This window comes from Enterococcus sp. LJL98 (assembly GCF_054871745.1).
Genome location: NZ_JBTXLU010000009.1, coordinates 1 through 115,343, shown reverse-complemented (window position 1 = coordinate 115,343; position 115,343 = coordinate 1). Strand labels below are relative to the sequence as shown.

The window sequence follows — 115,343 nt, the reverse complement described above, 5'->3', positions numbered from 1 at the left end:
GCTATGACTCGTTACATGAAACGTGGTGGGAAAGTATGGATCAAAATTTTCCCTCATAAATCATATACAAGTAAAGCAATCGGCGTTCGTATGGGTAAAGGTAAAGGGGCTCCAGAAGGATGGGTATCTCCAGTAAAACGTGGAAAAATCATGTTTGAAGTTGCGGGTGTACCTGAAGAAGTAGCGCGTGAAGCATTACGTCTTGCATCACACAAATTACCAATCAAAACAAAGATTGTAAAACGTGAAGAAATGGGTGGTGAATCGAATGAAGGTTAAAGAAATCAGAGAATTAACCACTGCCGAAATGCTAGAGCAAGAAAAACAATTAAAAGAAGAATTGTTTAACTTACGATTCCAATTAGCAACCGGACAATTAGAAAACACTGCACGTATTAAAGAAGTACGTAAATCGATTGCACGCATTAAAACAGTATTGCGTGAACAAGTAAAGTAATATTTGGAAGGAGGCCGTTTAGCGTATGACTGAGGAAAGAAATCAACGCAAAGTTTATCAAGGTCGTGTAGAGTCCGACAAAATGGACAAAACAATTACAGTTGTTGTAGAGACAAAACGTAACCACAAAACTTATGGTAAACAAATGAAATACTCTAAGAAATACAAAGCTCACGATGAGAACAACGAAGCAAAAATCGGTGATATCGTGAAAATTATGGAAACTCGTCCATTATCAGCTACAAAGCGTTTCCGTCTAGTAGAAATCATTGAAAAAGCAGTGATTATTTAATAATCACACGAGGTTTTCCTATATAGATTGAATTGCAAAATCTGAAAGGAGGATACACATCGTGATCCAACAAGAAAGTCGTTTAAAAGTCGCAGATAACTCAGGCGCTCGTGAAATCTTAACGATCAAAGTCCTTGGTGGCTCAGGCCGTAAAACTGCTAACATTGGTGACGTAATCGTTGCTACTGTCAAACAAGCAACGCCAGGTGGGGTTGTCAAAAAAGGTGAAATCGTAAAAGCTGTCATCGTTCGTACTAAATCAGGCGCACGCCGTACAGATGGTTCATATATTAAATTCGACGAAAATGCTGCGGTAATTATCCGTGATGATAAGAGCCCTCGTGGAACGCGTATCTTTGGCCCAGTTGCTCGTGAATTACGCGAAAACAACTTCATGAAGATCGTTTCACTAGCACCAGAAGTCTTATAATTCTTACTCATTATCAAAGGAGGTGCGAAACAATAATGTTTGTTAAAAAAGGCGATAAAGTTAAAGTTATCACTGGAAAAGACAAGAACAAAGAGGCAATCGTTCTAGCAACGTTACCTAAGCAAGAGAAAGTTGTTGTCGAAGGTGTAAACATCGTGAAAAAACACCAAAAACCTTCTCAAGCAGCCCCACAAGGTGGCATCGTTGAAATGGAGGCACCCATTCATGTTTCTAATGTAATGGTGATTGATCCTTCTACTGGCGAAGCAACACGTGTAGGCTACAAAGAAGTCGATGGTAAAAAAGTCCGCGTTTCTAAGAAATCCGGAGCAGTTATTGATAAATAATCTAAATTAAGGAAGGAGGGGCTTATTGTAATGAACCGCCTTAAAGAAAAATATAATAAAGAAGTTGTCCCAACATTAGTTGAGAAATTCGAATACAAATCAGTCATGCAAGCACCAAAAGTTGAGAAGATTGTTGTCAACATGGGTGTTGGTGAAGCAGTATCTAACGCGAAAGCATTAGACAAAGCTGTTGAAGAATTACAAATTATTACAGGTCAAAAACCTTTAATTACAAAAGCGAAAAAATCGATTGCTGGATTCCGTTTACGTGATGGGATGCCAATCGGTGCAAAAGTTACTTTACGTGGGGAAAGAATGTACGAATTTTTAGATAAATTAGTAACAGTTGCTTTACCTCGTGTACGTGACTTCCATGGCGTAAGCAAAAAAGCTTTCGACGGACGTGGAAACTACACTTTAGGTGTGAAAGAACAATTAATCTTCCCAGAAGTTGATTACGATTTAGTAGATAAAGTACGTGGGATGGATATTGTTATTGTAACGACTGCCAACACAGATGAAGAATCTCGTGAATTGTTAACACAATTAGGCATGCCATTCCAAAAATAAAAAAAGGAGGCGAACTACGTGGCTAAGAAGTCAATGATTGCTAAGCACAATCGTCCTGCAAAATTCTCAACACAACAAAATTCACGTTGCGAACGTTGTGGACGTCCACATTCAGTTTATCGTAAATTTAAGCTTTGCCGTATTTGCTTCCGCGAACTTGCCTACAAAGGACAAATTCCCGGCGTGAAGAAAGCAAGCTGGTAAACACAAGCAAACTTGCATAAAGGAGGTAAAACATCTAATGGTCATGACAGATCCAATTGCAGATTTTCTAACGCGCATTCGTAATGCCAATATGGTAAAACACGATGTATTAGAAGTACCTGCTTCAAAAATTAAACGTGACATCGCTGAAATCTTAAAACAAGAAGGTTTTATCCGTGATGTTGAATATATCGAAGATGATAAACAAGGCGTAATCCGTGTATTCCTTAAATATGGAAGAACAGGTGAGCGTGTTATCACAAACTTAAAACGTATTTCTAAACCAGGCTTACGTGCATATGTCAAAGCTGACGAAGTACCAAAAGTATTAAACGGTTTAGGTATTGCAATCATCTCAACTTCTGAAGGTGTCATCACTGATAAAGAAGCGAGAGCGAAAAATGTTGGTGGCGAAGTAGTCGCTTACGTTTGGTAATTTAAAATTCATACACAAGGAGGTGTCTCTAAGTGAGTCGTATCGGTAATAAATTAGTCGTGATTCCCGCAGGTGTTGAAGTAACACAAAACGGAAATGACATTACAGTTAAAGGACCTAAAGGAGAATTAACTCGTACTTTCTCTTCAGACATTACAATGAACGTAGAAGGAAACGAAGTAACATTCACTCGTCCAAATGATAGTAAAGACATGAAAACAATTCATGGAACTACTCGTGCAAACTTCAATAACATGGTTGTTGGTGTGAGCGAAGGGTTCCAAAAAGCTTTAGAGTTAATCGGGGTAGGGTACCGTGCACAATTACAAGGAACAAAACTTGTATTGAATGTTGGTTACTCTCATCCAGTTGAGATCGATGCACCTACAGGAACAACAATTGAAGTTCCTTCAGCAACATCTGTGATCGTTAAAGGGATTGACAAAGAAGTATTAGGTGAATTAGCAGCGAATATTCGTGGCGTTCGTCCTCCAGAACCGTATAAAGGCAAAGGAATTCGCTATGTTGGTGAATTTGTACGCCGTAAAGAAGGTAAAACTGGTAAATAATCTTCGTAAAACAGTGCTTTTACGAAGCGCGGCTTAGGCTAGCATTTTAAAAGAGGTGACAATTGTGATTACAAAACCAGCTAGAAATAAAACACGTCAAAATAGACATAAACGTGTACGTAATAAAATTTCTGGTACTGCTGAGTGCCCACGCTTGAACGTTTTTCGTTCTAACAAAAACATCTACGCTCAAATTATTGATGACGTAGCGGGTGTGACGCTAGCAAGTGCCTCTGCCTTAGATAAAGAAATCTCAGGTGCAAACAAAACGGAACAAGCACAAGCTGTCGGTAAATTAATCGCAGATCGTGCAACAGCAAAAGGTATTAAAGAAGTAGTCTTTGACCGTGGTGGGTACCTTTACCATGGCCGTGTAGCAGCATTAGCAACAGCCGCTCGCGAAAATGGACTAGAATTTTAAGAGAAGGAGGAACACCATTCATGGTTTATATCGATCCAAAACATTTGGAATTAGAAGACCGCGTTGTTGCGATTAACCGCGTAACAAAAGTTGTTAAAGGTGGACGCCGTTTACGTTTTGCAGCTTTAGTAATCGTTGGAGATAAAAATGGACATGTAGGATTTGGAACTGGTAAAGCACAAGAAGTACCAGAAGCAATCCGCAAAGCCGTTGAGAACGCTAAGAAAAACTTGATTGAAGTGCCAATCGTTGGAACAACAATCCCTCATGATGTCATTGGAACATACAGTGGCGGAAATGTCTTAATGAAACCTGCTGTAGAGGGGTCTGGGGTTGCCGCTGGTGGAACCGTTCGTGCGGTCTTAGAATTAGCTGGAGTGAATGACATCACAACGAAATCTCTAGGTTCAAGCACACCAATCAACGTTGTTCGTGCAGTTGTTGATGGATTAACACAATTAAAACGCGCAGAAGAAGTGGCAGCACTTCGCGGTAAATCTGTAGAAGAACTAATCGGTTAAGGAGGACAAGAACATGGCTGAATTAAAAATTACTTTAAAACGCAGTGTGATCGGACGTCCTCAAAACCAAAAGGATACCGTTAAAGCGTTAGGTCTAACAAAAGTGAACAGTTCTGTTGTAAAACCAACCAATGAAGCAATCACTGGTATGATTAACACAGTCGCTCACCTAGTGGACGTAGAAGAAGTAAAGTAAGCAATAAAGGCAATTCGATTTTTACTAAGGAGGTGCGAAAGCATGAAACTTCATGAATTAAAACCTGCAGAAGGCTCTCGCCAAGAACGTAACCGTGTTGGTCGTGGATCTTCATCTGGGAATGGTAAAACATCTGGACGTGGACAAAAAGGTCAAAAGGCACGTTCTGGTGGTGGCGTACGTTTAGGATTTGAAGGTGGACAAACACCATTGTTCATGCGTTTACCAAAACGTGGATTCACAAATGTGAACCGTAAAGAATACGCAGTAGTTAACCTTGACATTTTAAATCGCTTTGAAGATGGAACTGAAGTGACTCCATTAACTTTAGTTGAAGCTGGAATCATTAAAGATGAAAAATCTGGCATCAAAGTATTAGGAAATGGCGAATTAACGAAAAAATTAACTGTGAAAGCAGCCAAATTTTCAAAAACAGCCGAAGAAGCAATTGTGGCTATTGGTGGATCAGTTGAGGTGATTTAATGCTGAAACTATTAAAGGATGCTTTTAAAGTAAAAGAAATTCGTTCGAAAATATTTTTTACTGTATTCATTCTTTTCATCTTTCGTCTAGGAACCCATATTACCGTTCCTGGAGTTGATGCTTCTCGTTTGCAAAACATTTCCGACTTGCCCTTTCTAAACATGTTAGATTTGGTCAGTGGGAGTGCCATGCAACGTTTCTCTATTTTCTCCATGGGAGTTTCGCCCTATATCACAGCATCCATTATTATTCAATTGATGCAAATGGATATCGTGCCGAAATTCGTTGAATGGTCAAAACAAGGAGAAGTCGGTCGACGCAAGTTAAATCAAGCAACACGCTATATGACGCTCGTCTTAGGATTCGCGCAATCAATGGCCTTGACTGCTGGATTTAACATGTGGACACAGTATGGTTTTGTCCCAAATCCAAGTGCGAAAACATTTATCTTAATCGGTATTATTTTGACGACAGGAACAATGATTGTGACTTGGTTAGGGGAACAAATTACTGAAAAAGGAATTGGCAATGGCGTGTCAATGATTATCTTTGCGGGTATCATTTCGCGTCTACCAGTTGACATCAAAGGACTAATCGAAGACTACTTTATTAATATTGAAGCTTCAAGAATTTGGCAATCTGCCCTATTCATGGTTGTTTTAGTGATTGCCGTGTTGTTAATCGTAACTTTTGTCACGTTTTTCCAACAAGCAGAACGGAAACTACCGATTCAATATACAAAACGAGTAGCCGGAGCACCAACTAGCTCTTACCTTCCATTGAAAGTAAATGCTGCGGGGGTGATTCCAGTAATCTTTGCCAGTTCGATGATTACGACGCCAAATGCGATTTTGCAAGCAGTTGCGGGATCACAAGGTGGCAAACCTTGGTTTGAATTTGCACAAACCCTGTTTAATTATAATACGCTCCCTGGAGCCATTTTTTATACAGCGTTAATTGTTGCATTCACTTTCTTTTATGCCTTTGTTCAAGTAAACCCTGAGAAATTAGCGGAAAACTTACAAAAGCAAGGAAGCTACATTCCAAGTGTTCGACCAGGTAAAGGAACAGAAGATTACGTTTCAGGTGTTTTAATGCGATTAAGTACGGTAGGGGCACTTTACTTAGGTTTAGTGGCAATCTTACCAATCCTAGCACAAATGCTTTGGAACTTGCCGCAATCAATTGGTTTAGGTGGAACAAGTCTATTAATCGTTATCGGTGTTGCACTGGAAACTGCAAAACAGTTAGAAGGTTTAATGCTGAAACGTCAATATACAGGTTTCATGAATTAAAAGTTTGGTAAGGTGTTGAGGGTTCCCTCAACATCGTTCAAACACTTAATGGGAGGAAATATTAAAATGAACATCATTTTAATGGGATTACCCGGTGCTGGAAAAGGTACCCAAGCAGAAAAAATTATTGCTGAGTACAAGATTCCGCACATCTCAACAGGCGACATGTTTCGTGCGGCAATCGCTAACGAAACGGCTTTAGGCCTGGAAGCAAAATCATACATGGACCAAGGCGCATTAGTTCCAGACGAAGTAACGAACGGAATTGTGAAAGAACGTTTAGCCCAAGCAGACACAGCGAAAGGCTTCTTATTAGATGGCTTTCCTCGTACATTGGAACAAGCGAAAGCGTTGGCTCAAATGCTTAAGGAACTTGGTAAAAAAATTGATGCAGTCATTGACATCCATGTCCCTGAAGAAGCACTTGTTGATCGGTTAGCTGGCCGTTATATGTGCCGTGAATGCGGCGCGACGTATCATAAATTATTCAATCCGACGAAGGTTGAAGGAACTTGTGATCGTTGTGGTGGCCATGATTTCTATCAACGAGAAGATGACAAACCTGAGACGGTTAAGAATCGTCTAGCAATTAACATTAAAAATAGTGAACCAATTTTAGCTTACTATAAAGAAGAGGGTTTATTGCAGTCTATTGATGGTAATCGTGAAATCGATGCTGTCTTTGAAGACGTCAAAAAAATCATCGAATAATCTCATTTGCCCGTAATCGCTGACTTGCAAATAGGAAACTACTCTTGCTTAGTAAGACACATTATGCTATAATGTGTCAGTCTGACTTTTGAATTGAATTCAAAAGCTGTATTGAGAATCTAAGGTGGGAGCACTTGTTTCCGCCGTTTTATCGTGTGAAAATGCGAAACAACTACAAGGAGGTACTGTGCGTGGCAAAAGAAGATATGATTGAAGTCGAAGGTACAGTCGTCGATACTTTGCCGAATGCAATGTTTAAAGTCGAATTAGAAAACGGACATCAAGTTTTGGCAACTGTTTCTGGAAAAATTCGGATGCATTATATTCGAATTCTACCTGGAGACAAGGTGACAGTAGAACTTTCACCCTATGACTTAACTCGTGGCCGTATCACGTATCGTTTTAAATAATTGTACTCCGTAAAATCACAGGAGGTAAGATCATGAAAGTAAGACCATCAGTAAAACCAATGTGTGAACATTGTAAAGTAATTCGTCGTAATGGACGAGTTATGGTGATTTGCCCAGCAAATCCAAAACACAAACAACGTCAAGGATAAACGGAGGTGTAACGAATATGGCTCGTATTGCAGGAGTAGATATTCCTCGTGATAAACGTGTTGTTGTATCCCTTACTTACATTTATGGAGTTGGGAACACAACTGCGAAAAAAGTTTTAGCAAACGCTGGTGTCTCAGAAGAAATTCGTGTTCGCGACTTAACAAACGAACAAACAGACGCTATCCGTGCTGAAATGGACAAATTAAAAGTTGAAGGGGATCTTCGTCGTGAAGTGAACTTAAACATTAAACGCTTGATGGAAATCGGTTCATACCGTGGAATCCGTCACCGTCGTGGGTTACCTGTTCGTGGACAAAACACGAAAAATAACGCACGCACTCGTAAAGGACCGGCTAAAGCAGCGGTTGCAGGTAAGAAAAAATAAAATCCTAAGTGAAGGAGGTTAAAACTTCATGGCAGCAAAAAAAGTGAGTCGTAAACGCCGCGTGAAAAAGAATATTGAAACAGGTATTGTACATATCCATTCAACATTCAACAATACAATCGTGATGATCACTGATACTCATGGTAATGCATTATCATGGTCATCAGCTGGTGCATTAGGTTTCAGAGGAAGTAGAAAATCAACACCTTTTGCCGCTCAAATGGCAGCAGAAGCAGCTACTAAGGTAGCAATGGAACATGGATTAAGAAGTGTAGATGTAACTGTTAAAGGTCCTGGTTCAGGACGTGAAGCAGCAATTCGTTCATTACAAGCAGCAGGTTTAGAAGTGACTGCAATCCGTGACGTAACTCCAGTTCCTCATAATGGATGTCGCCCTCCAAAACGCCGTCGTGTTTAATGAGTGCCACTCATCTTGAGTCTGACAGTCACGTCATTGAACAAGACACTTTTCGTTTAGAAAGGGGTAAGAGATAATAATGATTGAATTCGAGAAACCAAGAATTGCCAAAATTGATGAAGAGAAAGATTATGGTAAGTTCATCGTAGAACCTCTTGAAAGAGGTTATGGAACTACTTTGGGAAATTCCCTACGTCGTATTTTGTTATCTTCTTTACCAGGTGCAGCCATTACTAATATCCAAATTGATGGAGTGTTACATGAATTTTCAACTGTTAAAGGTGTTCGAGAAGATGTCGCTCAAATTATTTTGAATATTAAAGGCCTTGCATTAAAAATGTATGGTCAAGAAGAAAAAACGTTAGAAATCGATATTACAGGACCTGCAACAGTCACTGCTGGTGATATTATCGTCGATAGTGATGTTGAAATTCTGAATAAAGAGATGTATATTTGTACTGTTTCTGAAGGTGCTACATTCCACGCGCGCTTAACTGTTCGCCCGGGTCGTGGTTACGTTCAAGCAGACGAAAACAAAAAAGAAGACATGCCAATTGGCGTGCTTCCAGTTGATTCTATCTACACTCCCGTTCGCCGTGTGAACTACCAAGTAGAAAATACACGTGTTGGACGCCGAGATGATTTTGATAAATTAACAATTGAAATATGGACAGATGGTTCAATTGAGCCATTAGACGCAATGAGTTTAGCTGCAAAAATCATGACGGAACATTTAGATATTTTTGTGAATCTGACAGATGAAGCGAAACACGCTGAAATCATGGTTGAAAAGGAAGAAACACAAAAAGAAAAAATGTTAGAAATGACGATTGAAGAATTAGACTTATCCGTACGTTCATACAACTGTCTGAAACGTGCAGGAATTAATTCTGTACAAGAATTAACCAATAAATCTGAGCCGGAAATGATCAAAGTACGTAACTTAGGCCGTAAATCACTTGAAGAAGTGAAGTCTAAATTAGAAGATCTAGGTTTAGAATTACGTAAAGACGATTAATTTCTACGAAGGAGGGAAACCACGTGAGTTATCGTAAATTAGGACGCACATCATCACAACGTAAAGCGATGTTGCGTGATTTAACAACTGATTTAATCATTAACGAACGCATCGTTACGACAGAGGCTCGTGCGAAAGAAATTCGTTCAACAACTGAAAAGATGATCACTTTAGGTAAACGTGGTGATTTACACGCACGTCGTCAAGCAGCTGCTTACGTTCGTAATGAAGTTGCAAGTGTGCGTGAAGAAAACGAAGAAATCGTTGTTGAGTCAGCTTTACAAAAGCTATTCAATGATATTGCTCCTCGTTATGCAGATCGCCAAGGTGGCTACACTCGTATCTTGAAAACAGAACCAAGACGCGGAGATGCTGCACCAATGGTTATTATCGAATTAGTTTAAAATCACACTTATTGAAAAGTAGAAAAGGGAACTTTTCTACTTTTCTACCATCACTTTATAGATGATTTCTTTAAGAGTGTTATGATGTTGGAAAAATTCTTTTTTTCCGAGTCTAGCTCGTCGCTGATCCCTTGGTTTAGCCAAGGGATGAGCACTCATCATAAAGTGTTTTTTTTATCCTCGAATACCTGTCAAGACAGTTAGTGGAGAATGAAAAGAACAGAAACTTCCATGAAAAGCTTCCTTAGAATTGAAAAATACAACATTCTTTGGTAGTGTTAGTTTAGTAAATCAAGGGATTTAGGAGAGTTGAGATGAAACCAATTATTGAGTTAGAGAATCTAACATTTAGATATCAAAAAAATGACGAGCGTCCAGCCTTAAACGATGTCTCGTTAAACGTATTTCCAGGAGAATGGATTGCCATTATCGGGCACAATGGTTCTGGAAAATCAACGTTAGCTAAGACCATTAACGGGCTACTCGCACCAGAATCTGGAGAAGTCATTGTTGGTGAACATACCTTGAATGAAGAAAACCTCTGGTCGATTCGTCGGATGGTTGGTATGGTTTTTCAAAATCCTGATAACCAATTCGTGGGTGCCACCGTTGAAGATGACGTCGCTTTTGGTTTAGAAAATCAAGGAATCCCACGTGAAGAGATGTTGACTCGAGTGGAGGACGCTTTGAAGCAAGTGCGTATGGATTCTTTTGCGACAAGAGAACCTGCCCGTCTTTCAGGCGGTCAAAAGCAACGGGTTGCCATTGCAGGAGTTGTTGCCTTACGTCCAGATATTATTATTTTAGATGAGGCAACGAGTATGCTTGATCCGGAAGGACGAGCAGAAGTGATTGCGACCATCAAAAAAATCAAAGAACAAAACAATCTGACCGTTCTTTCCATTACCCATGACATCGATGAAGCAGCCAATGCCAATCGTGTCTTAGTCATGAAACAAGGCGAATTGATTGATGAAGGCACACCGGAAAAAATCTTTTCGGCAGGTCCAAAGTTAATTGAACTTGGTTTAGACTTACCTTTCCCAGAAAAACTAAAAGAATCATTGAAAGAAAAGGGCATGCAAGTTCCTGATACCTACTTAACAGAAGAAGGGATGGTGGAGTGGTTATGGACATCCGCTTTGAACAAGTAAATTTTACCTATCAACCAAACTCACCTTTTGAGCAACGGGTCCTTTTTGACATTGATTTACAGATCAAAGAAGGTTCTTATACTGCACTAGTTGGCCATACAGGAAGTGGGAAGTCGACCTTACTCCAACACCTAAATGCCTTATTAAAACCAACGAGTGGCCAAGTTTCAATTGGTGAACGAGTGATTACTTCTGAAACCAATAATAAAAATTTAAAATCGATTCGAAAAAAAGTTGGGATTGTTTTTCAATTCCCAGAAGCACAACTTTTTGAAGAAACGGTCGAACGTGATATTGCATTTGGTCCTAAGAACTTTGGTGTATCGGAAGAAGAAGCCAATGTTTTAGCTGCGAAAACATTAAAGATGGTTGGTTTAGATGAAAGCTATCTTGAGCGCTCGCCTTTTGACTTGTCAGGTGGACAAATGCGTCGGGTCGCGATTGCAGGCGTCTTGGCCATGGAGCCTGAAGTATTAGTCCTAGATGAGCCAACAGCAGGGCTCGATCCACAAGGGCGTAAAGAAATGATGGAAATGTTTGCGCGCTTACACCAAGAAAATAATATTACCATTGTTTTAGTGACACATTTAATGGATGACGTAGCCGATTTTGCGGATTATGTCTATGTACTTGAGAAGGGCGCTTTGGTCAAGCAAGGAACACCAAGGGAAGTTTTTCAAGAAGTCGAATGGTTGCAAGCAAAACAATTAGGCGTTCCGACTGCCACCGCTTTTGCTCAAAAATTGGTAGCACGAGGCATGACTTTTCCTCATTTACCACTAACTGCCGAAGAACTTGCAGAAATGCTCGTCGCAAAGGGGGAAATCGCGCATGATGAATAAACTGATTTTAGGTCGCTACTTACCAGGGAATTCAATCATTCATCGATTGGACCCAAGAGCAAAACTAGTTGCGAGTTTTTATTTTATTGGGATTATCTTTTTAGCCAATAACTTAGCGAGCTATGTACTATTAGGCGCTTTTACCTTTTTCGCTTTGGCCTTATCGAAAATTGATTTTGGCTTCTTTTTAAGAGGCGTCCGACCGTTGATTTGGTTGATTTTATTTACCGTTGCTTTGCAAATCTTTTTTACTGGTGGCGGGGAAGTCTACTGGAAATGGGGCGTCTTTCAGCTGACAGCATTTGGTCTTCAAAACGGGATATTCATCTTCTGTCGTTTTGTCCTCATTATTTTCATGTCGACACTCTTGACCTTAACAACGCCACCATTGGCATTGTCAGATGCGATTGAATATTTATTGAGACCATTGAAACCATTAAAAGTTCCGGTTCATGAAATTTCATTGATGTTATCGATTGCTTTACGTTTTGTGCCAACCTTAATGGATGAAACAGAAAAAATTATGAATGCGCAGCGAGCTCGAGGCGTAGACTTTGGTGAAGGTAATCTCGTTCAAAAAATGAAAGCCGTGATTCCGTTGTTAATTCCGCTTTTTGTCAGCAGCTTTAACCGTGCCGATGATTTAGCAACTGCCATGGAAGCACGTGGCTACCAAGGTGGCGACGGAAGAACGAAATATCGCGTCTTACATTGGTCATTAAAAGACAGCCTCGTTTTAGGCAGTTTTGTCTTTGTAACGATCGCTTTGCTTTATTTAAGAAAATAAAAAATGAAAAGGAGAATAGCCGTCGGGTTGTTGCTCCTTTTTTCTAAGAGAGGAAGAAGTGTCAATGGTTCGCTACAAGGCAGTCATTTCTTACGATGGCACAAATTTTAGTGGGTTTCAGCGCCAATCAGCTGGAAGAACCGTTCAAGGAGAACTAGAAAAAACATTAAGCCAAATGGCTAACCAAACCGTCGAAGTACATGCTTCTGGACGAACAGATGCCAAAGTCCATGCGATTGGCCAAGTGATTCATTTTGATTTTCCATACGCGCGGCCCTTAGAAGCCATGCGCTACGGCTTGGATAGTCGTTTTCCAGATGACATAGCTTGTGTGAGTGTTGAAGAGGTCGCAGAGGACTTTCACGCCCGTTATTTAGCAGTCGGCAAGACGTACGAGTTTCGTGTAGACATTGGGAAACCACGGAGTCCCTTTCGTCGTTATTATGCGAGTTATTTTCCTTATCCGATTGAGATTGAAAAGATTCAACAAGCCTTACCCGATTTACTAGGGACCCACGATTTTAGTGTTTTTTGTGCGTCTGGCAGTTCAGTCGAAGACAAAGTACGGACAATTACTGAAGCAAGTCTTGCGGTAAATGAAGCAGGAGATGAACTCGTCTTTACTTTTAGTGGGGATGGTTTTTTATATAAAATGATTCGAATTATCGTCGGTACCTTATTAAAAATCGGCAATGATCGCTTGCCTGTCGATTGTCTTCCTGAATTAATCGCGAGTAAAAATCGGGATTTAGCGGGACCCACGGCGCACCCAGAAGGTTTGTATTTAAAAGAAGTTCGATACAATTAAAAAAAAGCTGGAATTTACAAATTCCAGCTTTTTTTTGCATCGTCGTACTTTTCGTCCATTTTGGTACGACGATCGATGATTAATTGATGAATTTGTTCTTTAGACATGTCAGATGGCTTTTTCTCACTGTCATAATTTAAGGATTGATCAAGAATGACGGAATAAATGACACCATCAGAACCTAAAATTTGAAGTCTGATTTCAGGTGTAGCGCCGATTGATGGCCAAATAATAAAGGATAAATCATCGTTTTTATTTGTAATCGCTAAATTCCCAGTGAAGGTTAGATAGCTAGGCATTGCTACATTCAAATCATAATTATCCGCCATCAAAAAGTACTCGCTACTCTCATGTATGGGCACAGTTTTGGTATAAGGACGCTAATTTAAGAAATCATTTCCAGCCCATACAATATGAAAGAGGAGAATCGATCCAAATAATAGGCTTAATAAAAGGTTTGTTCTTTTTTCATAATTGAATCACTCGCTTTGCACGTTTTTTGATGTCCTCATCATGAGTGACGACAATCACCATTCCGCATTTTTTTATTCACGCTTAACGAACTTCCGATCGATGACTTAAACGTCCTTCTGACATTTCCAAGAAGGTATCGGATAATACGGATAAATCGTCGTGGTTATGTGAAGCGATGATAATGATTCGATTGGGGGCTTTTAATTCGAGTACGAGTTTTCGAAAGCGTTCAATCGAGGCAAAATCGAGTGCGTTAGTTGGTTCGTCCATTAAGATGATTTCTGGTTTTTCAAAAATGGTTTGAGCGATAGCGAGTTTTTGATTCATTCCTAAGGAGAAATCTTTCACTTTTGTTGGATCATCGGCTTTTAATCCAATAGCAGTTAAAGCCCAATCAATATCGGCATCGGTTGCTGTCTTTTTAATATCGCGTAAAATTTGAAGATTGAGTTTCGCGTTAAAGGCTTCTTGTAGTTTAATATTTTCAATCATGAGACCGAGGCTTTCGGGAAAATCGATGTCTTTAGTAATAACCTTATCATTAATTTCAACGCTTCCAGAAGTAGGATAAATCAAACCAGATATTGCACGAAGTAGCATACTTTTACCACTGCCATTTTCACCATAAAGACCATAAATTTTTCCAGGAGTCAGCTCAAGGTTGATATCGTCTAAAATGGTTTTGTTGCGAATTTTTTTGGTGTAGTGTTTGAATGTAATTGTCATAATAGAATCTCCTGTTTTTTTATAAAGTGATTAGTCAATAAGATTAAGAGTGAATCCACGACTAGGGTGATACCAATTGCTAGATAAACATTACCGGTTAAACGAATTGTGTGGATATAAGTCATCCACTGCGTATTAAAAGAATTTAGGAGGACAAATAGAATAACCATGAGCAAGAGAGAAATCGTTGCACTCATTTTTATTTCGATAAATGTCTGTAAAATAATAAAACCGTAAATCGCTAAAGTCTGTAAGATAAATAAAGGAAGGACCTTAATTGAAAAATGACGAAAATACAGCGATGCAATGCCCAACATTAGTGTATTCATGCTAATAATACTTCGAAAATTATCCCATAAACAAATTAGGTACTGCTTTTGACGATTCTTTTGACGAATCAAAAAGACGACGCGTTTAAAGTAAAAATTATCACGTGCTTGATCAAAAACAAGTAAATAAAAAATCATTTGAAAAAACAACGTATAAAGCAGTGATAATGGATTCGCAAGGATAAGCGGGAGACCTTGAATTGTTTGATCAAAGACGGGTTCGCCGTAATGCGTGATATTTAAGATAAATAGGTAAATCAAACCTAAGCTATAGTAATAAAGACGGTTACTTTTCTTTGGCATTTAAGATAAAGTCCTTTCTTAGGAAGAGTAGGCGTTTCATGACTTCTAAGACTAGAATCAAGACGATTAGATACAAACTTTGAGTGACGAGAGTCAAGAGCATCTCTGAAGTAACGATAAAATCGTAATAATAAACCGCTTCATGGAAAATATTAATACCCAATGCGCCGAGTGCATTCACTGGCTCCCAGTACGTAAGATGCAAGGTAATCGGTGCAAAGTAATTGAATATTCCTAAAAGAGAGGAAGCGATTATCGCCTTACCAAATGATAAAAAGAGTCCGTAAAAAGTTTGGAAAATTTGAGCAAGGGTTAAATAAAATAAAAAAACAATCAATAGCTGTGCACTAAAATAAAAAAGCATTCGTTGTGGGAAAGCCAATGCTTCTGGTAAAAATAGTGTAGTGAAAAGTATTGTGATAATAACCATTACAGAGGATAAAATTAGACTCATATTAATTGCTGCACGTGTGTTATCCCATAATATCTTTTTCTTTGAGCTGCGATAAAGCCAACTGTCTTTTAATGGACGCATTTTAATATAGAGAACAGTGGAAAAGATAATAGAAAAGAAAATACCATGCATCCGTGCTTCAACGGCTCCTCCAAGTAATAGGTACAATGTAGTGGAACCGAGGAATTGGTCTTTTTGGTCTGCAAATTCAGAAAATGGGTTAAAGGCTGTGAGAGCAATGGAATTCCATAAATTGTAAATAAGAATCACCGCAATTAATCCAATCAGTAAAAGAGCGAAACGTGTTTGTCTTCGGTTATAAGTAGTCATTTGTTGCGTACCTCCGGATTAGAAGATAAATGATTAAAATTGTCGGAATCGTAAAAATGAGTAAAGCAACAATTGCATAGCTCAAACCATACTCTGTAAAGGGCTGGATAGCCATTGATAAGTCATAGGGAATGAACCACCAAATCAACCAATAAATCATCGCAAAAGAATAAACAACTTTTCGATTTGGAAAGACAAGTGCTAGCAATCCAATCAAAAGACTCATCAGGAAAAAAATAATACAAGCAAAAAGGACATAAATCATATAAGTAATATTCGTGTGGGCGTAGACCCAAGTCCCTACTTTTTCCCAAGAAGTGAAAACTTCTAGCATTTCTGCATAACGCTGATCAAATACGGCTGTTGGTTTAGGAATTAATAATAAAACGATTAAGGAATTTACAAGAAAACCCAAAACAAAAAAAGAAGTTAACAGGCTCGCATTCGTGAGGCATTTTGCCAGAAGCCCTTTTTTCTTAGGGGTTCGAATTTGCTCAACTAAAAAAGCATTCGAAGTGCGCTCTTTAATGAAACGTTCAGCGAATAGTAAGAAGGCATAGAGCGGGAAAACCCAAAATAACAAAATCGCTGCAACATGCCCACGGCTATTGGAAGCAAGTATCATTTTTTGGGCAATAAAAGATAAACCTAAAGTACTTTTAGAAGATAAAAAAATATCAGCTAATGTGATAATACTAATAAATGACAAAAGGAGCCAAGGGTAGAGCAAGTGTCGATTTTTCTTTAATTCAATTGTAAACATATAAGTACCTACCTTTAAATAAGAGTAAAGCTCCTAAAATATAGGAGCTTTAAAATATTAATACGAGTTATCAGCGCTCCAAGAGCCAGAAACTGCATATGATTTAGCATTAAAGTTATTGTTTTCTACAGTGATGTTATGCCAAGTTGATTTTGTATATCCTGCCCCTTTGTGACTAGCATAGTAGACGCTACCACCTTGTTTAACATTTACGCCATTTGATGTATTGGTTGTTGAATTTTGTAATTCCATCCACATAGTTGTTAGAGTCCCTTTACCTTCGCCACTTTGAATTAATTTTGCAGCGAAGTCATTATCAGGATAAGAAACCATTTCGACGTTATAAAGATCTTTTCCATTAGGTTTGCTGTTTGCAGATGTTGCGGGTGTTTGTATATTGTAATTTGTCCATGCATCGACTCCCTGTAATCCTACAAACATTGATCATCCCATAACCCCTAGTGCTAATGAACCCATTAACTTTTTACTAAACATTTTTATTCCTCTTTTCATTTTTATTATCAGGTACTTATCAAATCAAGAATCTGATGATTTGTAGTATAGGCCTTTTTAAAAGTAAAGATACCCCTATTACCTGAACGGTCAGAAACGATACCTAAACGGTTAAATTTGTTGCTTGATCTTAAATGAATGGTCCATCTTAAGAATCATTTTGCATTCCAAACGAAATCTCTTCTCCCTCCTGTCCCTTATCTTTTATTTGTAGGATGTTATTACGGGTCACTTTAATCAAAATGAGCAATACTTGCTGAACTGAATGTGATATAATGACAACAAAAATATCGCATAAGAAAGAAGCGAATCAGATGTTTTACGTAATTGATACATTGAATATCATTGATCCATTTTTAGCTTTTGTCGTATTCGATCGTCTATCATTAAAAAGTAGAAAAAACAGTTTGGGGGCCACCTTATTATTGCTCCTTGTGATTTACTTACAAATTAAATTAATCATACCTGTTGTTTCAGAACTTTTTTTTGTCGTGTTTTTAGTGTCCTTATCTTATATGAACCGACGGGATCAATCGATAGGAATTACTTTGTTTCATTTTGTTCTGGCCTTTGGTTTGTTTAAATTAAATAATTTTCTATTTTATCCAAGAGATATCTTATTATTTCTAGCGCTAGAAGCGACGGCTTGGCAAGTTATGTTCTACGTCGGTGTAACCGTCACTCTAAGTGTTTGTCTCAGTTTGTTGTTTCGAAAATATGTGCTGTCGAAAATGCAATTACATTTGAAACAATGGTTGGGGCATTTTTTATTCTTAGGAATATTAAGTCTGCAAGCGATTCTTCTTTATCATTATCTCTTAAAAATTCCAACTGGGATGGAAAAAGGGGTATTAGTTGAGTTGGCTATTTCTCTTTTAATGCTACTAATAGGAATATTTAGTTTGAGCATCTTTATTTTCTCAAGTAATCAAAAGTTAGCTTTTGAAATAAAAGAAAAAAAAACGGAACAACAGATGATGAAACTTTATATGGAAGAAATGAACAAGAAAAACCAAGTTATTCGTCAATTTAAGCATGATTATTTGAATATTTTAACTACTTTGGAAGGGCATCTCGAAACAGGCGAGGTGACTGCATTAAAAAACTATTATGAACAAGAGATTCAACCTACAAGGCAATTACTTCATACAGATAACACCCGGTTAATGGACTTACATAAAATTGAACAAGCAGGTCTACGTAGTTTATTAACTGCAAAAATTTTACTAGCTCAAGAAAAGGGAATTCCAGTTCATTTAGAAATTGAAGAAATAAACTGGCGAATGAAAGTAAATGAGATTACTTTCATTCGTATCGTTGGTATTCTACTGGATAATGCGATTGAAGAATTAGAAGAATTGGGGCAAGGAAGGCTCGAAGTGGCGCTTTTTTTAAAGCAAAAGGAGATCCATTTGCTAATTCGTAATACGGCTCGAACGATGATTGAACCATTCTATCAATTAAAAGAGTCGGGATTCTCAACAAAAGGTGAAGGTCGAGGGTTAGGACTTTCTACTGTTGAAACTCTAGTGAATCAATCGACAGAATTTTTTCTAGAAACAACGATTGACCAAAACTACTTCATACAAAATTTGACGATTATAGGGGAAAACGCATGTTAGAGGTTTTTATTTGTGAGGACAACTTGGTGCAAAGAGAAAATTTGGAACAGTTGGTTCAAAATGTTATTCGATTAAATGATTGGGAGATGACATTGCGCTTGAGTACGGGAGACCCGTTTGAAATTTTGGCTTATTTAGAAGAACGGCCGCAAACACAAGGAGTCTATTTTTTAGACATCAATCTTAACACTGAAATAAATGGGATTCAATTGGGGGCAGCCATTCGTAATGATCATCCCTATGCGAAAATTATCTTTATCACAACACATGATGAGTTTGTTCCCTTGACCTTTCAATATAAAATCGAAGCAATGGATTATCTTATGAAAGAAGCATTAGAAGAAATCAACTATCGAGTAACTGAGGCTTTACGACAAGCTTATAAGCATCATTTGGCGATGCACCAGTCTGTGGTTGAACGTATTCGTTTTGAAATTGGACACCAAGTCCGATTTGTTGACTGCGCTGAAGTAATGTTTATTGAGACTGCTCCAGAGAATTCGCATAAATTGATTTTACATTTGAAAAATAGCAGGGTCAGTTTTCTTGGTAATTTAAAAGAAATCGAACAATTATCCACTTCTTTTTATCGGGTACATAAATCTTTTGTTGCGAATAAACGTAGTATTAGTGAAATCGATCGAATGAAGCGCGAATTGATTTTTGAGAATGGTGAGAGATGTTTTGTTGGTAGGCGACAATTAAGGCAATTGAGTGATTGATGATAGGTGTTACGGTTCTTGATTTTTTTACGAATGTTTGTCTGCTAATGCTTGATCCATTTTAATTCCGAATACAAGTATTTTGAAAATAGTGGTCTAATCTACGAAACTTTTCTTGCTGTTCAAATACATATTTGGAGATTTATATGAATCCGATAGTTGATATTTCAGAAAAGCAATTCGTATATGAGCCTCATACAAGGACTTATAGCAATAAAGACAACATTGTGATAATCACCGTTAACTATTTAACTACTTTTGAAGTTTAAACTGCATAAGTTTACACTGAAACTCCAGAGACTTTAGTCGATAGGAAAGTAGATAATTTTTACTTGTTCGTGGTATGACACTACTTGTCTCCCTATTCTTGAAAACTCATAAAGTATTGAAGGGGTTTTAATGAATAAAGGATATATTCTTAAATCAGTGATATTGATTATTTTATCGATAGGAACTATCTACTATTTTAGTGCAACACCGTTATCTATGGTGTCCTAGAGCTCCATTTTTATATTATTATTATTAACCACAATGCTAGTTTTTTAAAAAATATCGAACGATTTTTCAAATGGTGATGGATCGATCAATCGTCAGTATTATGACTACTATTTCTATTGACCTTATCTATTCATTGTTCAAAAATGGATTTTAAAATTTCTAAGAATCTAACTGCTTACATGTCGGTAAAAGACTGAGTGTAAACAGTTAGGCTCTTTTTTTATGAGGTCATTTATCAATGGTGCAGGGTACCAAAAATATAAAAAAGGAGACTTAGTTGCATTGAAATTCAAAGTAAGTCAAAATAGAAGTTCCTTTAAGATTGGATTTCGTCGAGTCTATTCGAACGGATTTCAGGTGTTTGTTTCGTGATATAGATAAAAAAGCAGTGGTAAAACTTGCCAATACTAGAAAATAAAGATCTTTAAAAACGTTGATTTATCAACATGTGTAGAATGTTATCAGTCCAAAATAGCCCTTGTTAGGAAGGTTATCTAGTCTTATTCTGGCAAGAGGGGTATGGTGAATTTGAAAGGAGAAGCAACAATGAAAATAGGAATGAAGATTAAGGAATTACGAAGTGAAAAAACATTCACACAAGAGATTTTGGCTGAGAAATTGCAAGTATCGCGTTCAACGATTTCTAGTTGGGAGACGGGAAGAAGTTATCCTGATTTACAGATGGTCGTCGATATTTGTGATTTATTCGAAGTTTCTTTGGATGATTTATTGAGGGAGGACACACAAATGGTTAAAAAATTGACGTTTGATTATCGCTTGAAAAAGTTCTTAATTGGTGTTGTAGTGGTGGCAGTTTTATTCGTAGGAAATTTCTTTCTTTCAAGTTTTACTATAGAAGCAAGTGGAAAAGGAATCGTAGTCGAGGAAGTCAACGTAATTAGAGATGGGAGTTATGCAGGTGGCGATAGTGAACGTGATTGGAACACGATGATACGCAGCGATGTCCGTTCGAAAAATCCATTTTTTATGCCCTTAGCCGATGATTTTTTACTGCAAAGTGATGGTGAAAAATTAAATGGAACAGTCTACGGGTCCTTTAATTTCTTCAATTTATTTAAGCAAAGAAAAGTTAGGCTCCATCAATCCGTTTTAGTAGAAGAAAAGGTGCTGAGTGATCAACTGACCGTCTTGCTAAATGGGGAAAAAATGAACAAAAAAGCGCTGTTTGTTTCGGAGATTAATCAAAAAAATTAAAAGAAGTGTGCCTTCTCAAAAAAAGAGAAAGCGTACTTCTTTTATTTGTTCTTTTTCCGAATAGGTAAAAGCTTTTGCCAATAAAGAAAGAGACTGAGACAAACAATAAAAAGAATTGCCCCTAAACGTAAACCTTGTGGCAAGAAACGCAAGACAATTTGATTCGTACCTGCCGCAAGCGGGATGCTGACGAAGCCGCCTTGAAAGGCTTCGATGGCAACTTTCTTGCCATTGACTTTGGCGCTCCAACCTTTGTCATAAGGAATGGTTGTCACGAGTTGTCGATCTTCATCAACCGTTACGCTACCTTTGACTTGCCGTTTGCCAACTGTTAGATTGGCGCCTTGTTCTTGAAGGGTGGTCATTGTTCGTTGATAGGCTAGCGTATCTAAGGTTAGCACTTGTGGGTTTTGGAATGCGATTTCAGCTGTTCCATAAAAACTGGCGGTAAATTGAAAAGTCGTCGCATGCTCATAGTAACCAAGCGGATAGTATTGCCCATTAATATTCACTTGGGTCTTTCGTTCTTCGCCGTTGACAGTGACTGTCACGGTCGAACTCTCAAGTTTTCCAAAATTTGTTGGATAAAGGCTAAGGTAAGCTTGACTATTGGCTGGAACATGTACTTCCCAAGTAATTTCTTTTGCAAGGTTCGGGCTTACTTCTGTAAAGGTTGTCTGGTTACCGGATGTATGAATCGTCGTGTTTTGTTGGTCAATCACGGTTAATGGTTGAAATTCAAAGAAATTTTCTTCCAAACCGGTTAAGTGGTTCATCAAGTTTTGTTGATTGCCTAGGTTATCATTTTCGATCACTTCTAAATTAGAAGCCTCTTTTGGTGCAGTAAAAGCGAGTGGCAAGGCATAGGCATTTTCGTAAAGTTGGTAGGGACCTTGTTTTCCAATCTTCGTGAAACCAAATTTATCAAGAGTTGTTTTGGAAATATTGTACTTGAGCCCTAAGAAGCTATCCATCAATAGCGTATTATTGGGGTAGCGGATATTTAAATTGGTTCCACGCGAACGAAAGCCCAGTTCATTTAGGTAGCCAGATGAATTTCGATTACGAATGGAAGAAAAGAGCCCCACACCGCTATACCCGTAGTTTAACCCATCGTTGGCTGATACGGGGTCGAGATTTTCTAAGCGGTAAAAAGGTTCCTTTTTCTTTGTCGTCTGTTGGACAAGTTGTTTGATTGGCTGATAAGGTTCTGTATAGAGACTACGCGAAGCATAATTCCAATCATTTAAAATTCCTTGCAGCATGCCATGTGTATTTAGGACCATTTCAATAGAAACAAAAAGCAAGAGAAAGAGACTGAAGCGTTTGAGTGTAAATAATTTTAATTGGTAAAAACTAAATAAAAGTAGATAAACAATCAAAAAGACAATGGTTAAAATAAACGAAGGAATCGTCAAGTAAGTATAGGTCTCTTTTTGAATGAAGCCGTACGCGAGACTAAAAGCGACGATAACCGTTAAGAGTAGTCCAAGCATTTGTCCGTGATCTTCTTTTCGGAATTGTTCCCAGCCGTAACCCGCGACCATCAAGACTAAAAAGGATAGCAAGAAGGCGTAACGGAATAAGAACATGTTTGGCGCATGCATGCCATGCCAAAATAAATTCAGAGGCACGAGATAGAAACTGGCAATTAAAATAACAAACAATGAAAGAAAGACCAGCTTATCTTTCCAATGGATGTGTTTTGAAACAAAGTAAAGTAAAACGAAAACTAGTGGTAAAAGGCCTGCATAAATAAATGGAATCGAACCATATTTTGTTGTATCATAGACGCCAATCATGTTTTTTACAAAAAAATCGAGTGGCCCGGTAGCGGCTGTTTTTAGTTTTGTAATTTCACTGAGTGTTTCCCCATTTGAACGTAAGTCAAGAAACATGGGTAGAATCATGACCATTGAAGCACCACCGGCTAAAAGTGATGTTCCAAGGTAAGGGAAAATCTGAGACTTCGTTGTCCCCCAGTGCGCAAAGACTCGAAAAAAGAAGTACAGAAAAGAAAAGATGCCGATCATAAAACCCATATAATAATTTGATAAGAATAAGAGCAAGTAGCTAACAAATAAAAGTGTTGGCTTTTTCTTTTCTAAGAGACGATCGATCCCCCAAATGACAAGCGGCAAGTAAATCAATGCATCTAACCACATAATTAATTCGGAATGTGCGGTAGCAAAAGACATGAGCGCGTAACACACGGCTAAAATGACATGATGCCAAGCTGGAATTTTAAAGGTGTGTTTCGCATAGAACCAAAAAGCCAATCCTGCACTGCCAATCTTAATTAAAGTTAAGAAGTAAAGGGCGTCTGGCATCCATTGGTTTGGGAAAAGGAGCACAAGAGGGGTGAAAAACCCACCAAGGTAATAAGATGTGAGCGCCCAATAGTTTAGACCAAGGGAAGCATTCCAAGTGTAAAAAAAACTTTGTTTGCCAAGAAGTGCATTGCGATAGCTCGCATGAAAATTTGAAAATTGGGAAAAGGCATCACTGGCTAAAACACTTCGGCTGCTTCCAGGAAAAATCCCCATGGTTAAATATAAAAGTGCCATGATGCCAAGTGGGATAAAAAAACTGGCCAGCAGATAGCGGCGATGTAAGTAAAAGAAATATTTGAAGCCTTGCAAAAAAATTCCTCCTTCGTTGTGTTTTTCCTTGATACTAGTTTACCACAGAGTCTTAGGACCCGAGAAGCCAAACTGAAAAAAAGAACAGGTAAGCAAGCCTCGTCAAAAACGCCAAACGCTTTCTGCTTTGGACGCTGGCCGTCTTTGACGAGGCCGCGAGTGCGCACCCCTTTGTTTCTAGTTGGTAAAGGAGTCGAGCAGAAAAAGCCATCGCTTGGTTCAAGTGGTACGCGTTGAACGTTGAAGCGGGACTTCTTGGTCATTTTTATCGTAAATTTTCACTGGCTGTGACGATTCTGTGAGTGCTGCCACTTGTGCTTGCAAGGCAGCCTTTGTTTCAGGTGCTTGAATGCTGCGAATTAAGGAATGAATGAATTGTAATTCTTCTTGTGTGTGCGCCTTTGCAGCAAGAAGGCGATTGGTCGTTTCGATTGCATGGGCTTGTTCGAAAACAAGCGTTAAACCATTCAGTACCCATTGCTTCCAGTTACTTTCCTGTGTAACAAAAACTTCCAAGAGTGCTTTTTCTATCCGTTCGACCTCGATGGTGGTAATGGTGGCTTTCAAGGGTAATTGGGAATCAAAGGTCGTGCCATTAAAGGCGAGTCGGGTTGGATCTTCAAAGAGTTGATTCAGTGCTTGTTGGATGTCCCATTTTTGTTGAATGGTTGTTAGCATGTCTTGTGCATCATCTACCGAGCGATTCCAATTAGTTTTCAAATGATACGCTTCGATGATTTTTTGATTTTCTTGTCGTAATTGATCGAGCGTTGCTTGAAGTGCTTCAAGTGTCGTTGCTGAAAGATTGGAAACAAGGTAGCCGGTATCATCCATGCAAGCCAGAATCTGTTGATAAACTTCCCCTTTTGAAGTAACCGCTTTTTGATTGTTCTCAAGTTTCATGAGTGCGTCGTTCCTTTGTTCGAGCCTACGTTTTTCAAACTGTTGGTAAGCGAACAAGCCAATCAGTAGACAGGCGATTAAACAAGTAAAAGCCCAAATTTTTGTTCGTTTCATCGTCTCTTCCCTCATTCCCCTGCTTTCATTTTCTTTATTATAAAGCGAAAATGATCCTAAAAACCATTTGCGTCTTCAACGTGCAAAAACTTGACGTCAACGCCAAACATTTCAGAAAAATTCGCTTCTACTCATGGAATCATGGTATAATTCGAACTAAATTCGAGTTGTAGAAAGGATTTTTCGTAGTGTTTTATTTAATGGCGATTTCAGATATTATTCAAACGTTTTTATCATTTAGTGTCCTAGATAAACTATCCTTAAAAAAGAAAAAGAATGGCATCTTGGCTCTTTTTATTTTGTTTTTAGTCAGTAGTGTCCATTTGAATTTACGTTTGGCAACAATGAATGAATTGGTGTTAAGTGTCTTACTGTTGGCCTTTTCTTTCATGAATCATCGGCAGCAACCGATGGGTTTGACGCTCTTTCATTTATCTTTGGCTTTTATAATTCAAAAAACAGTGAAGGTCCTTGCCTTGCCACGTTTTGTGTTAATTTATTTAGCAACAGAAGCCAATCTATTTATGATGCTTTGTTACTTCTTATTTACCATCATGCTCGTGGTCGGTTTGAGTCTAAAGGTTCAGCGCCATCTTTGTCTGAGGATCTCCCGAAGGAAAAAACAAAACATTGGCTACTTCTTGTTTATGTTACTCTTTATGTCTCAAATTTATTCTTTGTACCAATACATCCTAATGAGTCCAGCAGAAACCCAATTTGGGACCTTAATTAAGATGTTTGTCGTTTTGTCGATTTTTATGGTAACGGTAGGTGGCATGAGTTTGTATGTCTTAGCCAACAATCAAAAGCTCGCGTTTGAGACACGCGAAAAAGCCATTGAGCAAGAAGCCATGCAATTGTATATTACTGAAATTAGTAAGCAAAACCAAGAAATTCAAAAGTTCCGCCATGACTATATGAATATTTTGTCTTCTTTAGAAGGTTATTTAGAACAAGGAGATTTAGAGGCGCTTACGACTTATTACCGAGAAACAATTCAACCGACCCGTTCGCTGTTTCTCGCACAAACGTCACGCTTAAATGACTTACAAAAAATTGAAAATCTAGGCATTCGTAGCGTGTTCATGGCGAAACTCTTACTCGCACAAGAAAAAGGCATGCAAGTTCAGCTAGAAGTCGAAGGTCCCATCGTTTTTTCGCCTAAATTGAATGAATTGATGTTTATTCGAGTCTTAGGAATTTTACTGGATAACGCATTAGAAGAATTGGAAGAACTAGGTCAAGGCACGTTAACCTGTGCCATATTTACTTGTGGGGTGGATACGATGGTGCTGATTCAAAACACGGTGCGAAAAACAATTGAGCCTTTATACCAGTTGAAAGAACAAGGATTTTCAACGAAGGGCGAGCAACGTGGTTATGGCTTATCGACAGTCAATGACTGGGTGAATCAGTCGGAAAACCTTCTTTTAGAAACGCAAATTTACCAAGGAACTTTTTTACAAAAAATTACTTTGTTGGGAGAAGATATCAGTGATTGATGTTTTTATTTGCGAGGACCAAGCGAGTCAACGTCATCAATTGGAACGCATGATTGAACGTTACCTTTTTATTGAATCGCTAGAGATGCGTTTAACCTTGAGCACGGCCGATCCTTATGAGCTCTTAGCGTATTTGGAAAAATACCCGTCAACGATTGGTGTCTATTTCTTAGACATTGATCTGTCGTCTGATATGAATGGCCTCCAACTAGGGGCAAAAATCCGGAACTTGTGTGTGGATGGCAAAATTATTTTTATTACGACCCATCAGGAATGGCTGCCTTTAACTTTTGAGTATAAGGTCGAAGCGATGGATTATATTTTAAAAGACGAGCCAAACCACATTGCAAGGCGAGTCACAGAAGCCCTTGAACAAGCTCGTAAGCATTATACTTCAGAAAATAAAGACAACCGCGAGCGAATTCGAATTGAAGTAGGGCACCAAGTCCGTCTCTTTGATTTAGAAGAAGTGCTGTTTTTTGAAACTTCCTTGAACTCTCATAAGTTGATTTTACACTTAACACATGGGTCCTTGGAGTTTTATGGGCGCTTAGCTGAAGTCGAACAACTTTCAGATGCTTTTTTACGGGTACATAAGTCCTATGTCGTCAATCAAAAAAATATCACGCAAATTGACCGCAAGCAACGACGTGTCATCTTTAAAAATGGGGAAACTTGTGTCGCATCGACGCGTCAAATCAAGCCACTTGAGCGAGCGCTCAAGATGAAATAAGCAACGTTTGGGGAAAAAATGGTTTCTTCGGTCTTTTTTCGGGTAGAATAAAAAGAAAAAGGTCGAGGTGTTCGAAATGAAAAAAATCGTCTTGTTCAGTTTATGTTTCAGCGTCCTAGTTGGCAGTCCAATCGTTGGCTATGCAGAGGTACTTGAGGCACAAGAAGTGCAAAGAGCTGCGTACATCCCTTTTGATTTTATCAGTTACCCACCCAAAACGTATCGTGGCATGGTTTTGGTTCGTGTGGATAAGAAGAAAAAAGGAGGTTACGTTGGTTGGTACGTGTAGTCCGTTGGTTTTTGTATGGCATCACGACAATCTTTATCTTGCTTTCTGTTTTTGGGACAATCAATGAGCGGTATCAGTTTATTTCTTTGATTGGAGGCATCCTTTGCCTAGTGATTCTAATGTTTATGGTCGCCTTCGAAAAAAACGAATAGGGGAAAGGAAGTGGACGAATGAAAAAAGCGAGTCAATTCAAAGGGATCGTTTTTCTTGTACTACTCGGTGGCTTTATTTATCGGCACTTGCTTCATCCTCTAGGCTTGGCACCGGTCTTTGTAAGAAGTTTGTGGATTGTTGCCTGGGCCCTTTTGCTTATTTATGAAGAAGTCAAGCAGGGGCTTGCGTCGCAAAGAACTCGTGACGTACGGTCGTTGGTTATTGACCGAGGGCTCTTAGGTCTTGTCACTGTCGAAGCTCTCCATGTATGTGTGGCACTGTTGACTTTTGGTTTTCGGTAAAAAGAAAAAAAGCCTCGCCCTGATTCATCTATTCGATTAGACGAATCGGGGCGAGGCTTTTTTGGGCAAACAAAAAACCGCTTCTAGACAGAAACGGTTGTCAATGTCGGATCAATTTGAATTAAACGCGTTCGATTTTACCTGATTTCAAAGCGCGAGCAGATACCCAAACTTTTTTAGGTGTACCGTCGATCATTACGCGAACTTTTTGTAAGTTCGGTTTAACTGTACGTTTTGAAGCGTTCATTGCGTGCGAACGGTTATTTCCACTTCTTGTCTTACGACCAGTGAAGTAACATACTTTAGACATTATTGATTTCCTCCTTTGCCTTGTTTCTGTTGGAGCGCGATATTTTCAGCTCATACTAAAATAATTTAACATAAAAGGGAATGAATTGCAAGCATTTTTCGACCTTCCTCCCTGACTTTTCGATGAGAAAAAGTGATTTTTTCCTCGACGAACGATAATAAATCCGTTAGAATTCAGAAATAACAAGGACTCCTTCTTTTCTTTACTCGGGCGCTATGTTAAAATATTAGAGATAGAAATAAGACCATTTGTCTGTTAAGGAGGCTTTATTATGGCAGTTAAAATTCAAACATCATCTGGCTTAATCGAAATATCCAACGAAGTGATTGCAACGGTTGTTGGGGGTGCCGCAACCGACGTTTTTGGCATCGTTGGTATGGCAAGTAAAAATCAAATTAAAGATAATATCAATGAAATTTTACGTAAAGAAAATTATGCACGCGGCGTGGTCGTTCGTCAAGAAGAGAATGAAATTGCGGTGGACGTGTATACGATTGTGAGTTACGGGACGAAAATTTCGGAAGTATCACGCAACGTCCAAGAAAAAGTAAAGTATAATCTTGATTCAATGTTAGGTGTAACGGCAAACTCTGTGAATGTATTTGTTCAAGGTGTGCGAGTGTTACCAGATTAGAGGCGAAAACCGTTTATAGCGGTTCATTTTTAAGGAGGATTTATCAGTGGAAGTAACGAATATTCGTGGCAGTCAGTTCCAAGAAATGGTACAGGCTGGTGCCGATCGTCTACAAGAGCATGCAGAGTATGTCAACTCATTAAACGTGTTTCCTGTTCCAGATGGCGATACAGGAACAAATATGAATTTATCAATGATTAGTGGTGCAAAAGCGGTGAGCGATTCAACATCTGAAAAAGTTGGCGAACTCGCAACGCATTTATCAAAAGGATTACTAATGGGTGCGCGTGGGAATTCAGGTGTCATTTTATCTCAATTATTCCGTGGCTTTGCTAAACAGATTCCAGAAGTGGATACTTTAACAGGGAAAGAATTAGCAGCTGCCTTCACCCATGGTGTGGACACGGCTTATAAAGCAGTCATGAAACCAGTGGAAGGGACCATTTTAACAGTTGCCCGTGTAGCAGCAGAATTTGGAGAACGAAAAGCAGCAGAGACAGAAGACTGTGTTGCCGTCATGACGGCGGTTGTAAGCGGAGCGACAAAAGCACTAGCGAAAACACCTGATTTATTACCTGTGTTAAAAGAAGTCGGAGTCGTTGACAGTGGGGGACAAGGGTTACTCTTTATTTATGAAGGCTTTTTGAGTGTTTTAAATGGCGAATACAAGCCAGAAAACAACTTCCAAACGCCGGCTGCAATGGATGAGATGATTCACGCAGAACATCATCGGAGTGTGCACAACCATGTAGCAACGGAAGACATTACTTTTGGTTACTGTACGGAAATCATGGTGAAAATTGGGGAAGGTCCAACGGTTGATAGTAAATTCGACTACGACACTTTCCGTAATTACTTAAATGAATTAGGAGACTCTTTATTAGTCGTAAATGATGATGAAATCATTAAAGTACACGTCCATACCGAGCATCCTGGAGAAGTCATGAATTATGGTCAAAAATTTGGTTCGCTCATGAAAATTAAAGTTGATAATATGCGTATGCAACATGAGACTTTAGTCGAACATGATGGCGCACCAACGAAAAAACCACGTGTTCCTTACGCAATTATTGCGATTGCAGCAGGTAATGGTGTGCAAGAACTCTTTAAGAGTCTAGGTGCAAGTTATGTCATTAGTGGCGGACAAACGATGAATCCAAGTACAGAAGATATCTTAAAAGCCATTGATGCAGTGAATGCAGACCAAGTCATTCTTCTACCAAACAACAAAAACATCTTCATGGCTGCCGACCAAGCCGCAGAAGTGGCAGAAATCCCTGTAGTGGTAGTGCCAAGTCAGACGATTTCTCAAGGAATGACGGCTATGCTGGCATTCAATGAACAAGCCAACTTAGCAGAGAACAAGGCAGCGATGATTGAAATGCTAGAAAGCGTGGTAAGTGGATCGATGACACATGCGATTCGTGATACTGCGATTGATGGCATCGAGATTACAAAAGGTGATTTCTTAGGAATGATTGATGGGAAAATTGTGGTTTCTAAAACCGATGCTTTTGAAGTGGCGCTTGAAACCTTAGCGCAAATGATCGATTCGGAAACAGAAATCGTGACGATCATCATTGGAGAAGAAGGCACGCAAGCGCAAGCGGAAAAAATGGCGGATGCCTTGCTCGCGCAAAACGATGCCCTTGAAGTCGAGATTCACCATGGGGACCAACCGGTATATCCCTACCTTTTTGCGACAGAATAAAAACAACAAAATAAGAGGAAAGCTTGGTGCGAACATTTTGTTTGTTCCAGGCTTTTTTTGAAGAAAGAAGGGGATTTTGGTGAGTATCAAAGATTCTGTCACCCACTTAAGTGGCGTTGGCGCCAAACGAGCAGAAAATTTAGCAACTTTAGGAATTGAAAGGATTGAAGATTTACTTGGGCATTATCCTTTTCGCTATGAAGACATTAAGGAAAGAAAGCTTGGTGACATTCAAGATCAAGAAAAAGTGACGATAAAAGGCTTGGTTGTCTCGCCAGCGGTTGTCAGCCGTTTTGGTTATAAAAAATCCCGACTACAATTTCGAATGATGCAAGAACACGATGTTTTTGCGGTTTCTTTTTTTAATCAACCTTATCTCAAGGAGAAAGTGGTTGTTTCTGAAGAAATTGCAGTTTATGGGAAGTGGGATGCCAAACGAAAAAGTTTAACTGGAATGAAAATTCTTGCGCCCAAACAAGAAGAAGCGTTTGCGCCGATTTATCATGTGAATAAATCAATCCGTCAGACAACACTCATCCCTTTAATTAAACAGGCCTTTGAACAATACGATGAAGAAATTGAGGAAAATCTTCCCTTATCGTTAATTGAGAAGTATCGTTTAATGTCGCGGCAGGCAGCGATGTATGCCATGCATTTTCCAAAAAATGCAGAGGAACACCACCAAGCGAAACGCCGAGTAGTTTTTGAAGAGTTTTTCTTGTTTCAAATGCAAATTCAAGGTTTAAAGCAAAAGGCACGTGCAAAAAGCAATGGGCTGTCCTTGGCCTATGACGTCGAAGCCTTAAAAAAATTCACCCAAAGTTTACCTTTTGAACTAACCGATGCGCAAAAACGCGTCACAAATGAAATTTGTCGAGATTTATTAAGTCCCAACCATATGCAACGATTGTTACAAGGCGATGTGGGGAGTGGGAAAACGGTCGTGGCGGCGATTGCACTATATGCGGCAATGACGGCTGGTTTTCAAGGAGCTCTGATGGTTCCCACTGAAATTTTGGCCCAACAACATATGGAGAGTTTGCTTCAACTCTTTGAAGGCTTTGAGTTGCAAGTGGCCTTGTTAACCGGTTCAACAAAAGTGAAAGAACGACGTGAAATCTTAGCGCGCCTAGCAAGTGGGGAATTAGATGTCGTTGTTGGTACCCATGCATTGATTCAAGCGGATGTTGAATTTTCACACCTGGGCTTAGTCATTACCGATGAACAACACCGTTTTGGCGTGAACCAGCGAAAAATCTTGCGCGAAAAAGGGCTAAAACCGGACGTGCTCTTTATGACCGCAACACCGATTCCTCGGACGCTAGCGATTACTGCTTATGGTGAAATGGATGTGTCCCTAATCGATGAGTTACCAGCAGGACGGATTCCAATTGAAACTCGTTGGGTACGGCCACCACAAATGCCACAAGTGCTTGAAGCGAGTTTAAATCGCCTCGGGCAAGGGCAACAAATGTATGTCATTTGTCCATTAATTGAAGAATCAGAAATGCTTGATGTTCAAAATGCTGTGGCCATTTATGAGGAGCTACAGGCTTTTTACGGAGAACAGTATCACGTAAGCCTTCTTCATGGAAAAATGAAGAACCAAGAAAAAGAAGAAATTATGGAAGCTTTCAAAAAGAACGAAAGTCAAATTCTAGTGTCAACGACAGTAATTGAAGTCGGAGTCAATGTTCCCAACGCCACCTTGATGTTAATCATTGACGCGGATCGTTTTGGCTTAGCACAGTTACATCAGCTACGCGGACGGGTAGGCCGTGGTGCGACGGCTTCCACCTGTATTTTAATTGCCAACCCTAAAAATGAAACTGGGAAAAAGCGGATGCAAATTATGACGGAAACCAATAATGGGTTTCTTTTGAGTGAAAAAGATTTGGAACTGCGCGGTCCAGGAGAGGTTTTTGGTGCCCGTCAATCGGGATTGCCTGAATTTGTCACGGCCGATCTAGTGGCAGATGGTCATATTTTAGAAGTTGCAAAACAAGAAGCAGAAACGATTTGGCAACAATCACATTGGGAGTTGTTACCTGACTACCAACCGCTCGTCACCTATTTAAAAACAGGTCAACAAGAAAAATCATTCTTTGACTAATTGAAATATGCTATACTGTTCTAGAAAAAGGAAAGGAAGTGCCAAGTTCGATGAGAATTGCGGTTGATGCAATGGGAGGAGACAACGCACCGAAGGCGATTGTAGAAGGTGTTTTATTGGCTCATCAAGAGTTCCCCGACATTGAATTCCAACTTTATGGAAAAGAAACAGAAATTCGAAGATATTTAAGTGGTGAAACGAATATTCGTGTGATTCATACGGATGAAAAAATTGACAGTGAGGACGAACCGGTTCGAGCAATTCGTCGTAAAAAACAAGCGTCGATGGTTTTGGCAGCACAAGCAGTAAAAAATGGGGAAGCAGATGCCATTTTTTCGGCTGGGAACACGGGCGCTTTACTTGCGGCGGGCTTGTTTATTGTTGGACGCATTAAAGGCATTGAACGTCCGGGATTACTTTCGACCATGCCAGTCATTGGGCGTACGACCGGCTTTGATATGCTCGATTTAGGTGCGAATGCGGACAATAAACCGGAACACTTAGTCCAATATGGTGTCTTAGGTTCTTTTTATGCCGCGAATGTGCGAGGGATTCAAAAACCTCGAGTTGGACTTTTAAACAATGGGACAGAAGAATCAAAAGGCAGCGAATTAACCAAGAAAGCGTTCGAGCTACTTTCTGAAGAAGCAAGCATTCATTTTATTGGTAACGTCGAAGCGCGGGATATTTTAAATGGGGTGGCCGATGTTGTCGTGACGGATGGTTTTACTGGCAATGCAGTGTTGAAATCCATTGAAGGAACCGCCTTAAATATCGTTGATTTATTAAAAACGTCTATTTTAGACTCAGGCCTCAAGGGAAAAGTCGGTGCTTTGTTATTAAAAGATGCTTTAAGAAATTTAAAACATGAAATGGATTATGCCAAGTATGGTGGAGCTGTTTTATTCGGACTCAAGGCTCCCGTTGTCAAAACACACGGTTCGACCGGTCCAGAAGCAGTGGCGACAACCATTCGCCAAATTCATACGATGTTAGAAACAGAAGTTGTTCAAAAACTCGTTGAGCAATTTGAAGCGGAAAAATCAGAATAAAGGTCATTTTTTTGTCTTTGATTTGTCATAAATGAAATAAATATGAAAAAAAGCTAGACAAAACGAAGATAAATCGCTAGAATTGTAATAGTTCTTTTTTTGACCTTGTTAAATACCGTGGAGGTGAGTACAATTGACGCGTGAAGAAGTATTTGCAAAAGTAGCAACAGTTATCGCAAATCATTTTGAAATTGATGCAGATAAAGTAACCGATACAATGAGAATTAAAGAGGATTTAAATGCTGACTCGATCAGTGTAATGGAATTTGTTTTAGAGTTGGAAGAAAACTTTGCAACGGAAATCTCAGATGAAGATGCAGAGCAAATTCAAACTGTGGGTGCAGCAGTTGATTATATTGTAGGCCATTTAGCGTAAATGAAAACAGGCAGTGAATGATTGGAAAGTCGTTCATTGTCTTCTTTTTTTACCCCAAAAAAGTCAAACCAATCGGAAAGAGGAAACAGACATGACTACTTATGAAGAGCAACTGAAGGAATGGATTGCAAAAGATGATCCACTTTATTCTCTGCTTGCTGCTGTGGAAAAATTGAATCTCAATGATGCTTGGATTTGTGCTGGAGCCATTCGGAATAAGGTTTGGGACATGCAGCATCAGCAGACAACCCCTTTAAACGACATTGATGTCATTTATTTTGATCCACAAGATGTTTCCTGGGAAAGAGAAAAGGAATTAGAAGAAGCGCTCAAAGGTCTCTTGCCCAATCAACCCTGGTCGGTCAAAAATCAAGCACGGATGCATGTGGTTGGAGGCTTTGTACCTTTTACGTCCTCGTATGATGGCGTTTCTCATTTTCCAGAAACCCCCACTGCTGTAGCTGCTCGAAGTCGTGACGGACAAATTGAAATCATGGCGCCGTATGGTTTGGAAGATCTATTTACCTTACAAGTTCGTCCAACACCTTATTATCAGGTAAATCGTGCGCAACATGCGATTTACCTTGATCGCACTCAAAAGAAAGCCTGGCAAGCGATCTGGCAAGACTTATCGATTCGCACCCAATAAGTCAAAAACTCGCACTAGGTAAGACAAGAAAGGGGAGAGGGGTGTTTTCCCTTTCTCCGTCACAGGCTCGTAAAGATACGAAGGAGCCGTGATCATTCTCACGGCTCCTTGGAAAAAGTTATTCTGGAAGAAAGGCATAGGACCACACGACGGCCACCTCTTCTGTTTTTAAGCTGTTAGGTAAATCAAAGGCTTCCTGAAAAAGTTCGGTTGAAAAACTCACCTGGCCTTGCTCATTCGTTGCGGGGGTTCCCTTATAAGCAAAGAAGTTTCCTTGTCTGGCTTGACTTTCTATGGTATTTGGACCGTAGACAAGAAACGATTCAGGATGAAAGGGGAAGGGGCTGCCAGTGGTGACTTCGCCATCCGAGAGCACTTGGAATATGAGTCGTGTCAAGTCTTCATCCGTCTTTTGCTCAACGATTAGTTCGCCAGTCTTATTGGCGATGGGGGCGGTTAAAACAACGGATTCGATCGCATCATGATTGGAGGAATAAATGGTTTCTGTGATGACCAGTTGCATCGGGTCTTCTGGAACTGAAAATTCAAAGCGACTGATGTTGGGATTTTTTGTGTCTGCGACAAAGGAAAAATCAAAGGTTGCTGCGTTCGTTTCGGATGAAGGCTGGGCTTCTTCTTGGCTGCAAGCGGTGAGAAAAAGACCAAGAAGAAGGAAAGGGAGGATCTTGAAGTATTTCATAAAAAGCACTCCTTTCTTTCTATTGTAACAATAATTTTCTTTATAAGCCAAAAAAAGATAGATTTGAATGCGTGGAAGCCAGCAAAAATTTGTCGCTTAAATGGTAAATTGCAAAGAAATCACTAGGAAAATGGGACTTATATTTCATAATTGATGAAAAACCATTATAATGAAGGCAGGTGCAACAAAGTAAGAAAGGAATGGAACAGATGGACCCACTTTTATTAAAGGAATTAAAAGAAAGATACCACCTCGTTTTTCATAATGAGGACTTATTAGAACAAGCCTTCACCCATTCATCTTATGTGAATGAGCATCGATACTTGCAACTATCTGATAATGAACGTTTAGAATTTTTGGGCGATGCGGTGTTAGAATTATTAGTTTCACAATTTTTGTATCGAGAATTTCCACAAGTACCAGAAGGGAAATTAACCAAATTACGAGCAGCGATTGTTTGCGAGGATAGTTTAGCTAAGTTTGCAAAAGAATGCCACTTTGACCAATACATTCGTTTAGGTAAAGGGGAAGAACATTCAGGTGGAAGAACACGGCCTGCGCTTTTATGTGATTTATTTGAAGCTTTTTTAGGGGCGCTTTATTTGGATCATAGCTTAGAAGCGGTCGATCAATTTTTAGCGAAAGTTGTTTTTCCAAAAATAACAGCAGGTGCTTTTTCACATGAGATGGATCATAAGACACGTTTACAAGAAATCTTACAGCGTGCGGGCGATGTTTCCATTGATTATTGTTTAGTGAAAGAAGAAGGTCCCGCCCATGAAAGAAGATTTTGGACGGAAGTGTCTTGCAATGGTGAGAAAATCGGTGAAGGATACGGAAAATCAAAAAAATTAGCAGAACAAGCAGCAGCGGCCAACGCTTTGATTGGGCTAGAGAAGTAAGTGAGGGAAAACAGTGTATTTAAAACGAATTGAAATTGCTGGCTTCAAATCATTTGCCGATCGCACGGTGATTGATTTTGAAGAAGATATTACAGCAATTGTCGGACCAAATGGCAGTGGGAAAAGTAATATTACCGAAGCGATTCGTTGGGTTTTAGGAGAACAATCGGTGAAAAGTTTACGTGGTGGAAAGATGCCGGATATTATTTTTGCGGGCTCGGATTCACGAAAAGCACTTAATTTGGCAGAAGTGACGATTGTCTTAGCCAATGAAGACCACTACTTGCCTTTGGATTATAGTGAAGTGAGTGTCACACGTCGCATTTCACGCAGCGGTGACAGTGATTATTATTTAAATAAACAAGCATGTCGTTTGCGAGACATTCAAGAACTGTTCATGGATTCTGGCTTAGGAAAAGAATCGTTTTCGATTATTTCACAAGGGAAAGTCGAAGCGATTTTTAGTAGTAAACCCGAAGAACGTCGTGGGATTTTTGAAGAAGCAGCCGGTGTCTTAAAATATAAACAACGGAAGAAAAAGGCGGAACAAAAACTCTTTGAAACAGAAGACAATTTGAATCGTGTGCAAGATATTGTCTACGAGTTAGAGGAGCAGTTGGCACCTTTAGCACGTCAGAGTACCGACGCACGAACGTATTTGCGTTTGAAAGAAACATTTACTCAGTTAGAAGTAGCCGATATCGTGACGGAAATTTTAACGGCTAAAGCGATTTATGATCGGACCAAGGCGGATTTGGCGACTTTAAAACACCAACTTACACAAGTAACGCGAAAATTGCAACATTCCGAGGAAGAAATCCAAGAATTGCGTCAACGTCGCAGTTTGCTTGATACGGAACTAGAAGCAAAGAATGAAGAACAGCTTCAAATCGTCGAAGCTTTAAAGCAAGCCCAAGGTCAACGCGAAGTTTTGCTGGAACGTTCGAAGCACACAGAAAAAAGCACCGCAGAGTATCAAGAAAATCTGGCTCGGTTGGAAGAAGGTCTGGCTCGATTAAAGCAAGAAAAACAACAAGCTTTAACGAATCTGTCGCAAAAAAATCACGAAATGCAACAATTGGAAAAAGAATTAGCGACAGGTACCGCAAACTTGGCACAGTATCAAAAAACTGCCAAAGAACTCATCGAAGAACTTCGCGGTCAGTATGTGGACTCGATGCAGCAACAAGCCAATGTTCGGAACGATTTAAAGTATTTAGAGCGCCAGTATCAGCAAGAATTTGCACAAAACCAACAAGTAGTTACGAAGCAGGCGGCCTTAAAGGCAGAATTGCAAGATAAAGAAGCGACTTACCAAGACTTATTAGCCGATTTAAAAGAAAAGCAAGGACAGTTGGATGGGCAACGAACACAATATTTACAGACAAAAGAAAAATTAGCCGTGTCGCAACAACAATTTTCTGAAAATCAAAGCAAGATGTTCCAATTGATGAAGGAATTGCAACAAACCAAAGCGCGCCAAAAAAGTTTACAAGAAATTCAAGAAAACTATAGCGGTTTTTATCAAGGAACAAGAACCATCTTACAAAATCGCCAAGCCTTATCGGGGATTGTCGGTGCGGTTGCAGAACTTGTAGATGTCCCGCGTGAATACACTTTAGCCCTAGAAACCGCGCTAGGCAATGCGGCGCAAAACTTGATTGTCGAAACCGAAAGCGATGCCCGGCAAGCGATTGCTTATTTAAAGCAAAAACAAGGGGGGAGGGGGACCTTTTTACCATTGACAACGATTCATGCACGTCAATTACCAAGTACGGTGGCGCAACAAGCCGAGACCGTTGCGGGCTATTTAGGGATTGCGAGTCAGCTGATTCATTATGAAGAAAAAATTGCCGGTGTCTTAGGTAATTTACTTGGAACAACACTGATTGCACAAGACTTAGACAGTGGAAATCAACTGGCGCGTAAACTCCAATACCGGTACCGTGTGGTCACATTGGAAGGCGACGTTATGCATGCTGGTGGCTCAATGACCGGCGGAGCGACTCGTCGGGGACAGCAGGGGAGCTTGTTTAGTCAAAATAACGAACTCCAAACCTTGACCAAACGCGTGACACAATTAAGTGAGCGTTTAGCGAATGTTGAAAGGCAAGTGCAGCAATTTGAAAAAGAAGTTGCAACCAATCAAACGCAGTTAGAAAGTTTGCGTCATTTTGGTGAAGAAGGCAAGATGGCTGAACAAGAGGTGCGTAATCAAGAGCAACATTTACACTTTGAAATTGCGCGTTTAAAAAAAGAACTCACCGTGTTTACTTATGAGAATCAGCACTTGGAAGAATTTTTAACGACTTATGAAGAGCAAAAAGAGCAAGGGGAAAAAGCGCAAAAAGAACTCGCACAAACCTTAACCCGGATTAATGACGAAATTCAAATGTTAATGACCCAAGAAGATAGCTTCGAAGAAAAACGGCAACAACATGCACAAGAAGTCGCTCATTTACAAGCACGCCTAGCCGTTGCGACCGAACAAGGGGTTCATTTACGGCAACAGATTGAAGGATTCAACCTTACAATCGAAGAACAAGAACAACGTCAGGCGGTCATTCAACAACATTTAGCTCACCTGTCAACAGATTTTTCGAGTCATGGGGTGACAGAAGAAAGCTTGCAAGCGCAAATTGCCTCGTTTGAAGCAAAGAAAATCGCTTTACAATCTGCTTTACAAGAAATTCGCGCGCAGCGAACAGACATTCAGGCGATGATTCATCAACAAGAGCAAGTCTTAAGTCAGGCGAACCAACAACAAAAAGAATGGTTAGAAGAAAAGACTGCCCTTGAAGTCGAAAATAGCCGAGTCAATATCTTGTTAGACAATCGGTTAGATTATTTGCTTGAAACTTATCAATTAAGCTTTGAACAAGCCCGAGCGACTTACGGCGAGTCCCAACAATCAGCTGCTGAAAAAGAACAAATTCAGCGTTTACGTCAAGAAATGGCTGCTTTAGAACCGGTCAACTTGCAAGCGATTGAGCAATTCGAACAGGTCAAAGAGCGGTATGACTTTTTAACAGGGCAGCAAAGCGATTTGATTGCGGCAAAAGAACAGTTATTTGAAACAATGTCTGAAATGGATGAAGAAGTCAAGAGTCGCTTTCAAACGGTTTTTGAAGGCATTCGTCACGAATTTCAAACCGTCTTTCCCAATATGTTTGGCGGGGGGCGGGCGGAGTTGATTTTAACCGATCCGACAGACTTGTTGCATACCGGGATTGAAATTGAGGCACAACCACCTGGGAAGAAACTGCAAAATCTACGTCTACTATCCGGTGGAGAACGGGCGTTGACGGCGATTGCTTTACTATTTTCAATAATTCAAGTCCGTCCGGTTCCATTTTGCGTATTGGATGAAGTGGAAGCGGCTCTTGATGAAGCAAATGTCTTACGTTTTGGCCGTTATTTAAGAAGCTTCCAAAATGACACGCAGTTTATCGTCGTAACGCATCGGAAAGGGACGATGGAAGCAGCGGATATTTTATATGGCGTGACGATGGAAGAGTCAGGTGTTTCAAAACTGGTTTCGGTCCGTTTAGAAGAAATTGCCCAAAATGGACAAATTGAAAAAAAAAGGAGTAAGGCATGATTAAATTAGTAGCGATTGATTTAGATGGCACCTTGTTAAATGGCCAAAAGAAAATTACTCCGCGCAATCAAGCAGCTTTAATGGCGGCAAAAGCACAAGGAGTGAAAGTGGTTATTTGTACGGGACGTCCATTACCAGCGATTCATCCCTTCTTAAAAGAACTAAACTTGGAAGAAGCAGGCGATTATAGTATTACGTTTAATGGGGGACTCGTGCAAAAAAATGATACAGGTGAAATGATTGAAAAAAATGTCCTCACCTTTTCGGAAGTGGAACAATTGATTGCTTTAGCGCAAAATTTGAATCTACCCTTAGATTTATTATCAGAAGGGCACGTGTATAATGTGGCAACCTCAGTGGAAAACCAATCCTTATATTCCACGATGAATCCACTGTTGACGCATATTCCGGTAGCGATTGAGGATGTTCAACCGCAGCTTGTTTATAATAAAGCAGTCATCGGCTTTGAACAAACCTTTCTCGATGCACAAATTCAAAAGATTCCAGCGGCGATTCGAGAAACATTTGAAGTAATTAAAAGCCGTGAAATGTTGCTAGAATTTATGCCACAAGGGGTAACCAAGGCATACGGTTTGTCTTTATTAGTCCGTGATTTGGGTTTGCATCCCGCAGAAGTCATGAGTATCGGGGATGAAGAAAATGATTTATCCATGATTGAATATGCTGGGTTAGGCGTTGCGATGGAAAATGCAGTGTCTGTCGTTAAAGCTGCTGCCGATGTCGTGACAAAATCAAATGAAGAGGACGGCGTGGCTTTGGCCGTTGAAAAATACATTTTAAGGGAAGGAGTCTCCTAAATGGGTTTATTTAATAAAATTAAACGCGCTTTTATAAAAGAAAAAGAAGAAACACCACTTCAATCAGAAGAACAAAAGGAAGTAATCGTTGAGCAAACCGATCAAGCAAGTGAACCAATCGAAGGAATAAATTCGGGTGACCGCCCAGCGGCACTCGAAACCATTCAAGAAACAAGTGAGCTAGCTACCGAACTTGAAGAGCCACTAGTGGAAGAAAATCAGACAGTGGCACCTTCTATAAAAGAAACAAGTGAAACAAAGGTGGCGAATGAAGCGGCTGAGATTTCTGCGACAGTCATCGAAGAAGTCGAGACCATGATTGAAGCACCAATCGAAGAAAGCTTTCACAATCCTGTGGAAGAAGTAGCGGATGAATTGCCTAAAACTCCCGATGAAGGGTTCGTATCAGAAGAAACAACAGTCCAAGAAAAATACGATAAAGGCTTAGCCAAAACTCGTAAAACCTTTAAGGAGCGGATGAATGAGCTGTTTGCCAATTTCCGAAGTGTCGATGAAGATTTCTTTGAGGAAGTGGAAGAAGCTTTAATTGGCGCCGACGTGGGATTTGAAACGTCGATGCGAATTGCAGATGAATTGCGGCAAGAAGTAAAATTGAAAAATGTGAAGAAACCGGCGGCAGTAAGAAATTTAATTATTGAAAAGCTGGTTGATTTATATGAAGAAGAAGGAATTGGCGAAGTCAATGCTTTAAACCTACAATCAAATGGGTTAACCGTCATGTTGTTTGTTGGCGTGAACGGCGTGGGTAAGACAACGAGTATTGGGAAGTTAGCTAATGAATACCGCTTAGCTGGCAAGAAAGTCTTATTGGCAGCAGCCGATACGTTTCGAGCAGGAGCCATCGACCAATTAGTCGTTTGGGGAGAGCGAGCAAAGGTTGACGTGATTCGAGGAAAAGCTGGGGGGGATCCAGCAGCCGTTGTTTTTGATGCGATGGTAAAGGCCAAAGAACAAGCAGCGGACATTTTGCTGGTCGATACAGCAGGTCGTTTACAAAATAAAGCTCATTTAATGAAAGAGCTAGATAAAATTAAACGGGTGATCCAACGCGAAGCGCCAAGTGCACCGCATGAAGTGTTGCTCGTTTTAGATGCGACAACTGGACAAAATGCGATGAGTCAAGCCAAACAATTCAAAGAGACGACAGCTGTCACTGGTTTGGTGTTAACGAAATTAGATGGCACGGCTAAAGGCGGTATCGTCTTGGCGATTCGTAATGAACTTCATCTACCTGTGAAACTCGTCGGACTTGGCGAAGGAATCGATGATTTAGAAGTCTTTAATCCAAATGATTTTGTCATGGGCTTGTTTAAAGACTTATTAGTGGAAGAATCGTGAGAAGGCGATGCGACAAAAGTCGTTTTGCTCTGAGAAACTAGAGAGAAATTCGAAGCGTGGGCTTTTTCAACTGCTCAAATTTCGTAAAGATTCAAAAAGCGCAGACTTTTGTTTCTCGTTGATCCGTCAATGGTTTGTCCAAATACGAAGGGGCTGTGACAGCTGTCACGGCTCCTTTTGTTAAGAAATGAGGAAAAGACTAAAAAGAAAGCAATAAAAAAGAGGCAGAATTTTTTTAAAAAAATTGATTGTGCGTAAGTTTTTTTGTCTGATAAGGTCGTATAATCAAGAGAGAAAAACAAAAAGTCTCACTATTGAATTGAACTTTGATATAATGAAGGCGATGACAAAATAAAAGGAGTTTTCTTATGAATTTTAAAACTCTCCTTGAAAAACAGGAGCTGCAACCCTATTTATTAAAAGCACGGTATGGCGTCGAAAGAGAAGGCCAACGTGTGACATTATCTGGTGATTTAGTGGAGACCGCTCACCCGGAAACATTAGGAAATCGTAAGCACCATCCTTACATTCAAACGGATTTTGCAGAAACGCAAATGGAATTGATTAGTCCCGTGGCGGAAAGTCTCTCCGAATTGTTTCATTTTTTAAGAGCGATTCATGACGTGGCTTACCGTTCCATGGACCAAGAGGAAATGCTCTGGCCGCTAAGCATGCCCCCTGCTTTACCAGAAAAAGAAGAAGACATTCAGATTGCACAACTGGATAAATTTGAAGATGTTTTGTATCGTCGTTACCTTGCGAAATCTTATGGCCGTCGCAAGCAAATGGTGAGTGGAATTCATTATAATTTTGAGTTTAGTGATACGCTCTTACAAAAAATGTTTGCGCTACAAGAGGAAATCAAAACGTATGCCACATTTAAAACGGCGGTCTACCTAAAAGTGACGCGAAATTATTTGCATTATTCTTGGTTAATTACTTATCTATTTGGGGCAACACCCGTGAGTGAGGCACGCTACTTTGAAGGCGATGATCGTCCGAAAGAGCCGGTTCGTAGTATTCGTAATAGTTCTTATGGCTATAAAAATCATGCGAATGTTCAAGTTTCTTATGAAAGCTTGGAAAGCTATATTGCAGATCTTGAGCGCATGGTAAATGAAGGGAAATTGTCCGAAGAAAAAGAATTTTATTCGGCCGTTCGTTTTCGCGGAGGCAAGCGCATGGCTGATTTAGCCGATGCCGGCATTCGTTACATTGAATTACGTAATCTTGATTTGAATCCCTTTGCTTTTTGTGGCATTAGTGAAACACAAGCAGAATTTTTACACCTCTTTTTACTCTTTTTATTATGGAAAGAAGAAGAAGCCAGCCCAGACCTTTGGGTGCGTGAAGGTGAACGAAAAAATGAAGAAGTTGCCTTAGAGCATCCACTTGCTGCGACAAAATACGCGCAAGAAGCCTCTAATGTATTACGAGAAATGCAAGCATTCCTCTTAGAGCAACACGTAGTGGTTTCGCCAAACTTGATGGAACAAGTGCAAACCATGGTGGAAAATCCTGCTGAGACCTATGCCGGAAAACTTTACCTACAGAGTCAAGCTCCTTCCCAAAAAGCAGTTGCGACAAAGATTGGCTTAGAAAATCATGCGCGGGCATGGAAGCACCCTTACCAACTTGCTGGTTTTGAAAAAATGGAACTTTCGACCCAAATCTTTTTATTTGATGCGATTCAAAAAGGGATTCACGTTGAAGTTTTGGATGCGAACGACCAATTTTTAAAACTTTCGGTAGGAGAACACATTGAATATGTAAAAAATGGGAATATGACAAGTAAAGACAGTTACATTGTCCCTTTGCTGATGGAAAATAAAACAGTCACGAAAAAAGTATTAGCTGAAGCAGGTTTTCGTGTGCCAAAAGGTAGTGAGTTTTCCAACTTGTCTGCAGCTCTTCAGGCCTATCCAGAGTTTGCCGGTCGAGGAATCGTTGTGAAGCCAAAATCAACGAATTATGGCATTGGTATTTCGATTTTTAAAGAAGGGGCCAGCTACGAAGATTATGAAGCGGCATTAGCCATTGCTTTTGCGGCGGATGAAGATGTCTTAGTCGAGGAATTTTTAAGTGGCACGGAATATCGCTTCTTTGTAATTGACGGCAAAGTCAAAGGCATTTTATTACGCGTTCCAGCGAATGTAAAAGGGGACGGAATTCAAACAATCGAAGCCTTGGTTGCTGAAAAGAATCAAGACCCTTTACGTGGGGAACATCATCGTTCTCCTTTAGAAAAAATTCAATTGGGTGATTTAGAAAAAATCGCCTTAAAATCCCAAGGGTATGAGCTGGGCGATATTCCAGCAAAAGATGAAGTCGTTTATTTACGTGAAAATTCGAATATTAGTAGTGGTGGCGATTCGATTGGTGTGACAGAAATGTTTGGCGAAGATTATAAAGAAGTCGCCGTCCAAGCAGTCGCGGCACTAGGTGCGGTCATTTGTGGGATTGATTTAATTATTCCTGACCCAACCGTCCCATCGTCAGCGGAGGGTGCGTATGGTATTATTGAAGGGAATTTTAACCCTGCGATGATGATGCATATTTATCCTTACGAAGGTTATGGTCCACGCCTAACCATGGATGTCTTGGAATTATTATTCCCAGAGATGTTTGAATAAAAAAGGAAAGAAGAACCTTCAATTTTTTTCGTTAGTTTTGAAAAAGAGCGAAGGAACGATATCTATTCGTTCGAGGGACCTTGCTACGTTTCAAAAACGCGAACCAAAAAAATGGAGAAAATCAATGAAGAATCATGATGAAAAAATTACCTTGCTGCCTGTCGAACCAAGCAACGCCTTTTTAGGGCATTCGTTGCAATCGACTGCGGCACAAATCGCAGACAATCTAACCTTAAGTGTTCCTGAAGCCATACAAGAAGCTTTTAAAATTACTTGTGCAGCACCTTATTTCATTTGTTGCAATGACGAAGTAATTGGTTATACGGCACTTGTCTTTGATGAAGAAATTCCCGAACCAGAGAAGCGTTACTGGTTGTGGCAATTGATGATTGATCAAAGGTATCAGGGCAATGGTTATGCCTCTCAGGCCTTGGAACAAATCATCGAGCATCAGTTTAAAAGGAAAAAGGTCCAGATGATTACCCTTTCGACGAAGCCAGATAACCATCGTGCCTTACAACTTTATCAGAAGTTTGGTTTTGTTGAAACAGGTGAAAAAAATGGGGATGAGATTCTTTTACAAAAAGATCTAGGAACATTTTATCCGAAGTGACAAAAAAAGACAGAAGCACGACGAAAGCGTACGTGTTCTGTCTTTTTTTGAGCGAATGACGCCCTACATCTGAAAATCAGCAGCAAAAAAGATTTCAATTCTTCATCGAAAAAGACGTGGTGTTAGTCTCCCACGTCAATCCAATCAATCCAAAGTCCTCTGGCTAATAAGACGAGACCAATCAGGAAAAAGAGTTTATTTGGTGCGAGAATCATAAGAAAGATGGACGAACAAATGTAAATGGCAGCTGCTATTTTATTCATATTTCCCCTCATTTATAAATTTTTGATTGAAATGGTTTGCTTTGTTTCCTCCACTTCTAACCCAGTTAAATTTTCCCACCACTGTCTCATTTGCGCCTCATAGGTTGTAGGGAATTCTTGTACGAGCGAGAGTAAAGTTCGTTGATGAATTTTGGCGTAAGAATAATTGAGTAAAAGATTGTATTTTAGTTCATGCAGTAAACTATAGTACTGAAACATTAAAAAATTCATTTCTTCAGGGTCGTCGGCTAATAAGACTTGAGGGGCTCGATCAAAGATAAAACCAAAACTTCGCATCATAAACATCACGCCATCTAAAGAATCAGGCTCAATCGTCGCAGTGTTTTTCAATAAATCGATGTGCATGTCTAAGGCGTTGACTAGTTCTTCTTTTAAAGCAAGGTAAGTAGGCATCTTAAAAACTCCCTTCAATTTTGTATTTCTAGGTTAAAAGATTTTACTCCAAAAACGCTTCTTCGTTGGCTTTTTTTGCATCGTGCTTTCGACTTGTTTGCGGGCAAAACGTTTTTCGATATCAATGACGTCTTGGTGGACTGCCACATCGGATACGATGAGTAGCCCGATGCTTTTTTCGTCCACCGTGCTAGCAGTCGTGACAATTTTAAAAGGTATTTGTTGTTTGGTTGCCAATTGCATATAGGTTGCTTGTACAGTCGTTGGAAGCGAGCCGTTCATTAAAATGGATGCTTCTGGATAATGTTCCAGCGCTTGCATGAAAAGCGTTTGATTGGTTGTTTTTTTCATTTGGGCAACGGTCATACTCACGTAACAGCGCTCGCGAAAGGTCCCTAAATATTTCCGTTGTTCATCGGGGTTGACCAAGGGAGCACCCGTTGCCGCTTGGTCCATTCGTTGTTGTAAATTGTCTGCCATGTGCATTCTCCTAAGTGGTTTTCTTGCTTCTATTATAACACAGATTGAAAAAAGAACGGGTTACGAACAAAAACGAATGGCTTTTTTTGAATCAACAAAGGGACAAAGTTAGTCGTATCGTTGTAGAATTTTTTGTAATTCACCAAGATAGGCATCGCGTAACGCTTTTGGTTTTTCAATCTTTGCATGGGTCCCAAATTTAAGTAAATAATGGACCATATAGGCTAATTCTTCCTCGTTGTAATGACCAACAATCCATGCCTGGTCCCCAACAATTTTTAAATTCATATTCGGATAATGGTTCTTTAAAAACAGCTCCTGGCCGTAAGTAGTAATTTGACACTGAAAAGGGATGTCGTGAAATTTCTGATGATAGGCCTTTTCATCTTGCTCGAGTTGGGCAAGTGGAAGCGTGTCCTTAAAATCCGTTTGAATTTGACAACTTTCGAGGAAATCACTCCGAAAAACGCCCCATTTCTTTCGGTGAAAATCATAGGCCCGAAAGAACCAAATCCCATTGCGATAAAAGAGTTCGCTGACTTGAATGAGCATGACTAGGCGTTCTTTTTGCGCATAGGTAACGGTTAAAGCTTGTTCATTTAAAATGGCTGTTAAGATGGTTGCTAGGTAATTTTGATTTTTAAGTGGCGATACGTTGTAATAATGCACGACTGTAAGTAGCTTCTCGACGTCTCGTTGTTGGTTGGCTGTCAAGGTGGCCATTAATTTTCGTTGAATGTGGCGATAAGATTTTTCAAAAGGGGTATTGGAAAGTAATTCTAAGGCTTGTAAAGCAAAGAAAATTGCGTAAATTTCACGCTTGTCAAAATAAATCGGGGGCAACAACTTTTGTTCCAATAATCGGTACCCCCCGTGACGTCCATAATCGGTATAAAGCGCAAGACCCATTGTTTCCAATGAGGCAATGTCTCTAAGAGCCGTACTTTTTGAAATCTTAAACTCTGCCATCAGTTCTTTTAGTTGAAAGGTATGTTTATCACGTAGATAGATTAATTCTTTGTTGAGACGTTCTGCCTTTTTCATACAAACCTCCTAAATGGTCTCATGAAATGACACCTTTTTATCGTATAGTAAGTATAACAGGGAAAAACAAAGGCAAGCAAGGAAATGCCTGGCGTATTTTGCTGTAGAAAAAAGAAAAGAGGTTTTTACCATGGAATTAAGAATGGATTATTATAAAGTAGCACCAGCAGGCTTAAAGGCAATGTTTGATGGTGAAAAATATTTGCATCAAGCAAGCTTAGATGCAAAATTATGTGAATTAGTGAAAATTCGTGCTTCCCAAATAAATGGCTGTGCTTTTTGTTTAAACATGCATACCACGGATGCCCGAAAAATAGGTGAAACGGAGCAACGATTATATTGTATCAGTGCATGGCATGATTGTGATTTTTATACGGAAGCAGAAAAAGTAGCGTTGGAATTAACCGAACACATCACTTTAATTGCGACAAAACAAGTTCCTGATGAACTATATCAACGGGTCCGGGACTTTTACAACGAAGAAGAATATGTCGATTTGGTCCTATTGATTAATCAAATTAATAGCTGGAACCGTTTGTCGATTTCGATGGGGAATTTTGCGACGAACCAAAAAAAATGAAGTGCTTAGCAGGTGGAAAAAACATCCCTTAAAAACGCTGCTTTTTTGCTTATTCTTGTGCAAAAAAGCGGCGTTTTTATGAAAGGAAAGGAAGAATCAATGACTCTAAGGGAGTGAAAAATTTGTGGGGCGACCAATTTTTTAGTGGAGTAGACAAGTCAAACAGTTGTGAAGGTTGAGGCATTTGAGTGGCATTTGGGAAAAAGTAGACTTGTAGAACAATGAAAAGAAAATAAAGGAAGAGGCCACCAAAAAAAAGCCAGGAAAGAATCGTAAATGTTCGAATGGAGAAATGAACATTACTAAAGATATAATCAAAGAGCGAATCTCTCGTGACGTGATTACTTAGTTCAATCGCTTGTAGCTGAGGGATTTTTTTTCGAATGGCTAAGAATTTTTCCCCTTCTTCTGGAGTGAAGATTTCTGTGAAAACTTGTCCGCCTGCTTGGAAGTCGAAAGTGTAGGAAATGGTTTCTTCTTTGGTTGATTGAGTCAGCGACTGCCATTCACGGTATTTCCTTGTTTCTTTCTTGAACTTGATTCGAGAAATCGCATGATATTCATAGGTGTAGAATTTTTTTTCTTCGATAAATTCTAAGACAACCATGAAGTATATTTTTTTGTTGGTAAAGATTAAGAGGCGATGCCCCCGAAGCTCATGGAATGTCTTGAGATAGTCCTTTCCTTGTGGTGTCTTGACTAGTAACATCCCATTGATTCCAGCAGTGGCAGCTACGGAATTTTCTTCATTGGTGAGAGGGATCGAACCGACAATTTCTTCATCTTTGTCAAAAAATTGTTGGAATTCTTCGAGAACTTCTTGCAAGAGAATATACATTTTTGTTCGTAAAAAGAGCTGTTTTTTTTCGGTAGGAGTCAAGTCTTCCTTTGGTCGTGGTGCAGGGGTCCCATTTTCTAAATCGGTGACACTTTTTTTGAAAATCCTTCCCATTCTCATTTTTCAAATCCTCCTTCTTTTAATTGGGTTCTTAATTTCTTTTTTCCACGAGAGAGTCGGTTATAGATGACTTCGGTCGAAAGATTTAAGCGTGTGGCAATTTGTTTTGGTTCTTCGTTGTAATAGTAACGGCTCAGAAAAATTTGTTGGTCTTCTTCTTTTAATTGTGCAATGAAAGTGAGGAAGGTTTCTTGTTCGAAAGGCACTTGAGCATCGACAAGTAATTCTGTTTGTATCGCTTCCAATGGTAATAACGCTTGATGTTTCATCTCTTTTCTTTTGTAGTCGAGGGCGGTTCGTTTGGCAATGGTGCTGATCCAAGTCGTAAAAGCGCCTTTCTCGCTATCATATTGCTGGATGTTTTTCCAGATTTTATAAAAAGTTTGATTGGCAACGTCATCGATGGAAGCTTGATCTTCTGGACGATAGAGTATTTGATGAATGGCTGATAAAATAGTGAAACTAAAACATTCGATTAAACATTCGAGCCCAACAAAATCTTTGGCCAGCATTCGTTGGATAATCACCTCTACTTTTTCTTCCATTTCATCCCTCCTCTAAAACAATATACGAAACCTTTTGTTAAAATCTATCCTAAAAAGGAAAAAAAGTGGAACGGCCTTTTTTTGTCTGCCTTTTCTCAAACGGATACTGGTATAATTAGTATAACACTTGAAAGTAGGAGAAAGCTAAGGGAGCCCCAAGCGTCCAGAAATGAGTCGAGAAGTGCGCAATCGATGAGTCAGCGAAAAGGAAAAGAATTGGTAAAATGATACGGAATAGGACAAACGAAAACCTGTCGCCCGGTTCTTTTGTTGGAATCAATGAAAAGTACGATGTGCATTTTGCCTATTTGCGGTAAAAAACAATCCGCGGCGAAGCAAAGTGCATTCATTTTAGAATTTCAAGGGAATTTCACAGTCTGTATGCGTAACAGAAAATCAGTCGATGAAAGGAAATGAAGCGATGACGAATCAAAAAATCATCCGAAAAGTGAAAAGTCTCTTGGCGATTGCAAGAGACCATAAAAATGATGAAGAAAGTCAATCGGCGTTTCTGTTAGCACAAAAATTAATGCTCCAATATGGCCTTGAGGCGGCAGAAGTCGAGGAAAGGCCTTTCGATGAGGAAGGGCAAGCCATTGGAGAAGTTTGTGTGACGACCTATAAACGTTTGTATTGGTGGGAACGTCGTTTAGCACAGGTGATTGCTGAAAATTTCCGCGTAAAATATTTTCTTCAATCAAAAAAAATGGACGGGCAGCAAAAGCGCCGGATTGTTTTTTATGGCTTTGGTCGTGACTTGGAGTTGGCACAAGAAATGTATGCACTCGCCTATGAAGTGATTCTTTTTCATAGCAAAGGATTCATTCAACATTATTATCAAAAACATGCACCATTGAAACGTCAGCGCGCCCTCACTGAACGTGTGAAATCGAGCTATCTCAATGGTTTTTTATTTGGTTTCGCTACTCGCTTCAGCGAACAAGTTTCAGAACTTCGTCAAGTCTATGAGGTCCGCCTGCTTGTTCCAAAAGCGGTAGAAGAAGCCTATGCGAGCTATTCGAGTGATTGGGGGAAATCGTTGGCCTTGCGGATGCCACTGGTCGATGTTTCGGAAGCCTACCAAAGAGGTTACGGTGATGGACGAGCCGTCGACTTCACTCAGCGAACCTTAGCGGAGGAGTAAATCCTGTCGGACCTGTCTGCTTCGTCCATGTCAACGAGTCAAGCGACTTTTCGTGAAGAAAGCCAAAGAAAAGAGTAAACTAAAGAGAGAAGGAACAAAAGGAGGAATTTTTATGCAATTAAAGATAACCAAAGAAGCGCAAGCGATGATTCAAAAACAACAGCAAGCAGGCGATGTCTTATTACTCGATTTTGAAGATGCGATTGGTCCCTTTACAGAAGACGCTGTATCTTGTCAATTATATCCGGCCTATCGTCTGTTGCTCGTTTCACAGGATTTTCCTGTCGAAAAATTAGTCGATTACAACCATCGAATGCCAACGGAAATGGGTCCCGTTTATATGAAGGAAAGATCCGAATTTTTACTGGATAAAGAGGTGGAGCTGCTCGTCGAACCAAGTTATCGTCGTTTGCAGTTACGTTCTGACGCAGGAGTTCTAGCAGCGAATGTACCCTTAAAACGTGTAGGTAATGCTTAGAGGAGTGGATAAATGGGGAAATTAGCCGTCATCAGTGATCTTCACGTAGACATTAACGGACTCACGGAGTCGCAGTTAAGTCGTCTGCGTGATTTTTTAGTGGAGCAAAAGGTAACACATCTCCATCTAGCGGGAGATACTGCCAATGCGCATCAAGTCACGCTAGAAACCGTCGCTTTCTTTCAAGCGAAACTCTCAACAACCTTTCATTGGGGGAATCATGAAATGGTCGATTTAGTAGGAGAAGCAGCAATTGAGGACTTTCCGGCGCCAGCTTTTCTGAACTTTAAACCCTATGAATTGTCAGAAGAAACCATCCTTTTAGGCGTCAACGGTTGGTATGACTATAGCTATGAAAAAACACAAACGCCGCAAGAAATTCGGCGTTTAAAAGAGTTGTTTTGGTATGATCGCCACATTACACGTTCAGGTAATGATCTGGAGGTAAGTCACCGCGTCAATGAACGTTTGGTAGAAGTGTTAGAGACGCTCCCGCAAAACAAACAGGTGCTTCTTACAACACACTTTGTTCCGAAAGAAGAGTTTATTATTCAGCATGAAGGCGAGCATGCGCGTTGGAATCAATTGAATGCTTTTTTAGGCTCAAAGGCCTTTGGTCAAGTAATCGATCGCTTCCCACAAGTGACACATGTTGTTTTTGGACATACCCATCGCCGGTTTGATGCAAAACAAATAGGGACGACTTGGTATCATTGTCGACCGTTTGGCTATTACTACGAATGGCAATTGACGCGTGATTTTGTTTTCGATCGACAATTAGTTGAGAACTATCGACCGACAAAATTACGGGGAATCTTAAGAAATCATCAATCCGAATTTCAGGCCTATAAAGAACAACATTTATTGAATGAACTGCAACAAGGAATGACGATTCTGTCTTATTGAAATTGAAAATTTTCAAGAAGATGGAATTGTGATTCCTTTTTTTCTTAACGAATTCAAAGAATTCAGTAGAAAAAAAGAAGGATTTTACGCAAAAAAAGAAAAAGTGAAAAGAAAAAAGGTTGAAAAAACCTAAACTTTTTTCAAAAAGAAATGGAGTAGTACCAAGGGTTTTCGCTTGATGTTTTTACAAACGACACTTTTTTCTAATTAATTATTAAAAAAAGTGATTGACGAACAAAAAAAAATCGTGTATTATTTTCTCATGCTTATCTAATTTTTCAGACAATTCAAATTTTTGAAAGGATTTTCGAGAATTTGAAAAAATGAAAAGTGGGAATGCAAAGAAAAGGGAAAATGGAGGAGTATACATGAAAGTAAGAAAGGTTTTAGCAACTGTATTGGTTAGTACATTTGTGCTTGCAGCGTGTAGTAATGGGAACACAGGTAGCAGTAACGACACTGGGGGCAAAGGTGACGAAAGTAGTGCGCCAGTCGCATACACAACTGTATTTCCAACACCAACTGATTTAGAAACATTAGATTACACTGTTTCTCAACGTGCAACAAATGGTATCCACTTTGCAAACTTTGTGGACGGCTTGATGGAAAATGATCCTTTGGGAGAATTAGTTCCAGCAATGGCTGAATCATGGGAAGTCAGTGAAGATGGCTTAACTTACACCTACAAAATTCGTGAAGGCGTTCAGTGGTTAGACAGTGAAGGCAATGAATTTGGTGCCGAAGTAACTGCTCATGATTGGGTTACTGGATTGAAGCACGCAGTTGCAGAAAAATCAGAAACACTGTACATCGTTGGAAACAGTATCGTCGGATTAAACGACTACATTGAAGGAAAAACAGATAATTTTGATGATGTTGGCGTGAAAGCGTTAGATGATTACACTTTAGAGTATACTTTAAACCAACCAGAATCATTCTGGAACTCAAAAACAACTTATGGAATTTTATTCCCAATTAATGAAGAATTCTTAGAATCAAAAGGGGACGCTTTTGGTCAACCAACGCCAGATGGTATCCTTTATAACGGTCCGTTTATCTTAAAAAATAATACCGCAAAATCGGTCATTGAGTATGAGAAAAACGAAGACTACTGGGACATCGATAATGTTCATTTAGATACAGTGAAGTTCATTTACAATGATGGAAGTGATCCAGATGGTATCTTTAAGTCTTTCCAAGAAGGTACTTTTGTAAAAGCGCGCGTTTATCCAAACTCACCGGGTTATAAAGATGTGGTTGCTGCTTATCCAGACGCGGTGACATGGACGTTGCCAGGCGGTTCAACTTATAATGTTACCTTTAACTTTAACCGTGGCACTTTTGATGCAACATCAAAAACAACGGATAAACAAAAAGCAGATACCCAAGCAGCAATTCGTAACCGTGATTTCCGCTTAGCCGTCTTGTTCGGGTTTGATACTCGCTCATACCGTGCGCAAAACGTAGGGGATGAAGGGGCAGGACAAAGCTTACGTAATACCTTAGTGCCAACACAATTTGTAAGTATCGAAGGACAACCATTTGGCGATAGCGTTCAAACGAAATTACAAGCATTAGATGCAGATGCATTTGGTGATGTGAACTTAGCAGAAGGACAAGATGCATACTACAATGCCGACAAAGCAAAAGAGTACATTGAAAAAGCACGTAAAGCACTAGAAGCAGATGGCGTGGAATTCCCAATTCACTTAGATATTCCAGTTGATGGAGACGTCGAAGTGGGAGTAAACCAAGTGAAATCCTTGAAGAGCACGATTGAAGAATCACTAGGAAAAGATAACGTGGTTGTCGATATCCAAATGCTAAGTAGAGATCAATATTTACAAGCAACTTACCAAGCGACGACTGGTGAAGCTGGTGACTTTGATATTTCAAACGCTTCTGGTTGGGGACCTGACTACATTGATCCGTCAACATATTTAAACATTTACGACTCTCGTACAGGAGACATGTTAAAAACTTTAGGTCTTGAAGGTTCTGCCATCGTTCAAGGAGAGGATCCATCAGTAGCAGCGAAAGCGGCGATTGGTTTAGAAGAGTATGACGCATTATTAGATAAAGCAAACGCGATTTTTGATAACGATGATGCACGCTACGAAGCTTATGCAGAAGCAGAAGCTTGGTTACTAAATGCTGTGATTCAAATTCCAGTTAACTCAAACGAAGGACTACCAAATGTGACAAAAGTTGTACCATTTACAAAACCTGAAGCTTGGGCAGGCTTATCAACAGATAAATTGAAATTTATCAAGTTGCAAGAAGATGTTGTAACTGTGGATCAGTTTGATAAAGCTTTTGAACAATGGACAGCTGATAAAGAGGCAGCAGCGAAATAAGGATTTAAAGTAAAAGAGGCTAATTGTAGCCTTTTTTACTTACATATAGAAAGTAGGGACAGAAATTGAAGCGATACCTTTCATTTAGAATACTCCGATCAATCATTAGTATCTTTCTGGTAACGACAATCACCTATGGTGTGATTTATACAATGGTTCCTCGTAGAAACGTCTTTAAAGACGATGTGAACTATGGGAAACTAAAAGGAAAACCAGATGAATTAGCAAATTATGAAAACACAGCTTTTAGCAAAATGGGATATATTGATTTTTTATCATCAAAAGAATTAATTGATACCGTTCGAAAAGAACACGAGGGATTGACAGGAGAGCCAACCGCAGAGAATAAAGCAATCTTAGAAGAGTGGGCGAAGACCAATGGTTGGGAACTACGCCAGTTACCAATTAGTCAGGCCTTTTATACAATTAAAGATATCCCATTGCCACAACGTGTGTTTCGTTTTTATGCCAATATGATACAGATTGATCATCCATGGAAGGTCAAAGATCCATCAAATCCGGATCTTAAGCGGTCACTACGTTTCGAAAAAGACGATACGGTGGGATTTGCCTTAGTTGGTTCAGGGACACAATACAAATATCAAATTTATTTTGATAAAAAATTCCCTTATATCCACCAAAATATCGTGCACTTAAATTTAGGTACCTCTTATCCAACGTTTGCTGGACAAGACGTGATGGGCGTTATTTCAAATGGGCAAGGAAAGACAGATAGTCGTGAGCTTACCTTCCCAACGGGTGTGACGGTTAAATCTGCTGCAGATTTGACTACGCGACAATACCAACTAACAGAAAAACTTTCTTCAAAACAGAAAAAATTATTTAATGATAACTATGCGAACACTGAAAACATTTATCGTGATCCATCAATGATTGGTACTTCCTTTAGAATGGGTATTATCGCCGTATTCTTAGCTTATGGAATTGGGATTCCATTTGCGATGTTAATGGCCCGCTACAAGGGACGTTTCCCAGATAAGATCGGTATTGGGTTTGTCACCGTCTTGATTTCTGTACCAAGTTTGGCCTTCATTTATTTCTTCCGCTATATTGGTAGCAATTGGTTTGGCCTGCCGGATTCTTTCCCAACCTTAGGGGCAGGAGACATTCGCTCGTACGTCTTGCCAACGGTCATTTTAGGCTTGCTATCCGTTTCGAATATCGTAATTTGGATTCGTCGTTACATGATTGACCAACAATCCGCCGATTACGTGAAATTTGCGAAAGCGAAAGGTTTAAGTACTGGCGAAATTGCGCGAAAACATATCTTTAAAAACGCCGCGATTCCTATTGCCAACCAAATTCCAATGAGTATTATTGGTGCGATTACCGGAGCAACGATTACAGAAACAGTTTTTGCAGCGCCAGGAATGGGTAAAATGTTACCGGATGCCATTATTGCCAATAACAATCCAATTGTGATTGCGATTGTCTTTGTCTTTACAACCGTGGCTGTGACGTCTGTCCTTTTAGGAGACTTAACGATGGCACTGGTTGACCCAAGAATTAACTTAGCAGAAAGAGGAGAATAAAATGGAAAAAACGGATCAAAAAATAAATGATGGCTTTACTTTCGTCACCATTGACTCCTTAGCTTCTGAAAAAATCGATACCCCAACGTATTCTTATTGGCGTTCAGTGGGTCGGAAATTCTTTTCAAGTAAGACAGCGATTGCGATGTTAATTTTAATGACAGCCATATTACTAATGTCTTTTATTCAACCATTAATTAGTGGTTATGACTTCATGAACGTGGAAGACATTAATGACTTTTCAAAACGTTACAACCCACCAAGTCTAGAAAATTGGTTTGGGACAGATGCAAACGGGATGTCTTTGTTTGACGCTGTTTGGGCAGGTGCCAAGACATCGATTTCGATTTCTGTGATTGCAACGATTATTACGACAACTATTGGTGTCATTTTAGGAGCCATTTGGGGTGTCTCACAAAAATTCGATAAAATCATGTTAGAGATTTATAACGTGATTTCAAACGTACCACAGCTCTTAATTATCATTGTCATGTCTTATACTTTTGGAAATGGCTTTTGGAACTTAATTTTTGCAATGTGTGTCACCGGTTGGTTAGCCCCTGCCTACTTTATTCGGGTGCAAGTCATGATTATGCGTGATCGTGAATACAACCTTGCTTCACGGACGCTAGGTACACCGAAGTTACGGATGATTTTCAGAAACATTTTGCCCTATTTAACTTCGATTATTGTGACCGATGTCTCACGTTCGTTACCGGCATTTATCTCGTATGAAACCTTCCTGTCTTTCTTAGGCGTTGGTTTAAGTGCGAATGTGCCATCTTTAGGACGTTTAATTTCACAATATACCAATAACATGGGGAACTACCCTTATCTATTCTGGATTCCAGTTACCGTTTTAGCCTTAGTTTCTGTTTCCCTTTACATTGTTGGACAGACCTTGGCCGATGCCGCTGACCCAAGAACACATATGTAAGAGGAGGAATTAGTTAAAATGGCGAAAAAAACAATTTTAAGTGCTGAAGATATTTCAGTGAGCTTTAAAGTTCGTAGTAGTGAATTACGTGCCATTCGTAACGTTTCTCTTGAACTCAAAGAGCAAGAAACGTTAGCGATTGTTGGAGAATCTGGTTCTGGTAAATCAGTTTTAACCAAAACTTTTACTGGCATGCTTGAATCCAACGGTGCGATTACTGGTGGAACGATTCGTTACGAAGATAAAATATTAAGTGATTTGAAAAAAGATGCGGAGTGGGAAGGGATTCGTGGGAAAGAAATTGCTACGATTTTCCAAGACCCGATGACTTCGTTAAATCCGATTAAGACCATTGGATCGCAAATATCGGAAGTGATTGTCAAACATCAGAAAAAATCAATCAAAGAAGCCAAAAAAATGGCGATTGATTTAATGAATCGGACCGGAATTCCCTTTGCTGAAAAGCGTTATGATGATTACCCATTTCAATATTCCGGTGGGATGCGTCAACGGATTGTCATTGCGATTGCCTTAGCTTGTCGTCCGAAAATCTTGATTTGTGATGAACCGACGACGGCGTTAGATGTGACGATTCAAGCGCAAATATTAGATTTAATCCGTGAACTACAAGAAGAATATAAATTTACAACGATTTTTATCACCCATGACTTAGGTGTTGTTGCTTCCATTGCCGATCGAGTAGCGGTGATGTATGCAGGTCAAATCGTAGAATCAGGGACAGTGGAAGAAATTTTTTACAATCCACAACATCCGTATACATGGAGCTTGCTATCATCCTTGCCGCAATTAGGAAATCGTGGAGATCAGTTATATTCTGTTCCAGGTACACCGCCATCCCTTTATAAAGCAATTCAGGGCGATGCGTTTGCCCCACGAAGTGCTTATGCGATGGAAATTGATTTTAATGAAGAACCACCAATGTTCCAGGTTTCGGAAACGCATTTTGCGAAAACGTGGTTACTTGATCCAAGAGCGCCAAAAGCTGAAAAACCTGAAATCATTCAAAATCTACATGAAAAAATGGTTGCATTACAAAAAGCACAAGCTGGAGGAAATGAAGATGTCTAAAGATAAAGAAGTCTTATTATCCATTAAAGACCTTGAGATAACCTTTGGTGAGGGGAAGAAAAAATTTGTTGCCGTTCAAGACGTCAACTTTGACGTTTATAAAGGGGAAACCTTCTCCTTAGTAGGAGAGTCTGGTTCTGGGAAAACAACGATTGGTCGTGCGATTGTCGGATTGAATCCAACGAGCCATGGGGATATCCTCTTTGAAGGGAAAAAAATTAACGGAAAGTTATCCAAAGCAGAATTAGAAGATACGATTCGTAAAGTGCAAATGATTTTCCAAGACCCATCAGCTTCGTTAAACGAACGGGCAACGGTCGAGTACATTATTTCAGAGGGGCTTTATAATTTTGGCTTATTTGACTCAGAAGAAGATCGTTTAGCCAAAGTAGAGAAAATCATTGAGCAAGTCGGCTTGTTACCGGAACATATGTATCGCTATCCGCATGAATTTTCTGGCGGTCAACGCCAACGAATCGGGATCGCTCGAGCGTTAATTATGGAGCCTTCGCTCGTTATTGCGGATGAGCCCATTTCGGCTTTAGATGTTTCCATCCGGGCACAAGTTTTGAATCTATTGAAAGAATCTCAAGTTCAAAATGATGTGACCTATTTCTTTGTTGCTCATGATTTATCTGTTGTTCGTTTTATTTCCGACCGAATTGCAGTAATCCGCTCGGGTCGAATCGTTGAAATGGCGGAAACGGAAGAATTATTCCGTAACCCATTGCATCCGTATACGAAGGCATTATTGTCCGCTGTTCCTGTGCCAGATCCAATTTTGGCGCGTCAAAAAGAACTGATTGTCTATGATCCGGAAATGCACGACTACTCCGTTGATCAGCCCGTCTTTAGTGAAGTGAAACCTGGCCATTTTGTTTATGGAAATGAAAAAGAATTAGAGGGTTACCGTAAAGCGATTCGCTCGTAAGTGTTCCTTAGTGAAAGAATTGAGGTCGAAAGATGAGTGTTTTAAAAGCTTATCGATTTAAAATTTATCCAGATGAAGAGCAGAAACGTTTTTTTGTGACAACATTTGGTTGCGTTCGTTTTACTTACAACCATTTATTAATTGCTCGGCAACAAGCAGAAGGAGGAAAACAAACTCCTGCGACGCTAAAAAAAGACTATCCGTTTTTAAAACAAACGGATAGCTTGGCCTTAGCGAATGCTCAGCGTAATCTTGAAAAGGCGTTTCGGCGCTATTTTACAGGGAAGAGTGATTATCCAAGTTTAAAAAACAAATCGAATCCTTTGCAATCTTACACGACCAATAATCAAGGGCAAACCATTACCTTGTCGAATGGGTACTTGAAACTACCGAAATTAAAAAGTTTGGTGGCTGTGAATTGTCATCGAGAGATTCAAGGGGTGATTAAGTCCGCGACGATTTCATCGCGTAATAACGAAGCGTTTTTTGTTTCAATTCTTTGCTCAGAAGAAGTCGTGCCCTTACCCAAGACCAAACGTACGATCGAACTTACGTATTCGGTTGAAACGTTAATTGCGAGTCCAAGTTTTGAAGCGCCGATTGCTTTCAATCAAGAAAAGTTACTTGAGCGAATTGATCGAGTGCAAAGAAGATTGAAAGTTCGGGGGAAAGCGGCTCGTAAAAGACGCGTGCCTTTAGCTTATGCCAAGAATTATCAAAAACAAAAGGCGAAACTCGGACGTTTGCAATTATCTTGTAAGGAAAAAAAGGAAAATTATTTTGATCAAGTCTCGTATGCTTTGATTCGAGAATATGATCTGATTGCCATTCAAAAAGAGTTGCCGAAAGAAGTGTTGACTGGGAACTTTACGAAAGCAGATTGGCAAGCTTTTTTAAAGAAATTAGCTTATAAAGCGACATGGTATGGAAAAGAAATCCAATATCTTTAAATTGTTTGAACTGGAAGGAGCTCCAGGGATCGCCCAGGGTATAAAAAAAGTCTTTGAGCTTTTGTTTCTAGGAATCCGTCTCACTAATTATGAAAAACCAAAAAGAAAGAGGAGTCGCGTCGATGGATGCGACTCCTCTTTCTTTTGATTGTTCGTCAAGAAAGTGACTAAGCGAGATGGAAGAACTTTTCAGGTAATCGTTTTTTGATTAAAACCGCTAAAAAACCAACTCCGATTGCCTTTAACACTTCCGGTAAGAGGAAGGGGAGGAAGCCGCTATTGAATCCTTGGACGAATGTTAAATCGGCGACGAAGCTTAACCAAATCGCTCCAATGGTTAAGGCAAGGAGAAAACCGATTAAATTGATGCCAATCACGGAAAAGTAGGTCCAATTCTTTCGTAAACTTCCAATGAGTATGCTTGCAAAAATGAATCCAATTAAATACCCCCCGGTTGGTCCAAAAAGAACACCAAAACCACTTTTCCCTCCAGCGAAAACAGGCAAACCGACTAGACCCAATAAAAGATAAATGCTAATGGCCCATGTCCCTGTTCGACGACCGAGTAAGGTAGCCGTCAGACCGATTGTGAAAGTCTGTAAACTTAAAGGGACGAACCCTAAAGGGATGATGATTTGTGCCCCGACAGCGATGATTCCAGCAAACATCGCTGCTAGTAATTGTTCTCTTAATACGAAACGCATAAAAAAACTCCTCTCTTAAAAAGACTGTAAGAGGAGTATAGCATTTCGTTAACCTATTTGTAAATAGTTGGTTAACGAAATTAGGATGATTTTTGAATCAATCGAACTAATTCTTCGCCAAAAGCTTGCGTTGTCAGTAAAGTAGCATCGTCTAATTGTTGCGCGAAATCGCTTGTGACTTTCTTTTGTTGAAGGGCGTCTTCGATTGCTTGTGTAAGCAGGTCTGCTGCTGCTTGCCAGCCGAGATACTCTAACAACATAACAGCAGAAAGGAGCAAGGAGCATGGATTGGCTTTTCCTTGGCCGGCGATATCTGGAGCTGTCCCATGAGTCGCCTCAAAAATAGCATGGCCCGTTAAGAAGTTTATATTTGCACCGGGTGAAATGCCAATGCCGCCGACTTGAGCTGCAAGCGCATCGGAGAGGTAGTCGCCGTTTAAGTTTGTGGTGGCGACGACATCGTATTTTTCAGGATATAGTAAAATTTGCTGCAAGAAGTTATCTGCAATCACATCGTTAATCAGAATCTTTCCTGCTGCTGAGGCGCTCTCTTTTGCTTTCTCTGCAGCCTGAATGCCTTGGCTAGTTTTTATCTGCTCGTATTGGCGCATCGTGAAGGTCGTCTCTTGAAAGCTGTTTTCCGCAACCTCGTAGCCCCACTCCTTAAATCCACCTTCGGTAAACTTCATGATATTGCCTTTATGAACGAGAGTGACGCTTGTTCGTCCTTGTTGTATCGCGTATTCAATGGCAGAGCGTACAAGACGTTGACTGCCTTCTTGTGAAATTGGTTTGATACCAATCGCGGAAGACGCAGGAAAACGAATGGCATGGACGTTTAATGACTCTTGTAAAAAATGAATGAGTTGCTGCGTCTCTTGGCCGTTTTTAGGAAATTCGATACCGGCGTATACGTCCTCTGTATTTTCCCGGAAAATCACCATATCGGTTTTCTCTGGTTCTTTCACTGGAGAAGGAACACCTTTGAAATAGCGAACCGGTCGGACGCATGCGTATAGATCCAGTTTTTGTCGTAAGGCCACATTAATGGAACGGATGCCACCACCAACAGGGGTTGTTAGCGGTCCTTTAATGGCAATTTTGGCACGACTCATTGTTTCAAGGGTGGCTGCGGGTAACCATTCACCCGTTTGATTAAAGGCTTTTTCACCGGCTAATACTTCTTCCCAAACGAGGCGTTTCGTACCATGGTAGGCTTGTTCCACTGCTGCCTCAATTACTGGTTGGCTGGCTTGCCAAATTTCAAGGCCGATGCCGTCTCCAGGGATGTAGGGGATGATTTTTTCTTCAATTGTCTGTGTCATGCGTGTGATTCACCTAAACTTTCACTTAATTTTTTGCGAATGACCATTGGTAAGATTCCTTGGTGCTTCCAATAACGAATATCTGCAGGTGCGTCAAAACGTAATCGTGTCATGAAGCGTGTCTCTTGTTGCTTGTCGTCGGTTGCAATCACTTCCACGAGCTGTCCGACTGCAGGTTCTTCCGGTAAAAGGACTTGGAATTTTTCAAAGCCAGTTAAACCAAGGGAAGTCGCTGTTTCACCTGGTAAATACTCTAGTGGAACAACGCCCATCATGACTAAATTGCTCCGGTGAATTCGTTCAAAGCTTTCAGCTAAGACGACTTTCACTCCGAGCAATTGCGTTCCTTTGGCCGCCCAGTCCCGTGAAGAACCCATGCCGTAATCTTTTCCAGCTAAAATCATGCAATCAATGTTGGCTGCTTGATAGCGCTGTGCGGCATCGTAAATGAACATCTCTTCGCCTGATGGCAAGTATTTGGTGTAGCCGCCACTAATTTCAGGAACAAGTTGATTTTGCAAACGAATATTTCCAAAAGTCCCTCGCATCATGACTTCGTGATTCCCACGACGTGAACCATAAGAGTTAAAATCGCTGTAGCTTAAGCCTTTTTCTTTGAGGTACTTTCCAGCAGAAGAATGTAAAGCAATGCTTCCTGCAGGAGAAATATGATCTGTGGTAACAGAGTCACCCAAGTTCGCTAAGATATGTAAATTGGAAAGGGCGCCTTGTTCAGGTAATTCTTTCGTTAAGTCCTTAAAGTATGGTGGATGAGCAATATAAGTTGAAAGTTCATCCCAAGAGTAGCAATCACTCTGGCTTGTTTCAATAGCGTTCCAACGCTCATTCGCGCTAAATAAATCATCATAGGCTTCTCGAAAGGCTTCAGGAGAAACGAATTGATCGATATAGGACAAGACTTCTTCTTTATCTGGCCAAATATCACTTAGGAAAACAGGTTGGCCGAGTTGGTCTTGGCCGATTGCTTCTGTTGTTAGATCTTTTTTGATGGTACCCGCCAAAGCGTAGGCAACCACCAGTGGGGGTGAAGCTAAGTAGTTGGCCTTAATGAGTGGGTGAATCCGCCCTTCGAAATTTCGGTTACCCGAAAGGACGGACGAAACCAACATTTCTTCTTTTTGTAAAGCCTCCGTGATTTCTTCAGCTAAAGGTCCAGAGTTTCCGATACATGTCGTACAACCATAACCAACCAGATAAAAGCCGAGTTTTTCTAAGTAGGGCATGAGGCCGCTTGCTTGCAAGTAGCTAGTAACGATTTTTGAGCCCGGTGCTAGTGAAGTTTTTACGTAATCAGGGACCTTTAACCCCTTTTCGACAGCGTGTTTCGCAAGTAAACCGGCAGAAAGCATGACAAAGGGATTACTTGTATTTGTACAGCTCGTAATGGCAGCAAGTAGCAAGTCCCCAGTCTCAATGACTTTGTCTTCTTTGTCCCAATCGATTGTCACCGATTTATGGCTTTCTTCTTCGGACAAGCCGAAACCTTTTGGACCGACGGGTGCAGTGACGCTATCAGTGAAATCTTTTGCAACATCTCCTAGTAAAATCCGGTCTTGCGGACGTTTTGGTCCGGCTAAGGCAGGTTGAATAGTTGCTAAGTCAACTGTAACGACTTTTGTGTAAGTCGGTTCGTTTGTTGGGTCATAGAATAAATGATTGTTTTTGGCATAAGCTTCGACGCGCTCAACTACCGCTTCGGAACGTCCTGTGATTCTGAGGTAACGCAAGGTTTCTTCGTCAATGGGACAAAAACCACATGTTGCGCCATATTCAGGTGCCATGTTCGCAATCGTTGCCCGATCGGCTAAGCTTAATTCAGCATAACTTGGACCGTAAAACTCTACGAATTTTCCAACGACTTGCTCTTTACGTAAAGTCTCTGTAATGGCTAAGACAAGATCGGTTGCGGTTGCCCCAGGAGAAAGTTCGCCAATGAAGCGCACGCCGATTACTTCAGGTGTTGGAAAGAATGACGCTTCACCTAAAAGAGCGGCTTCTGCTTCAATTCCACCGACACCCCAACCTAAGACGCCAAGTCCATTAATCATTGTTGTATGAGAATCCGTTCCTTGCAAGGTGTCCGGTAAGAGCCAATCGATGCCTGACTTTTGTTCCGTAAGTACGACGTCTGACAAGGCTTCTAAATTGACTTGGTGGATGATCCCGGTTTCAGGAGGGACAACATCGAAGTTTTCAAAAGAAGATTGCGCCCACTTTAAGAATTCATAGCGTTCGTTGTTTCGTTCGAATTCTTTTGCGGTATTATAAGCAATCGCTCCTTGATTGCCATACTGATCGACTTGGACGGAGTGATCAATCACTAAAGTTACGGGAATATCTGGATTGATGTCCGCTGCTTTTCCATCTAGCGCAACCATCGCATCACGCATTGCTGCTAAATCGACCACTGCTGGCACACCGGTGAAGTCTTGCAAGATGACCCTCGCAACTTTAAAAGGAACGACCCCTTGTGGTTTTTCTGCTTGCCAGTTGGCTAAGCTTGCAACATCATCTGTTGTGATATCTTCTCCCATTTGACGGGCAACGCTTTCTAATAATACTCGGATGGAGTAAGGAAGGTTTGTTAGATTCGAATGATAAGTTTTTGTAACGGCATCTAAATCGAGGTAAGTGTAGGTTTTGTCGGATAAGACAAGGTTTTTGTGCCAATTCATAAGTAAATCCTCCAGTCTGTAAAATCTAAAGATATGAATAATTATACGTTCAAAATGAAAAAAAGCAAATGATAAATGAAAAAATCTTTCATTTTCATCTTATCATGCTATAATACGTTTTAATAAATCAAATGCGAAGAGGTCTATTATGACATCTTCATGTTAGAAGATGTAAGAAAAGGAGTCGATACTTTTGGATCGCGAGAAAATGTTGCAACAAATTAAAGAAAACAATCAAATTGCGAATGCATTCTATTCAAAATATGAAGTCAAAAGAGGTCTAAGGGACGATCAAGGAAAAGGGGTTGTTGCTGGTTTAACAACGATTTCAACCGTTTATCCTGAGAAAATTGAAAATGGGAAAATTGTGCCTGGCTGTGGCGAATTGCGTTATCGGGGGATCTCGATTGATGCGCTTGTCGAGGGATTCGTTTCAGAAAATCGTTTTGGTTTTGAAGAAGTTGCCTATCTCCTCTTATTTGGAGAATTACCAACACGAGCAGAACTAGGAGCATTTCAATCTTATATCGTCAGCCGTCGCACCTTGCCGACGAATTTTGTCCGCGACGTTATTATGAAAGCGCCCTCTGCAGACTTAATGAATAGTCTTTCGCGAAGCGTGTTAACCTTAGCCAGTTATGATGAAAAATCGGACGATATTTCATTGGAAAATGTGTTGGATCAAAGCCTAATGTTAATTAGTGTCTTTCCATTATTAGCGATTTACGCCTACCATGCTTACAATCATTATAATAAGGAAGAAAGCATGTACATTCATTTACCGAAAGAAAACATTAGTACGGCAGAAGCGCTCTTGCAAATGTTGCGTCCGGACTGTTCTTATACCAAACAAGAAGCGCAAACGCTAGATATGGCTTTAGTTTTGCATATGGAGCATGGTGGGGGGAATAACTCAACCTTTACGACACGTGTAGTCACTTCAAGTGGAACAGATACTTATTCAACGATTTCCGCAGCTTTAGGTTCATTAAAAGGACCGAAGCATGGTGGAGCAAATATTAAAGTGACCCAAATGATGGCCGATTTGAAAGAACAAGTGAAGGATTATAGTGATGAGGCTGCTGTTGCTCAATATTTGGAAGATTTATTAGATAAAAAAGCATTTGACCAAAAAGGGTTAATTTATGGCATGGGACACGCAATTTATAGTGATAACGACCCACGGGCTGCGATTTTTAAAAGGTATGTCTCGAAACTAGCGGAAGAAAAAGGCGAGGAAGCTTGGAAGGAATATCAACTTTATACGATGGTAGAGCGCTTAGCGCCAGAAATTATTGCCAATAAGCGGAAAATGTTTAAAGGAGTCAGTGCCAATATTGATTTCTTTAGCGGTTTCGTTTATCACTTGCTTGGGTTACCAGAAGAAATTTATACACCGATTTTTGCCATTGCGCGAATTGTGGGTTGGTCAGCCCATCGGATGGAAGAATTAATTAATGCACAAAAAATCATTCGACCAGCCTACCAAGAAGTCACAGAAGATCGAGCGTATCAAACAATCGATGAACGAGGAGAATAAAGGATTTAAAAGGAGGAGGACATTTTTCCTCCTTTTGAATTGAAGCAAAAAAAAGAACGACCCTTCCGAATGGAAGATTTCGTTCTTTTCTCTTGTTGTCTTAGATTAATTTGTTGTAGTACTCAACGACAAGTAATTCGTTGATTTCTTGTGATAATTCATCACGTTCAGGTAAGCGAGTGAATGAACCTTCTAATTTTTCTTCGTCAAAAGAAACGAATGAAGGACGTCCAATTGTTGCTTCTACTGCCTCTTTGATGACAGGAACGTTTTTCGATTTTTCGCGAACAGCAATCACTTGTCCAGGTTGTACGCGGAATGATGGGATATCAACGCGTTTGCCGTCAACTGTGATGTGACCGTGGTTAACTAATTGACGAGATTGGCGACGAGTTGTTGCTAATCCTAAGCGGTAAACAACATTGTCTAAACGTTGCTCAAGTAAGATCATGAAGTTCACACCGTGTGTTCCTTCTTTGATTTTCCCTGCTTGGATAAATAACGTACGGAATTGACGTTCGTTCATGCCGTACATGTGACGTAGTTTTTGTTTTTCGTTTAATTGTAGTCCGTATTCAGAACGTGCGCCACGGCTAGTTGGTCCATGTTGACCAGGAGCGTAAGGGCGACGAGCTAATTCTTTCCCTGTGCCTGATAATGAGATACCTAAGCGACGAGAGATTTTCCATGCTGGTCCAGTATAACGTGCCATAATAAAATTCCTCCAATAAATATAAGTTTTTGGAGTAAAATAATCCGATGAAAGGTTCGTTCTTCGTGTAGTTCATTCTTCAATCTTCACCTTTGCAGCCGTGGCTACGCAATTGAACTTTCTTATAAAAGCGATGAACTGGGGACGAGGAGCTACTTTTCTGCTGCATTATTTTACACAAAGGATATTGTAACACGCTGAAGAAAGATTTGTCAAATCAATTGAAGGTCGAATGCGGTGTTCAGTTTCTGAAAACGTTGAACTTTTTTCACAAATGTTTCACTGAACACTTTACAAATGCTTGCAATCTCTTTAAAATAAAGAAGAATACTAGATGAAATAAAGTTAGAGGAGAACGAAAAAATGAATCCTATCTCGCCATTATTTGAAAAAATTGATGCATCAATTGGGAAAAAATTGAATTTGATTGAAACAAGTTATGCTCGTTATGCGTTAAGAGCTGTGTTTGCCTGTCTCTTTTTAACCTTAGGAACCGCGGTCGCTTTTAGTATTGCCATTAAAGGTGAAGCGCTCGCACTGGGTGTAGGAAAAATGCTCTATTCCTTTATGTTTAGCTGGTCATTGGTGATGATTTTGTATATGAATGCGGAGCTTGGAACGTCAAACATGTTATACATGACGGTTGGGTATTATCGGAAGCGTCTAAGTTTTGCGAAAGCAGCAAAAATTTTATTGACTTGTTTATTCTTTAATCTGATTGGTGGGGTGTTTTGCGGGTATCTCATTTCGTTAACGGGGCCTTTTCAAAACTTACCAGAAAATAGCTATTTGTTTGTCTCGATTGCAAGTAAGTTAGAGAAATCGACCCTTCAAATTATTGTAGAAGGAATTTTTGCAAATGTCGTAGTGAATGTTGCTGTTTTAGTCAGCATGCGTATGAAAGACGACGCTGGAAAAGTAATGTCGATTATTTTTATCATCTTTATTTTTGCCTTTTTAGGCTTTGAACACGTCATTGCTAATTTTCCAGCCTTTAGCTTAGCGTATTTTGCTTCCAATGGCAGCTTAGAAGCGATGACTGCGGGAAGTGTCTTCCATAATTTATTTTTTGCCTTGATTGGGAACTATATTGGTGGTGGATTAATTATTGGCGCGGGTTATGCTTGGTTGAATAACTCGAAATCAACGTATGTGGATTAAAAAAGAAACGCTCTTTTCAGACAAGGGATTGTCTGAAAAGAGCGTTTCTTTACAGTTTTTTCATAAAACGTTTCTGAATCTTATTGGAGTCGTAACCGATTTTTTCATAAAAGAAATGTGCTCGTGTTCGCTCTTTTCCAGAGTTTAGCCGAATACCCTTTAGCCCTCGTTTGAGAGCCTCTGATTCTATCCCGCTCATTAAGCACTTACCGATCCCTTGTCCTTCAAATTCTTTTGCAACAGCGAGGGCCATCAGGTTAAACAGGGGTTCGGAATAAAGAGACTCATAAATTTCAGCATGTACGTAGCCGCAAACGATTTTTGTGTCTGGCTGTTCATAGACTAAAAAAGAATGATGCCGAGGGTCATTTAACAGTTTGTTCATACGATTAACGGTCTCTTGGAAGGATGCCTGGTAGCCTAATTGAGTGGTATTTATTTCAACTAAGTATTGGGCGTCTTCTATTTTCATTTCTCGTAGCAAGGAAAACCCACCTTTCCGTTCTCTTAATGTAATAAGTCTATCAAATGAAAGAGAAAGAGCAAGAGAAAGAATGAGGGGGAGTTCTGACCGTTTGTCTTGCAGAAATTGAAAAAGGATTTAGTGAGGATAAGTGATGAAGATGCCCACCCTTTTTCTGTCTAAAGAATGATTCCTTCAAAAAAAAAGTGCTATAATCAAACAACGATCATTCAAAAACAAAGGAGAAAAAAATGCGTTTAATTATTGATGGCGATGGTTCGCCAGTTAAAGAAGAAGTCATTCGATTGGGTGAGAAATTGAATCTGCCAGTTATTATTATTACGAGTGTCGATCATTACACGATAAAAGAATATCCAGACTTTGTTCATTTTATCTATGTCGATAAAGGAGCGGATCGAGCCGATTACCAAATTGTAAAGGAAATCAAAACCGGCGATGTATTGATTACGCAAGATTACGGGCTGGCGTCGCTTGTCTTACCAAAAGAGGTTCGTGTTTTTCATCACTCAGGTGAAGAATATTTAAAGGAAACGATTGATGTGTTATTGCTGCAACGCTATTTGAGCGCAGCAATTCGCCGGTCAGGAAAGCGGACAAAGGGTCCGAAGCCTTTTACCAAACAAGATCGTCAAGTGTTTTATGAGAGGTTGGAACAACAATTACAAGAAAAAGAAAGAAAGAATCGTATGTGAAATCCTTCTCATTAATTTTTTGTTAAACTATGTTCCCAAGCGCGGATTTGTGATAAAATGTGTAGGAATTACATACGCAAGTTCAGGAATTTTTTGGAAATATTAGGAGGACGCGTTTTGAAAATTATTCTATTATATGGCGGTCAAAGTGCAGAACACGAGGTGTCAATCTTATCGGCTTTCTCAGTCTTAAATGCTGTTTACTACAATTACTATCAAGTACAGTTAGTCTTGATTACAAAAGAAGGGCAGTGGATTAAAGGGCCGTTACTTTCTGAAAAACCGGCATCCAAAGAAATATTAAATCTTACTTGGAGTGAGGATGGTTCAGTTGGTGCTTATACAGGAGAAAAGATTCGTCCGTGTGAAATACAAGAAGAGCAAGCCATCGTCTTTCCCTTATTACATGGGCCAAATGGTGAAGACGGAACGATTCAAGGTTTTCTAGAAACAATCGGAATGCCTTATGTAGGGGCAGGTGTTTTAACAAGTGCTTGTGGCATGGATAAGATTACGACGAAATATCTATTACAAGCAGCAGGGATTCCTCAAGTGCCTTTTGTTCCTGTTTTAAAAAACCAATGGAAAGAAAATCCACAAAAAATCTTCGAACAGTGTGAAGGAACACTCTTGTATCCAATGTTTGTCAAACCAGCCAATATGGGCTCAAGTGTCGGAATTTCAAAAGCTGAGAACCGCATGGAGTTACAGTCGGCATTAGAAGAAGCGTACAAGTATGATACGCGTGCGGTTATTGAACAAGGGATTGAAGCCAGAGAAATTGAAGTTGCTATTTTAGGCAATGAGGACGTTCGAACAACTTTAGCAGGAGAAATTGTTAAAGACGTGGCTTTTTATGATTACAATTCAAAATACATTGACAATAAGATAACCATGGCGATTCCGGCACAAATTCCCGATGAAGTGCAAGTCAAAGCCCAAGAATATGCGAAGTTGGCTTATACGATGATTGGTGGTAGCGGACTGAGTCGTTGTGATTTTTTCTTGACAAGTAAGAATGAATTGTTTTTAAATGAACTGAATACCATGCCGGGTTTTACGCAATTTAGTATGTATCCAGCTCTTTGGGAAGCAACGGGTATTCAGTACGGTGACTTAATTGAAGAATTAATTCAACTAGGCATCAACCGTTTTAAACAACGTCAAAAATTTTTAATTGAGATGTAAAAAAAGTGGAAAGCACCTGAAAAGCACTGTGGCTTTTCGGGTGCTTTCGTCTTTCAATTCAAAGGAGAAGAAGTATGAGATTAACAGCTAGAGAAATTGCTCAAGCCCTAAAAATCGTTGGAGATTATGATCAAAGTGTCTTGACAAGTGTGGAATTTGATAGTCGTTTAGTGAGTGAGGGAAGTTTATTTGTCCCGCTGGCAGGCGTTCGAGATGGTCATGAATTTGTAAATGAATCACGCAAGCAAGGAGCCCTTGCGACTTTGTGGAGTCGACCGCTTACGGAGGCGCCGCAAGAAATGATTGTTTTTCCAGTAAATGATGTGAAGCAAGCTTTTCAAACACTTGCCGTTTATTATAAAGAAAAAATCCAACCTCAAATCATTGCGATTACTGGTAGTAATGGTAAGACGACGACGAAGGATATGACTGCGAGTGTCTTAAGCCAAAAGTACCGAACTTACAAAACACAAGGGAACTATAATAATGAGTTAGGTCTGCCTTATACAATTTTGCATATGCCAGAAGATACCGAGATGTTGGTCTTGGAAATGGGCATGGACCATGCAGGAGAAATCGCCTTTTTATCGAATTTGGCTCAACCAGATGCTGCTGCGATTACGATGATTGGTGAAGCGCATTTAGAAAACCTTGGTTCTCGTCGTGGCATTGCGCAAGCAAAAATGGAAATTACTCAAGGATTGAAAGCCAAAGGGTTACTCCTGATTCCAGCCTCAGAACCTTTATTGAACGCTTATTTGCCAGTTGTTTCTCAAGAGGTTCAAACTTTTGGGGTGGAAAATGGGACAATTGCTGGAGAAATATTAGAAGAAACCAAACAACAAACAACGTTTCAAATCGCTGGTCAAGTGTATACAATTCCTGTATTGGGGAGTTACAATGTGACGAATGCTTGTATCGCTTATGGGTTTGGGAAATATTTTGGACTCAAAGAAGCAGAAATTCAACAGGGCTTATCTGAGTTTCAGTTAACCAAAAATCGGACAGAATGGGTAAAGGCAAAAAATGGTGCAGATGTTTTGAGCGACGTGTATAATGCCAATCCAACAGCAATGGGTTTGGTTTTAGAGAGTTTTGGGCAATTAGACTTGCCGGGTCGCCGTTTTGCTGTCTTAGCAGACATGTTAGAATTAGGACCAGATTCGAAAGCCATGCACGAGGCGATGGCTGAGCATATGAATGAGCGCTATGACGGTGTCTTTTTGTTTGGGAGTGAAATGGCCGCTCTTTATGAAAAATTAAAGAATCGTTCTTTTGACGTGCATTATTTTCCCGTCGCAGAAAAACCTGCGTTAATTGCGACACTGCAAGCAACCCTCCAGCCGAACGATAGCGTTTTGTTAAAGGGAAGTAATGGGATGGGATTGACTGAAATCGTCCAAGAACTATAAGAGAAAACAGAAAAGAAAACTTTATGTAAACAAATCCTGAAACTTGCTGAAAGGATTTTATTGTGTTAGAATACACACGTGCCGAAAGATGAAGTGAATGATTGTGGAGTATGTAAATCCTCAATCAATGAAGATAAAATAAACATTGCGTCAATTGAATGATAAAAAGATGCATGAATTGATATTCGAAATGAGGCTAAGACAAAAAGCAAAGAACATTTGTCCTAGTCTTTTCTAATGCCCTTCGAGAAGCGGTTTTTCGGTGTGAAATGAAATGAAGTTTGGTACAGGGACGACCACTTTCTTTCATTATGTGCTCTCAACGCTTCAAATTTGTCAGAACACCTGCTGTTCTAGACGGGGGTTACCCCTAAAAATAAAAGCGATGAATATGAAGGAAGCCTTGATATTCAATCATCACTAGGAGGATTTATTTGAAATTTAAAGATTTAAACTTATCACCGGATTTACTCGCAGCGGTTGAACGCGCAGGATTTGAGGAAGCAACACCGATTCAAGCAGAAACGATTCCATTAGCTTTAGAAGGCAAAGATGTTATTGGACAGGCGCAAACAGGTACGGGGAAAACAGCTGCGTTTGGTCTACCAATGTTAGAAAAAATTGATGCAGGAAAAAGACAAGTTCAAGGATTGGTCATTGCGCCGACACGCGAACTTGCAATTCAAACACAAGAAGAATTACACCGCTTAGGACGCGATAAAAAAATTCGTGTTTCTGCAGTCTATGGTGGGGCGGACATTGGTCGTCAAATTCGCCAATTAAAAGACAATCCACACATTGTTGTTGGAACGCCAGGTCGGATGTTAGACCACATTAAACGAAATACTTTAAAATTAGCAACAGTCGAAACATTAGTCCTTGATGAAGCGGATGAAATGTTAAATATGGGCTTTTTAGAAGATATTGAAACAATTATTGCCCAAGTCCCTGAAGAACGCCAAACCTTATTATTCTCAGCAACGATGCCGCCAGCAATTAAAAATATTGGTGTGCGTTTCATGAAAAAACCAGAACACGTTGCGATTAAAGCCAAAGAAATGACGGCTGATTTAATCGAACAATTCTATATTCGTTCGAAAGACTTCGAAAAATTCGATATCATGACGCGTTTATTAGATGTTCAAACACCGGAGTTAACGATTGTTTTTGGTCGTACGAAACGCCGTGTGGATGAATTGTCTCGTGGGTTAGAAGCACGCGGTTACCGCGCAGAAGGAATTCACGGCGATTTAACGCAACAAAAACGAATGAGCGTTTTACGTGCCTTTAAAAACGGTCAATTAGATATTTTAGTCGCAACGGATGTAGCTGCCCGTGGGTTAGATATTTCCGGTGTGACGCACGTATATAACTACGATATCCCTCAAGATCCAGAAAGTTATGTTCACCGGATTGGTCGTACAGGTCGTGCAGGGAAAGAAGGAGTTTCTGTCACATTTGTAACGCCAAACGAAATGAGCTACTTACACGTGATTGAAAACTTGACGAAAAAACGCATGACACCGTTACGTCCACCAAGTGAAAATGAGGCATTCAAGGGTCAACTAAGTGCAGCTTTAGAACAAATCGAAAGCAAAATGGCTGAAAATGGCCTTGAACGTTATTTAGAAGGTGCCGATGCTTTATTAGAAAAATATTCTGCACAAGACCTTGCAGCATTATTAGTTAAAAGTTTAGCGAAAGATCCTGCCGATGAAGTTCCTGTGAAAATTACGCCAGAGCGTCCGTTGCCTCAAGGTGGCGGTAAAAAAGGTTTTGGTGGTAGCCGTGGTGGCAATCGTCGTGGGGGGTACCGTGGACGCGATGACCGTCGTGGTGGCAACCGTGATCGTAATCGTGACGATCGTCGTTCAAGAGAAGGCGGCAATCGCAGCCGTGATGATCGCCGATCAAGTGAAGGCGGCAGCCGCGGTCGTGACGAACGTCGGACAAATCGCAGTGAAGACAGCAGTAAACCAAGACGTCGCAGTAGCAATGACAAAGGTCGTAGCTTTGTGATTCGTAATAATCAAGATTAATCAAAAATGAGAAGCAAGGGATTCCTTGCTTCTTTTTTTACGATTTTTTGGTAGAATAAGAGTAATTCAAATGAAAAGAGTAGAGAAAATGATTCGAGGAATAGGAATTGATGCGGTGGAACTTCATCGCATGAAAAAAATTATAGAAGAAAAGCCTAAAATGATTGCTCGAGTGTTAACCAATCGAGAAAAAGACTTATTTGATCAATTGCCTTTGAAGCGGCAAATTGAGTTTTTAGCAGGACGTTTTGCGTGTAAAGAAGCTTTTTCTAAAGCGTGGGGTACAGGGATTGGAAAAGTGACTTTTCAAGAAATTGAAGTCTTAGTGAATGAAAAGGGAGCGCCGATTGTTACGAAGTCGCCATTTACACAAGGAAACGTTTTTGTGAGTATTACACATACGAATGAGTTAGCTTTTGCTCAAATTATTTTAGAAGAAACGAAGGAGGGATAGATGTGGTCGTATCTTATCATCGTCCAACAAAAGTAATTGTCGATCTAGCTGCGATAACAGAAAATGTCTCTCAAGCCGTTCAGCAACAGCAAGGGAAACGAGCGGTGTTTGCCGTTGTGAAGGCGAATGGTTATGGTCATGGTGCTGTGCCTGTTGCAAAGGCTGCTGTTGCAGGAGGTGTCACTGGTTTTTGTGTCGCGACACTAGATGAAGGGATTGCCTTACGTCAAAGTGGGATTACTGAAGAAATTTTAATTTTAGGTATTGTTGAAGTCCACTGGTTGCCATTAATTTTAGAGTATGACTTTGCGATTCCAGTCGCAACGCTTGAGTGGCTAGAAGAAGCATGGGATTATTATAATCACCAACAATTAACCGGAGAGCTGCGCGTACATCTGTCGTTTGATACTGGGATGGGCCGAATTGGTTTTCAAAATCAGGAGACGCTTTTACGAGCGGTTCATTGGTTGGAGGAGCATTCACCGTTTCTTTTAGAAGGTGTTTTTACTCACTTTGCCACCGCCGATATGGCAGACACAGATTACTGGGAAATGCAAAATCAACGTTTTAAAACAGCTTTAGCTGCTTTGCCACGTTTGCCGCGCTACATTCATGGAAGTAATAGTGCGACGGCACTTTGGCATGAAGATTGTGGTAACTTGGTTCGCTTAGGGATGTCGATGTATGGGAACAACCCTTCTGGTAACGTTTTGCCGCAAAAATATCCTCTTCAACCTGCATTGGCGTTAGAATCGGCTTTGGTTCAGGTCAAACAAGTCCCTCAAGGAGAAGGCATCGGCTATGGTAAAACTTATGAAACAACGGAAACGCAATGGATAGGGACCGTACCGATTGGTTATGCGGATGGCTATGTCCGGGGAATGCAAGGGTTCGCTGTTTTAGTTGAGGGGCATCGCTGCGAGATTATCGGTCGAGTTTGCATGGATCAACTAATGATTCGGCTACCGCAGGCTTTTTCGGTAGGAACGAAAGTCACATTGATTGGTGAAAACAAAGGGGACACGATTACTGTACAAGAAATTGCCGATTATTTAGGGACGATTCATTACGAAGTCATTTGTTTATTGTCGGAACGTATCCCAAGAGAGTATCAAATGATTCATGGGGTGGATCAATGAAGCGAGGCGCCATCTTCTTTGCCGACTTGTCCCCAGTAAGAGGATCGGAACAAGGGGGCGTTCGCCCGGTCTTAATCATTCAAAATAATCGTGGAAATCGCTACAGTGAAACGGTGATTGTTGTTGCGATTACGACCCGAAAAACCAAAACAAAATTACCAACACATGTCGCATTACCGCGTGCCATCAGCGGTTTGAAACAAGATTCGTCAATTTTGGTCGAACAAATTCGCACGATTGATAAAAGTCGCATCCAAGAAAAAATTTGTCAACTCACCGTCGAGCAAATGCGTCCAGTCGATCGCGCATTAAGAATCAGTTTGGCCTTAGGCATATGTGAAGGAGAGTGTTAGATGTTCCCTACGCTAGGACTATGGGTGACCTGTTTCCTTTGGTTATTCTTAGTATTGAAACAGACTCGTCGATTTTTTGGTCAAATGCGCCAACAATCGCAAGGCTATTGTTTATTGGTTCAAAAAAAGCAAGTAGAAGGGCAAGGGATTCTTGTGTTTCAACAAGGTCAAAAAGAATGGCAACTCGTTTGTGGACCGCATGATTATCTCAAATTACAGCCACCGTTACGCGGTGAGTTGATTTTATCCCAAGGGGAATTTTATGCCTTTGAAGTGAAGGAGTGACAAGATGAAAAAAATTGGATTTTATGGATCAGGGAACATGGCGCAAGGGATGATTCAAGGTTTGCTTGCCAAAGGACAGTATGAAAAAGAAGCAGTCTTTGTCTATAATCGGAAAGCTGCTCCAACATTAGAAGCAACGGTTGCAACCTATGGGGTGACACCGATTCTGGATGAAAAAGCGTTTTTCGAAGAAGTTTCCTTGATTGTTTTGGCTGTGAAGCCGCAAGTGTTACGAACGTTGTATCCGAGTATTCGGAAGCAGTTAACGAAAAAGCACTTGTTAGTTTCTTTAGCTGCAGGTATTTCTTTGGCGGAGCTTGAACAAGGGCTAGGTGCTCACAAGCTGCTTCGCGCGATGCCCAATACCCCTTTGGCTGTATTAGAAGGTACAACGGCTCTTGTTAGCAATACGCAGGTAACAGCAGAAGAACAGCAGTTGGTGTTGCAGTTATTTCAGACCTTAGGGCAGGCGCGTTTTTTACCAGAGTCCTTATTTGATGCGTTTATTGGTGTGAGCGGTTCGGCACCGGCTTATGTGTATTTGTTCATTGAGGCACTGGCAGACGGCGCGGTATTAGAAGGTATGAGCCGTGAGGATGCCTATGCATTTGCTGCTCAAACCGTCCTAGGTAGTGCGAAGATGGTTTTGGAGACGGGGATGCACCCAGCAGTCTTAAAAGACCAAGTTTGTTCCCCTGGGGGTACGACAATTGAAGCGGTAAAAAGTTTAGAAGAAACCGGTTTTCGTCACAGTATCATCCAAGCCGTTCAGGCTGCTGCTAAGAAAAATCGGAAAATGCAAAAATAAACGAGGGACTGTGATCGCGATCACAACCCTCGTTTATTTTTAGTCTGATGGAGAAATCACTTGGCGTGTTTTGGCAAAAGGAGCGATTTGAATCGGTCGTTGATAAAAAGCTTGTAAGGTTTCGTTTTTTAAAATGGTTGCTCGTTCCCCTTGTGTGAAAATCGTTCCCTCTCGTAACAAGCAGACGTGTGAAATAAAAGGCATAATTTCTTCCGTGTGATGGGTTACAAATAAAATAGTCGGCGCGTGGGGCGTGTCCGCGAGCTTTTGAATGTTGTGTAAAAGTTCTTCACGAGCGAATAAATCCAGTCCTGTACAAGGCTCATCCAATATCAAGAGTTCTGGCTGCGCCATTAATGCACGTGCAATTAAAACAATTTGTTTTTCCCCTTGAGAAAGTTGTTGGTAGGTTTTTCCAATGAGCGCAGTGGAACCAAGATTTTTCAAAAGTGACTTGGCCTGGTCCAAATCGTTTTCGTCGTAAGCTTGATAAATTCCGATGCTTGCGAATTTGCCAGATAAGACAATTTTTTCAGCGAGCTCGTTCATGCGTAATCGGACTTGGAGTGCAGAGCTGACCCAGCCGATACGTTTACTTAATTCCGGTAAGGATGTCTGACCAAAGACTTCTCCTAATATTGCCACCTGCCCACTAGAAGGCCAGAGATTTCCCGTAATAATTTGTAGTAACAACGTTTTTCCAGCGCCATTTAAACCTAAAAGCGCCCAATGCTCCCCTTGCTGAACTTTCCAGTTAATTTGCTGTAATAACGTTTTTCTTTGTCGAATATAGTGCACTTCCTGTAAATCAATGATTGGCATGCGCGCTCCCCCTTTTTGTCTATCCTAGCGAAAAGCCTGTCATTTGACAACTATTTGCTCGCATAACAAAAAAATCGTGCCTTCAAAGTGAAATGAAAATTCAACTTTGAATGACACGATAAGTGAAAAAATGGTCGTTTATTTATTTTCGGCGACTGGTTGGGTCGAGTCTTTTTTCGATGAGTCCTAAGAACCAGTCAGCAAAAATGGACATCGCAGCTGTCGGGAGCGCCCCTGCTAAAATAATGGCAGCCCCATTTGTTGCGTTGGTTCCTCGGACGATAATGTCCCCGAGTCCTCCAGCACCAACGAAAGTCCCGATAGCCGTGATTCCAATGGCTAAGACCAAAGCGTTTCGAATCCCTGCCATGATAACTGAAATTGAAAGTGGAATTTCAACCAAGTATAAACGTTGCCAAGGAGTCATTCCCATGCCTTTGCCGACATCCAAAATGCCAGCATCTACTTGTCGCATGCCTGTGTAGGTATTTTTTAAAATTGGTAAAAGGGAATAGAGAAAAACGGTCACGATCACGACGTTCACCCCTAAACCTAAGCCAAGCATTAAAACAGAAACCATCGCTAAAGCAGGAATGGTTTGAATTAAATTGGCAATCCGCATAATCCAATCGGCCAAAGTTAAGTGCCTAGAAATCCAGATCCCCACGGGAATTCCGATAATGGAAGCGAACAAGACCCCATAAAAGGAGATTAAGAAATGACGAATAAATTGAGCAAAGACGTAGCCGCCATTTTCATTAAAGTAAACCATGAATTGTTGGAAAGTATTTAAATCAGCCATTCGTCTTCACTCCTTCAAAATAATTGTTTTCTTCTAAGAACTGTTTTGCTACTCGCGAAGGTTCCAATAGATCATTATCGGAACGATAGTTTAACTCTTGCATCGTTTGTGTATCAATGACACCTTCAAGTTTTAATAAAATATCGGTAAGTTCAGGTACTTCTTCTAGCACTTCGAGTGAAGCGACTGGTGATGCGTCATAAGGAGGGAAGAAATTCAAGTCATCTTCTAACATCACTAAATCATAACTGGCAATCCGGCCATCTGTCGAATACCCTAAGACCACATCCATTTGATGTGCGGCGACGGCGTTATAAACGAGACCAATCTGCATAGGTAAAATCGAGCCAAAACTAAAGCCGTATTGCTCGACAAAACCTTGATAACCATCTCCTTCACGAGCCATCCATGCACGGTCAGCCCCGACAACCAATTGATCGGCAACAGCAGCCAAATCGCTGACTTTTTCTAAGTTGAATTCTTCCGCCGTGTCTTTACGAACGAGGAAAACATAGGTGTTTGCAAAGCCGTAGGAAGGGAACCATACTTGTTCAAAGCGTGATTTGAATTCGTTTCGAACGGTCTCAAAGGCACTTTTTGGATCGGTAATTGGCTCAAGCTGTAAGGTAGAGGCGATATCGGTTCCTGTATAACGAATGGCTGAGATTTGAGCATCCCCATTTAACATCGCTTGATGATTGATGTTTGTTGTCCCTAAGTTATTGATAATGGTAGTATTTTTATCGGTATAATGTTCAACCATTTCCGCGACAATACTTCCCATAATTTGCATTTCTGTCGTAATGCCACCGGTAATCGCGATTGTATTACTATCCGCACTTGTCTTTAATCCAGGTAAAGAACAAGCAGATAATACGAGCGTCGTCAGTAAAATCATTACATGAGTGATTCGTTTCTTCATTTATTCGGCCTCCTTTTGTAAACCAGAAGGGGTGAATTTTGTTTCTAATTTTCCTAATAAGTAGTCAGCTAACAAAGCAAGGAGTGTCACCGGAATCGTCCCTGCAAAAATGAGACTTGGCTGATAGTTATCGAGCCCGCTAAAAATCAGCACCCCTAAACCGCCAGCTCCAATATAGGAAGCCAAGCTCGCCCAAGCAATGACATAAACAGCTGCCAATCGAATTCCTGCCATAATTGTTGGTAAGGCTAAAGGTAATTCGACTTGGAAGATAGACTGAGAAGCCGTCATGCCCATCCCTTTGGCTGCATCTAAATAGTTAGCATCCACATTTTTTAGACCAATATAAGTATTTCTCAAAATTGGTAAGAGTGAATAAATAAAGAGAGCGACAATGGCGGGTAAACGACCCACACCTAAGAATGGAATCATTAAAGTTAAAAGTGCTAAAGAAGGAATGGTCTGTAAGGCACTTGTAATGCCTAAAACGATATTTGCAATTTTTGGTGTTCGTGTCAGTAAAATACCTAGTGGAACAGCGACAATTGCGCCTAAAACAAGGGAAACAAACGAAATATAAATATGTTGCAATGTCGTGGTAATGAGTTCGCCACCGTATTCTTGAAAGAATTGCATTGACTAGACCTCCTTTATTTCATCTGTGTTAAAGGATTCCACCGCATCGGTAATTGTGTCTTCCTCACCAAACACGACATCATAAACAATGTCGACTAAGGAAGCGCGTGTCAAGATGCCAACGATTTTCCGGTCGTTGTCGACCACCGGTACATATTTTAGTCCCCGTTTTAAAATACGTTGCAAGGTGTTTCTTAGTAGGGCATTTTCCTTAACGAAAAAGACTTCTGTTTGAATAATATCGCCGACACTGCTCGTTAAGCCGCGGTTTTTGTTAATCGATTCGATGTCAACAAAGCCTTTTAAGATGTTTTGATTGTCGGTAACCAAGAGCGTATCCACACGTTTTTCACGCATGAGACGAAGTGCTTCTTGAATGGATTTTTCCGTTGTAATGGTGATTGCTGTATTCAGCATGACCTCATTGACTTTTGTTGTATCTGGTTTTGCTTGTAGAAGACGGTCTTCTCCCAAAATTTCTTCAACGAATTGATTGGCAGGGTGTCGTAAAATGTTTTCTGGTGTATCAAACTGAATGACTTTTCCCTCACTCATAATCGCGATGCGACTTGCAAGTTTTAAAGCCTCGTCCATATCATGTGTCACGAAAACAATTGTCTTACCTAACCGTTCTTGTAAGTCCTTGACTAAATCTTGTAAAGAGTCACGTGTGATGGGGTCTAAGGCTCCGAATGGTTCGTCCATTAAAATAATGTCTTGATCAGCTGCCAGTGCACGTACGACACCGATTCGTTGTTGTTGTCCGCCAGAAAGTTCATTTGGATAGCGGTCGAGCATCTCTCGCGGTAATTCGACTAGGTCAATCATTTTTTCAGCCGTTGCTTCTTGTGTTGCTTGGTCGACTTTCAGGAGCCGCTGAACTAGCGTAATATTTTCTCGAATGGTCATATGGGGCATCAGTCCAATACTTTGAATGACGTAGCCAATTTTTCGACGTAATTCCACTGCGTTTAATTTTTGGATGTCCTGACCATCAATCATGATTTTTCCTTTTGTGGGTTCTGTCATGCGGTTGATCATGCGCATGCAAGTTGTTTTTCCACTCCCACTTGTTCCGATAAAACAAATAAATTCACCTTTTTCAAAAGATAAATTCACGTCTTCTACCGCAACTTTACCACCTTTATAAATTTTGGAAATTTGTTGAAATTCGATCAAGTTAACCACCTCTAGTTTTCTAAATTTTGTTGGTTCGTTAAGTATAAGTGTGCCAAAAAAAAGCACGATTGACAAATTAAACGCAAAAATAATGAGGCGAAAAGTGCGATAAATCAACTCTTAAAGCCACTTTTAATCAAAAAATAATCCAGCCTTATCCCTTGTGAGCCGTGACGTTGTGAATTTTCAACCTTTTTTCAAATTAAAATTTGATGAGAAAGTGAGGATTCCTCAAAAAAAGACGAAAAAACAGGCGATTTCTTCACAAAGAAAAGGTAAGAGTTTTCTAAAATCAGAAAGAATGTTAGAATCAATAGGACGTATTTGTATAAAAGAAAGAGTGAAAAAAATGTTAACAACGGAAGATTTTGATTTTGATTTACCAGAAGCGTTGATTGCCCAAACCCCCTTAAAGGATCGGACGAGCTCGCGGCTACTCATTTTAGATTCCAAAACGGGCGAAATGCAGGATAAACATTTTTATGAAATCATCGATGAACTTGCCCCAGGCGATGCCTTAGTCATGAATGATACACGTGTGTTACCCGCTCGTTTACATGGAGAAAAGCCGGATACCGGTGGGCACTTAGAAGTACTACTGCTAACAAACCTTGAGGGCGATACTTGGGAAACACTCATTAAACCAGCCAAACGAGCGAAAGTGGGAACAAAAATTTCATTTGGTGACGGACGGTTACAAGCCGTTGTTGAAAAAGAATTAGCGCATGGCGGACGGGTGATCCGTTTTACTTATGAAGGGATTTTTCTAGAAAACTTAGAACGTTTAGGTGAAATGCCTTTACCACCTTACATTAAGGAACGTTTAGCTGATCCTGATCGTTATCAAACCGTCTATGCAAAAGAAAATGGCTCTGCTGCAGCACCGACTGCAGGGCTGCATTTCACAGAAGCGTTACTTGAGAAAATTCAAGCGAAAGGGATCGAGTTGGTTTACGTCACGTTACATGTGGGTCTGGGAACCTTCCGTCCAGTTAGTGTGGAAAACATCGCAGCTCATGAAATGCACAGTGAATTTTATCGTCTAGATGAAAAAGCAGCAGCAACCTTAAATCAAGTGAAGAAAAATGGTGGAAAAATTGTAGCTGTCGGTACGACTTCGATTCGAACCTTAGAAACAATTGGAACCAAATTTGAGGGAGAAATTCGAGCTGATAGTGGATGGACCAGTATTTTTATTACACCAGGCTATCGTTTTAAAGTCGTAGATGCCTTTTCAACAAACTTTCATTTGCCAAAATCAACCTTAGTGATGCTTGTAAGTGCGTTTGCCACACGAGATCTTACTTTGGCAGCCTATCAACATGCGATTGCGGAACACTACCGCTTCTTTAGTTTTGGAGATGCGATGTTTGTTAAATAATAAAAAAAGACAGCTGTTCAATGTTCGAACAGCTGCTTTTTATCTTTCGGAAGGCATTTGTTGGTTTTGTCGCCTGTGATGCAAAGTAACTCTTTTCTCACGGTTTAACAAAAATCTTGTTTTCAATGAAAAGATTCAAAACTAACTTCTCTTTTGCAAATCATGTTGCTTTAAACAGGTACGGTGTAAGGATAAATCTGATTACATGTGGCCTTTTTATTGCTTCTTATTACTTTGCATGCTTGAATGCTTAGGTGAAACTTTATACTTCAACAACTTTTTTTGTTACGTACTTCCTACTGCTTGATACTTAACTAGAAAATCGAACCAACAAATGTTTTGTCCTTCCTTACACTCATATAATAGCACGGAATGTAATCGTTTGCAAAAGATATGCACTTAAAAAAGCAGAGTCGAAGAAAGCACAGGTCGCGTCTCTTCGACTCTTTCATATTAAGGATCTTTTAGTCAGGGGGTGTTTTTCTTTGCTGCATCATTGGCTAAAACTCGGTGATTTACCGGTAAGAAATTTCAGCTAATTGCTTGTAAAAAGCAGCCTTCGTCGCATGAATGTATGGAGTCAACCAAAGGTAACCAATCCCTAATGTGAAGAGACAAAGAATATGCCAACCAATAAAACTAAGGTCAAGGATAAAAAGTTGCCCCTTAAAACCATCCATTAAACGCCGACTCTCGGTAATTGCATCCAAATAACTTGGCGCAACGCCCGTATTCTCGTAGGCATCGTAATAGACATAGTAAGCTTGAGAATAAGCATACTGTTTAATGATGCCAGGAATGATGAATAAAAGAGCCCATAAGAAAGTAAAAATCGAGCTCAGCAAATAAATAATGACAATGCCACCTGCATATGGCGATTTAAACCCTAGAAAGATATCTTTGAAAGGCTCGATTTTCAAAGATGGATTTCGTAAGATGTCTAGAAAAGTCCATGTAATTCCTGCGGTGAAAAAAGCGCCAATAATTCCTCCGAAAAAGGAAGAACCACTTGAACTACCGGGGTTAAAATTGGCTGAGGCATCGATCGTACTTGTGTTGCTGTTTAGGAACATGACGGCGGGCACTGCAATGATCATAAAAAGAATGACAAGGATAATGGCAATTGCTGCGGGAACGAGGTTCATCAACACGGCATCTTTCCAGCGACCAGCTAACATTTCTTTCGCTTCTTGTTTTAATTCAGCATTTGATTTCATAATAAATTTCACTCCTTTTCTTATTGTTGCTTTTTATTGTACCAAAAGAATTTCAGAAGATGAAAGGAATATTAAAGATTCCATTTGTATTTTAGTTAAATCTTACGTTTAAGTTGCAAAAAAAGTTCGAAAGATTTATGATGAAGGGTGGAGAATTTACATCAGTCAAAGCGTAGAAAGTAGGGAAATGAATGACGGAACCAGCCATTCGTTATCGATTAATCAAAAAAGAAAAACACACAGGTGCAAGATTGGGTGAAATTATTACGCCTCATGGTACCTTTCCAACGCCAATGTTTATGCCAGTAGGGACCTTAGCAACAGTCAAAACCATGGCGCCTGAAGAATTAAAGGCAATGGGTGCAGGCATTATCTTAAGTAACACGTATCATTTGTGGTTACGTCCTGGAGAAGATTTAGTGGAAGAAGCAGGTGGCTTACACAAGTTTATGAATTGGGATCAACCGATTTTAACGGATTCAGGTGGTTTCCAAGTCTTTTCGTTAGCGGACATGCGCCGCATTGAAGAAGAAGGCGTGCATTTTCGCAATCATTTAAATGGCTCAAAAATGTTTCTTTCACCAGAAAAAGCCATTCAAATTCAAAATAAACTCGGTCCGGATATTATGATGAGTTTCGATGAATGTCCGCCATTTGATGAAAGTTATGACTATGTCAAAAAATCGGTAGAGCGGACCTCGCGCTGGGCGGCTCGTGGACTAGAAGCGCATGCCAATCCGGATCGTCAAGGCTTATTTGGAATTATTCAAGGGGCAGGGTTTGAGGATTTACGCCGTCAAAGCGCCCGTGATTTAATCAGTATGGATTTTCCTGGGTACTCGATTGGCGGGTTATCGGTAGGAGAAAGTAAAGAAGAGATGAATCGCGTCTTAGACTTTACGACACCCCTAATCCCTGACAATAAACCGCGATATTTAATGGGGGTTGGCGCACCAGACTCTTTAATTGATGGCGTGATTCGTGGCATTGATATGTTCGACTGTGTCTTGCCAACTCGAATTGCTCGTAATGGGACATGCATGACCTCGAAAGGTCGTTTAGTCGTCAAAAATGCGCAATATGCGCGTGATTTTCGTCCAATTGATGAAAATTGTGACTGTTATACTTGTAAAAATTATACTCGTGCCTACGTCCGTCACTTAATTAAAGCGGATGAGACCTTCGGGTTACGTTTAACTTCTTATCACAATTTACATTTTTTAATTAACCTTATGAAACAAGTTCGTCAAGCGATAATGGATGATCATCTACTTGAATTCCGCCAACATTTTATGGAAGAGTATGGCTTTAATAAAGATAACGCAAGAAATTTCTAATTTTTTGTGAAAAGACTAGTGAAGCGATTCCTTTTTTGGTAAAGTAAACGTAGATAAAAAGTAGAGGTGAAAAATACATGTCAGCAATAATTATGATTCTTCCAATCGCAGCAATGCTATTCTTTATGCAACGCTCGCAAAAAAAACAACAACAAGAACGTCAAAACCTAATGGATAGTATTACAGTCGGTAGCCGCGTGGTAACGGTCGGTGGCTTACACGGTGTCGTATCTGAGATTAACAAAGACAAAAATACGGTTGTTTTAGACTGCGAAGGAATTTACTTAGAATTTGAACGTGCATCAATGCGTACGGTTAAACCAGCAGCAGTGGTAGAAAACGATGACTCTGTGACAGAAGTCATTGTTGAAGAAGAAACACCAACAGAATAATTGTTAAAAATCCAGTTAGACAAAAAAGTCTAGCTGGATTTTTTTGGCGTATTCAAGTAATTCATCAGCGTAGTCATCCATATGAACGAATTGAAAAGTTTCGATGACCCGATTGATTGTTTTCCAACCCTCTTGATTTCCTTGAAGCAATCCTTGGAAATACTGTAAGAGTAATTTTCCATCGATATCTTCTACACGTAAGTTCGTTTCAAAGAGAGGGAGTAGTTGTTCAACGGTATCGTATTCTTTTCGATCGAATAACAAAAAAATGGCATTGGAGAGTATTTTTTTCTTGATTTGATAGATTTCGGAAAGTCGTTCAAAGGCTTCTTTTTTCTTAACTAAATTTTGAATGGTGTTTAAAATAAAGGTAGTCGAATAAACAAATAACGTATTTCCGAAAATAGAAAATTCAAATGCACCCCATGTTTCAATCGAATCTAGATAATGTGTCAATGTCTTTTGAACTTGGTTCAGTGATTTGGTATCCAAGGGATAAAGTTCTTTGAAAGATAAAACCAGTGAATACTGGGCAAACAATGAATAATAGTAAAAATCTTTGGTTTGTTGATAGTATTCGAAGACTCCTGGTAATGCCACATGTATGGCTTCGTAATTCTTCTGATAATAGTCATGATAAAGTGTTTTCGAGAGTTCTTTTTTCTCAGAATATTTTTGTTCATGTAAGAGCAGTTCGAATTCATTCAAAGAAACATTCATTCGAGCGAGATATTGTTCAATCAAATAAAAGGATATTCGTGTGCCGTTTAGTTCTAAAGAAGAAAGTGTGCTTCTGGGAGAAATCCCTTTTGCTAATTGTTCTTGTGTAATCGTTCTTTCTGTCCGTAATTTTTTGATTAGATTTGAAATTTTGATATGAAACCACCCCTTTGACGAATAACTGGACAAAAATTTTGAAAAGTGACTTAGGATAGTATTATATAAGTGGGCAAAGAATGCTAAATAGTGAGGTGGAGAAAAATAGAAAATGTGATTAGTGAAATTCCATGGGGTATAGTAGTAACTCGTTAGAAAACAATGTAGATGTTGTGAGTATATCTTTAAATGATATTATATATTATTTAAGGATGAAAAACTAGAAAGGAAAGTTAGTTAAATATGAAAAAAATATTGATTAGTGGGATTTTAAGTGGGATGATTTTATTTGGAATTGCACCAAACAGAGTGAATGCAGATGGATTCAAAGCTGATAAATACGTTGGAAGTAGCCTAGTTGTTGAGGATGATGAGTTTTATTATGTATTAGAATCAATTCCCTCGAATAATAATCGAACATACTCTTCTGCACAAAGTTGGGATATTGTAAAAGGAAACCGTGTATATCAAGGGACAATTACTGAGGAAGCAAGTGTTACTCTTGAGGTATCAGTAGATGTAAAAGGGTTTAAGTTTAATCTTGGTGGCGTCTATTCTAGAAGTGGTCAATTTAAAAAGTATAAACAATACGCAAAAATAACGGTTAAATACAATGTTTATCGAAAAGTTGATAATAAATTTGTAGAATCAAAAACAGCGACATCTAATACATGGTACTATGATTACGTAGCTATTTAGTAGAGCAGATAATGAGTAAATTAATTTATCTTTTTCTTTATTTTTTAATTACAACATTAATCCCTCGTGGTGGGGTTTCTTGGGATTTAAGTAGCCCCATCGCAATCTTGTCGGAAAAATGGTTACTTTTTCTTTTAGGAATCGTCTTATTTAGTCGTCCATTATGGATGGAATGGAAACAAGTAACAAAAAAACATGTCATTATTTTTTCAGTGATTGCAACGTTACTTTGTCTATTGTCCGGTATTGTCATAGCAAAAATCTTTGGGGTTCCCATAGGAGTCGAGCGGTATTCATTCAAACTTATTTGGGTAATCACTAATATTTTTGTCGTACCATTGGTAGAGGAGTTGGCGTATCGTTATGCGATGATTTTACCACTTGAAAGAAATAGCCAATCACTATTACTCAGGTCAAAAATAGGACGTCTCAGTTTAATCGTTCTATCAAGTAGTGTATTCATGTTGGAGCACGCTGCGACGAGTGAAGGGAATTTGATTTTACTAATTCCTTATTTGATAATGGGATTGTTGTATGGCTTTGTTTACTATTTCAAAAATAATCTTTGGTATAGTTTAGGCGCACATATTTTTTACAATGCATCAGTTCTTGTATTATCACTGGTTATGAATTAATTGACCAATCACTCACTAGTCGAGAAGGATTAGTGAGTTTTTTTGGCCTAAATTGTTATTTATATCACAAATTTAAAAAGTTGTTTTTCATGAATAGAAGGAAACTTCATTAAAAAGAGCTTCTTTTTTTCGTTTTATAAAAATAAATAAAAAAGAATGCTAATAGGATTAAAGGTTGATATCAAAGGTTTTTCGTTAGGTAAGATCAAATGAAATGAAAAGTTGTGAAGAAAATCACAGAAAAGTATTTACAAACTTCAAAAAGTCGTGTATCATTCTATGTGTGAAGTAGTTAACAAATAAAAAGTAAAAAAAGACCCCATATCATAGGAGGATTATCATGAGTAAAAAAGTAGAGAAAAAAGAAAAAGAAGTGGCAACAATTGATGTATCTGTCATGATTGATGATTTAGCGGTTAAAGGGAACATCGCATTGAAAGCAATGGAAAGTTTTGATCAAGAGAAAGTCGATCATATTGTACATGAAATGGCAATGGCAGCTTTAAATGAGCATATGCCTTTAGCGAAAATGGCAGTTGAAGAAACGGGCCGCGGAATTTATGAAGACAAAGCGATTAAAAATATGTATGCTTCGGAATATATTTGGCATTCGATTAAACATAATAAAACAGTTGGTGTCATCAATGAAGATGATCAAACAGGTTTAATTGAGATTGCAGAGCCAGTGGGAGTTGTTTGTGGGGTAACGCCAACAACCAATCCAACATCAACGACGATTTTTAAAGCGATGATTGCTCTAAAAACACGCAACCCAATTATTTTTGCCTTCCACCCAAGCGCGCAAAAATGTTCTGCAGAAGCAGCACGGATTGTTCGTGATGCAGCAGTTGCAGCAGGAGCTCCTGAAAACTGTGTCCAATGGATTGAACATCCATCAATTGAAGCAACCCAAGGTTTGATGAATCACCCTGGAATTGCCATTGTTTTAGCCACAGGTGGCGCAGCGATGGTCAAATCAGCCTACTCAACAGGTAAACCAGCATTAGGTGTCGGACCTGGTAACGTACCTGCATATATTGAAAAAACAGCGAAAATCAAACGTGCAGTCAATGATTTAATTGTTTCAAAAACGTTTGATAACGGAATGATTTGTGCTTCTGAGCAAGCAGTTATTGTCGACAAGGAAGTTTATGCAGCAGTTAAAGCGGAATTCCAAGCGCATCAAGTGTATTTTGTAAAACCAAGTGAATTACAAAAATTAGAAGATGCAGTCATGAATGAAGGCAAATATGCCGTTAATCCATCCATCGTTGGAATGCCTGCAACAAAAATTGCGGAACTAGCAGGAATTAAAGTACCAGAAGGCACGAAAATGCTAATTGCTGAATTAGAGGGTGTCGGCGCAGATTATCCGCTTTCACGTGAAAAATTATCTCCAGTTTTAGCAATGATTCAATCAAATAACACAGAGCATGGTTTAGAGTTATGTGAAGCGATGTTAAACCTAGGTGGACTGGGACATACGGCAGTGATCCATAGTGAAGATGAAGAGTTACAAATTCGTTTCGGTTTACGAATGAAAGCTTGTCGTGTGTTAGTGAATACACCATCAGCTGAAGGTGGTATCGGAAACATCTATAACGAAATGATTCCTTCATTAACATTAGGTTGTGGTTCTTATGGGAAGAACTCAGTTTCTCGTAACGTATCAGCGGTTAACTTAATTAACGTGAAAACTTTAGCGAAACGGAGAAATAATATGCAATGGTTTAAATTACCTTCTAAAATTTATTTCGAAAAAAATTCATTAATGTACCTAGAAAAAATGGAAAACTTAGAACGTGTCATGATTGTTTGTGACCCTGGTATGGTTCAATTTGGCTATGTGGACCGTGTACGTGACGTGCTTGCTCGTCGTAAAAATATGGTTCAAATTGAAGTCTTCTCAGATGTAGAACCAAACCCTTCAACAAACACGGTTTACAAAGGAACAGAAGTAATGATGAACTTCAAACCAGATACAGTGATTGCTATCGGTGGTGGTTCAGCAATGGACGCGGCGAAAGGAATGTGGATGTTCTACGAGCACCCAGACACTTCATTCTTTGGAGCGAAACAAAAATTCTTAGATATCCGTAAACGTACTTACAAAATTGATAAACCAGAAAAAACACAGTTTGTATGTATTCCTACAACATCAGGTACAGGTGCAGAGGTCACACCATTTGCGGTAATTACCGACAGTGATACTCATGTGAAATACCCATTAGCAGACTATGCATTAACACCAGACGTAGCGATTATTGATCCACAATTCGTTTTATCCGTACCAGCATCTGTAACAGCTGACACAGGAATGGACGTGCTCACTCATGCAATCGAATCCTACGTTTCCGTTATGGCTTCTGACTATACTCGTGGGTTAAGCTTACAAGCAATTAAATTAGTCTTTGATTACTTAGAACAATCAACCAATCGTCCGGATATGGAAGCTCGTGAGAAAATGCATAACGCTTCAACAATGGCAGGGATGGCTTTTGCGAATGCTTTCTTAGGAATTTCTCACTCCATCGCGCATAAAATTGGTGGAGAGTATGATATTCCTCATGGACGGACCAATGCGATTATCTTACCGCATATCGTTCGTTACAATGCAAAAGATCCACAAAAACATGCAATGTTCCCTAAATATGACTTCTTCCGTGCAGATACCGACTATGCAGACATCGCTCGTTTCTTAGGTCTAAAAGGTCAAACGACAGAAGAGTTGGTTGAAGCACTTGCAACAGCAATCACCGAATTAGGTGAAAGTGTTGGAATCGAAATGAACTTGAAAGCACAAGGTGTCACTCAAGAGGTGCTTGATTCAACGGTGGATCGCATGGCGGAATTGGCTTATGAAGACCAATGTACAACAGCCAATCCGAAACAACCACTCATTTCTGAGTTAAAACAAATCATCATTGATGCCTACAACGCATAGTTTCATCAAAGAAAAAACGAAGACGAACGAACCGTCTTCGTTTTTTTCTTGTACTTGACAAATTTGTCGGTTAGACTAGGAAGAAAGAGTAACCAATAAAGGACGGATGATCAATGGCAATCATGGAGACGGTACAAGCATTAGTCAATTCGCAAGGCGACTTATTGCACTTGCAAGAACGTCTATCAATGCAAAAAGAAGTAATGAGTGATGAAAGATTGCAAGCTTTTGTGTTTGATTTAAGAGACTATGCAGATAGTTTACGAATTCTAACGGATTTTATGCCTTCTACGATGCTTTCAGTTTTAGAGGTGTCAGAAATATCAGGGGCGCTCTCTGATCAAAATAAATGGTTGAGAGCGTTGATTACACAATTGGAAGACATCGAGGCACGTGAGGCTAGCAGTGAATTTTTTGACTTAAGTGAAGGGGAGTTACGTCGTCTCATTGGAAGTTTGCAAGGCGTTCTAGAACTAAATGGCATGAATTTGCAAGATAACTTAACCTTTCAAAGGCTGTTTAAAGAAAAGGGATTCCAGGTAGCGACAAGCGCTGTTCCAGCACAAACGCCAGTCAAAAACGGGCTTTTCAAAAGGCTCTTTGGAAAAAAATAAAAAAGTTTCGACTGCTCTTACAAAAGGAGTAGTCGAAACTTTTTTTAGCGTTGGCTATAGCGAGTGAAATCGATGGCGCGTGCTTCACACCAAGTTTTCGTTTGCCCGGTGAATAAGAGGGGAACTTGTTTTAAATCGTTGGTTTGTTTGGCTCCAACAAGTGTATACAAAGCTAAGAGTTCTTGTTGCCATTGCTTGACCAAAGCGATGGTATCGGTTAAATCATTCACGAGAAGATGATTTAACAAACTTGCGGATAAACCGACTGATTTCGCACCAAAACATAAGGCTTTAAATATATCATAAGCGTTACGGATACTTCCAGAAGCAATTAATTCAAAGGGAACGGGCACCTCATTGGCTTCAAGAAGGGATTCAACGGTGGTAATACCGAAATCATTTAAATAGGTGAATTCGCGTTTCTTGCGTCGCGCATTTTCAATTTGGGTGAAACTAGTCCCCCCGCTACCTGCAATATCAATACTTTTAACACCTACATCTAAGAGTTGTTGGATGGTTTGACGCGTCATCCCAAAGCCAACTTCTTTGACGATGACGGGCACATCAAGGTGGTTCGTGATTTCTTCAATTAGGGTTAACCAATCCGTGAAGTCTCGATCTCCTTCAGGCATCACTAGCTCTTGGGGGGCGTTCAAATGAATTTGTAAGGCATTTGCCTGGAATAGATCGACTGCACGTTGGGCTTGCTCAAGAGAGCTCCCGGCACCAATATTTGCGAGTAAGATCCCATCAGGAAACTCTTGTCGCACGATTTTAAAAGAGTCCGCCAAGCTCGGATCTTTTAAAGCAGCTGAAACCGAACCGGTCGCGAGCATTAAGTCCGTTTCCTTGGCAATCATCGCGAGCTGTTGATTGATGTGCCTTGTTTTTTCACTCCCGCCAGTCATGGCATTAATAAAAAAGGGAGAAGTTAGTTTTTGACCAAAAAGCTCGGTTTCAATGTTCGCCTGGAAATAAGAACTTTGAGGCAAAGATTGATGAATAATGCGCACGTCATCAAATGAATTGTTTTTTTGTTTATGAAAGGCTTTGGCTAAAGAAACGTGTTCGTCTTTACGGTTCATTCGTTTTTTCGACCTCCTTGATAATGGTAAACATGTAAGGGTAAAGGAGTGATTTCAGCTTTTTCCCACATGGTCATTAATGGAAGGATCCCTGTTTTCTTATCGGCGATAACGATGCCACAGTCTCCTCCACCGGCACCAGAAGACTTTGCAGCACCGCCACACTTTTCGGCTAAATCACAGAGTTCTTTCAAAGCAGGTGTTTCAATTGTCACACCCGTTAGATGCGCAAGATTGGCTAATAGTTGACGATTTTTTTGAATCATTCGTTTGATGACCGCGATGTTTTTTGTCGTGAAGCCGGTAATCATTTCTTCGACGCAACGTTGGCTTTCCATCAGAAATTGCTGGTAAGCTAAAGCAGTGTCTTTTTTGTCTTCTTTTGATTGGTGTACCTGGTCGACCAAGTCAGAAGTGGACGCAGGGCTACCTGTCCATCCAATTAAGAGTCGCAAGTTTTTAGGCACTTCAAGTGGTTGGATTGAAAGCATCGGCCAATCTGCTGCCAGTAATTGGGCTAAAGACCATTGCTGTTGTTTGTCTTTTACCCAAGTGCTATCAAAAGTTGAAAAAGCGAGCCAACCGCCATAACAGCTCGCTGCGATGTCGCCGCAAGAGCCATTTCCTTGAACTGCTAAATGAGCCAAAGCCGCAATTTTAAATTGGGTTAAAGTATCCATTTTTAAATCGTAAAAGACATTTAAGGCTTTTACCGTTGCAACTGTGACGGCGCCGCTAGAACCAAGTCCATACTTTCGACCGTTGGAATTATCGAGTTCACTTTTGACTTTTAAGTGATAGAAAGAAAGAAGCTGTCCTTTTTCCCGCGCATATTGCTCTGTTAGGCGGATGGCTTCTAGAATATAATGAAAAGGATTCTCGCGGTGATCAAGCACAAGCACGCCTTTTTTACGGGTCCAACGAATCGGCAAGTCGCTGTATTGTTGTGACTGGATACTGCCATTTTTAGTTGCCGATTCAATCGTCACCGTAATAAATTGATCGACCGCAACAATAATTGCTGGGTGACCAGGTTCGACGACTGCGTATTCTCCAGCGATATATAATTTGCCGGGGGCACTTACTTCAATCATTGGTTCACTTCCGTTTCTAAGATTTGAATCCCAGGTCCGCTATAAGCACAAGTGAGGCTTGCTTTTGGAAATTCTTTTTCGAGTGCAGTCAAAATAGCAGCAACATTGTTTTTTTGACATAGCACTTTAACGTTTGGTCCTGCATCCATGGTAAAGTAACAAGGGAGTCCTTCTTGCCGGATTTGCCGTACGAGATTCATCGCTTTTAAACTTTCAGGAGACCAATAGGTAAAGGGTGGGTTAGCTCCGAGGGTGGTGCCATGCATCTTTAATCCGTTTGCTTCAGTAACGGCCCCTAATTTTTCGAAATCTTGGGCAGCAATGGCCCCTTTAGCAGTTTGTAAGTCGAGTGGACTTGTTTGTAGCCAACCATCATAAAAGACCGATGTTGCCACGGTTCGTTCCATGCCATCGCGACTGGAAACGTCTTTTTTCTGATCATTTATTAAAATAAAAATCATCGCCAGTTCTTCTTCCCATTGTTGCGAAGGGACGATTTTTGCGAAAGAAGTGGCATCATCATGTCCCTTTTCCCACTCAACAAATCCACCGAAGATACTGCGACAAGCAGAACCTGAGCCGCGGCGTGCCAGACGTGAGAGTTCTTCGTCAGATAAATTAAGCTGTAAGGCAGCGTTACAAGCACCCGCTAATGCAGCTAAACCACTAGCTGAAGAAGCTAGACCGGCAGCTGTCGGGACAAAATTTTGACTTTCCACGGTTGCAAACCATTCTTTTTGGGCGCGAGTCCGCACCAAGTTAAGAAAATGCTGAACTTTTTGGGTGCTTTTTTCATCTTGCAAGACGCCATCTAAATAAAAGGTGTCTTTTTCTAAAGTTTTAGAAAATGTGACCGTTGTTTCTGTATAAAAGGCGTCCAATGTCAACGAGAGGCTATTGTTCATTGGCAGGATGAGCTCCTTGTCGGCCTTTCCCCAATATTTGATTAAAGCGATATTTGTGTAAGCGCGTGCCGCTCCTTTATACATGTTCATATACTCCTAATCCTTGCATCCAGGTGTCTTTCACCCCGGCGTTTTTTAATTGTGTTTGAATTATCTGTGCATCGTGTACATCTTTGCATAAAACCAAAAAGCAACCGCCGCGACCACCGCCAGTTAATTTTGCACCTAAAGCTCCGTTTTGTAAGGCAAGAGTGATGAGTGCATCCAAACGTTCATTGCTGACGGTTAAGGCTCTTAAGATTTTTTGTGCGGCAGTCATGGCTGCTCCAAGTTGCTGGGGCTGGTTGGAAGTGATTGCCAGTTTGGCTTGCTTCGTTAATCTTCCCAGCTGTTTGATCGAATCCTTTGTCTTTTGCGGTTGCTGCTGAAGCAACTCTTTCACAGCGGCCACGGCTTCACGTGTGCGACCTTTTATACCGGTATCGGCAACAATTAAGTAAGCGTCAATATTTAAGGGAAAGGATAGAAATGCTTTTCCTTTCTCGAAATAAATAGGCTGGTGCCCGCTAGTCGTTGCAGCGTCGATGCCACTTGGATTGCCATGGGCGATGCTTTCCGAATAATCAACGTAGGTTAATAATGTTTTCGCAGAAAGTTCTTGTTGTATCCAGTGAAAGAAGGCGCGCGTAATGGCGACTGCTACGGCCGCACTTGAGCCCATTCCGCGAGCGGAAGGAATCGTGCTGTCAATTGTTAGGTGGAAGTCCCCTTGTTGAAAGTCTTCTTTTAACTTATCTGTCAATTTTTGAATCACTCGCAATTCAGGAGGAGCCGTTGCTAAATAGCCTTCATAATGACTTGAAGTCAAAAATGAAGGAGACGATGAAACAAAAGTGCAGGTCACGCCTGTTCCTGTGAAAGGAAAGGCAATGGCGGGTTCGCCATAAACCACTGCATGTTCACCCATTAAAATAATTTTTCCTGTCGCATGACCAATGCCTTGATTCTCCATTTCTGTCCTCTTTCTCAATTGCTTGTTATCATATCCTTATCCATATTACTAGATAAAGTGGCATTCGTTAAGCCTAAGTCTTCATTTTTAAGTAGAATGCTAACAAAAATTAACACAATTGTCACAAACAAAGGTGTTTCTCGTAGAAAAAGAGTGCGGGTTCAAAAAAGTGGGTCGAGCATTGTAAAAAAAAACGGACGTTAATTGGTAAAAAAGAGTATAATAAGGAACAGAAGTCAAAAAGAAGAAGAGAGGGTTCTCATGCTATCAATTGTAGTTCCTTGTTATAATGAAGAAGCCACGATCGAATTGTTTATCGAAGCAGTGGAACGGGTGATGCAAGGACACCCACAAAAAGTCGAGTATATTTTTGTTAATGATGGATCAAAAGACGGGACTTTAGCTGAATTGAAAAAGTGGCACCTTGCTCGGCCTGAAACGGTTCGTTACCTTTCGTTTTCACGGAATTTTGGTAAAGAAGCAGCCCTTTATGCAGGCTTACAGCATGCAAAAGGAGATTTGGTGACGGTCATGGATGCAGATTTACAAGATCCACCAGAGCTACTCCCGCAAATGATTGAAATGATCGAAACAAAGCCAATTGACTGTGTTGGTACCCGACGAAAAGATCGTCGAGGAGAACCTGTCATCCGAAGTTTCTTCTCGCGGCTATTTTATAAGATGATTAATCGATTTAGTGAAACGAAGATGGTGGATGGAGCTAGAGACTTTCGTTTAATGACACGTCAGATGGTAGATGGTATTTTGGAAGTTTCAGAATATAACCGATTCTCAAAAGGTATTTTTAGTTGGGTTGGTTTTGAAACAGAATATCTATCTTATGAAAATCGAGAAAGAGTGGCAGGCGAAACTTCGTGGTCCTTTTTTAGCTTGCTGAAATATTCTTTGGATGGTGTGGTCAATTTTTCAGAAGTCCCATTGAAATTCGCCTCTTGGATTGGTGCAATCTCTTGTATCGGGTCTGGGTTGGCACTACTGATTATCGTCATTCGAACATTAGTTTTTGGTGATCCAACGAGTGGTTGGCCATCGATGGTTTCGATGATGCTTTTTGTCGGAGGCGTTCAGTTGATGTGTTTAGGTATTATCGGAAACTATATTGGAAAAATTTTCTTAGAAACAAAAAAACGTCCGATTTATTTAATTAAAGAAGCGAGTGACGACAAGATAAAAGGAGACAGCAAGGAATAAGCTGTTTCCTTTTTTTAATTTTTTCTTAATGAATGTATTTTCACAAACTATAAAAATAAAAGAAATAGATTGACGTGAATCGTGATTATAACAGGGTTTGCAACGAAACTCTCAATTATTTCTCTTGTGTAAAAAAACTTGATAGTTTCTCAATTCACATGCTAGGTATACTAAGTTTGTAAATTAAGAGGAGGAACAAACAATGACAAAAACAGTAATTATCGGTTCAAACCACGCAGGGATTGCCGCAGCCAATACACTTTTAGATAAATTTGAAAACCAAGAAGTCGTTTTAATTGAAAAAACAGACCATATTAGCTACTTAAGCTGTGGAACTGCTCTTTGGGTAGGTCGTCAAATTGAAGCGTACGATGGGCTATTTTATACAGATAGTGAAGAGTTTCAAGCGAAAGGTGCAACAATCCATATGTCAACAGATGTCACTGATGTTGACTACGCAAACAAGACGGTTCATTGTGTATCTGCAGATGGCAAAGAATGGGATGAAAGCTATGATAAACTTGTTTTAGCAACCGGTTCTTTACCAATCGCTCCGAAAGTTCCAGGGCATGACTTGAAAAATATCCAGTTCATGAAAAAATTCCATGAAGGTCAAATGATCGATCAATTATTAGATCAAGAAGACGTGAAAAATGTAGCAGTGATTGGTGCAGGCTACATTGGTGTGGAAATTGCAGAAGCAGCAAAACGTCGTGGAAAAAATGTATTATTATTTGATGCAGCCGATCGTTCGTTACCAAACTACTACGACAAATGGTTTACAGATGACATGGACAAAAACTTAGCGGATAACGGCATTGAACTTCACTTAGGGGAGTTAGTGGAGGAATACCGTGGAACGGATAAAGTAGAAGCGGTTGTCACAGCAAAAGGTGTCTACGAAGTGGATGTGGTCATCAATGCGATTGGTTTCCGTCCAAATAGTGAACTTGGGAAAGACCATCTAGAAAAATTTGTTAATGGCGCGTACTTAGTCGATCGTCATCAACAAACAAGTGATCCAGACGTTTACGCTGTAGGGGATTGTGCAACAGTCTTCTCAAACTCCTTACAAGATACAGCTTACATCGCTTTAGCAAGTAACGCGGTTCGCAGTGGTTTAGTTGCAGGAGAAAACATTGGTGGAAACAAAATTGAATCACCAGGAGTGCAAGGCTCAAACGGGATTACAATTTTTGACTTACACATGGTATCAACAGGTTACTCTGTTTTATCTGCGCCACGTTTTGGTTTAGACGTGAAATATACAGATATTGAAGATACACAAAAACCAGCCTTCATGAAAAATAATGACAACGTGAAAACACGGATCGTTTACGATGCAAAAACACGTCGTATTGTTGGGGCTCAAATGTCTTCAACAACTTCAGAGATTGGTATGGCAATTCACATGTTCTCATTAGCAATTGCGAAACAAGTAACGATTGATGAGTTAGCATTATTAGACTTATTCTTCTTACCTCACTACAACCAACCATATAACTACATTAACAAAGCGGCGGCTGCTGCAGAATAATCGGATAAAGCAAACAACGTCGAAGGCAATTAAGCTTCGACGTTGTTTTTTTGCGCTTCGTTCCAAGCGATACTGTCATTGACGATGGCCTCTAGGACTTCAAAATCAATTTTCTTTACATTTCTGAAACGCAAACAAATTTTCCCAATATTTGATTTTGCGAAGTGTGTTTCATAAGAACGTAAAATTGGTTGGCCGTGCTTTTTTCCTCCTATATAGAAGGAAAGATTATTTTTTTGTGGTGCAAGACCAATTAAAGAGTCGTAAACATCGCCTTTTTCGGCATTGGCAAGGTGGCCGTAACCAATGAGGGTAATAGTCTCGCTTTGAATTAAGCGTCGCTCAAGTTGCGGGAACGTTTCTTGCATCCAATGATCGAGCGTCAGAAACATCTCTTCGTGGGGACTCGTATGGATCAGTTCTTCAATCGAGTTGGCAGGAACGTGCATGGGAATTTCTCCTTTCATTTAACGTAGAGTTATGTTGAGTTTAGCACAAGCTGGTTTTCTTTACGAAGAAAAGAAACTGAAAAAAACATGAAAGAAAACATTGACTCGACTGCAATAAGATGCTATACTATTGTAGTTGAGAAATGAAAGAAGGAGCACCCGCTTCTCGCCTGAGGGATTGTATCGCTGGGCAGAATAGGATTTCAGACTAGACTAGGCTGGAGTACGCGCGGGTTCTGATATAGAACTCGTTTTTTTGTATTTCCAAGCTAAAGTGGCTTTCTTTCTCGCAAAAAACTTGGAGGTGAATGACCATAGCAAAAGATATGATGGTAAACGACGGCATTCGTGCTCGCGAATTACGATTGATTGATCAAGATGGTGAACAACTTGGAGTAAAATCAAAGGCAGAAGCATTAAGCCTTGCTGAAAAAGCAAACTTAGATGTTGTCTTGGTTGCCCCAAATGCCAACCCGCCAGTTGCACGTATTATGGACTACGGAAAACATCGCTTTGACATGCAAAAGCGTGAAAGAGATGCCCGTAAGAAACAAAAAGTGATTAACGTTAAAGAAGTTCGCTTAAGTCCAACGATTGATGTTCATGATTTCGAAACAAAACTTCGCAATGCACGTAAGTTCCTTGAAAAAGGCGATAAAGTAAAAGCTTCTATTCGTTTTAAAGGACGTGCCATTACCCATAAAGAAATTGGTCAGAAAGTCTTGGATCGCTTGGCGGAAGAAACAACAGATATTGCAACGGTTGAACAAAAAGCGAAAATGGATGGACGCAGCATGTTCTTAGTGCTCGCTCCAAAAGGCGACAAGTAAATAGCGGCTCACTCAAAAAATGAGTGAAATAGTCAGATTAATGAAAGATTTTGAGGAGGAAATTAGTTATGCCAAAACAAAAAACACACCGCGGATTAGCAAAACGCGTTAAACGTACTGGTTCAGGCGGATTAAAGAGATTCCGTGCGTTCACAAGCCACCGTTTCCACGGTAAAACAAAGAAACAACGCCGTCAATTACGTAAAGCGAGCATGGTTTCAAAAGGCGATTACAAACGCATTCGTCAATTATTAACTCGCATGAAATAATTGAGTTTAATCAAGCTTTAAACAAATCAAAAAAATCAAGAGAAGATTTATTTATATTTAGGAGGAATTAAACATGGCACGTGTTAAAGGTGGAGCAGTAACTCGTCAACGTCGTAAAAAAGTGCTTAAATTAGCAAAAGGTTACTACGGGTCGAAACATACTTTATTTAAAACAGCAAAAGAACAAGTAATGAAATCATATAGCTACGCATACCGCGATCGTCGTCAAAAGAAACGCGATTTCCGTAAATTATGGATTGCACGTATTAACGCTGCAGCTCGTATGAACGGCCTAAGCTATTCAAAATTAATGCACGGATTGAAATTGGCAGAAATTGATATCAACCGCAAAATGTTAGCTGACTTAGCAGTACATGATGCAGCTGCATTTACTTCATTAGCAGACCAAGCGAAAGATGCTTTGGCGAAATAATGGCACATCTACCTCATTCTTAGGAATGGGGTATTTTTTTATTTGTGCTTAAAATGAAAAATAAAAAAACGCCCTTTTTTAAAAACATGGTAAAATAGAAAATAAAGAACTTTATTTTATGAAAAGGAGCGAGACGGCATGGATTTTTATGGAATTGGCTATCTAGAAGCGCAGTCAGGGATCAATGATTTTATCAAATACATTTTTATCTTTAGCGTACTCTTTGTTTTTGTTATAGTCTTTAGTTTTTATTTACGCCATCAAATTCAAAAGAAATATCGAGACTTAAGTCTTTTAGTCTTTTTGTTATTATTATTTTTATCTGGCGTACAATATTCCGAATACAAGGGCAGTCAAAATCGGCATTCAGAGTCATCACAAATGGTAAATTTTGTGGAACAAGTCGCAGCAGAAAATCAACTTCAAACCAGTGATATTTATGTCAATGCCACACAATTACGTGATGGCGTCATTGTGAAAATTGCTGACGAATACTACCGAACGATTTTAAGTAATGAGCGAAATACCTATATGCTTGAACGGACGTATTTACTAAATCCAACGATTCATCTCGTTGAATAAGGAGGAAGAAAATGTCATTTTATAGCCCAATTATCTTAAAACTTGCTTTAGGAATTATGTGCTTGGTACTCCAAATTAATTTATTAGGCAAAGCAAATCTGGCACCAACCTCTGCCATGGATCAAATTCAAAACTATGTCTTAGGTGGAATTATTGGTGGGATTATCTATAGCGATTCGATTTCAATTTTGCAATTTATTTTAGTTCTATTGATTTGGACGATTTTAGTTTTGTCTTTGAAATTTGCGAAAGAACACAATCGACACATTAAGAATTTGATTGACGGCCGCCCCAAAACGCTGATTCATAATGGGAAGGTCGATGTAAATGAATGCTTACGTTCAGGGATTTCAGCGAATGATTTAATGTTTAAACTACGGGCAAATAGCATTTACGAAATTGAAACCGTAAAAAAAGCAGTGTTGGAACAAAATGGTCAGTTAACGATTATTGAGTATGGCGATGATATGATCCGTTATCCGATTATCGTAGATGGTCAAGCCAATAACGACGTGTTAGAATTAATTAAAAGAGACGAAGAATGGTTACTTGCTAGTATTCAAGAAAAAGGTTTTGATAAAATTAGTGAGATTTATTTAGGGGAATATCTTTCGGGAAAATTAAATTTGTATAGTTATCAATAACAGGAAAAGGTGGAAGAAAATGAATCATCAAAAATATTTACAACGTTTATTTCAGTTTGAGTCAAGTGATCCTTACTTAAAGGAAGGGCAAAGGAAGGGCGCCAATAACGTTTTTCCCAGTCTAAGTCTCTATTTTTCTTTTGAAGCAATTTCCAATATTTTTTTAAGTGTTTATGTCGTTTGTTAGACGGAGAAAATCGCTTCATAATCACAATTCGACGACTTTGAAAGGACTTTCCGATTAGTTGAACAATATGAAATCGATCAATTAATACTTTCGCTTCAGGAAAAAGTTCTTTTGTTAAAGAAATATAAGGAGCATAAAAGTCAGTAACAACGATTTTTACTTGGTTTCGATCGTTCAAGGAATATCGTTGAAAATAAGCTTCAAGTTTTACTTTTCGTCGATCTTCCAAGATATCTAATAACCACGTGTATTCACCGTCCATTAGAATACGGCTCATTGCGCCTTCGGTAAAAGCGCCTGATTTAAATTCATCAAAACAAAGAACCTTTGGAAGCTCTTGCTTTTCTGGTAATCTGGGCTGATAAAAATATCTAAGAACTCTTAAGACAGTCATTGTAGCCACACCGATTTGTTTGGCGATATAAGTCATCGATACGTTATCTTCTAACATTGTAGCGATTTTTAACTTCACTCGATTGGAGATTGAGCAGTTAAAACGAGTTAAAGTTGATTCTGCAGTAAAAGTTTGATCGCAGCATTTACATTTGAATCGCTGCTTTTTTAGACGGAGGTATGTTTTATATTCTGAAACCTTGTTTAATTGAGTCATTACTGTTTTGAATCCCCACTTAATTAAGGATTTTCTGTTTTTCTCTCTGCGTTTTAAACAAGCCTGTGACTGATAAGAAAGGACACCATTGAAAACATGACATATTTCCCCTTTATAAGCTTCTTTTGAATAGATACCTAGGCCATCGGTAGCCTCATTTGTAGGAAAAGTAATATTAAAGTCTAGAATATCTAGGATTTCTCTGATAAAATGAGTACTGGACATCTTGAACACTCCTTTAGTTTGGTTTTCGACGACTTTATTCTAACGGATTTCAAGGTGTCTGTTTAGTTATATGCACAAAAAAAGTGCTGGTAAGTTTCTACCAACACTAGAAAGTATAGAGCCGTTTTAAGCAGTCGATAGGATAAAGAAATAGAAATCCTACTTGTTAAAGTAAGATTTCTATTTCTTTATCGTGAGACATTGATTGAGATTTTCGGAACTCGGTGGGGGTGACCCCAACTGTTTCTTTAAAGAGGCGAGTGAAATACCGTGAGTTATCATAACCAACTTGTTCTGCAATTTGATAAATTTTTAAATTCGATTGGCGAAGAAGTTTTTTCGCATGCTCCAGACGCAGCTGAGTGAGATAGTCAATAAAATTTTGTCCAGTTTTTTGTTTGAATAAACGACTTAAGTAGACAGTAGTGACAAAAAAATGCTCAGATAAAATTTGTAAACTAATATTCTCCATAAAGTGGATAGCCAAGTAATTCTTAATTTGTGTAATCAGTTCACCTTCCATTTTTTGAGATTGAGCTTGTCGTAGCTCATTAAATAATTCTTCAATAAACTTTAATAAAAGTGACTCAATTCGAAAAAAGTCTGTTTCTTGATAAATTTGAAAGAGAAACTGACTAAACTTATGGTGTGTTTGTTCCATTGCTGGGAAAAGACGATGGCGAAGCATCTGTAATTCGAGAAGTAAGTTAGTCCCGAATTGATGACAAAGATCCAAGGTAAAGGAATGGCTCTGGGAAATATCCGCCATAAAATGTTGAAGCTGTTGCACAATAGAATCTAAGGACGAATTTGTGACGAAAGATTCAATAAATTGTTGAATCCATTGCTCTTGGTTCGTATTGGCCTCGACGAACAGTTCTTCAATTTGTTGGTAAAAAAGTGGTTGATAATTGTGGCGGATTTTTTGATAATTCGCAGCCTTTCTCGCTTGGATGCTCGCTTTTTTTAGTGATTTTCCATCGGAAAGCTTTTTTGAAATGCCAACAAATAGTTGATTTTGTTGGCAAAACAATGAGGCGTGTTGGATGAATTCTTGCCAATTCAACGTAATTTCAGCTGAAATGAGTAATAAAAAGCATTCTTTTTGAGTATAAGGCACGAAAATAGCTTGCTGGACAATCAAAGTAGCTACTTCTTTTTTTAGTTGTTCGATTTCTAGAGAAAACTCAGATGAAAGATGTAACAAGTATGCAGTTTGTCCATTTAACAGTGGATAATTGGAATCATAACCATTAATATAGTTCATAATCATTAAAGGGGTAAGTATTTGGCTATTCTTTCGCTGGATTGCAGCTTGTTCTTCTTCCAACTGCTGACCAATTTTTGCCAGACGTTCATGAATCGCTGGGAAATGAACGGGTTTCGTCAAGTAATCGAGTGCACCAAGCCGCATTGCCGTTTGGGCGTAGGAAAAATCACTGTGGCTTGAAAGAATCATTGTTTTAACTTGAGGGTACTCAACAGTCAGTACTTCTAAAAGGTCTAGTCCATTTTGAACGGGTATTTGAATATCGGTAATAATCAAGTCAATTGATTGTTCTTCTAAAACAATTAGCGCACGCGCAACACTCGTCACACCTGCAATGACTTCAAAGTGGTGTTTTTCCCATTCAACAAATCGCTGTAAACCTTGTAGGACAAATTCTTCATCATCGACCAATAAAACTTTATACATCAATTTTCTCCCTTCGTTCAATTGGAATAGTTAGTAGTATGCAAGTTCCGGTTGATTTAGAGGAAAATAGTTGTAGCCCATATTCATCCCCGTAGTATAACTTGCAACGTTGGTTTACGTTTTTTAAACCAATATTATTTTTCCCCATCTCATTTTGATTTAAATTCGCTTCAATTTCAGCTAACTTACTTGCATCAAATCCAACACCGTTATCACGGATCGCGATTTGTAATGTTTGGTTCTCATGTTCTTTAAAAGAAATATGAATCGATTTCTCCGATTCTTCTTTATCTGGAAAGGCATGTTTAATGGTGTTTTCAATAATGGGTTGGATTGTAAAGCAAGGGATAAGGTAGGTAGAAACAGTTGCCAATCCATCAACTTTGAACTTGATTTTATTAAGGTAACGATAATTCATGACATCAAGATAAACTTGGGCGCTCTGGATACTTTCTTCAATGGTTTCTTTGTTTTGGCTCCCTTTTGTCATCATTCGCAGTAGTTGGCAAAATTTCTCAATCATTTCAGGTGATTTCCCTTGTCCATCAGAGTCGTAAAGGGCTTGCCAACGAATCATATCCAAGGTATTGTACAAAAAATGTGGACTAATTTGCATTTGTAGTGCATCAAGTTGGGCGGATTTTTCACTTAACTGGGCGTTTTTTTCTTTAATTTCAGAGAGATAGACTTGATTGATCAGCGTTCTTGTTTGAATCACCATATCGTCAAAAGCGATACAAAGTTGCCCAATTTCATCTTGTGACTTTGGTCGGTAACTCACAGAAAAATCACCTTCACCCACTTTTTTGGTAGTAGCAATTAGTTTCTTAACCGGTCTTGATACACTAGAAGAAACAAGATAGAAGCCAAAGAGACCAATAAGTAAAAACAAAAAAAGAATGGCTAGATTTGTATTACGAATTTGATTAATCTGAGCAAAAACTTGTTTTTTGTAGGTCAAGTTTACAAGATAAAAGGGAGAAGAAACTTTACCTAGATAGTTAACAAGTATTTTTTCCTGTCCATTGTTGAGTGTCATGCTTCCTTCACGTGTGTTAAAAATCATTTTTTTAAAGTTTTTGGTATCGTTTGGAAAAGGAGGAGACAAAAAAGAAGAGTTAATCCCCTCTAATAACCCTTGATTGCCTAAAATAAACGTATTACCATTTGTAGAACCAGAAAATTCTTTTAATAATTGTGAAAAGTAAGTCGGATAAATACAAGCGATAACCATCCCAATTGGCTCTTTTGAGAAAGAGTCTTTGATTTGATAGCTAAGAGTGATACAACCAATAATTCCAATTGTTTCATTGGTCGACTCGAAAAAATATTGACTCGTCTCACTAGTAGAGTCTAACCAGACAGGATAACCATTCGCCTTGACGGTCTTTTGATAAAGTTGACTTGTTTTAAAGGCACTTCGATTGGGAATAGTGATTGTTTGATTGAATTCACCATCATATTTAGCTACGCCATACTGTGTATCTTCTGTTAAAAGAAGTAAGGCCTTGATACCACTACTTTGCTTTTGATGTTGTGTAAGTGTGGATAAGAGAAAATCTTCTTTCTTTTTGAATTGTGTTAGTTGTTCAGAATCTTCAAGAGTTCCACCTTGTATGAGGGATTGATTTTCTTTTACAGCATTTAAAACAGCCTGATCGCTTAAAAGTCGTAACATAATTTTTTCGTAATTGGCGAGTTGTTCCTCGACTTTATAACTGGCATTTTGAACGAGTATGGAAGAATAACGAGTATGTTCACTTTGTGCTTGTTTTCCATAGTAATACTGATTAAAAAAAGTAATAAAGACTGTTGGGATAATTAATAAGGCACTAAAAAAAAGAAAGAGTCTTGGAAAAATAGTCATTTTTCGAATTGTACGAACCCAGTATTTAAATTGTTTACGGAAAAAAGTAATCATTTAAAGCACCTCGAAAGATTTTTTAGAATTTTACAATAGAATTTAAAAGATAAAAAATCATTATAAGAAGAGTATAAAGTAAATAAAGCGCTTAATAAATACTTTTATCTAAATTAATTTCTTCAAAAAAGCCAAATAAAGACAAAACCTCCTTGGAATCTGTCTTTGTTTGGCTTTTTTAGTATTTAAAAAAGGGGAAATTGTGAATTATTCAATAAAATTTGCTTCATTAAAACCTGGAAGAGCTTCTTTTTCGGCTAGTTCTTGTGCTGCAGCAAATTCTTTTTCGGCATCGGCATTAGGATTGGCTAAAATGGCTTGAACAGCACGATCCACATAAGTACCAAAGTCTGCTTTTCCGTAAAATTCTAAACGACCATTTTCACTAACTGCATCCAAGACTGCATTATACTCTTCTGGAAACTCTGCAAAGTCTGTGATTTTCATATCCGTACGAGGAATCATTACAGGAGCGATAGAACCTTTACTTGCAAGGTTTTCATAGTGAGCGCTGCGTTGTTCTTTACTTGAGTACCAGCTAATGTACTCCCAAGCTGCATCTTTTTTCGCTTGGTCTGTTTTAGCATTGATGACGTAGGTTGTTCCAGCAATCGCCGTTGTTTGTTTTCCAGCAGGGCCAGCAGGTGGAAGTGCGAGACCTAAGTTGTCAATGTCCATACCGTTATTTGAAACGTCGACTACCCAGTCTGTCGCAAACGGCATTAACGAAATTTTATCTTGACTAAATTGTGTTAAGAGGTCACCAAATTTTAATGTACGGTCACTTTGTAAAACTTTATTTTTTGCTAATTCTTGGTAGTAATTGGCAGCTTTAATGACAGCTGGATCAGTGAATGTTAAAGTTGCAGTTCCATCTGGATTTTGTTGTGTTAAATCGCCACCAGCTTGCCAAACGTAATATTGGAAGAACCAATCTGTCCATTCAGCAGTTAACGTGGCATAGCCTGTAATCTGCTTATCAGGGTTATTGACTTTTTTAGCTACCTCAAGTGCTTCTTCCCAAGTCGTAGGAACAGTCTCAATTTCTTGTTCATTGAGTAATTTCTTATTGTAACCAAATAGCATCGGATTTACTTGAATTGGTAAGCCGTAGTAGTTGTCGTTTTTTTTAAACATGTCTAAATAAGCGGTGTCAAGTGCTTTTGTATCTTCCCATTTATCTAAATACGGGTTAAGTGATTCAGCAATCCCGGCACTAATAAACTTGTCCATTACGGTAAAGGAAGCTTCGATAAAATCTGGAGCGGTTCCAGCTGCCACTGCTTGATAAAATTCATTCCCAGGATCTCCTTCTTTGACAACTTTATTCAAAGTAATCCAAGGATGTTCCTCCAAAAACTCTTTTTCTTGTTCGTCCGCAAATTCATCTACATTTCGACTCGTTTGCCAAACTGTTAGTTCGACTTTTTCCTTGTCATTTGCTTTTGATTCACTCATGTTTTCTTCTGGTTTATCTGTAGAAACGGTTTTGTTCTCACTTGAACCACAGCCCACAAGTAAACTAGAAGTTAGTGCAATTCCTAACAATGAAGCAAACCATTTTGTTTTGTTTCCCATAATCCATTCTCCTTTTTTATTGAAATGATGTGCACCTTTATTGTACGAGTAATATTTTAAAATGTAAGTACATTAATTTTACCTTATTGAGAGGCAAATTTAACCTTTTTATTTTTAATCTTCTTTTGAACAAAGATAAGTTAATAATAGGGCACCAAGGGATTAAGATTTACTCTCGCTTTATCTTGCATTCTCTTTAGAATAGAGATAACGAAGAAAACAAGGAGATGAAGAACATGCACGAACAAAAATACTTCGGATATTTTTGGCGTCAAAAGATGACACCGTGGTTTATTTTGACCGTACCGATGCTATTTACTTTATGGTTAAAATACTATCCGATTTTGAAAGCAATTTATATTTCATTTTTTGACTATGATCCGATCCATAAGCCAGGAATTTTTGTCGGATTAAAAAATTATCAAACCATGTTTGGGACACAATACTACTGGGAAGCATGGCAAAACACGGCAGTTTTTCTACTGCTCCAAATTTCAATGACCTTTTTAATTCCGATTTTTCAAGCCCTTTTTTTAAATGAATTAGCACGGATGAAAGGCATTGTTTCAACGTTATATGTTTTGCCAGTCTTAATTCCTACGACGATTAACGTCATTATTTGGCGTTGGGTATGGCATCCTGATTATGGAGTTGCCAATCAAATTGTTAAATTTTTTGGTGGGCAGCCACAATTATGGTTAAGTGATCCTGCACTTGTCAAGTTTTGTATTATTTTTCCAGGGATAATTGGTGGAGGAGTCGGTGTGCTTCTTTACTTGTCAGCAATTCAAAATATCTCAGAAGATGTGATTGAATCAGCTGCACTCGATGGCTGTACGGGTTGGAAACGAATTTGGTATATTATTTTACCAAATATTCGATTTATCGTCTTCATTCAATTAGTTATCGCAATCGCGGCTTCCATTCAATTATTGGATGCGCCGTATATGTTTACAGCAGGTGGGCCAAGTGGTGCGTCAACAACGCAAGGGATTTATATCTATAATGCCTTTAATAAAGATTACAATTATGGTCGAGGATCGGCGGCTTCCGTTATTCTAATGGTCGTGGCACTTGTCGTAACAGCCATTCAAATGCATTTTGAAAAAGCAGGGGAGGAGTAAGAGATGAAAAAGAAAGAATTTCAATTAACTGGTAGTGATAAATCATTAAAAGTAACGGCAATCATTATTACGATTTTATCGGCTATTGTCATCTTATTTCCTTTTGCATTAACAGTGAGCAACGCGATGAAAGACAATGCAAGAATTTACGATTCGCCGCCAAGATTACTACCAGAAGCGGCTCAATCACTTAGTTTGGTCGTTGATTACAGCCAAGTCGGAATGATGAGTAATGACGAATTGGAGTCGTTGATTCAGACCGATATGATTAGTAGCCTATTTGGTATTTACACAAAATTAAATCGTGAATCGATCTTTGAAACACGATTTTATGGTGTGAAAGACGGAAAGACGATTTTTTCAAGTCGCGTTCATCAAGTACAACTTCAGATGGAAAAAGATTATGGTGTCTTTAAAGGTGTTGTTTTAAAAAATCAGACGATTCGTTATAAAAATCGTACAGAAAAAGCAGCGAATCAATTAGGTTATATCTTTGATGCGAATGGCTTAAAAGATGTTACAGCGCCAGATAGTTTGCAAAAAGACACATTTGATAAAGTTTATCCGGTTCTGACTGAAAAATTTAAGACCGATGGCGAGTTGATTGCTGTTAGTCAAAAGCGTAATAACTGGTTATTACTTGAAAGTTTTGTTCATTACATGAAATTGCCAAAATACATTTATGGCAAGAATCCAACAATCGCAAAATATGGCTTTATGGTTTTTGTGCTGAATACAATCATTGTCATTACATTTGCTATTGTCGCGCAAACATTACTATGTTCTATTTCAGCCTTTGTGATTAGTCATTTATTAAGTCCACGAGCTGGTCGGATGGTGTTATTGTATTTTTTAGGGGCGATGATGATTCCATTTGTCAGTATCATGCTGCCACAGTTAATTATGTATAAAGACATGGGTGCTTATAATAACTATGCCGCACTATTATTACCGTTCTTGTATCCGTATGGTTTTTACGTTTTCTTGTTTAAGGGATTTTTTGACCGCATTCCAAGTGCCTTTTTTGAAGCAGCACGCTTAGATGGTGCCTCAAATTTTTACCTCTATTCAAAAATTTGTATGCCGTTATCAAAACCGATTATTTCAATGATTGCTTTACAAACTTTTCTTGGGAATTGGAATGACTTTTTCTGGGCGTGGCTTGTCACAGAAAGACAAGACCGTTGGACATTGAATGTGGCACTCTATAATATTGCCAATAATGCCGGTACAAAACAAAATGCTTTAATGGGAATCGCCTTTGTGACCATCTTGCCGGTCATTATTGTGACACTCTTATTTTCAAAACAGCTAAAAGCGAGCATTATGTCGTCAGGTGTGAAGGGATAGAAAGGAGGAAAGTGATGAATAAAAAACTTTATGCAGGTGTAGTTTTCATTATAGCATCTCTATTTATTAATATCAGGGTTGATGCTGAGACAACAGGATGGACTCTTTTACCAGATGCTTCAGATGAATTTTTAGGGAGTCATTTAGATGAAACAAAATGGAAAAAAGGGATTTGGTATGATACCTCATCAAGTTTGGCGTTTAAAGATGAAAATGTCTATCTTTTAGAAGGAAATATGGTAATAGAGGCGAAAAAAGAAAATTATAGAGGAAAAAATTATACAATAGGAGCAGTTGAATCTAAATTTGATGTTCCAGGAAGTGCTACTTATGTAGAAGTTCGTGCAAAAGTATTGAATAAGTCAGCGAATATTTTAAGTGCTATTTGGTTACAAAGTTCACCATTATCTAAGTATTTGAATCCTAACCCCGAAATTGATGTGATGGAAACCTTCAATTATACGCATATGACGAGTACACTCCATACCTGGGATCAAGAACCAGCTATTCATTTTCAACGAGGAAAAAACAGTTGGAATACAGGGGTAGTAGATATGAGTCAAGAGTATCATACATATGGACTTGAAAGAAATGAAAACAAATTACGCTTTTATTTTGATAGACAGCTAGTTTGGGAAAAAGAAACAAACATTAGTTCCTTTGTTGAACTATCTCGTCATTTAGTTCTGAGTTTAGAAGGTCATTTGGGAAAACCAAATGACAAATACCTTCCAGAAAAATACTTAATTGATTACGTTCGAACTTATTATAATAGTTCTTTTTTAGATATTCCTCAAGATGGAGAGTATCAACTAATGAATAAAAAAAGTGGAATGGTTTTATCAACAACTCCAGGAAATAATCAGCTGAAAAGTCAACTTATTCAAACAAGTAATCAAAATTTAGCAACTCAAACTTGGATTTTAGAAGGGAAAAAATTGGGGAGATATACGTTACAAAATAAAGCAAACCAATTATTTGTTGATTTGAAAGAAGACGTAGGAGTGAATCAAAATGGTAATCCCATTATTCAATATACGGGGCATGGAAAATCTAATCAGGAATGGTTTATCATTCCAACGACTCAAGGAGCATTTAAAATTGTTTCCTCTTTAAGTGGTAAGAGCTTAGCCGTAAAAGATGCTTCAATAAAAGAAAATGCATTTATAATACAATGGACTTATGAAGATAATGAGGATCTAAATGATGAATGGATTTTGATTAAATAAATAAAAGGAGAGAAAAATGAACGCAACGATTGAATGGAATCAAGAAAGCCAAACGTTTCATCTAACAAACGATTGGCTAAGCTATGTAATTCAAATTGATTCATTAGGGAAGTTACTTCAGTTGTATTTTGGCAAGCCTGTTCCTTTACAAGTGGATTATCGTTACTTAGTGGAACATGCGAACCGTCCGATGGCAGTGAGTGAAAAGAAAGAATCAATTCTTTATTCTTATGAACATTTAAAACAAGAATTTCCTGAACGAGGATCAAGTGATTATCGACAAATCGCCATTGAAATTTGCCAGGAAAATGGTTCACAATCAAGTGATTTTCAATATTTGAAGCATAAAATTTTCCCGGGTAAACCAACAATTCCAGGATTGCCAGCGAGTTATTTAGAGGATGACTCAGAAGGACAAACGTTACAAATTCATTGCTATGATCAGGTGATGCAAGCCGAAATTATCTTGAGTTATACACTCTTTTCACGTCAAGCAATCATCACAAGAAATGTGTCTATCCATAATAAAGGTAAGCAAACACTACAAATTGAGCGATTGATGGCCTTGAATTTAGACTTACCTGATAGTTGCTATCAAATGTTACAACTAGATGGTGCTTGGGGGCGAGAACGTCATCTAAATCAAAGAGAACTATCCCCTGGTATTCAAAGTATTGCCTCGAATCGAGGGCATAGTAGTCATAATCATAATCCATTTTTAGCACTTAAACGAACGGAAACAACAGAATTTTCAGGTGAAGCAATTGGGGTTGCTTTCGTTTATTCAGGTGATTTTCTCGCCCAAGTACAAGTCGATACTTATCAAACGACACGTTTACAAATGGGAATGAATTCCGAAACGTTTAGCTGGCAACTGAAACCAGAAGAAATTTTCTATAGCCCAGAAGCGGTACTTATTTATTCTTCCAATGGTCTGAATGCAATGAGTCAGCAATTTCATCAATTTGCAAATCAACACCTTGTTCGTGGTCCGTGGAAACAGAAAGAACGTCCTGTTTTATTGAATAATTGGGAAGCAACTTATTTTGATTTTACTGAAGAAAAATTACGTCAACTTGCAACTGAAGCACAGGATTTAGGGGTTGAATTATTTGTGTTAGATGATGGCTGGTTTGGGAAACGAAATTCTGACCATCAAGGATTAGGAGATTGGTGGGTCAATCAAAAAAAGTTGCCAAGTGGCCTTGCCGGATTGGCAAAAGAAGTCAACCAATTAGGCTTGCAATTTGGAGTATGGATTGAACCAGAAATGGTCAACTCTGATTCTGATTTTTATCGTAAGCATCCTGATTGGGCATTTCATCTTCCGCAAAGAAGACAACGAGAAGGACGCAATCAGTTAGTCTTAAATTTTTCACGTCCAGAAGTCGTAGAAGCGGTTTATCAACAGTTGACACAAACATTCAAAGATGCGAATATCCGTTACGTTAAATGGGATATGAATCGAAGTCACTCAGAAGTTTTTGACGCACTTAAAACAAAAGAACAACAAAAAGAGTTGAATCATCGTTATCTGCTAGGAGTTTATGAATTGTATGAACGTTTAAGAAGTGATTTTCCCGAAATCTTATTTGAATCTTGTGCTTCGGGTGGTGGACGTTTTGATTTGGGAATGCTTTATTATGCCCCACAGACTTGGGCAAGCGATTGTTCTGATGCTGTTGAACGCTTAAAGATTCAGTATGGAACAAGTTTTATCTATCCATTGTCTTCAATTGGAGCACATGTTTCAATTGTTCCCAACCATCAGACAAATCGAAAAACGAGTTTACAAATGCGCAATGATGTTGCAATGTTTGGCGTGTATGGCTATGAGCTTGATTTAGCAGCCTTGAGTGTTAAAGAAAAACAACAAATCAAAAAGAATATTCAGTTGTATAAACAGTATCGTAGAGTTTTTCAATTTGGGAATTTCTATCGCTTATTGTCACCTTTTGATAGTAATGAGACAGCTTGGATGGTTGTTTCAGAAGATGAGAAAACAGTCATTGTCGGCTGGTATCAAGTACTAAATGAGGTCAATGGTCCCTATAAGCGACTATACTTAACAGGCTTAGATAAAAACGGTGATTATTTCTGGGTGAATCAACCTGAAAAAGATATTAAGAAGAAAAGTTATTCGGGAGCGGAATTGATGCATGCCGGTTGGGTGACAACAACTGCTGCTGCGGGGCAATACCACCCAGAATTGAATTTAGCTGAATCAACGGACTTTATGTCAAAAATAGTTATTTTTGAAAAAGAGTGACAAAAAAACAAAACCCCTCCACCGATACGAATCAGATTGGTAGAGGGGTTTTGTTTATCAATAATTAGTAAGGTTGGAATGGCAATACTTTTCTAGACAGAAATGATAAGGTCTATTTATGGCACCATATCCAGTTGTCCTTGACAACGGGTCTCCTCGAAACGGTTTTCTTAGAGGCGTATTCACTTTGAATAAAATAAGCCGCTCTACCAGAAACTAACTGATTCTTGCTCATTATCAAATTCTTTTTCACGATCGGTATGGAAGTATTCAACATCTTGAAGTGAGCAAGGAATGCTTTGAATGGTTTTTTTTACAAGATGTGCATCTTTTTTCTCAAGAATAACCAATAATTTCACGATTAAATCAATATTGAATTCATTCTTTTTTTTTTGGTGTTAAATTATCTTTTTCTCAAAATGATCCAGAGGTGTTAGCTTGTTTTCCCCATTTATCAAAAGTAGAAGAGGTTAAATCATACTCTTTGACAATATCGCTTCTCTTTTTCCCAGAATCATATAATTAAATGATTTGATTTTTAAACCCTTTAGTTAAATATTCGACGTAGTTTTCTTTCTGAAGTTAAAAATTCCTCTAATGTGTTTCTTTATATTTTACACACCTTATTTTTACTGTCTAGCGCGATGTAACCTATCCAACATTAAAAATTTGATTGACGGCCGCCCCAAAACGCTAATTCATAATGGGAAGGTCGATGTAAATGAATGCTTACGTTCAGGGATTTCAGCGAATGATTTAATGTTTAAACTTCGGGCAAATAGCATTTACGAAATTGAAACCGTAAAAAAAGCAGTGTTGGAACAAAATGGTCAGTTAACGATTATTGAGTATGGCGATGATATGATCCGTTATCCGATTATCGTAGATGGTCAAGCCAATAACGACGTGTTAGAATTAATTAAAAGAGACGAAGAATGGTTACTTGCTAGTATTCAAGAAAAAGGTTTTGATAAAATTAGTGAGATTTATTTAGGGGAATATCTTTCGGGAAAATTAAATTTGTATAGTTATCAATAACAGGAAAAGGTGGAAGAAAATGAATCATCAAAAATATTTACAACGTTGTATTGAAATTTCAGAAAATGCAAGGAAAAATGGCAACACTCCATTTGGTGCGCTCTTGGTTGATAAAACAGGAAAGATTTTATTAGAACAAGAAAACATTGAAATTACCGAACATATTTGTACCGGTCATGCAGAGACAACACTCGCCGCTCGTGCTTCACAAAAATACGAAAAAGAATTTTTATGGGATTGTACCTTATATACAACGGCTGAACCTTGTGTCATGTGTACAGGCTCTATTTATTGGGCGAATATCGGAAAGATTGTTTACGCCATGTCCGAAGTGAAACTCTTGGAACTAACCGGTAGCAATGACCAAAATCCAACCTTCAGTTTATCTTCTAGAGACGTGATTCAACAAGGTCAAAAAGACATTCAAGTCCTGGGTCCCTTCCCTGAATTGGAAGTTGCGGCAGCAAAAGTACATGAAGGGTATTGGGAGTGAACTACTCACCACTTAGCTAAACCTGAAGGTTCTTAACGCTTGAAGTGGGAGCTTCTTGGGAATAGAGCATACTTGATAGCTTATTTCTTCACTAACAGCGGTTTCTCTTATTTACCAAGCTATCCCCG

General features: G+C 39.4%; 122 protein-coding genes and 2 pseudogenes (1 of these 124 running past the window's edge). 86 read left to right on the top strand and 38 right to left on the bottom strand.

Translation table 11 applies throughout. The features are described from left to right. From rplP to truA, 25 genes are all read left to right on the top strand, one after another. A protein-coding gene (gene rplP / locus ACYSNO_RS08680) for a 50S ribosomal protein L16 (protein ID WP_461730681.1) crosses the window boundary here: on the top strand, nt 1–279 show its 3' portion. The gene continues 156 nt to the left of window position 1, outside the view; only the last 279 of its 435 coding nucleotides appear in the window; the start codon falls outside the window, past its left edge; its stop codon occupies nt 277–279. Further along, the gene (gene rpmC, locus ACYSNO_RS08675; RefSeq protein ID WP_461730701.1) at nt 269–457 is read left to right on the top strand and encodes a 50S ribosomal protein L29; all 189 of its coding nucleotides are present in this window, start codon (nt 269–271) and stop codon (nt 455–457) included. The genes rplP and rpmC overlap by 11 nt, the downstream gene beginning before the upstream one ends. 25 nt (nt 458–482) lie before the next feature. Beyond that, on the top strand, nt 483–749 hold the full coding sequence (rpsQ, locus tag ACYSNO_RS08670; RefSeq protein WP_461730680.1) for a 30S ribosomal protein S17: 267 nt from the start codon (nt 483–485) through the stop codon (nt 747–749). Between the two features lie 61 nt (nt 750–810). After that, entirely contained in the window at nt 811–1,179 is a 369-nt protein-coding gene (gene rplN, locus ACYSNO_RS08665) for a 50S ribosomal protein L14 (RefSeq protein ID WP_461730679.1), read from the top strand. Nucleotides 1,180–1,214: 35 nt separating this feature from the next. Beyond that, nucleotides 1,215–1,526: a 50S ribosomal protein L24 gene (gene rplX, locus ACYSNO_RS08660; RefSeq protein WP_461730678.1), complete on the top strand. Its 312-nt coding sequence runs from the start codon at nt 1,215–1,217 to the stop codon at nt 1,524–1,526. 30 nt (nt 1,527–1,556) lie between these two features. Continuing rightward, the gene (rplE, locus tag ACYSNO_RS08655) at nt 1,557–2,096 is read left to right on the top strand and encodes a 50S ribosomal protein L5 (protein WP_461730677.1); all 540 of its coding nucleotides are present in this window, start codon (nt 1,557–1,559) and stop codon (nt 2,094–2,096) included. Between the two features lie 18 nt (nt 2,097–2,114). Next, nucleotides 2,115–2,300 (top strand): type Z 30S ribosomal protein S14, encoded by a 186-nt coding sequence (locus tag ACYSNO_RS08650; RefSeq protein WP_204653301.1) that lies wholly within the window; start codon nt 2,115–2,117, stop codon nt 2,298–2,300. 37 nt (nt 2,301–2,337) lie between these two features. Then, nucleotides 2,338–2,736 (top strand): 30S ribosomal protein S8, encoded by a 399-nt coding sequence (gene rpsH, locus ACYSNO_RS08645; RefSeq protein ID WP_461730676.1) that lies wholly within the window; start codon nt 2,338–2,340, stop codon nt 2,734–2,736. A gap of 32 nt (nt 2,737–2,768) precedes the next feature. After that, on the top strand, nt 2,769–3,305 hold the full coding sequence (gene rplF / locus ACYSNO_RS08640) for a 50S ribosomal protein L6 (RefSeq protein ID WP_461730675.1): 537 nt from the start codon (nt 2,769–2,771) through the stop codon (nt 3,303–3,305). A 64-nt stretch (nt 3,306–3,369) separates the two neighbouring features. After that, complete coding sequence (gene rplR / locus ACYSNO_RS08635; RefSeq protein WP_461730674.1) at nt 3,370–3,726, top strand: 50S ribosomal protein L18; 357 nt, start codon at nt 3,370–3,372, stop codon at nt 3,724–3,726. Between the two features lie 20 nt (nt 3,727–3,746). Then, nucleotides 3,747–4,247, top strand: coding sequence for a 30S ribosomal protein S5 (gene rpsE / locus ACYSNO_RS08630; RefSeq protein WP_461730673.1), 501 nt, complete (start codon nt 3,747–3,749; stop codon nt 4,245–4,247). A 13-nt stretch (nt 4,248–4,260) separates the two neighbouring features. After that, entirely contained in the window at nt 4,261–4,443 is a 183-nt protein-coding gene (rpmD, locus tag ACYSNO_RS08625) for a 50S ribosomal protein L30 (protein ID WP_461730672.1), read from the top strand. 42 nt (nt 4,444–4,485) lie between these two features. Then, entirely contained in the window at nt 4,486–4,926 is a 441-nt protein-coding gene (gene rplO / locus ACYSNO_RS08620; RefSeq protein WP_461730671.1) for a 50S ribosomal protein L15, read from the top strand. Further along, a complete protein-coding gene (gene secY / locus ACYSNO_RS08615; protein ID WP_461730670.1) occupies nt 4,926–6,221 on the top strand; it encodes a preprotein translocase subunit SecY in 1,296 nt (431 codons plus the stop codon). The genes rplO and secY overlap by 1 nt, the downstream gene beginning before the upstream one ends. A gap of 66 nt (nt 6,222–6,287) precedes the next feature. Further along, entirely contained in the window at nt 6,288–6,932 is a 645-nt protein-coding gene (locus ACYSNO_RS08610) for an adenylate kinase (protein WP_461730669.1), read from the top strand. A 191-nt stretch (nt 6,933–7,123) separates the two neighbouring features. Further along, the gene (gene infA / locus ACYSNO_RS08605) at nt 7,124–7,342 is read left to right on the top strand and encodes a translation initiation factor IF-1 (protein WP_071874013.1); all 219 of its coding nucleotides are present in this window, start codon (nt 7,124–7,126) and stop codon (nt 7,340–7,342) included. A gap of 32 nt (nt 7,343–7,374) precedes the next feature. Continuing rightward, a complete protein-coding gene (gene rpmJ / locus ACYSNO_RS08600; protein ID WP_010742772.1) occupies nt 7,375–7,491 on the top strand; it encodes a 50S ribosomal protein L36 in 117 nt (38 codons plus the stop codon). 17 nt (nt 7,492–7,508) lie between these two features. Beyond that, a complete protein-coding gene (rpsM, locus tag ACYSNO_RS08595; protein ID WP_461730668.1) occupies nt 7,509–7,877 on the top strand; it encodes a 30S ribosomal protein S13 in 369 nt (122 codons plus the stop codon). A 28-nt stretch (nt 7,878–7,905) separates the two neighbouring features. Further along, nucleotides 7,906–8,295, top strand: coding sequence for a 30S ribosomal protein S11 (gene rpsK / locus ACYSNO_RS08590; RefSeq protein WP_461730667.1), 390 nt, complete (start codon nt 7,906–7,908; stop codon nt 8,293–8,295). Between the two features lie 79 nt (nt 8,296–8,374). Then, complete coding sequence (locus ACYSNO_RS08585; RefSeq protein ID WP_461730666.1) at nt 8,375–9,313, top strand: DNA-directed RNA polymerase subunit alpha; 939 nt, start codon at nt 8,375–8,377, stop codon at nt 9,311–9,313. A gap of 23 nt (nt 9,314–9,336) precedes the next feature. Then, on the top strand, nt 9,337–9,717 hold the full coding sequence (gene rplQ / locus ACYSNO_RS08580) for a 50S ribosomal protein L17 (RefSeq protein WP_461730665.1): 381 nt from the start codon (nt 9,337–9,339) through the stop codon (nt 9,715–9,717). A 314-nt stretch (nt 9,718–10,031) separates the two neighbouring features. Further along, the gene (locus ACYSNO_RS08575; RefSeq protein ID WP_461730664.1) at nt 10,032–10,871 is read left to right on the top strand and encodes an energy-coupling factor ABC transporter ATP-binding protein; all 840 of its coding nucleotides are present in this window, start codon (nt 10,032–10,034) and stop codon (nt 10,869–10,871) included. Beyond that, nucleotides 10,847–11,713 carry an energy-coupling factor ABC transporter ATP-binding protein gene (locus tag ACYSNO_RS08570; protein WP_461730700.1) on the top strand — a complete coding sequence of 289 codons (867 nt, stop codon included), beginning with the start codon at nt 10,847–10,849 and terminating at the stop codon, nt 11,711–11,713. The genes ACYSNO_RS08575 and ACYSNO_RS08570 overlap by 25 nt, the downstream gene beginning before the upstream one ends. After that, nucleotides 11,703–12,500 carry an energy-coupling factor transporter transmembrane component T family protein gene (locus ACYSNO_RS08565; protein ID WP_461730663.1) on the top strand — a complete coding sequence of 266 codons (798 nt, stop codon included), beginning with the start codon at nt 11,703–11,705 and terminating at the stop codon, nt 12,498–12,500. The genes ACYSNO_RS08570 and ACYSNO_RS08565 overlap by 11 nt, the downstream gene beginning before the upstream one ends. A gap of 64 nt (nt 12,501–12,564) precedes the next feature. Beyond that, a complete protein-coding gene (truA, locus tag ACYSNO_RS08560) occupies nt 12,565–13,308 on the top strand; it encodes a tRNA pseudouridine(38-40) synthase TruA (RefSeq protein ID WP_461730662.1) in 744 nt (247 codons plus the stop codon). A 14-nt stretch (nt 13,309–13,322) separates the two neighbouring features. Here truA and ACYSNO_RS08555 read toward each other — a convergent pair whose 3' ends face one another. The 6 genes from ACYSNO_RS08555 to ACYSNO_RS08530 all read right to left on the bottom strand — a co-directional run bounded on the left by ACYSNO_RS08555 (nt 13,323) and on the right by ACYSNO_RS08530 (nt 17,128). Further along, nucleotides 13,323–13,637 (bottom strand): hypothetical protein, encoded by a 315-nt coding sequence (locus ACYSNO_RS08555; protein WP_461730661.1) that lies wholly within the window; start codon nt 13,635–13,637, stop codon nt 13,323–13,325. A gap of 226 nt (nt 13,638–13,863) precedes the next feature. Continuing rightward, on the bottom strand, nt 13,864–14,508 hold the full coding sequence (locus ACYSNO_RS08550) for an ATP-binding cassette domain-containing protein (protein WP_461730660.1): 645 nt from the start codon (nt 14,506–14,508) through the stop codon (nt 13,864–13,866). Next, nucleotides 14,505–15,140, bottom strand: coding sequence for a hypothetical protein (locus ACYSNO_RS08545; RefSeq protein WP_461730659.1), 636 nt, complete (start codon nt 15,138–15,140; stop codon nt 14,505–14,507). The genes ACYSNO_RS08550 and ACYSNO_RS08545 overlap by 4 nt, the downstream gene beginning before the upstream one ends. Beyond that, nucleotides 15,124–15,924 (bottom strand): hypothetical protein, encoded by an 801-nt coding sequence (locus tag ACYSNO_RS08540; protein WP_461730658.1) that lies wholly within the window; start codon nt 15,922–15,924, stop codon nt 15,124–15,126. Before ACYSNO_RS08540 ends, ACYSNO_RS08545 begins: the two co-directional genes overlap by 17 nt. Then, nucleotides 15,911–16,687 (bottom strand): hypothetical protein, encoded by a 777-nt coding sequence (locus ACYSNO_RS08535; RefSeq protein WP_461730657.1) that lies wholly within the window; start codon nt 16,685–16,687, stop codon nt 15,911–15,913. The genes ACYSNO_RS08540 and ACYSNO_RS08535 overlap by 14 nt, the downstream gene beginning before the upstream one ends. Before the next feature lie 57 nt (nt 16,688–16,744). Then, a complete protein-coding gene (locus ACYSNO_RS08530) occupies nt 16,745–17,128 on the bottom strand; it encodes a DUF2712 domain-containing protein (protein WP_461730656.1) in 384 nt (127 codons plus the stop codon). Between the two features lie 386 nt (nt 17,129–17,514). Here ACYSNO_RS08530 and ACYSNO_RS08525 point away from each other — a divergent pair, with 386 nt between their 5' ends. From ACYSNO_RS08525 to ACYSNO_RS08515, 3 genes are all read left to right on the top strand, one after another. Continuing rightward, on the top strand, nt 17,515–18,822 hold the full coding sequence (locus ACYSNO_RS08525) for a sensor histidine kinase (RefSeq protein ID WP_461730655.1): 1,308 nt from the start codon (nt 17,515–17,517) through the stop codon (nt 18,820–18,822). Next, on the top strand, nt 18,816–19,544 hold the full coding sequence (locus tag ACYSNO_RS08520; protein ID WP_461730654.1) for a LytR/AlgR family response regulator transcription factor: 729 nt from the start codon (nt 18,816–18,818) through the stop codon (nt 19,542–19,544). The genes ACYSNO_RS08525 and ACYSNO_RS08520 overlap by 7 nt, the downstream gene beginning before the upstream one ends. A 1,044-nt stretch (nt 19,545–20,588) precedes the next feature. Further along, on the top strand, nt 20,589–21,257 hold the full coding sequence (locus ACYSNO_RS08515; protein ID WP_461730653.1) for a helix-turn-helix domain-containing protein: 669 nt from the start codon (nt 20,589–20,591) through the stop codon (nt 21,255–21,257). 41 nt (nt 21,258–21,298) lie between these two features. On the opposite strand, the gene ACYSNO_RS08510 is transcribed toward ACYSNO_RS08515, so the two are convergent. Together ACYSNO_RS08510 and ACYSNO_RS08505 are read right to left on the bottom strand one after the other, a co-directional pair. Then, nucleotides 21,299–23,899 (bottom strand): YfhO family protein, encoded by a 2,601-nt coding sequence (locus ACYSNO_RS08510; RefSeq protein WP_461730652.1) that lies wholly within the window; start codon nt 23,897–23,899, stop codon nt 21,299–21,301. 219 nt (nt 23,900–24,118) lie between these two features. Continuing rightward, the gene (locus ACYSNO_RS08505) at nt 24,119–24,916 is read right to left on the bottom strand and encodes a hypothetical protein (RefSeq protein ID WP_461730651.1); all 798 of its coding nucleotides are present in this window, start codon (nt 24,914–24,916) and stop codon (nt 24,119–24,121) included. Between the two features lie 188 nt (nt 24,917–25,104). Between ACYSNO_RS08505 and ACYSNO_RS08500 the strand changes: the two genes are divergently transcribed. From ACYSNO_RS08500 to ACYSNO_RS08480, 5 genes are all read left to right on the top strand, one after another. Beyond that, nucleotides 25,105–26,418: a GHKL domain-containing protein gene (locus tag ACYSNO_RS08500; RefSeq protein WP_461730650.1), complete on the top strand. Its 1,314-nt coding sequence runs from the start codon at nt 25,105–25,107 to the stop codon at nt 26,416–26,418. Beyond that, a complete protein-coding gene (locus ACYSNO_RS08495; protein ID WP_461730649.1) occupies nt 26,411–27,151 on the top strand; it encodes a LytR/AlgR family response regulator transcription factor in 741 nt (246 codons plus the stop codon). The genes ACYSNO_RS08500 and ACYSNO_RS08495 overlap by 8 nt, the downstream gene beginning before the upstream one ends. Nucleotides 27,152–27,227: 76 nt before the next feature. Further along, nucleotides 27,228–27,440 (top strand): hypothetical protein, encoded by a 213-nt coding sequence (locus ACYSNO_RS08490; RefSeq protein WP_461730648.1) that lies wholly within the window; start codon nt 27,228–27,230, stop codon nt 27,438–27,440. Then, on the top strand, nt 27,428–27,592 hold the full coding sequence (locus ACYSNO_RS08485) for a hypothetical protein (protein WP_461730647.1): 165 nt from the start codon (nt 27,428–27,430) through the stop codon (nt 27,590–27,592). Before ACYSNO_RS08490 ends, ACYSNO_RS08485 begins: the two co-directional genes overlap by 13 nt. An 18-nt stretch (nt 27,593–27,610) precedes the next feature. Beyond that, nucleotides 27,611–27,895 carry a hypothetical protein gene (locus tag ACYSNO_RS08480; protein WP_461730646.1) on the top strand — a complete coding sequence of 95 codons (285 nt, stop codon included), beginning with the start codon at nt 27,611–27,613 and terminating at the stop codon, nt 27,893–27,895. 121 nt (nt 27,896–28,016) lie between these two features. On the opposite strand, the gene rpmB is transcribed toward ACYSNO_RS08480, so the two are convergent. Then, nucleotides 28,017–28,205, bottom strand: a complete 189-nt coding sequence (gene rpmB, locus ACYSNO_RS08475; protein WP_461730645.1) for a 50S ribosomal protein L28 — start codon at nt 28,203–28,205, stop codon at nt 28,017–28,019. A gap of 271 nt (nt 28,206–28,476) precedes the next feature. Between rpmB and ACYSNO_RS08470 the strand changes: the two genes are divergently transcribed. The 6 genes from ACYSNO_RS08470 (at nt 28,477) to ACYSNO_RS08445 (ending at nt 34,740) form a co-directional block, all read left to right on the top strand. After that, nucleotides 28,477–28,839, top strand: a complete 363-nt coding sequence (locus ACYSNO_RS08470; protein ID WP_461730644.1) for an Asp23/Gls24 family envelope stress response protein — start codon at nt 28,477–28,479, stop codon at nt 28,837–28,839. 46 nt (nt 28,840–28,885) lie between these two features. Continuing rightward, on the top strand, nt 28,886–30,550 hold the full coding sequence (locus tag ACYSNO_RS08465) for a DAK2 domain-containing protein (RefSeq protein WP_461730643.1): 1,665 nt from the start codon (nt 28,886–28,888) through the stop codon (nt 30,548–30,550). Nucleotides 30,551–30,626: 76 nt separating this feature from the next. Next, nucleotides 30,627–32,663 carry an ATP-dependent DNA helicase RecG gene (gene recG / locus ACYSNO_RS08460; RefSeq protein WP_461730642.1) on the top strand — a complete coding sequence of 679 codons (2,037 nt, stop codon included), beginning with the start codon at nt 30,627–30,629 and terminating at the stop codon, nt 32,661–32,663. Nucleotides 32,664–32,713: 50 nt separating this feature from the next. After that, a complete protein-coding gene (gene plsX / locus ACYSNO_RS08455) occupies nt 32,714–33,715 on the top strand; it encodes a phosphate acyltransferase PlsX (protein WP_461730641.1) in 1,002 nt (333 codons plus the stop codon). A gap of 133 nt (nt 33,716–33,848) precedes the next feature. Continuing rightward, entirely contained in the window at nt 33,849–34,091 is a 243-nt protein-coding gene (gene acpP / locus ACYSNO_RS08450) for an acyl carrier protein (protein WP_461730640.1), read from the top strand. 91 nt (nt 34,092–34,182) lie between these two features. Next, nucleotides 34,183–34,740: a nucleotidyltransferase family protein gene (locus ACYSNO_RS08445; RefSeq protein ID WP_461730639.1), complete on the top strand. Its 558-nt coding sequence runs from the start codon at nt 34,183–34,185 to the stop codon at nt 34,738–34,740. A 118-nt stretch (nt 34,741–34,858) separates the two neighbouring features. Here the strand turns inward: ACYSNO_RS08445 and ACYSNO_RS08440 are convergent, their stop codons facing one another. Next, complete coding sequence (locus ACYSNO_RS08440; RefSeq protein ID WP_461730638.1) at nt 34,859–35,440, bottom strand: hypothetical protein; 582 nt, start codon at nt 35,438–35,440, stop codon at nt 34,859–34,861. A 209-nt stretch (nt 35,441–35,649) separates the two neighbouring features. Between ACYSNO_RS08440 and rnc the strand changes: the two genes are divergently transcribed. From rnc to ACYSNO_RS08410, 6 genes are all read left to right on the top strand, one after another. Next, nucleotides 35,650–36,342, top strand: a complete 693-nt coding sequence (gene rnc, locus ACYSNO_RS08435; RefSeq protein WP_461730637.1) for a ribonuclease III — start codon at nt 35,650–35,652, stop codon at nt 36,340–36,342. A 13-nt stretch (nt 36,343–36,355) separates the two neighbouring features. After that, complete coding sequence (gene smc, locus ACYSNO_RS08430) at nt 36,356–39,943, top strand: chromosome segregation protein SMC (protein ID WP_461730636.1); 3,588 nt, start codon at nt 36,356–36,358, stop codon at nt 39,941–39,943. Further along, nucleotides 39,940–40,761, top strand: a complete 822-nt coding sequence (locus ACYSNO_RS08425) for a Cof-type HAD-IIB family hydrolase (RefSeq protein WP_461730635.1) — start codon at nt 39,940–39,942, stop codon at nt 40,759–40,761. Before smc ends, ACYSNO_RS08425 begins: the two co-directional genes overlap by 4 nt. Further along, nucleotides 40,762–42,120, top strand: coding sequence for a signal recognition particle-docking protein FtsY (gene ftsY / locus ACYSNO_RS08420; RefSeq protein WP_461730634.1), 1,359 nt, complete (start codon nt 40,762–40,764; stop codon nt 42,118–42,120). Between the two features lie 368 nt (nt 42,121–42,488). Further along, nucleotides 42,489–44,753, top strand: a complete 2,265-nt coding sequence (gshAB, locus tag ACYSNO_RS08415; RefSeq protein WP_461730633.1) for a bifunctional glutamate--cysteine ligase GshA/glutathione synthetase GshB — start codon at nt 42,489–42,491, stop codon at nt 44,751–44,753. A 124-nt stretch (nt 44,754–44,877) separates the two neighbouring features. Then, nucleotides 44,878–45,366: a GNAT family N-acetyltransferase gene (locus tag ACYSNO_RS08410; protein ID WP_461730632.1), complete on the top strand. Its 489-nt coding sequence runs from the start codon at nt 44,878–44,880 to the stop codon at nt 45,364–45,366. 122 nt (nt 45,367–45,488) lie between these two features. On the opposite strand, the gene ACYSNO_RS08405 is transcribed toward ACYSNO_RS08410, so the two are convergent. From ACYSNO_RS08405 to ACYSNO_RS08390, 4 genes are all read right to left on the bottom strand, one after another. Further along, nucleotides 45,489–45,629, bottom strand: coding sequence for a hypothetical protein (locus ACYSNO_RS08405; protein WP_461730631.1), 141 nt, complete (start codon nt 45,627–45,629; stop codon nt 45,489–45,491). Between the two features lie 12 nt (nt 45,630–45,641). Beyond that, nucleotides 45,642–46,043 carry a hypothetical protein gene (locus tag ACYSNO_RS08400; RefSeq protein ID WP_461730630.1) on the bottom strand — a complete coding sequence of 134 codons (402 nt, stop codon included), beginning with the start codon at nt 46,041–46,043 and terminating at the stop codon, nt 45,642–45,644. A gap of 33 nt (nt 46,044–46,076) precedes the next feature. Then, nucleotides 46,077–46,523: a YueI family protein gene (locus ACYSNO_RS08395; protein ID WP_461730629.1), complete on the bottom strand. Its 447-nt coding sequence runs from the start codon at nt 46,521–46,523 to the stop codon at nt 46,077–46,079. 108 nt (nt 46,524–46,631) lie between these two features. Next, the gene (locus ACYSNO_RS08390) at nt 46,632–47,567 is read right to left on the bottom strand and encodes a helix-turn-helix transcriptional regulator (RefSeq protein WP_461730628.1); all 936 of its coding nucleotides are present in this window, start codon (nt 47,565–47,567) and stop codon (nt 46,632–46,634) included. Between the two features lie 130 nt (nt 47,568–47,697). Here ACYSNO_RS08390 and ACYSNO_RS08385 point away from each other — a divergent pair, with 130 nt between their 5' ends. Then, complete coding sequence (locus ACYSNO_RS08385; protein ID WP_461730627.1) at nt 47,698–48,147, top strand: carboxymuconolactone decarboxylase family protein; 450 nt, start codon at nt 47,698–47,700, stop codon at nt 48,145–48,147. A gap of 76 nt (nt 48,148–48,223) precedes the next feature. On the opposite strand, the gene ACYSNO_RS08380 is transcribed toward ACYSNO_RS08385, so the two are convergent. Then, nucleotides 48,224–49,105, bottom strand: coding sequence for a hypothetical protein (locus tag ACYSNO_RS08380; RefSeq protein ID WP_461730626.1), 882 nt, complete (start codon nt 49,103–49,105; stop codon nt 48,224–48,226). Continuing rightward, the gene (locus ACYSNO_RS08375) at nt 49,102–49,650 is read right to left on the bottom strand and encodes a sigma-70 family RNA polymerase sigma factor (RefSeq protein ID WP_461730625.1); all 549 of its coding nucleotides are present in this window, start codon (nt 49,648–49,650) and stop codon (nt 49,102–49,104) included. The genes ACYSNO_RS08380 and ACYSNO_RS08375 overlap by 4 nt, the downstream gene beginning before the upstream one ends. Nucleotides 49,651–50,071: 421 nt before the next feature. Between ACYSNO_RS08375 and ACYSNO_RS08370 the strand changes: the two genes are divergently transcribed. The 9 genes from ACYSNO_RS08370 (at nt 50,072) to ACYSNO_RS08330 (ending at nt 59,995) form a co-directional block, all read left to right on the top strand. Then, nucleotides 50,072–50,794 (top strand): DUF2786 domain-containing protein, encoded by a 723-nt coding sequence (locus tag ACYSNO_RS08370; protein WP_461730624.1) that lies wholly within the window; start codon nt 50,072–50,074, stop codon nt 50,792–50,794. Between the two features lie 112 nt (nt 50,795–50,906). Continuing rightward, nucleotides 50,907–51,272, top strand: a complete 366-nt coding sequence (locus ACYSNO_RS08365) for an iron-sulfur cluster biosynthesis family protein (protein WP_461730623.1) — start codon at nt 50,907–50,909, stop codon at nt 51,270–51,272. A gap of 12 nt (nt 51,273–51,284) precedes the next feature. After that, the gene (locus ACYSNO_RS08360; protein WP_461730622.1) at nt 51,285–52,178 is read left to right on the top strand and encodes a metallophosphoesterase; all 894 of its coding nucleotides are present in this window, start codon (nt 51,285–51,287) and stop codon (nt 52,176–52,178) included. A gap of 368 nt (nt 52,179–52,546) precedes the next feature. Further along, nucleotides 52,547–54,535, top strand: a complete 1,989-nt coding sequence (locus ACYSNO_RS08355; RefSeq protein ID WP_461730621.1) for a peptide ABC transporter substrate-binding protein — start codon at nt 52,547–52,549, stop codon at nt 54,533–54,535. Nucleotides 54,536–54,600: 65 nt separating this feature from the next. Beyond that, nucleotides 54,601–56,088, top strand: a complete 1,488-nt coding sequence (locus ACYSNO_RS08350; RefSeq protein WP_461730620.1) for an ABC transporter permease — start codon at nt 54,601–54,603, stop codon at nt 56,086–56,088. 1 nt (nt 56,089) lies between these two features. Then, complete coding sequence (gene oppC / locus ACYSNO_RS08345) at nt 56,090–57,025, top strand: oligopeptide ABC transporter permease OppC (RefSeq protein WP_461730619.1); 936 nt, start codon at nt 56,090–56,092, stop codon at nt 57,023–57,025. 18 nt (nt 57,026–57,043) lie between these two features. Continuing rightward, nucleotides 57,044–58,114 carry an ABC transporter ATP-binding protein gene (locus ACYSNO_RS08340; protein WP_461730618.1) on the top strand — a complete coding sequence of 357 codons (1,071 nt, stop codon included), beginning with the start codon at nt 57,044–57,046 and terminating at the stop codon, nt 58,112–58,114. Continuing rightward, on the top strand, nt 58,107–59,045 hold the full coding sequence (locus ACYSNO_RS08335) for an ATP-binding cassette domain-containing protein (protein WP_461730617.1): 939 nt from the start codon (nt 58,107–58,109) through the stop codon (nt 59,043–59,045). The genes ACYSNO_RS08340 and ACYSNO_RS08335 overlap by 8 nt, the downstream gene beginning before the upstream one ends. A 32-nt stretch (nt 59,046–59,077) precedes the next feature. Next, nucleotides 59,078–59,995 carry an RNA-guided endonuclease TnpB family protein gene (locus tag ACYSNO_RS08330; protein WP_461730616.1) on the top strand — a complete coding sequence of 306 codons (918 nt, stop codon included), beginning with the start codon at nt 59,078–59,080 and terminating at the stop codon, nt 59,993–59,995. Nucleotides 59,996–60,162: 167 nt separating this feature from the next. Here ACYSNO_RS08330 and ACYSNO_RS08325 read toward each other — a convergent pair whose 3' ends face one another. The 3 genes from ACYSNO_RS08325 to acnA form a co-directional block, all read right to left on the bottom strand. Beyond that, a complete protein-coding gene (locus ACYSNO_RS08325; protein WP_461730615.1) occupies nt 60,163–60,699 on the bottom strand; it encodes a biotin transporter BioY in 537 nt (178 codons plus the stop codon). A gap of 80 nt (nt 60,700–60,779) precedes the next feature. Then, nucleotides 60,780–62,024, bottom strand: a complete 1,245-nt coding sequence (gene icd / locus ACYSNO_RS08320; RefSeq protein WP_461730614.1) for an NADP-dependent isocitrate dehydrogenase — start codon at nt 62,022–62,024, stop codon at nt 60,780–60,782. Continuing rightward, nucleotides 62,021–64,720, bottom strand: coding sequence for an aconitate hydratase AcnA (gene acnA, locus ACYSNO_RS08315; RefSeq protein WP_461730613.1), 2,700 nt, complete (start codon nt 64,718–64,720; stop codon nt 62,021–62,023). The genes icd and acnA overlap by 4 nt, the downstream gene beginning before the upstream one ends. A 208-nt stretch (nt 64,721–64,928) precedes the next feature. On the opposite strand from acnA, the gene ACYSNO_RS08310 reads away from it, so the two are divergent. After that, entirely contained in the window at nt 64,929–66,260 is a 1,332-nt protein-coding gene (locus tag ACYSNO_RS08310; protein WP_461730699.1) for a citrate/2-methylcitrate synthase, read from the top strand. 100 nt (nt 66,261–66,360) lie between these two features. Here ACYSNO_RS08310 and rpsD read toward each other — a convergent pair whose 3' ends face one another. Then, a complete protein-coding gene (gene rpsD, locus ACYSNO_RS08305) occupies nt 66,361–66,972 on the bottom strand; it encodes a 30S ribosomal protein S4 (protein ID WP_461730612.1) in 612 nt (203 codons plus the stop codon). A 363-nt stretch (nt 66,973–67,335) separates the two neighbouring features. Here rpsD and ACYSNO_RS08300 point away from each other — a divergent pair, with 363 nt between their 5' ends. Continuing rightward, nucleotides 67,336–68,133 (top strand): formate/nitrite transporter family protein, encoded by a 798-nt coding sequence (locus tag ACYSNO_RS08300; RefSeq protein WP_461730611.1) that lies wholly within the window; start codon nt 67,336–67,338, stop codon nt 68,131–68,133. A 49-nt stretch (nt 68,134–68,182) separates the two neighbouring features. Here the strand turns inward: ACYSNO_RS08300 and ACYSNO_RS08295 are convergent, their stop codons facing one another. Continuing rightward, nucleotides 68,183–68,617: a GNAT family N-acetyltransferase gene (locus ACYSNO_RS08295; protein ID WP_461730610.1), complete on the bottom strand. Its 435-nt coding sequence runs from the start codon at nt 68,615–68,617 to the stop codon at nt 68,183–68,185. Nucleotides 68,618–68,847: 230 nt separating this feature from the next. Here ACYSNO_RS08295 and ACYSNO_RS08290 point away from each other — a divergent pair, with 230 nt between their 5' ends. From ACYSNO_RS08290 to proC, 9 genes are all read left to right on the top strand, one after another. Continuing rightward, nucleotides 68,848–69,309 (top strand): YaiI/YqxD family protein, encoded by a 462-nt coding sequence (locus tag ACYSNO_RS08290; protein ID WP_461730609.1) that lies wholly within the window; start codon nt 68,848–68,850, stop codon nt 69,307–69,309. Between the two features lie 117 nt (nt 69,310–69,426). Then, complete coding sequence (locus ACYSNO_RS08285; protein WP_461730608.1) at nt 69,427–70,497, top strand: D-alanine--D-alanine ligase; 1,071 nt, start codon at nt 69,427–69,429, stop codon at nt 70,495–70,497. Between the two features lie 74 nt (nt 70,498–70,571). After that, nucleotides 70,572–71,909 (top strand): UDP-N-acetylmuramoyl-tripeptide--D-alanyl-D-alanine ligase, encoded by a 1,338-nt coding sequence (locus ACYSNO_RS08280; protein WP_461730607.1) that lies wholly within the window; start codon nt 70,572–70,574, stop codon nt 71,907–71,909. Between the two features lie 434 nt (nt 71,910–72,343). Then, entirely contained in the window at nt 72,344–73,948 is a 1,605-nt protein-coding gene (cshA, locus tag ACYSNO_RS08275) for a degradosome RNA helicase CshA (protein ID WP_461730606.1), read from the top strand. Between the two features lie 88 nt (nt 73,949–74,036). Then, the gene (acpS, locus tag ACYSNO_RS08270) at nt 74,037–74,402 is read left to right on the top strand and encodes a holo-ACP synthase (RefSeq protein WP_461730698.1); all 366 of its coding nucleotides are present in this window, start codon (nt 74,037–74,039) and stop codon (nt 74,400–74,402) included. A gap of 2 nt (nt 74,403–74,404) precedes the next feature. Continuing rightward, nucleotides 74,405–75,541, top strand: coding sequence for an alanine racemase (gene alr, locus ACYSNO_RS08265; RefSeq protein WP_461730605.1), 1,137 nt, complete (start codon nt 74,405–74,407; stop codon nt 75,539–75,541). Beyond that, the gene (locus ACYSNO_RS08260; RefSeq protein WP_461730604.1) at nt 75,538–75,894 is read left to right on the top strand and encodes a type II toxin-antitoxin system PemK/MazF family toxin; all 357 of its coding nucleotides are present in this window, start codon (nt 75,538–75,540) and stop codon (nt 75,892–75,894) included. The genes alr and ACYSNO_RS08260 overlap by 4 nt, the downstream gene beginning before the upstream one ends. Beyond that, nucleotides 75,895–76,179, top strand: coding sequence for a hypothetical protein (locus tag ACYSNO_RS08255; RefSeq protein ID WP_461730603.1), 285 nt, complete (start codon nt 75,895–75,897; stop codon nt 76,177–76,179). A gap of 4 nt (nt 76,180–76,183) precedes the next feature. After that, complete coding sequence (gene proC, locus ACYSNO_RS08250; RefSeq protein ID WP_461730602.1) at nt 76,184–76,987, top strand: pyrroline-5-carboxylate reductase; 804 nt, start codon at nt 76,184–76,186, stop codon at nt 76,985–76,987. A gap of 39 nt (nt 76,988–77,026) precedes the next feature. Here the strand turns inward: proC and ACYSNO_RS08245 are convergent, their stop codons facing one another. From ACYSNO_RS08245 to ACYSNO_RS08225, 5 genes are all read right to left on the bottom strand, one after another. Further along, nucleotides 77,027–77,809, bottom strand: coding sequence for an ABC transporter ATP-binding protein (locus ACYSNO_RS08245; RefSeq protein ID WP_461730601.1), 783 nt, complete (start codon nt 77,807–77,809; stop codon nt 77,027–77,029). Between the two features lie 142 nt (nt 77,810–77,951). Beyond that, nucleotides 77,952–78,611 carry an ABC transporter permease gene (locus tag ACYSNO_RS08240; RefSeq protein ID WP_461730600.1) on the bottom strand — a complete coding sequence of 220 codons (660 nt, stop codon included), beginning with the start codon at nt 78,609–78,611 and terminating at the stop codon, nt 77,952–77,954. Next, nucleotides 78,604–79,533 carry an osmoprotectant ABC transporter substrate-binding protein gene (locus tag ACYSNO_RS08235; RefSeq protein WP_461730599.1) on the bottom strand — a complete coding sequence of 310 codons (930 nt, stop codon included), beginning with the start codon at nt 79,531–79,533 and terminating at the stop codon, nt 78,604–78,606. Before ACYSNO_RS08235 ends, ACYSNO_RS08240 begins: the two co-directional genes overlap by 8 nt. Next, entirely contained in the window at nt 79,534–80,169 is a 636-nt protein-coding gene (locus ACYSNO_RS08230) for an ABC transporter permease (protein ID WP_461730598.1), read from the bottom strand. Nucleotides 80,170–80,172: 3 nt separating this feature from the next. Then, nucleotides 80,173–81,348, bottom strand: coding sequence for a betaine/proline/choline family ABC transporter ATP-binding protein (locus ACYSNO_RS08225; protein ID WP_461730597.1), 1,176 nt, complete (start codon nt 81,346–81,348; stop codon nt 80,173–80,175). Between the two features lie 349 nt (nt 81,349–81,697). Here ACYSNO_RS08225 and queA point away from each other — a divergent pair, with 349 nt between their 5' ends. Beyond that, the gene (gene queA / locus ACYSNO_RS08220; RefSeq protein WP_461730596.1) at nt 81,698–82,729 is read left to right on the top strand and encodes a tRNA preQ1(34) S-adenosylmethionine ribosyltransferase-isomerase QueA; all 1,032 of its coding nucleotides are present in this window, start codon (nt 81,698–81,700) and stop codon (nt 82,727–82,729) included. A gap of 515 nt (nt 82,730–83,244) precedes the next feature. Here the strand turns inward: queA and ACYSNO_RS08215 are convergent. After that, on the bottom strand, nt 83,245–83,946 hold the full coding sequence (locus ACYSNO_RS08215) for a DUF975 family protein (protein WP_461730595.1): 702 nt from the start codon (nt 83,944–83,946) through the stop codon (nt 83,245–83,247). A gap of 191 nt (nt 83,947–84,137) precedes the next feature. Here ACYSNO_RS08215 and tgt point away from each other — a divergent pair, with 191 nt between their 5' ends. Next, nucleotides 84,138–85,283 carry a tRNA guanosine(34) transglycosylase Tgt gene (gene tgt, locus ACYSNO_RS08210; RefSeq protein WP_461730594.1) on the top strand — a complete coding sequence of 382 codons (1,146 nt, stop codon included), beginning with the start codon at nt 84,138–84,140 and terminating at the stop codon, nt 85,281–85,283. Nucleotides 85,284–85,360: 77 nt separating this feature from the next. Beyond that, the gene (gene yajC / locus ACYSNO_RS08205; protein WP_461730593.1) at nt 85,361–85,675 is read left to right on the top strand and encodes a preprotein translocase subunit YajC; all 315 of its coding nucleotides are present in this window, start codon (nt 85,361–85,363) and stop codon (nt 85,673–85,675) included. Nucleotides 85,676–85,690: 15 nt separating this feature from the next. Here yajC and ACYSNO_RS08200 read toward each other — a convergent pair whose 3' ends face one another. After that, nucleotides 85,691–86,584 carry a helix-turn-helix domain-containing protein gene (locus ACYSNO_RS08200; RefSeq protein ID WP_461730592.1) on the bottom strand — a complete coding sequence of 298 codons (894 nt, stop codon included), beginning with the start codon at nt 86,582–86,584 and terminating at the stop codon, nt 85,691–85,693. Nucleotides 86,585–86,794: 210 nt separating this feature from the next. Between ACYSNO_RS08200 and ACYSNO_RS08195 the strand changes: the two genes are divergently transcribed. From ACYSNO_RS08195 to ACYSNO_RS08180, 4 genes are all read left to right on the top strand, one after another. After that, nucleotides 86,795–87,250, top strand: a complete 456-nt coding sequence (locus tag ACYSNO_RS08195) for an LMxysn_1693 family intestinal colonization protein (protein WP_461730591.1) — start codon at nt 86,795–86,797, stop codon at nt 87,248–87,250. An 11-nt stretch (nt 87,251–87,261) separates the two neighbouring features. Next, the gene (locus ACYSNO_RS08190) at nt 87,262–87,885 is read left to right on the top strand and encodes a lysostaphin resistance A-like protein (protein ID WP_461730590.1); all 624 of its coding nucleotides are present in this window, start codon (nt 87,262–87,264) and stop codon (nt 87,883–87,885) included. Between the two features lie 340 nt (nt 87,886–88,225). Continuing rightward, entirely contained in the window at nt 88,226–90,829 is a 2,604-nt protein-coding gene (gene adhE / locus ACYSNO_RS08185; RefSeq protein WP_461730589.1) for a bifunctional acetaldehyde-CoA/alcohol dehydrogenase, read from the top strand. A 113-nt stretch (nt 90,830–90,942) separates the two neighbouring features. After that, nucleotides 90,943–91,443 (top strand): hypothetical protein, encoded by a 501-nt coding sequence (locus ACYSNO_RS08180; protein ID WP_461730588.1) that lies wholly within the window; start codon nt 90,943–90,945, stop codon nt 91,441–91,443. Between the two features lie 44 nt (nt 91,444–91,487). Here the strand turns inward: ACYSNO_RS08180 and fni are convergent, their stop codons facing one another. The 4 genes from fni to mvk are packed head-to-tail and all read right to left on the bottom strand — an operon-like array spanning nt 91,488 to nt 95,539. Beyond that, entirely contained in the window at nt 91,488–92,528 is a 1,041-nt protein-coding gene (fni, locus tag ACYSNO_RS08175) for a type 2 isopentenyl-diphosphate Delta-isomerase (protein WP_461730587.1), read from the bottom strand. Beyond that, nucleotides 92,525–93,622, bottom strand: a complete 1,098-nt coding sequence (locus tag ACYSNO_RS08170; RefSeq protein WP_461730586.1) for a phosphomevalonate kinase — start codon at nt 93,620–93,622, stop codon at nt 92,525–92,527. The genes fni and ACYSNO_RS08170 overlap by 4 nt, the downstream gene beginning before the upstream one ends. Further along, complete coding sequence (gene mvaD / locus ACYSNO_RS08165; protein WP_461730585.1) at nt 93,619–94,611, bottom strand: diphosphomevalonate decarboxylase; 993 nt, start codon at nt 94,609–94,611, stop codon at nt 93,619–93,621. The genes ACYSNO_RS08170 and mvaD overlap by 4 nt, the downstream gene beginning before the upstream one ends. After that, on the bottom strand, nt 94,604–95,539 hold the full coding sequence (mvk, locus tag ACYSNO_RS08160) for a mevalonate kinase (protein WP_461730584.1): 936 nt from the start codon (nt 95,537–95,539) through the stop codon (nt 94,604–94,606). Before mvk ends, mvaD begins: the two co-directional genes overlap by 8 nt. 261 nt (nt 95,540–95,800) lie before the next feature. Here mvk and ACYSNO_RS08155 point away from each other — a divergent pair, with 261 nt between their 5' ends. Then, entirely contained in the window at nt 95,801–96,751 is a 951-nt protein-coding gene (locus ACYSNO_RS08155) for a glycosyltransferase family 2 protein (protein ID WP_461730583.1), read from the top strand. A 202-nt stretch (nt 96,752–96,953) separates the two neighbouring features. Further along, a complete protein-coding gene (nox, locus tag ACYSNO_RS08150; protein ID WP_461730582.1) occupies nt 96,954–98,288 on the top strand; it encodes a H2O-forming NADH oxidase in 1,335 nt (444 codons plus the stop codon). 29 nt (nt 98,289–98,317) lie between these two features. Here the strand turns inward: nox and ACYSNO_RS08145 are convergent, their stop codons facing one another. Continuing rightward, nucleotides 98,318–98,737 carry a DUF1801 domain-containing protein gene (locus ACYSNO_RS08145; RefSeq protein ID WP_461730581.1) on the bottom strand — a complete coding sequence of 140 codons (420 nt, stop codon included), beginning with the start codon at nt 98,735–98,737 and terminating at the stop codon, nt 98,318–98,320. 308 nt (nt 98,738–99,045) lie between these two features. On the opposite strand from ACYSNO_RS08145, the gene infC reads away from it, so the two are divergent. The 5 genes from infC to ACYSNO_RS08120 all read left to right on the top strand — a co-directional run bounded on the left by infC (nt 99,046) and on the right by ACYSNO_RS08120 (nt 101,495). Beyond that, a complete protein-coding gene (gene infC, locus ACYSNO_RS08140; protein ID WP_461730580.1) occupies nt 99,046–99,567 on the top strand; it encodes a translation initiation factor IF-3 in 522 nt (173 codons plus the stop codon). A 68-nt stretch (nt 99,568–99,635) separates the two neighbouring features. Further along, nucleotides 99,636–99,836 carry a 50S ribosomal protein L35 gene (gene rpmI / locus ACYSNO_RS08135; protein WP_461730579.1) on the top strand — a complete coding sequence of 67 codons (201 nt, stop codon included), beginning with the start codon at nt 99,636–99,638 and terminating at the stop codon, nt 99,834–99,836. 73 nt (nt 99,837–99,909) lie between these two features. Beyond that, a complete protein-coding gene (gene rplT / locus ACYSNO_RS08130) occupies nt 99,910–100,269 on the top strand; it encodes a 50S ribosomal protein L20 (protein ID WP_461730578.1) in 360 nt (119 codons plus the stop codon). Between the two features lie 138 nt (nt 100,270–100,407). After that, the gene (locus ACYSNO_RS08125) at nt 100,408–100,851 is read left to right on the top strand and encodes a DUF3290 domain-containing protein (RefSeq protein WP_461730577.1); all 444 of its coding nucleotides are present in this window, start codon (nt 100,408–100,410) and stop codon (nt 100,849–100,851) included. 11 nt (nt 100,852–100,862) lie between these two features. Further along, nucleotides 100,863–101,495, top strand: coding sequence for a DUF421 domain-containing protein (locus ACYSNO_RS08120; RefSeq protein ID WP_461730576.1), 633 nt, complete (start codon nt 100,863–100,865; stop codon nt 101,493–101,495). On the opposite strand, the gene ACYSNO_RS08115 is transcribed toward ACYSNO_RS08120, so the two are convergent. The 4 genes from ACYSNO_RS08115 to ACYSNO_RS08100 form a co-directional block, all read right to left on the bottom strand. Further along, a complete protein-coding gene (locus ACYSNO_RS08115) occupies nt 101,489–102,517 on the bottom strand; it encodes an ISL3 family transposase (RefSeq protein WP_461730575.1) in 1,029 nt (342 codons plus the stop codon). The two genes, ACYSNO_RS08120 and ACYSNO_RS08115, sit on opposite strands and share 7 nt — an antisense overlap. A 166-nt stretch (nt 102,518–102,683) precedes the next feature. Continuing rightward, entirely contained in the window at nt 102,684–104,213 is a 1,530-nt protein-coding gene (locus ACYSNO_RS08110) for a response regulator (protein ID WP_461730574.1), read from the bottom strand. After that, nucleotides 104,206–106,134, bottom strand: a complete 1,929-nt coding sequence (locus ACYSNO_RS08105) for a cache domain-containing sensor histidine kinase (protein WP_461730573.1) — start codon at nt 106,132–106,134, stop codon at nt 104,206–104,208. Before ACYSNO_RS08105 ends, ACYSNO_RS08110 begins: the two co-directional genes overlap by 8 nt. 207 nt (nt 106,135–106,341) lie before the next feature. Next, nucleotides 106,342–107,712, bottom strand: coding sequence for an extracellular solute-binding protein (locus tag ACYSNO_RS08100; RefSeq protein WP_461730572.1), 1,371 nt, complete (start codon nt 107,710–107,712; stop codon nt 106,342–106,344). Nucleotides 107,713–107,948: 236 nt separating this feature from the next. Here ACYSNO_RS08100 and ACYSNO_RS08095 point away from each other — a divergent pair, with 236 nt between their 5' ends. The 4 genes from ACYSNO_RS08095 to ACYSNO_RS08080 are packed head-to-tail and all read left to right on the top strand — an operon-like array spanning nt 107,949 to nt 113,684. Then, a complete protein-coding gene (locus tag ACYSNO_RS08095; protein WP_461730571.1) occupies nt 107,949–108,836 on the top strand; it encodes a carbohydrate ABC transporter permease in 888 nt (295 codons plus the stop codon). Nucleotides 108,837–108,839: 3 nt separating this feature from the next. Next, entirely contained in the window at nt 108,840–110,186 is a 1,347-nt protein-coding gene (locus tag ACYSNO_RS08090; protein ID WP_461730570.1) for a carbohydrate ABC transporter permease, read from the top strand. Between the two features lie 14 nt (nt 110,187–110,200). After that, nucleotides 110,201–111,415, top strand: a complete 1,215-nt coding sequence (locus ACYSNO_RS08085) for an RICIN domain-containing protein (RefSeq protein ID WP_461730569.1) — start codon at nt 110,201–110,203, stop codon at nt 111,413–111,415. Between the two features lie 16 nt (nt 111,416–111,431). Beyond that, nucleotides 111,432–113,684, top strand: coding sequence for an alpha-galactosidase (locus ACYSNO_RS08080; RefSeq protein WP_461730568.1), 2,253 nt, complete (start codon nt 111,432–111,434; stop codon nt 113,682–113,684). Nucleotides 113,685–113,914: 230 nt separating this feature from the next. Here ACYSNO_RS08080 and ACYSNO_RS08075 read toward each other — a convergent pair. Then, nucleotides 113,915–114,050, bottom strand: a pseudogene (locus ACYSNO_RS08075) (IS3 family transposase); the annotation flags it as partial. A gap of 294 nt (nt 114,051–114,344) precedes the next feature. Between ACYSNO_RS08075 and ACYSNO_RS08070 the strand changes: the two are divergent. Continuing rightward, nucleotides 114,345–114,722: pseudogene (locus tag ACYSNO_RS08070) on the top strand (DUF421 domain-containing protein); the annotation flags it as partial. Nucleotides 114,723–114,741: 19 nt separating this feature from the next. Further along, on the top strand, nt 114,742–115,215 hold the full coding sequence (locus ACYSNO_RS08065) for a nucleoside deaminase (protein ID WP_461730567.1): 474 nt from the start codon (nt 114,742–114,744) through the stop codon (nt 115,213–115,215). Nucleotides 115,216–115,343: the final 128 nt, after the last annotated feature.

Coding starts and splice junctions, on each gene's coding strand:
- rpmC (WP_461730701.1), top strand. CDS start 269: ATGAAGGTTAAAGAAATCAGAGAATTAACCACTGCCGAAATGCTAGAG.
- rpsQ (WP_461730680.1), top strand. CDS start 483: ATGACTGAGGAAAGAAATCAACGCAAAGTTTATCAAGGTCGTGTAGAG.
- rplX (WP_461730678.1), top strand. CDS start 1,215: ATGTTTGTTAAAAAAGGCGATAAAGTTAAAGTTATCACTGGAAAAGAC.
- rplE (WP_461730677.1), top strand. CDS start 1,557: ATGAACCGCCTTAAAGAAAAATATAATAAAGAAGTTGTCCCAACATTA.
- rpsH (WP_461730676.1), top strand. CDS start 2,338: ATGGTCATGACAGATCCAATTGCAGATTTTCTAACGCGCATTCGTAAT.
- rpsE (WP_461730673.1), top strand. CDS start 3,747: ATGGTTTATATCGATCCAAAACATTTGGAATTAGAAGACCGCGTTGTT.
- rpmD (WP_461730672.1), top strand. CDS start 4,261: ATGGCTGAATTAAAAATTACTTTAAAACGCAGTGTGATCGGACGTCCT.
- rplO (WP_461730671.1), top strand. CDS start 4,486: ATGAAACTTCATGAATTAAAACCTGCAGAAGGCTCTCGCCAAGAACGT.
- secY (WP_461730670.1), top strand. CDS start 4,926: ATGCTGAAACTATTAAAGGATGCTTTTAAAGTAAAAGAAATTCGTTCG.
- ACYSNO_RS08610 (WP_461730669.1), top strand. CDS start 6,288: ATGAACATCATTTTAATGGGATTACCCGGTGCTGGAAAAGGTACCCAA.
- rpmJ (WP_010742772.1), top strand. CDS start 7,375: ATGAAAGTAAGACCATCAGTAAAACCAATGTGTGAACATTGTAAAGTA.
- rpsM (WP_461730668.1), top strand. CDS start 7,509: ATGGCTCGTATTGCAGGAGTAGATATTCCTCGTGATAAACGTGTTGTT.
- rpsK (WP_461730667.1), top strand. CDS start 7,906: ATGGCAGCAAAAAAAGTGAGTCGTAAACGCCGCGTGAAAAAGAATATT.
- ACYSNO_RS08585 (WP_461730666.1), top strand. CDS start 8,375: ATGATTGAATTCGAGAAACCAAGAATTGCCAAAATTGATGAAGAGAAA.
- ACYSNO_RS08575 (WP_461730664.1), top strand. CDS start 10,032: ATGAAACCAATTATTGAGTTAGAGAATCTAACATTTAGATATCAAAAA.
- ACYSNO_RS08570 (WP_461730700.1), top strand. CDS start 10,847: ATGGACATCCGCTTTGAACAAGTAAATTTTACCTATCAACCAAACTCA.
- ACYSNO_RS08565 (WP_461730663.1), top strand. CDS start 11,703: ATGATGAATAAACTGATTTTAGGTCGCTACTTACCAGGGAATTCAATC.
- truA (WP_461730662.1), top strand. CDS start 12,565: ATGGTTCGCTACAAGGCAGTCATTTCTTACGATGGCACAAATTTTAGT.
- ACYSNO_RS08555 (WP_461730661.1), bottom strand. CDS start 13,637: ATGGCGGATAATTATGATTTGAATGTAGCAATGCCTAGCTATCTAACC.
- ACYSNO_RS08550 (WP_461730660.1), bottom strand. CDS start 14,508: ATGACAATTACATTCAAACACTACACCAAAAAAATTCGCAACAAAACC.
- ACYSNO_RS08545 (WP_461730659.1), bottom strand. CDS start 15,140: ATGCCAAAGAAAAGTAACCGTCTTTATTACTATAGCTTAGGTTTGATT.
- ACYSNO_RS08540 (WP_461730658.1), bottom strand. CDS start 15,924: ATGACTACTTATAACCGAAGACAAACACGTTTCGCTCTTTTACTGATT.
- ACYSNO_RS08535 (WP_461730657.1), bottom strand. CDS start 16,687: ATGTTTACAATTGAATTAAAGAAAAATCGACACTTGCTCTACCCTTGG.
- ACYSNO_RS08530 (WP_461730656.1), bottom strand. CDS start 17,128: ATGTTTGTAGGATTACAGGGAGTCGATGCATGGACAAATTACAATATA.
- ACYSNO_RS08525 (WP_461730655.1), top strand. CDS start 17,515: ATGTTTTACGTAATTGATACATTGAATATCATTGATCCATTTTTAGCT.
- ACYSNO_RS08520 (WP_461730654.1), top strand. CDS start 18,816: ATGTTAGAGGTTTTTATTTGTGAGGACAACTTGGTGCAAAGAGAAAAT.
- ACYSNO_RS08515 (WP_461730653.1), top strand. CDS start 20,589: ATGAAAATAGGAATGAAGATTAAGGAATTACGAAGTGAAAAAACATTC.
- ACYSNO_RS08505 (WP_461730651.1), bottom strand. CDS start 24,916: ATGAAACGAACAAAAATTTGGGCTTTTACTTGTTTAATCGCCTGTCTA.
- ACYSNO_RS08490 (WP_461730648.1), top strand. CDS start 27,228: ATGAAAAAAATCGTCTTGTTCAGTTTATGTTTCAGCGTCCTAGTTGGC.
- ACYSNO_RS08480 (WP_461730646.1), top strand. CDS start 27,611: ATGAAAAAAGCGAGTCAATTCAAAGGGATCGTTTTTCTTGTACTACTC.
- rpmB (WP_461730645.1), bottom strand. CDS start 28,205: ATGTCTAAAGTATGTTACTTCACTGGTCGTAAGACAAGAAGTGGAAAT.
- ACYSNO_RS08470 (WP_461730644.1), top strand. CDS start 28,477: ATGGCAGTTAAAATTCAAACATCATCTGGCTTAATCGAAATATCCAAC.
- plsX (WP_461730641.1), top strand. CDS start 32,714: ATGAGAATTGCGGTTGATGCAATGGGAGGAGACAACGCACCGAAGGCG.
- ACYSNO_RS08445 (WP_461730639.1), top strand. CDS start 34,183: ATGACTACTTATGAAGAGCAACTGAAGGAATGGATTGCAAAAGATGAT.
- ACYSNO_RS08440 (WP_461730638.1), bottom strand. CDS start 35,440: ATGAAATACTTCAAGATCCTCCCTTTCCTTCTTCTTGGTCTTTTTCTC.
- rnc (WP_461730637.1), top strand. CDS start 35,650: ATGGACCCACTTTTATTAAAGGAATTAAAAGAAAGATACCACCTCGTT.
- ACYSNO_RS08425 (WP_461730635.1), top strand. CDS start 39,940: ATGATTAAATTAGTAGCGATTGATTTAGATGGCACCTTGTTAAATGGC.
- ftsY (WP_461730634.1), top strand. CDS start 40,762: ATGGGTTTATTTAATAAAATTAAACGCGCTTTTATAAAAGAAAAAGAA.
- gshAB (WP_461730633.1), top strand. CDS start 42,489: ATGAATTTTAAAACTCTCCTTGAAAAACAGGAGCTGCAACCCTATTTA.
- ACYSNO_RS08410 (WP_461730632.1), top strand. CDS start 44,878: ATGAAGAATCATGATGAAAAAATTACCTTGCTGCCTGTCGAACCAAGC.
- ACYSNO_RS08405 (WP_461730631.1), bottom strand. CDS start 45,629: ATGAATAAAATAGCAGCTGCCATTTACATTTGTTCGTCCATCTTTCTT.
- ACYSNO_RS08400 (WP_461730630.1), bottom strand. CDS start 46,043: ATGCCTACTTACCTTGCTTTAAAAGAAGAACTAGTCAACGCCTTAGAC.
- ACYSNO_RS08395 (WP_461730629.1), bottom strand. CDS start 46,523: ATGGCAGACAATTTACAACAACGAATGGACCAAGCGGCAACGGGTGCT.
- ACYSNO_RS08390 (WP_461730628.1), bottom strand. CDS start 47,567: ATGAAAAAGGCAGAACGTCTCAACAAAGAATTAATCTATCTACGTGAT.
- ACYSNO_RS08385 (WP_461730627.1), top strand. CDS start 47,698: ATGGAATTAAGAATGGATTATTATAAAGTAGCACCAGCAGGCTTAAAG.
- ACYSNO_RS08380 (WP_461730626.1), bottom strand. CDS start 49,105: ATGAGAATGGGAAGGATTTTCAAAAAAAGTGTCACCGATTTAGAAAAT.
- ACYSNO_RS08375 (WP_461730625.1), bottom strand. CDS start 49,650: ATGGAAGAAAAAGTAGAGGTGATTATCCAACGAATGCTGGCCAAAGAT.
- ACYSNO_RS08370 (WP_461730624.1), top strand. CDS start 50,072: ATGACGAATCAAAAAATCATCCGAAAAGTGAAAAGTCTCTTGGCGATT.
- ACYSNO_RS08365 (WP_461730623.1), top strand. CDS start 50,907: ATGCAATTAAAGATAACCAAAGAAGCGCAAGCGATGATTCAAAAACAA.
- ACYSNO_RS08360 (WP_461730622.1), top strand. CDS start 51,285: ATGGGGAAATTAGCCGTCATCAGTGATCTTCACGTAGACATTAACGGA.
- ACYSNO_RS08355 (WP_461730621.1), top strand. CDS start 52,547: ATGAAAGTAAGAAAGGTTTTAGCAACTGTATTGGTTAGTACATTTGTG.
- oppC (WP_461730619.1), top strand. CDS start 56,090: ATGGAAAAAACGGATCAAAAAATAAATGATGGCTTTACTTTCGTCACC.
- ACYSNO_RS08340 (WP_461730618.1), top strand. CDS start 57,044: ATGGCGAAAAAAACAATTTTAAGTGCTGAAGATATTTCAGTGAGCTTT.
- ACYSNO_RS08335 (WP_461730617.1), top strand. CDS start 58,107: ATGTCTAAAGATAAAGAAGTCTTATTATCCATTAAAGACCTTGAGATA.
- ACYSNO_RS08330 (WP_461730616.1), top strand. CDS start 59,078: ATGAGTGTTTTAAAAGCTTATCGATTTAAAATTTATCCAGATGAAGAG.
- ACYSNO_RS08325 (WP_461730615.1), bottom strand. CDS start 60,699: ATGCGTTTCGTATTAAGAGAACAATTACTAGCAGCGATGTTTGCTGGA.
- icd (WP_461730614.1), bottom strand. CDS start 62,024: ATGACACAGACAATTGAAGAAAAAATCATCCCCTACATCCCTGGAGAC.
- acnA (WP_461730613.1), bottom strand. CDS start 64,720: ATGAATTGGCACAAAAACCTTGTCTTATCCGACAAAACCTACACTTAC.
- ACYSNO_RS08310 (WP_461730699.1), top strand. CDS start 64,929: ATGTTGCAACAAATTAAAGAAAACAATCAAATTGCGAATGCATTCTAT.
- rpsD (WP_461730612.1), bottom strand. CDS start 66,972: ATGGCACGTTATACTGGACCAGCATGGAAAATCTCTCGTCGCTTAGGT.
- ACYSNO_RS08300 (WP_461730611.1), top strand. CDS start 67,336: ATGAATCCTATCTCGCCATTATTTGAAAAAATTGATGCATCAATTGGG.
- ACYSNO_RS08290 (WP_461730609.1), top strand. CDS start 68,848: ATGCGTTTAATTATTGATGGCGATGGTTCGCCAGTTAAAGAAGAAGTC.
- ACYSNO_RS08280 (WP_461730607.1), top strand. CDS start 70,572: ATGAGATTAACAGCTAGAGAAATTGCTCAAGCCCTAAAAATCGTTGGA.
- acpS (WP_461730698.1), top strand. CDS start 74,037: ATGATTCGAGGAATAGGAATTGATGCGGTGGAACTTCATCGCATGAAA.
- ACYSNO_RS08260 (WP_461730604.1), top strand. CDS start 75,538: ATGAAGCGAGGCGCCATCTTCTTTGCCGACTTGTCCCCAGTAAGAGGA.
- ACYSNO_RS08255 (WP_461730603.1), top strand. CDS start 75,895: ATGTTCCCTACGCTAGGACTATGGGTGACCTGTTTCCTTTGGTTATTC.
- proC (WP_461730602.1), top strand. CDS start 76,184: ATGAAAAAAATTGGATTTTATGGATCAGGGAACATGGCGCAAGGGATG.
- ACYSNO_RS08245 (WP_461730601.1), bottom strand. CDS start 77,809: ATGCCAATCATTGATTTACAGGAAGTGCACTATATTCGACAAAGAAAA.
- ACYSNO_RS08240 (WP_461730600.1), bottom strand. CDS start 78,611: ATGGCTGATTTAAATACTTTCCAACAATTCATGGTTTACTTTAATGAA.
- ACYSNO_RS08235 (WP_461730599.1), bottom strand. CDS start 79,533: ATGAAGAAACGAATCACTCATGTAATGATTTTACTGACGACGCTCGTA.
- ACYSNO_RS08230 (WP_461730598.1), bottom strand. CDS start 80,169: ATGCAATTCTTTCAAGAATACGGTGGCGAACTCATTACCACGACATTG.
- queA (WP_461730596.1), top strand. CDS start 81,698: ATGTTAACAACGGAAGATTTTGATTTTGATTTACCAGAAGCGTTGATT.
- ACYSNO_RS08215 (WP_461730595.1), bottom strand. CDS start 83,946: ATGAAATCAAATGCTGAATTAAAACAAGAAGCGAAAGAAATGTTAGCT.
- tgt (WP_461730594.1), top strand. CDS start 84,138: ATGACGGAACCAGCCATTCGTTATCGATTAATCAAAAAAGAAAAACAC.
- yajC (WP_461730593.1), top strand. CDS start 85,361: ATGTCAGCAATAATTATGATTCTTCCAATCGCAGCAATGCTATTCTTT.
- ACYSNO_RS08195 (WP_461730591.1), top strand. CDS start 86,795: ATGAAAAAAATATTGATTAGTGGGATTTTAAGTGGGATGATTTTATTT.
- ACYSNO_RS08190 (WP_461730590.1), top strand. CDS start 87,262: ATGAGTAAATTAATTTATCTTTTTCTTTATTTTTTAATTACAACATTA.
- adhE (WP_461730589.1), top strand. CDS start 88,226: ATGAGTAAAAAAGTAGAGAAAAAAGAAAAAGAAGTGGCAACAATTGAT.
- ACYSNO_RS08180 (WP_461730588.1), top strand. CDS start 90,943: ATGGCAATCATGGAGACGGTACAAGCATTAGTCAATTCGCAAGGCGAC.
- fni (WP_461730587.1), bottom strand. CDS start 92,528: ATGAACCGTAAAGACGAACACGTTTCTTTAGCCAAAGCCTTTCATAAA.
- ACYSNO_RS08170 (WP_461730586.1), bottom strand. CDS start 93,622: ATGATTGAAGTAAGTGCCCCCGGCAAATTATATATCGCTGGAGAATAC.
- mvaD (WP_461730585.1), bottom strand. CDS start 94,611: ATGTATAAAGGAGCGGCACGCGCTTACACAAATATCGCTTTAATCAAA.
- mvk (WP_461730584.1), bottom strand. CDS start 95,539: ATGGAGAATCAAGGCATTGGTCATGCGACAGGAAAAATTATTTTAATG.
- ACYSNO_RS08155 (WP_461730583.1), top strand. CDS start 95,801: ATGCTATCAATTGTAGTTCCTTGTTATAATGAAGAAGCCACGATCGAA.
- nox (WP_461730582.1), top strand. CDS start 96,954: ATGACAAAAACAGTAATTATCGGTTCAAACCACGCAGGGATTGCCGCA.
- ACYSNO_RS08145 (WP_461730581.1), bottom strand. CDS start 98,737: ATGCACGTTCCTGCCAACTCGATTGAAGAACTGATCCATACGAGTCCC.
- infC (WP_461730580.1), top strand. CDS start 99,046: ATGACCATAGCAAAAGATATGATGGTAAACGACGGCATTCGTGCTCGC.
- rpmI (WP_461730579.1), top strand. CDS start 99,636: ATGCCAAAACAAAAAACACACCGCGGATTAGCAAAACGCGTTAAACGT.
- rplT (WP_461730578.1), top strand. CDS start 99,910: ATGGCACGTGTTAAAGGTGGAGCAGTAACTCGTCAACGTCGTAAAAAA.
- ACYSNO_RS08125 (WP_461730577.1), top strand. CDS start 100,408: ATGGATTTTTATGGAATTGGCTATCTAGAAGCGCAGTCAGGGATCAAT.
- ACYSNO_RS08120 (WP_461730576.1), top strand. CDS start 100,863: ATGTCATTTTATAGCCCAATTATCTTAAAACTTGCTTTAGGAATTATG.
- ACYSNO_RS08115 (WP_461730575.1), bottom strand. CDS start 102,517: ATGTCCAGTACTCATTTTATCAGAGAAATCCTAGATATTCTAGACTTT.
- ACYSNO_RS08110 (WP_461730574.1), bottom strand. CDS start 104,213: ATGTATAAAGTTTTATTGGTCGATGATGAAGAATTTGTCCTACAAGGT.
- ACYSNO_RS08105 (WP_461730573.1), bottom strand. CDS start 106,134: ATGATTACTTTTTTCCGTAAACAATTTAAATACTGGGTTCGTACAATT.
- ACYSNO_RS08100 (WP_461730572.1), bottom strand. CDS start 107,712: ATGGGAAACAAAACAAAATGGTTTGCTTCATTGTTAGGAATTGCACTA.
- ACYSNO_RS08095 (WP_461730571.1), top strand. CDS start 107,949: ATGCACGAACAAAAATACTTCGGATATTTTTGGCGTCAAAAGATGACA.
- ACYSNO_RS08090 (WP_461730570.1), top strand. CDS start 108,840: ATGAAAAAGAAAGAATTTCAATTAACTGGTAGTGATAAATCATTAAAA.
- ACYSNO_RS08085 (WP_461730569.1), top strand. CDS start 110,201: ATGAATAAAAAACTTTATGCAGGTGTAGTTTTCATTATAGCATCTCTA.
- ACYSNO_RS08080 (WP_461730568.1), top strand. CDS start 111,432: ATGAACGCAACGATTGAATGGAATCAAGAAAGCCAAACGTTTCATCTA.
- ACYSNO_RS08065 (WP_461730567.1), top strand. CDS start 114,742: ATGAATCATCAAAAATATTTACAACGTTGTATTGAAATTTCAGAAAAT.